Genomic DNA, 115,343 nt, shown 5'->3' with positions numbered 1-115,343 from the left:
ATATCTAATATCTCCTTACTGAAATGAGGATTGAGCTGAAAGAGAACAAAATTTTTTAGCTTTCTAGAGTGCTGGTACATTAGTCACACATTGGGCTAAAAAACTCGGTAACTTTATCGTTGAACTCACGAAAACTCAGTCTGTCTAGCAAATAGAAACTAAGTTTTTAAAATTACTATACCAGTGCTCTAGAAAAAAGTTACCTAACATTAATCATTTTATTAGTGATCTTAATCACTGCTTTGAGTTACTGACTTCTGCAATTGTCGTTTTTTGATGAGATTAATTTATATTTCGTCATGAAAAATTTAATAGTATTATTTCTGTTAAAGAGCTGATGGTTTGTAAATAACATCAGCTTCCATATCTCTAACTTATATGCACTATGTCTGAGTTAAATAATTATCAATCTGAAGGTCAAGTTTTTGAGCGTGATTGGTCTGCGTACTATAATGCTGTTGTGGGTCGTCCGCCACGAGACACTTTACTTAAAGCTTTAGGGTATTTTGACATAGAAAGTCTCAACCGAAACGAGACTTCTGTCCTATACTCACGGTTTGCGGTTGATTTAGGCTGCGGGGAAGGGCGAGATACAGTAGAACTCTTACGTCGGGGTTGGCGAGTTTTAGCTATGGATGGTGAAGCTGAAGCAATAGCACGTTTATTAGAACGCCCAGATATTAATCGCCAACTTTTGGAAACTCGGGTCGTTGCTTTTCAAGATGTCATGCTACCAGAATCAGTCGATTTAGTAAACGCCAGCTTTTCACTACCATTTTGTTCACCGGAATCTTTCCCTAGTTTATGGGAAAAGATAATTTCATCATTGCGTTCTGGTGGTCGTTTTTGTAGACAATTGTTTGGTAACCATGATTCTTGGGCTATTTATGCTTCCATGAATCACCATACACGTCAACAAGTAGAAATGTTGCTGCAACCTTTTGAAATAGAAATCTTACAGGAAGAAGATCATCCTGGGAAAACACCTATAGGAGAGGAGAAACATTGGCATATTTTTCATATTGTTGCGCGGAAAAAGTAAGTACTGTCTATCCATTCATGACTAGATAGACACTACCTACCATACCTTACTATTGCTTAACGTCCTGAACCAGAAGTTCCTGGGCTTGGAGTGCTTGTACCATTCGTGTCTGTGCTAGAAGTTCCTGTACCTGTCACCATGTTCTGTACCATTTGTAGGTGATCGGCGACAATTGGAGCAATTTTACTTGCAAATGCATTCAACTCTGAGTCTTGTCCTTGTGTGAGGTAATTTTGGTAATCAGCCAGAGTTTTGGTATGAGCTTGAAGCTGCCCTTCCATATATGCTTGGTCAAACATTTTACCATTTAACTTGGTCAGTTTTGTCAATAAAGCTTTGTTTTCCGGACCAATGTCTTTTGGTAGTGTAAAACTCTTTTTCTTAGCTATCTGCTTGAGTTGTTGACTTGAATCTGTATGTTCTTTAATCATACGCTGTGCATAGTTTTTCACCTCTTGATTTTGAGACCGCTTGAGTGCTAACTGACTTGTCTGGATCTCTGTTTGGTCACTTTGCGCCGCTTTAGTCATAAATTCTTTATCTAAAGCAGTAAGCGAACGATTAGGAGTCGTAGTGCGAGGAGGAGACGTAGTACCACCAGAAGGACTTGTTGTCTCAGGCGTATTTTGGGAAAACAGAGACCGACTAGAACTGTTAGAGGAACTAGAGTTGATATTGGCTTGTACCATTGCTGGAAAAACGATGAAGGTACTTATACTAGCAACTCCTACAAAACTGCCAACAATTTTTTTCATTAATCGTTTGTGATTGTGCATGATATTTATGTGGATGATGTTTACTTAAGGCTTGTCTTGCTTCTGATGAAAAGGTAACTACTATGCTTGCTTGAAACTTCTACCTTAGGAGTATCGTCTCCTTCCATCTATGGAAGGACTTTATAAGTCTTACAAAGTGATTTCCTCAGTCAGCAGTTAATATTCCTATTCATTTATGTGGCTCACTATCTGGAATATTTTTGAAAAAAATTATCAATATTTTTTTAGAATTGACGAGTTAATCTATTCGCTGGTACTCTCTGTTTCCTACTAAAATCTACTAGCAGACTACAGGAAGAGAAGGTATTTCTTGTCTAGAAATTGCAAATGATTATCTAGTACTCACAAGATCATAACGCTAGAGCCTCTGTCGGGAAACCTTTCTCCAAAACTGGCACCCCAACTTAATATTTTGTTTATAAATAGCCTCTCATAGTCCCCGTTCTTAAGGATGGGGTCTTAATAGTCCCCGTCCTTAAGGATGGGGTCTTAATGATGGTTTAGAGAGTTGATTTTCTCGAATAATCGTATCATTGGATTCATTTTTTTTATTCTTTGCGTTTATGATAAGTCTAGTTGGAAATATAAACAAAGGAGTGTGAGGTATTGCTTTTTAGATAGCGGACATCATCTAGGTGCTATTGCTGCCTCAACTTATCTAAAAAATAGAGACTTACAATTAATTTTGAATTTGAGAAACTCGCTCTCAATGCTGATTTAAGCTTTGAGAATCAAGAGTTTTCAAAAACAACTAGAGTATCCGCAATTTGACTTAGACCAGGGAAGATTTTACCAAAGTGTTTGGAACACATATTCAATCAGGCGTTTCCGGAAAAAGTTCATTTATGTAGAAGATTTCTGGAAGATCATCTTACAGAAAGCAGAAAAACCAAAACAAACTAAAAATGTTGAAGAGATATTAGTTGATTTGGTTTTTCATCAATGAGAAGTAAGATTGCCTGGTTATTATCAAGCAAAATATCTGTTTCAAGCAAGTCATTTAAGTGACAAGCTGAGTGATACAAAATCCGCATCTGCATTTATAATTCCTCTGTCTTCTGGCACAGGTACAGCAATATAGGACTTGTTTGCCGTAATTAAGACCCCGTCCTTAAGAACGGGGACTAATAAACTATAGAAAAAGGGGATTTATAAACTGAATTTGGGAGCATCTCAATATGTTAAAGAAGACGAGTCGTGGGTGCATCTTGCTCTGAAATTTTAATGAATGAAGACCCCGTCTTTAAGGACGGGGACTAATAAAATGAGTTAGAAACCCGCACAAAAAAATACCATAAGTTAAACATTTAGGATGCTCTTCTGGATTTAGTATAACTTGTGTATACATCAAGCTATTGTCAAAGATAGCGCTGTCACTTTATTTTTATTTCCAACGACAACAACTGTCAAACAAGCTACAAAACAACGAATTGTTAGTTTGTTGAGACAAAGAGTGTATCTATTCAAAAACTATTCGGATACTCCGCTTAGTGGTATTGGTGCTTTCTATGATAACGAAACTCAGGAATTTTTAAAAACGAAAGAAAGACTGACTTTCTGTAATGGTAATTGAAAAATAGTGAGAACAATTGAGAGACAAGGAGATGAAAAGGAAGCATTTTTTTCACGAAGAAGATTCACACCCTGTTCAACTGACATCGGCAGATATTATCCTGCGGCAGCAACTAGAGTATTCTATCAGCAGATACTTTTATGAAGGGTGCGATCGCAACCTCCAAGATTTATTATCTAATTGTCGATGGTATGTAACGACTCACCTGAGTACTTTGACTTTGGTGATTGAATGTCCAGATCAAGTCACGAACTGGCGTGTGTTACAGAACCTTGTCAGGATGGCTAGATTGCTATGCCAAATTGTCAGCAATGCAAAAATTCGCGTCTGTCCTCCCAAAAGTCAAGGAATGCCTTTTGAAATGAGAGTAGATGAGTTATCAGTTTACCAAGATTTGGCTTAACTCAGATTTTGCACCTGAGTGAAAAACCGGGTTTCTTGAGAATATCTGTTCATAGAACCTTTAATTTCTGGTTTAGAAACCCGCTTTTTTGAATCGTGTTGAGAAGAGTGCAAAATATCACTTAAGCTGACTAAGACAAATTCATCGGTAAGCGCACCTGAAATCTGGTATCTCCTGGCTGTGACAACACCCGAATATCACCTTGATGCTGTTCTACAACAATGCGGTAGACAATGTGCAAACCTAACCCAGTCCCCTTACCAACTCCTTTGGTTGTAAAAAATGGCTCAAAAATATGAGACCGAAGTTCTGGGGGAATACCAGGACCATTGTCAGCAATCTCCACGAGCAAAAAGTCACTTTCGCAACTCGTGCGAATCCAGATTTGACCATTTTGTTCATGAATAGCATCAATGGCATTATCAATTAAATTCGTCCAGACTTGATTGAGTTCTCTACCGTAAGCACTAATCAGCGGTACTTCACAGTCATACTCCCGCGTGACTAGCACATGACTATGCTTTAGCTTGTGACTCAAAATTGTGAGAGTACTTTCTATACCTTCATGGATATCTATTTCCTGTAGAGGTGCGCGATCCATGTAGGAGTAATCTTTGACGGCATCAACTAAGGTAGAGATTCGGATTGTACAATGGTCAAGTTCATCTAACAAACCCCATTCTTGTAATGTTGTCTCTGTCCAAGTCAGGACATTACCCAGTAATAATTCACCGACATTTTTCTTAACATTCTCTAGCCAATCGATATCGAGTCCTGCTGTAACGAGTGTGGGAGCAAGTTTCCAGCTATTGGCAACATTGTGTGCTTCTAGCCATTGGATCATCTCATCTTCGCGATCGCTTTGCATGATTGGATCGAGTTTAGCTGCTGTTTTTGCATGGGCGATCGCATCTTGCTGCAATTTAGCAACAAATGCTTTTTGGTCGCAAGTCATTTGTTTTTGATTCAGTTTTACAGTCAGAGGCTGTAACACTTGCCTAGTTTGCCGTAATTGTCCCACAGCCCTACGACAAGCTGAAGCAGGGTTATTCAACTCGTGTGCTAATCCTGCTGCTAAAGTGCCTAACGCGACAAGTTTTTCTCTGTGCTGTGATATCGTCTGCACAGCTTGCAACCGTTCTGCCATTGTGCGCAGAATCTCAGTCATGACGCAAGTACAGCTTGAAAGCATTTCCCAAAATACCTGATTTGGCAATTCTAAAATATGGCAGTGAGTCACAGCACGACCACTCGCCCAAAAATGTGTCTCACCCATTAAAACAGGCAATTCACCAAACAGTGTTTTTGGTTCATACATTGCTAACAAAACTTCTTGATTACCCACTTTCTGTGTAATCCGTACTTGACCTTCTAGCAGTATAAAAACATGGTCAGCAGGGTCACCTTCACGGCGATGAATTTCTCCAGGTTCTCGCCAAACTTCTACACTTTGTTTAAGTAGCCATTGCAACCGTTCATTTGGTAGTTTCGAGAAGAGGGGAACTTGGCGTAATGTTTCTATATCAAGCATGATACACCTTAACTTTATAGGTTTTTGATTAGGTAGATAAAAAAGTCTTTTAAATTTGCTTGTTAAGTCACTAACTTCTAATGAATAAATTTTGTTATCTCAGAAATTTTTCCAATGAACGAATCAGGTTTTAGCTGGAAAAATAAACTAGTAAACTGACGAATATTTTATTTCTGCTTTGCTTCTAGTTTAAATAACTCCAGTTCGGCACTATAGTATTTGTGAGTGCGACCCATTGGTATCATGCCAAGCCGTTGAGTTACCCGAATTGAATCGTGATTTTCAGGCTTCACCACCGCATAGATAACTGGTAATTTAAGAATATTAAATCCATATTCAATAGCACCTCGTCCAGCTTCTGTCGCATAACCTTTGCCCCAAGCTGCTTTTTTTAAGTGCCAACCTACTTCATAATCCTGAGTAGGTTTGCCCTCATTATCAGGCAGTTGTTTTAACAGGATAGTTCCGACAATTTCTCCGATTTGTTTTTCAAAAATTGCCCATATACCAGTACCATTATTGAGTTGGGCATAGCGTTCAATCACTCGTTGCAAACTTGCTCGTTGAGTCTGTTCACTCTCCTCCACCTTGCCACCAATAAAGCGTACCACTTCTGGATTGTTATAAATTTCAAAGGCTTGTGCAACATCAGCTTCAGGTTTCCACTGACGGATTATTAGGCGCTGTGTTTGGAAAATCTCAGTCATAGCTTGCAGTTAGTTCTGGTAAAAATTCTACTAAAAATTCTACTCAGAAGCTTTTTCATATGAATGATTCACATCTTGAATAAGCAAACGCACTCGAAAGCGCGTATCACCAGGCTGAGATTCAAAGCTGTTTGGTCTCCTGCTGACCACCCATCAAGTAATGTTATGTTGATAATTGGCATACGTACCGCCTCGACGAAACTGCTTTGCGTCTAATTTAAATAACTCCAGTTCAGCACTATAGTATTTGTCAGTACGACCAATTGGTACCATACCAAGCTTTTGAGTCACCCGAATGGAAGCATGATTATCAGGCGTCGCCACCGCATAAATAACTGGTAATTTGAGAATCTTGAATCCATACTCAATAACACCTCGTCCAACTTCTGTTGCATAACCCTTACCCCAAGCCGCTTTTTTTAAGTGCCAACCTACTGCATAATCTTGGGTTACTTTATCCTCATTGTCAGGTAGTTGTTGCACTAGGACAGATCCTATAATTTCTCTGGTTTGCTTTTCAACAATTGCCCATATACCAGTGCCATTATTAAGTCGGGCATCATTCTCAACCAATCGTTGCAGTTTGATCTGCACGTCTTCCACACTCTGCTGTTGGTTGCAACTGAGAAACCGCACTACCTCAGAATCACCATAGATTTCAAAGGCTTGTGCAGCATCAGCTTCAGGTATCCACTGACGGATAATCAGGCGTTGTGTTTGGAAAATCTCAGTCATATCTTGCAGTTAATTCTGGTAAAAATTCTACTAAAAATTCTACTCAGAAGCCTTTTGACATGAATGATTCACATCTTGAATAGGCAAACGCACTCGAAAGCGGGTATTACCAGGCTGAGATTCAAAGTGGATGTCACCATGATGTTTATTCACAACAATGCGATAGGCAATTTCTAAACCTAAGCCAGTGCCTTTTCCTACTCCTTTCGTCGTAAAAAATGGTTCAAAAATCCTGGACTGAATTGCTGGTGGAATACCTACTCCTGTATCAATAATTTCGACAACCATACAGTTATTATCTCTATAAGTACGAATAGTCAAATCACCTTTCCCTTTCATGGCATCTATGGCATTATCAATTAAATTTGTCCACACTTGGTTTAGTTCACTCGCATAAGCACAAATTTTTGGTAGAGTGCGATCATACTCTCGGTTAACAATAATTCCCTTTTTAAGACGATGATTGAGGATAAGTAAAGTATTTTCAATTCCCTCATGGATATCTATTTCCTGTAGAGGGGCTTGATCCATATATGAATAACCTTTAATTGCTTTTACCAACTCAGAAATGCGGGTGGTACTTTGTTCAATTTCATGAATCAATCCAAAAGATGAAAGTGTGGCGTCAAGCCATTTGAGGACATGTTCCAGACAGTCAATAGGGATATTATCAGCAACAGTATCCAGCTTTTCGGTATATAGCCCAGCGGTCACTAAAGTGGGGGCAAGTTTCCAACTATTACTAATATCATGGTCTTCCAACCATTCTGTCACTTCGTCTTCTTTATCGCTACAGGTGAGAGGGTCAAGTTTAGGAGAATGGGTAGCGTGTTCTGTTGCTTGATGTTGAATATCAGTAATGAATTTTAGTTGTTCTTTGGAAAGTAAATTGAGTTGTAAAGCCAGAGTTTGTAAGTTTTGAAAATTTCCACGCAATTGACTAGCTGCCCGTTGCGCCGCCGCCCCCGGATTATTTAATTCATGTGCTAAACCTGCTGACATTTTACCCAACGCTGCCATTTTTTCTTGCTGTCGTAGCTGCACTTCCACATCTTTAGTTCGTCCAGCCATAGCAGTGAGAATTAGATCAGCAATCGGCGAACATTCAATAAGGATATGTCTAAATGTTTCAACGTCTATTTGTAAAACGCGACTGGGTGCGATCGCATGGGCATTAGCAATAGCGCCTGAACCTGTCAGCATTGAAAGTTCGCCCATGAAATCACCATGACGATGAATCGTCAGCACTTTTTTTTCAACACCAACTTGCTTAGTAATTTCAATTTCGCCTTCTAACACTACAAAAAAGTGATAGTTTGAGTCACCTTCGCTAAACAGCACATCACCCACATTCAGTTGTATTTCAGTACCAAACTGCTTCATCTCCTCCAAAGCATCATCTGGCAATTTAGGAAACAGCGTCATTTGATTTGGATCGTGCAGCATGGCAACTCCTTATATTATGAAATATATTATGAAATAATTGCTATCTACCACAGCCGTTCAATTGGATAAGCATCAAAGACTGAATCAGCACTCAAAATAGGTATTTGTTCAACAATAGACTGTGCAATGAAAAGTCGGTCAAATGGATCTCGATGATACAAAGTTAGAGTTGCAATAACAGAAAGATGGTTGAGATTGATGTTTAGCAAATCGATACTATTAAGACTAAGTTGCTGTTCTACAAATTCCTGAAATGGCACCCCAAAACTCAGTTTACCTGTGTTTTGTTTAATTGCTATTTCCCAAACACTGACTATACTGAGTAGTTTTTCGTTATTTTCATCCTCAATTAGCCCTTGTACTACAGTACTAAGCCGAGGGCTGTCGATGACGAACCAAATAAAGGTATGAGTGTCCAGCAGTAACCTCATTACATATAGTCCGTGAAGTACTCCATCTAGCTTCGCTGAAGATGGGGCTTCCCAAATTCAACTAGTACAAGGACGGTCTTATTCGTCTTCGGAGTTTCCCGTCTCAACCGCCGATGCCTCCTCAAACACACCAGATACCTCTGTCGGGAGACCCTCCTGCAGTACTGGGTCCTGTGTTTGATTTGGTCTTACTCCGCGTCCACAGGCAGACACCCGCCTCCCGCAGGTGTATAACTTTACGTACATTCCTGTATGGCTTATGTTTTACCGCAGGGCGTAACCTTACGAACCAGTGACCGGAATTTTTCCCCTTTTCTCACGCTAGTTACCGTGGTAAGCGTCAAACCGCTACTGTGACCTTTGTTTGCAGCCGTGTGGGTGGGTCAGCAACCACTATAATGGTAGCATATAGATATCGTATTTGCTACCATGACCCAGATTAGTTTGCGCCTATCACAACGAGAAAAAGAGCATTTGCAAAAATATTGTGAGTTGACTCAAAGGAATCAAACCGAAGTGCTGCGAGAATTCGTTCGTAGATTGTCAATCAAGGGGGCATTGAACCCCCTTGATTGACCGCGCAACCTCGCCCACCGCACAGGCGGATGGGGAATGACGCCGAATTCGTTAAAGTCTTCTAAAGGTTCGTCAAAATCATCTGAGATTGTGATTAACCCTTTAGCACTCCCTGCTTTCGCAGGGCGACGTTTTTTGACTGGCGATACAGGAGTTAATTTGACAACAGGTTGATTATCTTTTGTAATGACTACTTCTTCGCCATTCATAGCGGCTTCAATTAATTGAGACAAATTTTTTGATGCTTCAGCGAGAGATATTTCTTGCATGGCTATCACCTCTGGGTTCCTAATTCATGCTTACATCAAAAATTGGTTGTTTGATGCAAAAATCTTAGTTTAGTTTATCGAACTGGCAGATGAGTGAGTGAACTAGGAGACGACATACACTCATATCGATACTCATGGCTGACACATCCTTTAAAAAAGTCCGCGTTTTCTTTTGTGGACACATGCTTAAATCCAAGTGATTTAATGAGTTTAATGGATGCGACGTTACGAGTGTCTATCTCGGCTGCTACAATGTTGACTTGATAATCGTTGAAAACATGATTGAGCAGTCGTAAACATCCTTCCTTTGCATAACCTTGTTGCCAGAATGGTGGGAAAATCATGTAGGCGATCGCAGCTCTTTGGTTAGCATATACTGTTGCTTCCAATGTTCCAATATATGTTCCAGCGCGAAGACGAAAAGCCCAATTCAGCCATGCTTCTTGCCCGTCAGGAGAAAGCCTTGAAGATAGCGCACGATATCGAGTCTGCAAAACTTGCAATGATATGGGAGGCTCCTGTGGGATAAACTGATAAAGTCTTTCATCCTGCAATTGCCTATACATATGTATTGCATGAGATGCCATCAGTGGCTCAAGCAACAGCCGTGAAGTTTCAAGTGTTGTTTCTGGTGCAATCAATTTCATCATTGTACTGTTGTTCTGAGGCGTTAATGATAATTTTTTCGTCACTGATGACTGCCTCAATTAATTCTGGCAAATTTCTAGATGCCTCAACGAGAGTTATTTATTGCATGGCTGTCACCTCTTGGTTCCGAACTCAATGTTGATATCAATTCAGTTAACTGTTCACTGATAACTGTTCACTGATTCCTATCACAACACGTTGCTGAGATATCGATGAACAAACTGAACGCAGATTGAACCCTCACCAACGCCAGAAGCAACTCGCTTGACTGAACCATAACGCACGTCACCCACTGCAAAAACACCGGGAATATTCGTTTCTAGTAAAAAGGGATCGCGTTCTAGCGTCCATCCTTTGATGCGTTGCCCATCTTTTTGCAAATCTGGACCTGTTATGATATAGCCATGTTTATCTCGTTCAATGACACCATCTAGCCATTCTGTACGAGGAACTGCACCAATAAAAATAAACAGCGATTTTGCAGGAACAGTTTGTGTTTCACCTGTTAAAGAATTGTGAATAGTAATCGCTTCTAAACTTGTTTCTCCTTTTGCCTCTTTCACACTAGTGTGTGTCTTGACTGTAATATTTGGTATTTCTGCAATTTGGTCAATCAAATACTGGGACATACTTATGGTTAAGGAGTCACCACGTACTAACATCGTCACATGCTTGGCGTATTTGGAAAAGTACATCGCTGCTTGTCCAGCTGAGTTTGCACCACCGACAATGTAAACGTCTTCACCTTGACAACTCATCGCTTCAGCCTGTGCAGCACCATAATAAACCCCTGCACCAGTCAAACGATCAAGTCCAGGAACATCCAGCCGTCGCCATGATACACCCAGCGCTAACATCAGGGCATGGCAACTGATTTCGCTACCGTCTCCTAGTTGCACAAATCGATACTGGTCTTCTACGCGTATACCCTTAACCTCTTGCGGTGTGAGAATTTCGACACCAAAGCGTCTTGCTTGGGTTACAGCACGCCGTGCCAAATCGCCTCCACTCAAACCTGTAGGAAAGCCAAGGTAATTTTCAATACGCGAACTTGTTCCCGCTTGTCCACCTGGGGCTTCACGTTCAATCATCACCGTGCGTAGCCCTTCTGATGCACCATACACTGCAGCTGCTAAACCAGCAGGACCTCCACCAACGATAATCAAGTCATAAAATGGTTTTTCCGCTTGAGTTCGCAGCCCAATTTTCTCAGCTACTTGCAGGTTCGTTGGCTGCATGACATGGGAACCATCGCTAAACAGGACAAGAGGTAGGTGTAATTTATCACATTCAGCGTATTCTACTAGTTTTTGTGCTTCTTCTGATAATTCGATATCTAACCACTGGTAAGGCACTTGATTTCGCGCCAGGAAATCTTTAACTTGGTGAGAATGAGGTGACCAACGGTTACCAATGACACGAATCCCTTCAAAGGGTGGGTGGAAAGTTGCTTGCCAATCATCAAGTAAATCGTCTAGCACTGGATACAAGCGTTCTTCTGGTGGATCCCACGGCTTCATCAAATAGTAATCGATTTTTGTGTTGTTGATGGCACGAATGGCGGCATCAGTATCTGCGTAGGCGGTGAGTAAAGCACGTTTCGCATCCGGGAACATTGACATGGCTTGTTCCAAAAACTCCACACCAGACATATGTGGCATGCGTTGATCGACAAGGAACAACGACACAGGTTGATTGCGGAGTTTGAGTTGTTCTAAAGCTTCCAAGGCACTGGTACCTGAGTCGGCGCGGATAATTCGGAAGCGATCGCCATATTCTTGCCGCAGATCCCGCGCCACGGCTTGTAAAACTTCTGGATCATCGTCAACCGTTATGATGACAGGTTTAGCCATAGCGCTTAAGTAACCTCTCTTTTTTAATAGTTAGTTTTTTATATATCATCTAAAAACCTGCGGGAGTGCAGAAGCCCCGTAATTTTTGTTCGGGGATAAAACACGACACAATTAGCAGCTTACACAAGAAATTCGTATAAACCAATGAGAGTTCCATCTGGATCTCGAAGATAAGCTGTTTTAATTCCGTAGTAAGGATTATTCATAGGCGCTGCGGTAAAATGCACACCCTTGTGTCTGAGTCGCTGATATTCCTCCTCCAAATCATGCACAGTAAAAATTAATGCCACAGTATCTTGACATTCTGCATGAGCAGGCTTTTCAGCATTGTGAATCAATTGTGCCATTTCTTGCCGCTGCGATACGCTAAGTCTCATATCTCCGGCTTTGAACTCAGCATATCCCGCTTCTTCATCTTCTACAGCAACGTCAAATTCGATGACGTCTTTATAAAATGAAAAACAAGCCTTCCAATCTTTGACAAGCAGTCTTGTGTATGATTTACTAACTTTCATATTGACTTCAATTGCCTTGCTAGTCACTACAACAGCTGTTTATAGAAATCATCTAATCATGTATATCCTGCTTGGCGACCACCAAGACGTTGGTTTTTGGCTTCTGGGAGCTTGTTAACAGAGATAGTTGCATAAGGTCCAAGTTCCATACCAGCTATCATAAAACGGATGAAGTCTCCTAAACCTTCAATCATGCGGGCACTACGTAACGATCCACAGTTCACAGGAAAAAAACCTATTTCTTCAGCAAGAGTCATGACTGTTTCCTTAGCCTGTTGGTTGTTACCACAGATGAAACAAGAAACGTTATACTCTCGAATCACTTGAGGACTTAATTCAAAAACTTCTTGCGCCATTGTGTTAAATGCTTTAACCACGTGAGTATTTGGTACATCTGCTGCTAACTTCTCGGCTAGGGATTCACTGATTGGATCAAAAGCGAAACCTTCAGGAATTTCTTGGTTATTACAGTCAATTAAGACTTTACCAGATAAAACTTCAGTTGAAGACAACACAATAGATGGTAATTCACGAACTGAATAGAAGATGACATCGCCAAACGCAGCGGCTTCATCATTAGTTCCGCCTTGAGTTTTGTGACCAGAAAACTCTGCGACTGACTGAGCTTTTTCGGAGTTACGAGAACCAAAAAACACCTCGTGACCTTGTTCTGCCCATAAGATTCCTAAAGATCTTGCCATATTACCTGTGCCAATCGTACTTATTTTCATATTTGATAGTCTCCGAATCAAGGTTTTATAAACTTGGTTTTTTTTAAAGCTGAGTTTTTTGGAAATCAGAATTTCTCCACAGCAGGACGCAAATCAAGTTCTAAAGTCCATGCTGTTGCATCCTGTTGATAAAGTTGCCAATATGTTTGGGCGATCGCCTCAGGTGCAAGCAATGTATGTTCTTCAGTCTCCGGTACCATTGCTCGCACTCTTGGGGTATTAATCATACCATCAATGATGATATGAGCTACATGAATTCCTTGAGGACCAAACTCCCGTGCCAAAGACTGCGCCAGTGCTCGTAGTCCAAATTTGCCCACTGCTAATGCTGCAAATTTAGCTGAACCTCTCACAGCAGCTGTTGCTCCCGTTAACAAAATAGTACCGCGCCCTTGCTCAACCATTGCTGGAAGAACCTGCTGCACCGCCAGAAAAGCTCCAAAACAGTTTACTTTCCAACAAGACTCAAACTGCTCTGGTGTCAGTTCCAAAATACCAGCTCTGTGAAATGCTCCAGCATTGTAGACAAAAACTTCGGGTGCGCCTAGTTGCAAAGACACCTGCTTAAATGCGGCTTTTACTGATGCAGGCTCACTTCCATCAACAGTTACAGACAATGCCTTTCCACCAAACTGTTCAATTTCTGACTGAATTTGAGTCAGCTGCTGTGAACTTCTTGCCATTAATCCTACAGCAAAACCTTCTCGTGCAAACCGATGAGCAACTGCTGCTCCCAATCCTGCACCTACACCTAAAACCACTGCAACTTTTGGCTGACTCATCTTATTTCTTTTCCTTAGTCAGAAATAACTAAACATTTTAAAATCAACAAAGCGCTGATTGTATAGTTATTCTAGCCTTCTGCCTCCTATCTTCTTGGATGAGTTATATCAAATCCGGTAGCATCGAATACGGTTCAGTTAAGCATTTTTTTCTTCTCTCTGTGTCCTCTGTCTTGGAAAGCTCTGATCGGAGGAAACCTCCGCTCAGACTTTCCGCTGCGCCTGGAGCGGTTCTTTAAAAAAATTGACTTTGACAAAGAGTTTTAGCCCTAACTGAACCGTATTGGCCCATAGTAGTTAATTATGGGCAAGTTGGCGCAAATTATTCTGGCACTAAGTCTACCTCTCTACACGTGTGAAACCTCGAAAAACAATCCCTAACTTAACGGTATTGTCCTATGAGCTGGTTGATTGAACTGCCAGAAATGGGTAATCTGTATATCCTTTCTCACCAGCACCGTAAAATGTTTTGACATCTGGCTCATTCAAAGAGGCATTCAGTTCAAAGCGTTTTGGTAAGTCAGGATTGGCGAGAAACAACCTGCCAAAGGAAACCAAATCTGCATCACCATTCTTCAGTATGCTATCTCCTTTAGGATGGTCGTAGCCGCCATTGGTAATCAAAGTTCCTTTGTAAATTTTACGGTAGTATGGTGTGATTGGATGCATGACATCACGGGATGCCAAATCAACTTCATTCGGTTCCTGTAGATGTAGATATGCCAATCCAAAGCGATTGAGAGCATTTATTGCATAACCAAAAGTTTCTTGCGGATTCGAGTCGCCCATCCCGTAGAATGTATTGCTTGGGGAAAGTTTGATACCAACACGATTTGCACCCCAGACACTAGCAACTGCTTCCACGACTTCCAGCAGAAATCGTGCTCGATTTTCTATCGAACCACCATATTTGTCTGTGCGTTGGTTTGTCCAATCTTGCAAAAACTGGTCAATTAAGTAACCAAAAGCCCCATGTAATTCTACGCCATCAAATCCTACAGCATGAGCATTTTCTGCACCTTTGCGAAACTGCTCAACAATTTCAGGAATTTCATGCGTTTCTAAAGCGCGGGGAGTTTCCATTGCGACTTTCCCTATAGGAGTGTGCAGTTGCCCCGAAGCAGCAATTGCAGAAGGTGCAACGGGTAATTGTCCACCCAATAAAGAAGGATGAGAAACTCTTCCAGAGTGCCATAGTTGCAAGAAAATTTTTCCCCCTTTCTCATGTACGGCATCTGTCACTTGTCGCCATCCAGCCACTTGTTCGGTTGAGTATATACCCGGACAGTTAATGTAGCCTAGACTCAGGGGTGAAACCATTGTACATTCAGTAACAATTAGCCCTGCTGTTGCTCGTTGTGCGTAATAAGTCGCCATCAATGAGTTGGGGATGTTGTCAATCGCTCGCAAACGAGTCATTGGTGACATCACCATCCGGTTTGGTAAAGTGTAAGGACCAAGTTGAACGGGAGTGAAAAGATTGATATCGCAAGTCATAGAAATTATCTCCATTATTCTTGTTAGCCTAGGAACGTATAACTTAAGCCACTGCTTTGGCTGTTAACATATAGAAGCAGCAGCCCACAAGACGTCATTCCTTGGCTCAGCCAAGGAACGAGGAAAAGCAAAGACAACAAAGCCAATCAGTCACTGTTGGTGAGTGTAGACGACTTCGTAAAGATGAAACTCGTTCTCAGCTAGACCTTGCCAATACTCATTCAAGGGCTTATATTTTGGGTCTTTGAGTAGTTCTTCAAAATCTGCTAAACTGCGCCACTGTCCGTAGTTCACATTATGCACGCCATCAAGCGAACGGTGGAAATTAGCAGAAAGAAGTCCAGGATTTTGCAAACCGATTCCTACATATTCTCTTTCCAATTCCACCAAACGCATCTGATTTTCTGGCTTGACTCGGAATTGGGCGAGGTGAATTAAGCCACCTTCGGTAATTTTGAGTGTAGCGTCATCTGGTTTAGAAACAACCACCTCATAGACGTGTGACTCGTGGATTTGGAACTGGAAAAGTTTAGCTGCTTTGACTTGCGCTTCGGAATTGTTGATAAATGCTTTATAGTCTTCCAGCGTTTTCCACTGAGCATAATTCATCACCCGTATGCCATCAAGACTTTTGTGGAGGCTAGATGAAACAAAACCAGGCTGATACTTCACCGTTGTTTGAAGAAATTCGATAATAGTATCAATGAGTTCTTGCTGACGTTCCGGTTCTACGGCAAAGATAATGATCACCGTAATCACATCGTTGTTTTTGGCAATCGTGGGCATCGTGATATCTCCTGATATGTTGGTGAATGGCAATTATTTGGAATCACGGGAAATCGGAACCTGGAAGAATCGTACCTTGTGTTATGCATCACTGCTACTAGCCATTTTTCTAGGTAGGAGTCACTAAAGTTACTTAAAGAGGCTCAGCAGCTTGCATTGAAATTGCATCGTGAGTGTTAGCAATAAGGAATTTGATGATTGTGTTTTTTGACAAAAAGTCATGTGTGTGTATGTCTGTCAGTTCACCTCTTTAACTTCAGCAGGAACCTTTGCTGATTCTCGGACTTTTATTTCAGCAAGAGTCTTTGCTGGTGGAAACACAACCGACAATAAAGGCGGTGCTAAAAAGGTAGTCACAATCACCATGACAATAATGGCTGCATCTAAGGCGCTTGGAAGAATACCACTCGCTGAACCAATACCAGCAAACACAAGTCCCACTTCACCTCGTGGAATCATACCGACACCAATTGCTAGCTTATTCGTATCTGGTTGACCGAAGACTGCGAAGCCGCTGACGACTTTGCCCAAAATTGCCACTAAAATCAGAAAGCCTGCCATAATCAGCCCTTGGCGATTTTCTGGTACCATTGGGTTCAGTACACTAATATTAGTTTTGGCGCTGACAACAACAAAGAAAACAGGTACAAGAATGTCTGCAATCGGTATGATCTGATTTTTTAGATCTCGGCATTTTTGAGTTTCAGCTAATATTAAGCCTGCAGTAAAAGCTCCCAGAATAGCTTCTAATTTGATGACAGTCGCGATATATGCAAGAACAAAAGCAAAAATCAGGGCTGGAATCAAGATCTGACCACGAGTTTTGAGTTCACTCACAATTTTGACAAAGTAAGGATTGAACAAGCGACCTAGAAAAACTGCCCCTACGAAGAAAACTACTGCACTTACAATTAGATACAGCACATTGGTCAGTTCCACCTCTCCAGTCTTTGCCAAACTTGCAACGACTGCAAGGACGATAATACCTAAAATATCGTCTAGAACTGCTGCTCCAATAATAATCTGACCTTCTTTACTATTAAGATACTGTAGTTCTGCCAGCACTTTCGCTGTAATGCCGATGCTTGTTGCTGTCAAGGCTGCACCCGCGAAAATCGCAGGAACACTGGGCACATGGAACAGAAATATTAAGCCTAAAGTACCTGCAACAAAAGGTGTCACGACTCCCACCACTGCTACTATCGTCGCTTGTAAACCAACTTGCAGCAGTTCATGTAAATTGGATTCCAAACCAATTTCAAATAAGAGAATCACAACACCAATTTCTGCCAGAGTTGAGATGACTTCGCTGTCTATTTGAAAAATTGCTGTTGCACTGTCTACACTTAACCCAGTGGTCGCTTCTAAGAAATCCATGAGCAATGAATTGCTGATGTCACCACCACCTTCAGGAAATACTAGTAAATGAAAGGCAGAGACACCAACGACTAATCCACCCAGCAGCTGTCCTAGAACTGGAGGTAAATTGATGCGGACACAAATTTCTGCACCAATGGTACTGGCTAGGTAAATGACAACCAAACTGATCAGCACTCCTGACATGATCACAGGAGCATTTTCTGCTTCTGCTGTTGCAAGTAAGGGGATTGTTTCCCAGAAGTTGAAGGAAGTTATCCTGGTAAAAGTCTCTATTAATGTCATGTTCTATTTTTCTCTCATACTTGGAACAGACATATTGTGTGGTACAAGCATTGTTGCCTGGTTTCTGAATGATTGGCACACAATATTTCATGATTCATTGACACAAAAAAAGTAGGTGGGGTATGTTCCCACCTACTGCTGTCAATTTACCGATGAGTTTCAGTTGGAACTCTTCCATCCTCAACGGGCTGTAGCTGTGGAGACTTACGACGTCTTGTCAAGCGATCGCGAATCTTTCCAATCACAATATATAGAATTGGCACAATAAACAAGCTCAATAAAGTAGAGACAAGCGTTCCGCCAACAATCGCTGTACCAAGAGATCTTCTACTAGCCGCCCCAGCTCCTTCGGGAAATAACAATGGCCAAACACCTAAAATAAAAGCAAATGTTGTCATCAGAATTGGTCGCAAGCGTTGTTCAGATGCTTCTATCGCTGCTTTAGTAATCGAAAGCCCCTGATCACGTAGTTGGTTAGCAAACTCCACAATCAAAATTGCATTCTTACTTGCTAAACCAATCAGCATCACTAGACCGACTTGGCAGTATATATCATTGGATAAACCCCGCAGCAACTGTGCTGATAGCGCTCCCAAGATCGCTAAGGGGACTGACAACATAATAATCAAGGGGTCAATGTAATTCTCATACTGAGCAGCCAATACTAAGAACACGAAGACAAGTCCCAAAATAAAAATTAGAGGTGCTTGACCACCAGATTCTTGCTCTTCAACTGAGAGTCCTGACCATTCGTAACCATAACCTGATGGTAAGACCTCGTTGGCAACTTTCTCCATTGCTTGAATGGCTTGTCCTGAACTGTAACCTGGAGCTGCCGAACCATTGATTTCAATAGACCGGAACAAGTTATAATGGTTGATTGTTTGCGCCCCAGTCGTTGAGGTAATTTTCACCAAACTACTCAGGGGAATCATTTGATTGTTGGTTTGATTATTATTGTTGGTTTGATTGTTGGTTTGATTGTTAGTTTGATTATTGGCAGCAGAACGGACATACAAACGACTAATATCCTCAGGATTAGCGCGAAATTGAGAGTCTGCTTGGACATAAACTCGGTAAGTCCGCTGGAGGTAGTTAAAGTCGTTGACGTAGCGCGAACCTAAGTAACTCTGTAGAGTATTAAAGATATCGTCAATATTGACTTGCAGTGCCTTGGCTTTATTGCGGTCTACTTCAATCAACAGCTGCGGCGTATTTGCGGCAAAAGTACTGAATACAGGTTTTTTTAATTCTGGTGGTTGATTTGCACGCTGGAGTAACTGACCCATGACTTGTAGTAAAGCATTCAAGCCACCAGTACCCTTTCTATCTTGTAGCTGAAATTGGAAGCCGCCAAAACTGCCTAAACCCCTAATTGATGGGGGATTAACTGGCAAAATCCTCGCATCTGTAATTGCTGACAGCTTCATCTGCAATTTTGTGATGATTGCTTGTGCTGACTGATCTGGCTCATGACGCTCATCCCAAGGCTTGAGGGGACTGAAAATCACACCATTGTTAACAGTGCTACCACTAAAACCAAAGCCACCTATGGCGAAGGTACCCTGAACTTCAGGTAATTTGAGTATTTCTTCTTCTACCTGACGCATGACTTTGCTGGTGTAATTGAGCGAGACACCTTCTGGACCTTGGATAATAGTGATGAAATAGCCTTGGTCTTCTTCGGGGAGAAATGCATTTGGAACACTGATATAAAGCCAACCCGTCAGCCCTAGAGACAGAATAAACAGTAGAATGACAACTGTTTTGATGCGATTTAAAAAGAAAAGCGATCGCTCGTACTGTCTACGTATCCAATCAATAAAGTTATTAAACCTAGTAAACACCCAACCGAACACACCGCCTGGTTTTTGCCCACGACGTAGTAGTATGGCTGACAGCGCAGGAGTTAAAGTAATGGCAAGAAAGGTTGAAATTGCCATTGAGAAGGCAATTGTCAAGGCAAATTGCCGATAAATCTGTCCTGTAGAGCCTGGGAAGAAAGCAACGGGGACAAACACAGCCATCATCACCAAAGAAGTGGCAATTACTGCCCCGAAAAGTTCGTGCATTGCTGAAGAAGCAGCCTGACGCGGTGACATTTCTTCAGTTTCGATTAAGCGAGAAATGTCTTCGACGACAACAATTGCATCATCGACCACCAACCCAGTGGCTAAAGTTAGACCAAACAAGGTCAGCGTATTGATGGAAAACCCAAAAACTTTAATAAAGGCAAAAGTCCCGATTAATGTTAGAGGGATGACAACTACGGGAATCAGGGTAGTGCGCCAGTCCTGCAAAAAGATAAAAATGACCACAATAACGAGGACAAGCGACTCAAACAGCGTTTTTACCACTTCCGCAAGGGATTCTTCCACAAACAATGTAGTATCAAAAGCTACTTGATATTTCATTCCTGGTGGAAAATCTCGTGCGAGTTGCACCATTTCGGCTTTAACGGCCTTAGCAACGTCCAAAGCATTACTTCCTGGAATGGGGAATATCCCAATACCAACACCTTCCTTTCCTCTAAACCGTAAGAAAGTGTTATAGTTTTCTGCTCCCAGTTCCGCTCGACCCACATCTTTGAGCTTTATGAGATTGCCATTCCCATCTGTTTTCAGAACCATTTCGGCAAATTCAGATGGTTCCGTGAGTCTGCTGAGTGCTCTTAGGTCGATTTGATACGTTTGTTGCTCTGGAGCAGGCTGTTGACCAATTTGCCCAGCACCCACCTGTATGTTTTGTTCGTTGAGAGCATCAACGACATCCTGGGCGGTGAGATTGCGACTAGCAAGACGATTGGGATCAAGCCACAGACGCATGGCATAGCGGCGTTCACCAAAAATCCGTGCTTCACTCACACCGTTGATTCTTTGTAGAGCATCTACTAAGTAGAGGTCAGCATAGTTGCTTAAAAATACGTTGTCAAACTCGTTATTATCACTGTAAAGACCCATTGCTAACAGGATATCGTTACTTTGCTTACTCACAGTAACCCCAGTTCGTTGTACTGGTTCTGGTAACTGCGGTTCAGCTAGCGATACCCGGTTTTGCACATCAACTGCTGCAATATCTTTATTACGAGATGAATCAAATGTAACAGTGATTGTACTGGAACCAGTACTACTACTACTTGAGGTCATGTACTTCATGCCCTCAACCCCGTTAATTTCCCTTTCTAAAAGAGTCGTAACGGTATTTTCTACAACTTCAGAACTCGCACCGACGTAGTTTGCAGAAACGTTAATTTGAACTGGGCTGATTTCTGGATACTGCGCCGTGGGTAATGTAGGGATGCTAATCGCTCCTACAAGCAAAATGATAATGGCGCAGACACTGGTGAAGACAGGGCGCTTAATAAAGAAGTCAACGAACATAGAGTCATGGGGGAGTGAGGAATATTAAGCAGAGGAAGTGGATTGTCAACCCCTATTAGAGAGATTTTAAGCTCAAAACACTTTTGTCTCACTGTGTAAATGCGTGATTTTTGAATTTGAATGTATTCATGCGTTACCTTGTCTCTACGGCTGAGACTCGGGAATAATTGGAATGCCATCTCTTAGATTAAGTGTCCCTGAGACAATAATTTTGTCTCCAGGTTGTAATCCTTCAAGAACTTGATAGTTGTTACCTGTTATATTGCCTAGCTTCACGCGTTTTTGCCGAGCCACCCACTGGGGCGCTCCTTGTTGCTCTGTTTGAGATTTTTGTTGTTGTTGATTTCCTTGACTTTTTTCTCCAGATGGTGGTTTTGATGGTGCTTGTGCTGCTACAAATACAAAAGTTTCTCCCGCCACAGGAGTGACTGCTGTTGTTGGGATTAATACTCCTGGGCGCTGACTCCAGATCACTCTTGCGCGAACAAACTGATCCGCTCGCAGTTGATTTTTAGAGTTATCAAAGACCGATTTAACAAGTATAGATTGAGTGTTATTATTAGCATTAGGAGCTATAAAGGAAACTCGGCTAACACCTAGGACCTTACCTTGTGCATCCTTGATTTCCACTGGTGTTCCTTGACGCAGTTGAGAAGCTCGTTCAATTGGCACCGAAATATTTAATTCTAGAGGTTGGTTTTGAGTAATAGTCACCAATTGTGTAGATGTATTCACAAAATCACCGATTTTGATTGGTATGTTTCCAACTGTGCCACCAAAGGGAGCGGTAATTCTGTAGTACTGAAGTTGTACTTGTCGTTCTCTTATATTAGCTTGTGCTTGTTTTAAGGATTTTTCAGCTTGGTTAATGCTAGCTTGTTGTGCTTTAATCTGAGCTTCTGTTTCACGAACAGCAGCTTGTGATGTTGCCAGCCTGTTAGCATACTGATCTCTAGTCTGTCGAGATACTGCTCCTTGAGATGCAAGACTAGTATACCTTTCGTATTCCTGCTGGTTCAATTTCAAATCAGCGAGTCTAGACAACCGTTGAGCTTCCAGCGATCTGAGACTAGCGCGGACATTTTCCAGTTGTGACGCTGCAACTTCAGCCGCAGCGTTCACACTACTAACAGATGCTTGTTGCTCTCTTGCATCTACTTGGAGAATCGGAGTTCCTGCAGTGACTGTATCTCCGTATTTGACAAATATTTGAGCAACTTGACCTTGAACTCTCGGCTGAAGAGTCACTGAGCGTCGTGATTCTAAAGCTGCATTATACTCCTCACTATCCTCAATAGTACCAGTTTGTACTGTAGATACCTTGACTCTTGGTGCTGGCGGTTGAGCGTTAGCAGTCGCAGGTGCTTTGTTTTGAGGAGCCAGCCAACGCCAAAGTACAGATCCTGCACCTGCTAGTAGTACTAAAGCTAACAATAGCCAAAGCCACCTTCGCTGTCTGCGGGGTGGCTTTTTTGATTGGCTCTCTTGGCGACTGTCTTCAAGATGAGTTTGAGGCTCAGAAGATTTCATGACTTGCAGGGCAATAAAAAAGAAAGAAACTGGAACTGAATAAACATGGGAACTGTTGATAGAGAAATTGCTTACTTAGCATAAGTCTCTTACTTAAATTACTTAAGTATTCTACTCAAATATACTTCTTCCGTTAAATTGTCTAATCTATCTAAAGGAGAATGATACAAATAAGCTTACATGTAAATTTTTCATGTTGTCTTTTCAGTTCTTGCTAAAAATGTTCTAATCTTGCTATTTTTAAGAAACATAGGGTTAAATAACAAGTGCTAAGTACGCAGGACCACGAACTGTGAAGAGGTTCCTTTTGTTAGAAATGTACCACAGCACACTCTAAGGATAGCGAGTGTTCGTTGAACTACTGCGTTTTGAGTCACTCACTGTGTAAATCTTCCAAGCAGTTTCCTGACTTTCTCAGCAGTAATGGTGTAAGGTATTGTTGAGTGTCTGATTGCTTGATCTTTTATTTTCCACAAAACAGAACACTCAGTCAATAGTTTGATACCAGAAATCTTGCATTCTTCTCAACAAATATAGAGTCGGCAAAACCTACCAACGCATTCCTACCAACGCATTCAATACGGTTCATGATTTCGATGGACACTTTCTATCCTAGAAAAATAATGTTATTGATAATCATCCGAAAATGTGATATTTGTGAAAATTTATTTTTACTATAAAAGAGCTTTTCCTTGTATTATCTCCGGAATCTCTCCATGCTGAGCGAGGTAGCAAAAGTTCTCAAACCTCTTTTCAGGAATATCAAATCAATGTGGTGTAGCAATAAACAACAGATGTCTTTCAAAGAATGAAAATTAATGGCAATCACAGGAACTCCTACACCAGAACGTCAGACAACACAAGGATATCGTATTCCTGATTATTCAAAAAATAATTATAAAGAATTGAAGAATATCTTGGATGGATTTGGATATATAAACCCAGAAGATCCAACCAATGATGCTGATAAAATAGCTCTCATCAGTTTTCAAAAATATATGAAACTGACAGCAGATGGAGTATATGGTCCCAAAACACAAGAAAAACTAGCTGAAGCGATGAGAATTCTTCATGCAAATTTAAATAAAGTTATGAAGACAAACTTCTCATTCAATGAACCATTTTATGGACCGAAAACAACTGAGACTGTCAAGCAATTTCAGCACAAATATAATGTAGGTGCGCCAGCAGGAGAAGCTAATCTAGTCACTCGTCAAAGACTTGCTGAAGAAGCGAGTGAATAAGCTCTTATGTCAACAGTTACAGTGATTCATCAACTGATAACTGTTAACTACTATTCACAAAAATAGTATAAAACAATGCAACGTCAAAAAACACAATTCCAAGTCATAAGCTTATCTTTGTCTTTCTTTGCCGCTTCTGCTATCGGCTTGCTGATGAGCCACACTGGCGTACAAGCACAGCAGAAGCCAGTTCAAAAACCCACAATTGCTACAGTGAAAAGTCTGGTAAATGGTGACATTATGTGCTATGTCAATTTAGTAGATGATAAAGGTAAGCATTACAACAGTGTCGGTGCATCGTTTGAGATTTGTGCAAATGAAAAAAGCTTTTTAAACAAGAAAGTGAAGCTATCTTATAGCCGAGTTTCAGTGAATGATTGCCAAAGCGCTGAACCTTGCGGGAAATCTCGAATAGAAACTTTAATTACCAAGATGCAGGTGATTAGGTAAGAAAGTATTGAGAGCGATCTGCCGAAGCGCGTAGCGTGCGCTTTGCGCTTAGGCAGCAGCAAAGCGATCGCACCAACTCGCGTTTAGTGTCAAACGAAGTCAGCGTCTAAAGTTCATCATTTTTTTCAAGCTCAAAACAGCACTCCCCCAAAAAGTATACTCCTATCTGTTCACGACAATCTACCCTTCCCCCCTTTATTCAGGGTCTCAGCTAGCCCTAAACTGTAGGTGAGAGTTGAAAGGCAGTCAGGAGAAATCTTGTGAAAAGAGTTTTGGCAATAATTCTTGGAGGGGGTGCAGGTACCCGCCTTTATCCACTCACCAAGTTACGCGCTAAACCAGCCGTACCAGTGGCTGGAAAATATCGTTTAATCGATATTCCAGTCAGTAACTGTATAAACTCAGAAATTTTTAAAATCTATGTTCTGACTCAATTCAACTCAGCTTCGCTGAATCGCCATATTGCTCGTACTTATAGCTTCGCTGGCTTCACAGAGGGTTTTGTAGAAGTTCTAGCTGCACAGCAAACACCAGATAGCTTTAACTGGTTCCAAGGTACAGCGGATGCAGTCCGTAAGTACTTGTGGCTGCTAGATGAGTGGGATGTAGATGAATATCTTATCCTTTCTGGTGACCACTTGTATCGGATGGACTACCGTCAGTTCGTCTATCGTCACAGGGAAACTGGAGCTGATATTACTCTGTCAGTGCTACCCATTGATGAACGCCGTGCTTCTGACTTTGGCTTAGTGAAAATTGATGACTCCGGTAGGATAATCAATTTCAGCGAAAAACCCAAAGGTGATGCTTTAACCAAAATGCGCGTTGATACAACTGTACTGGGCTTAACTCCAGAACAAGCTCAAGAACAGCCATACATCGCTTCAATGGGGATTTATATCTTTAAAAAAGAAGTTTTGACTAAGCTGTTGAAAGAAGCTTCAGAACGGACAGATTTTGGAAAAGAAATTATTCCTGATGCTTCAAAAGATTACAACGTTCAAGCCTACTTATACGATGGATACTGGGAAGATATCGGAACAATCGAAGCTTTCTACCATGCAAATTTAGCACTGACTAAGCAACCTCAGCCACCTTTTAGCTTCTACGACGAACAAGCGCCAATTTATACTCGCGCTCGTTACTTACCTCCTAGTAAAATCTTAGATTCCCAAATCACGGAATCAATGATTGGAGAGGGTTGCATTCTCAAAAAATGTCGTATTGAACATTCGGTGTTGGGAGTGCGATCGCGCATTGAAGCTGGCTGTGTTATCCAAGATTCCTTAATCATGGGAGCAGATTTCTATCAACCGTTCGCTGAACGCCAGTCTGACTGCGAAACTAAGGGAATTCCTTTAGGTATTGGTGCTAACACCACAATTCGTCGTGCCATCATTGACAAAAATGCCCGCATAGGCTGTGATGTGCAAATTGTCAATAAAGATAATGTCCAAGAAGCTGAGCGCGAAAATCAAGGATTCCATATCAAAAGTGGTATCGTTGTCGTGCTCAAAAATGCCATTATTCCTGATGGAACAATTATTTAGTCATTAGTCGTTAGTCATTAGTTGTTAGGTAGTGATTAGTGGTTCGTAGAACCATCCTTCAGGTATGTCTACAACATGCCAGTTTGCACGGTTGGGGAAACTCCCAAGGACACACTGGCTCACCAACAACTAACTACTAACTAATGACAAAAGACAAAAGACAATCGACAAATGGCTCAGTTAATTTTGCTAATTGGTCTTCCTGGTAGTGGTAAGTCCACTTTGGCAAAGCAATTGCTAGCAGAATGCCCTTGGAGGCAATTGATTTCTACCGATGCCATCCGGGGGCAACTGTTTGGCAATCAAGCTCTTCAGGGACCTTGGCTACTCATTTGGCGGGAAATTCAGCGGCAGTTTCAGCAAACAGTCACTACAAATGGTACAGCAATCTACGATGCAACCAATGCCCAGCGACGTCAACGCCGTGAAATCATCGCTATAGCCCGTGAACTAGGTTTTACTCACATGACAGGAGTGTGGGTGAAAACCCCAGTATGGCTGTGTTTGGCACGCAACAAAAAACGGGAACGTAAAGTGCCAGAAGATGTTATCTTTCGTATGTATCGTCAACTTCGTGATGTCCCTCCAAGTCTAGAGGAAGGGTTTGATAATTTGATTTGCTATTCCCCGGAAGCTCAAGAGTACGGGAATCGCGCTCGTGTTTTGAGCAAGAACCGCACTTGAGTTTATTTAATTTTTGTTAATTTATGATCAGAGTATATGTGCCGGAATTATATCTGGAGCATTATGTTGAGTTTAATTTTAGATAAAAATTTAACAGGAATTTCTAGAGGAGGCTGGTAAATGGCTGCAACTGACTTCAAGGATTATTACGCAACTTTGGGCGTTAGTAAAACTGCCAGTCCAGAAGAAATCAAACAAGCCTTTCGCAAACTAGCGCGGAAATATCACCCCGACGTCAACCCAAACAATAAACAAGCTGAGGCACGCTTTAAAGAAGTCAACGAAGCATACGAAGTTTTGTCAGATGCAGACAAACGCAAAAAGTATGACCAATTTGGTCAATACTGGAAACAAGCGGCTGATGGCTTCCCATCTGGTGCTGGCGTTGATATGGGCGGTTTTGACTTCAGCCAGTATGGTAGCTTTGATGAATTTATTAACGAGTTATTAGGACGCTTTGCAACTAGCAGTCCACGCGGTGCGCGGCAAACCTACCGTACTTCTACAGCTGGTGGACCTGGTGGTTTTAGCGGCTTTAATGATTTTAATTTTCAAGATATGGGTACTGCTGGCGCTACCCAAGATAGCGAAGCTGCGATCGCCTTAACTTTTTCCGAAGCTTTTAATGGTGTGCAAAAACACTTAAATTTAGGCAACGAAGTCATTGATGTTCGCATACCCGCAGGTGCTAAACCCGGTAGCCGTCTGCGCGTACGCGGTAAAGGACCAGTCAGTCCTTTCACCCAACAACGTGGTGATTTGTACCTCAAAGTTGAACTTCAACCCCACACCTTGTTCCAGTTTGAGGGAGATAACTTGGTGTGCGAAATACCAATTACACCAGACGAAGCCGTTCTCGGGGCCTCAGTTGAGGTACCTACACCAGATGGTTTGGTTACAGTGAAGCTTCCTGCTGGAGTGCGTTCTGGTCAATCTCTACGCCTACGTGGCAAAGGCTGGCCTCAACCTCGCGGTGGACGTGGTGACCAGTTGGTCAAAGTCGCTATTGTTCCACCAAAAGATATCAGCCAGCAAGAACGGGAGTACTACGAAAAAATCAGCTCTATTCGTACTTCCAATCCCCGCGCACATTTGCAACATATTAAGCTGTGAATTACTTACACCGACCTGTACTCAGGCGGTGTAAGCGAATGGCGTTTCAATACTACCAGAACTTCCTTTAACCACTCTACTCACTAATTTTTTGCATCAAGCTTGCCGCAAGTGATGCGATCGCCTTCCAATCTTCTATATCTACAAACTCTTTGGGAAACAATTGACTACTTAAACCAACTGCAATGACGCCTGCTTGTAAAAATTCTTTGGCATTTTCTAAAGTCACACCTCCAGTCGGAATCAAAGGAATGTGACCCAAAGGTCCTTGCAAGCTTCTTATATAATTTACCCCTCCCACCGCTTCGACGGGAAACACCTTGACACAGCTTGCTCCACAAGACCAGGCAGTTACTATTTCTGTTGGGGAGAGCGCTCCTGGTATAATAGGTACACCTATATTGACTGCTGCTTGAATCATTACTGGATCAACGTGCGGAGTAAAGAGAAATTGTGCCCCCGCAGCAATCGCTTCCTGCATTTGTTGTAAATTGAGCAGCGTACCACTTCCAATCGTACAATTAGGCAACTCTACTCTTAGTTGTGTAATCAGTTCAGTTGCACCAGCACTATTCCAGGTAATTTCAATTAACTGTATTCCCCCAGATGCGACAGCCAAAGCCATCTGGCGCGTCAACGATATTTCTGAGGCGCGGACAACAGCAATGACTTTATGTTGTTTCAACTGTGATAACCAAGCTTGACCAGACATTTTATCAGGTTTTATATTTTATCTTAGTAGTTTTCATTCAATTAGATTGTTACTCTCTACCTTTTGAATATCTAGAATTATGTCTGAATGATTAGGACATTACTTGTGTATCTTACCACAGACAGACTCAGTTTTTAGAATAACGAGTCACGTTCAGATTATCTGCCTATCTTTAGAGATAAATATTTAAGCATTTCTAATTTCAAAAATCATCTACTCATTAAGGAGTCATTACTAATGACCGATGAATCATTACAAAAATTAAGTCGTCAGCGAGATGAAAAAAAATCCAATTTTTTTTTTAATTGAAAAAGCATAGACATTCTTATTAAAGCAGGAAAAACATTATGCCTCTCTACAAACTTGCAGATTTTGATCCAAATTACCCTGATACTTTTGGTGGCGAAGACATCATAGGTTTGGACTTGTATACAGAAGGTGGAGTAAAAGTTGGCTCAGTTATCAATGTGCTAGTTGATGCAGATGGTCGTTTTCGATATTTAGTGATAGATACTCAGTACAATTCTTCAGAAAAAAGAATATTGCTACCAATTGGTCTTTCCCGGACTGATTATAATCAGAAGCGCGTTTATGTCGATGGGCTTAGCAAAGAGCAAGTACAAAGTTTGCCTGTGTATAAAGACGACATAACCGTTGATTACGATTATGAAGAGCAGGTACGTAAAGCTTATCGTCCAATATCTAATAATGATGTAGCTTACAATCGCGATACCTACAATTACCAACAGGATGCATCCCTGTACAACTTGAATGAGCAGAACCATCAAACATTCAAACTATACGAAGAACGGCTCATTGCAAATAAAAACCGTATCAAAACAGGAGAAGTCGCAGTTGGTAAGCACATTGAAATAGAAACAGCAAGTGTTTCAGTACCAATTGAAAGAGAGCGAGTTGTCATTGAGCGAGTCAGTCCTACAGATGCAGGGACAGCAGTAAATCCCGGTGAACTTCAATTTCAAGAAGGGGAAGTAGCACGCATAGAAATCTATGAGGAAACACCTGAGATTCATAAAGAAGCGTTTGTACGTGAAGAAGTCCGCGTCAGAAAAGTGGTTGATAGAGAGACAGTCGAAGCACAAGAAACAATTCGTCGCGAAGAGTTAGATATTGACACTCATGGAGATTTGCCCAAAATTCAAAATGATGTCATTCCAAATGAGCGTGTTTAAATTACTTTTCAAAAAAATTTGTTTAAGAGAGCCTCAATAGAAAATTGTACAGGCAAAAGGATAAAGATTCATCTTTTGCCTGTTTTTTTTACACAAAATATTTTAGCGATACCCTTAGCCTGTGGAACCCGTCCACCGGACTGGCTCACCGTAAAACGTCTACAGTATGACAAAATTACACTTCTGAATGCGGATTACTATCACTTTAAGTCATATTTATTTCAGAATTGATTTGATCATAATCTTTGTGAGTTTATTAAGTTATGTAAACAATATTGGCTAGTTTTTGATGAAATTCATGACATTTTTAATTGTCAATTCAATCGCTTATTCGATTTAGAAAATTCGGTAATGTATTGGTTGGCAATTCATCGAGAAACAGTTTCGCTTCAAGAACTTCGAGATGACATTTTCTTACCGCAAGAAAAACAAAAGTTACTACATGTGCTTAGATCTTTGGATAGGAGATATCTAATTGACAAGGCTATCCTGCGGGAAGAGCTTCGCTTTAAGCCTACGCTGATTGAAAAAAGTTTAAGAAACTTCACATTGTCGCCTGTAGTCATGGAGTACGTAACTGAACGTTTCATTGAACAAGTTTGCGATGAAATCGTCTCAGAAGAGATGACCTTGCTTATGAGTCATGCCTTGATCAAAACCCAAATCAAAGACTCTGTTAGAGAAAGTCAATATCGCGCAGTTTTGATTTCCATTGCAAAGCTTGTGCTCAGCCTGGGTAAAAGCTATAGAGATATTGAATGTTAACTAAATGTAATTATTTTTAAAATTCGAGAAAAACTTAACAGAGCACCAGGTTATGTCTTTGAAAATCTCATTAACTTATCTGTTTAACTTAATATTAATTTAAGTGACTATAATTATTCTTCAGTTCATGGTCTGCCAAAATAAGTTACAGGGGATAAATCAATTGAGAGCGAGTCCAGCTCATGCGGTAAAAACTGGCAAAGTCTATTCTTGCTCAAGTTTGAAATATCAACAAGCTGAGAATGAACAGAGGCTATCACTTTAAGTTCAGTAACAACGTCACTGTTTCATACCCTCAAGTTATCACTTTTTCTGCTATCGTCTATTTTATTAAGGGCAAGAGAAAGTGATAGGTTGGGGAATAAAGTCGTTAAGAGTTCTGCCATTTTATCCAAACGACAACTGTTTTTGTATTGAACTGATTGCATTAGAGGTTGGCAACAGAAATACTCCCTATGGCAAAAATTGTCTCTATTCACTCGTATCGAGGTGGCACTGGCAAGTCAAACTCAACAGCTAATATTGCCACAGCCATTGCCCGCAAAGGCAATCGTGTTGGCATTGTTGACACAGATCTTCCATCACCAGGCATTCACATCCTATTCGGCTGGGATGAAAAACGGATGAAACTTACCCTGAATGAGTTCCTGTGGGGTCGCTGTGCAATCACCGATGCTGCCTATGATGTTACATCTGTACTTAAAAATCAAGCAAATAGCCGTAGTAGTATCTATTTGGTTCCTTCAAGTGTTAAATTGAACGATATTTCCCGCATATTACGCGAGCGTTTCGACGTTGAACTGCTGCTCAAGGGCTTTAAAGACTTAATCAAAAATCTCAAACTCGACTATTTGTTTATCGACACCCATCCCGGCCTCAACCAAGAAACCCTAATATCGCTAACAACTTCTGATATCGTCTTGTTAGTACTTCGACCCGACCAACAAGATTTTCAGGGTACTGCTGTAACTGTAGATGTAGCACGTAAACTGCGAGTGCCCAAGTTGTTACTAATGGTTAATAAAGCGCTAAAAGAGTACGACTTCGAGGATTTGCAAAAAAAAGTGGAACACATTTATCAAACCCCAGTTGTTGGTATCATTCCTGAGTCTGAAGATCTGCTTAGGTTTGCTAGTAACGGCATTTTTTGCCTCAACTACCCTAACCATCCTATAAGTCAGACTTTAGAGAAAGTAGCCAAAAAAATCATGGCTTAAGAGAACTATAGTTCTGATTTACTATCTTTGGTGTTGTCACTCAAGCAAAATAAAAATAGAAAGATTCCTCACTCGCGATTATGAACAATAATTTTTAGCTTGCTCACGTTTGGATAATTACAAAATAGCAACTTTACTTTAAAAATCTAAGCATATGACAGAGGTTCTGCTCCAACAGTTGAGTAATACTGATATTAACTGGATGATAGCCAATGGTCGTCAACAACAAGTTGCCCCAGGAACCATATTAATTCAGCAGCAGAGCAATCTTGACTATTTATATATAGTTCTTGAAGGCACTTTAAGTGCTAGTATCAGAAGAAATCAAGATAGTGCTTTAGCAAGCATTTTTGCCACTCTTGAGGATAATGAAGACTTAGAGCAGGAAATTACTCGCTTTGACCGTGGCGAGGTCCTAGGTGAAATATCCTTTTTGAATTTTAGTCCCTCAGCAACTACAGTAAAAGCGGAAGAAAATTCAGTTGTTCTGGCTTTACCCAGCCAGAAACTGTTAACGATACTCCACCAAGACGTGGGATTTGCTAACCGGTTTTACCGTGCGATCGCAATTTTGCTTCTAGACCGTTTTGAACGTCTAGTCAAAAAGTTTACACATCGCCAAAATATAAAAATTCCCCCACTGCAAGACGTTCCCCTGTTGTTTGGTGAACTCAGCGATAGCGATGTTGACTGGTTGATAGAACACAGTCACGTTGAAATGATTGCCCCAGGCGGTGTGCTAATCCAAGCGGGTAGACCATTGGAATGCATCTACGTGTTATTACGAGGAAAAATCTCTGTATTTGCAAACGAAGATACAGATAATCGTCTGGCTCGTGTTTTTACAATTTTGGAAGATTACGAGCAAGGCGACTCTTCACCCGCAACCGAGATAGCCTCCTCATTAAGTGGTGAAATTATTGGCGAAACGGCTCTGATTGATGCCCGCTTACCTACCTATACCTTCAAAGCTGCAGAAGATTCTCAAGTGTTGGCGATTAAAAAGCAACAACTAATGATCAAACTCCAGCAAAACCCAGGTATGGGCGCTCGTTTCTACCGAGTCATAGCTATGCTGCTTTCAGCTAGACTTCAAGGGCTAATCAGCCGCCTTGGATACGGCAGAAGTTCCTATCGAGTTGGGCAGAGGCTATCCGAAAATTTTGAATACGAAGATGAAATTGATTTAAATGTGATGGACAACATTTTTCTAGGCGGTGCCAGATTTGACTGGATGCTCAAACGCTTGAAAGTTCTGTCTTAAGGAATTTAAAATTTAAAATTCAAAAAACTTTTTGATACAAAACTATATGCAGACTAAAGAAAACAAACTTTTTCGTCAAGAAGCTTTAGAACGCTTATCTTCGCCAGAACGACTAGACCAGATGATGCAGGTGGTTAACCGTAGAGCCTGGTTACCCCTGACTACAATTGGCTCTTTAGTCGTTGTTGCTGTTATTTGGAGTGTATTCGGACGGATTCCGCTGACTGTGAATGGTCAGGGGGTACTGATCCGACCCCGCAATGTGGTACCATTTCAAGTTGCCAGCGAAGGTCAAATCATAACACTCAATCTCAAGTCTGGGAATACAATAAAAACGGGAGAAGTTCTCGGTACAATCGACCAACCCCAACTCAGGCAGCAACTGCAGCAAGAGAGGTCAAAGTTAACTCAACTGTTGGCTCAGAATAAAGAAACCGATGATTTGCAAAAGCAGGGGATTGAACTCAAACGGCAGAACTTAGAGAAGCAGAGAGCAGTTCTTGTAGAAAATCTACGTAGTTTCCAAGCATTCGGACCAATCTTGCTTGAAAAAAGCCTTCAGTCTCTGGCGCAACGGCGTGAAAGCACCAAGCAAAGTCTAGAGCGAGCCAGTGCCCTAATCCCAGCGCTTAAAAAACGGCTGGAGATTCGAGCTGGCCTGAGACAGCAGGGAGCTATTAACGAAGATACGCTATTGCAAGTCCAACAAGAATATACGGACAGTCTCACGAAAGTGTCAGACCTGCAAGCACAACTGAGAGAACTCGATAGCCAAGAATCCCAAGCACAAGCTGAGTATATCAAAAATCTTAACTCTATTAAAGACATTAGTACTCAAATTCAAAATCTTGATGTGCAAGCAGCCCAGCTGACTCAACAAGACCGAGAGCAATCGCTCAACAAAAATAATCAAGTTCAAGAAACTAAGCGTCGGATTGCCCAACTGGAGTTGGAACTAGCTAGTAAAAGCAAAATTATCAGTCAATACAATGGTCGTGTGCTAGAAGTTGCGATCGCTCCAGGTCAAACGGTTGCTGCTGGTACCCGCCTTGCCTCGATTGAAACCGAAGACCCCAAGGCTGAACTCGTAAGCGTCATTTACTTTGCTGATAAAGACGGTAAGCAAATCAAGCCCGGAATGCCCGTACAAGTCACCCCTAGTATGGTCAAGCGTGAACGCTTCGGCGGCATTGTTGGCAAGGTAACGCACGTTTCACCCTTCCCAGTAACGAACCAAGATATTTCAGCAATTATCGGTAACGAAAACCTTGCTAATAACATCGCGCAAACTTTGTCAACTAGCGGTGGGGCTCCAATGCAAATCTTTGCCCAGATGGAACAAGACCCGAAAACTATCAGTGGCTATAAATGGTCTTCCTCTAAAGGACCTGCACTAAAAGTTTCGTCTGGGACTACGGCGCAAGTCAGGGTGCAAATCGGGCAACAAGCACCTATTTCCTACGTGATTCCAATTTTCAGAACTTTGACTGGTGTTTACTAAAAAGCTGCCAGTCAAGAGTGCAAAACTTTCAACAAACGACGACTGAACTATGGCTCTTGGCTTTATTAATCTCAAGTTTTTGCCGCAACGCCAACCAAGTCACGTCCGCACTCCCACACTTCTGCAAATGGAGGCGGTGGAATGTGGTGCTGCTGCTCTAGGAATTATTTTGGGCTACTACGGTCGCATCGTGCCCTTGCCCGAACTACGGCGCGAGTGTGGAGTCTCGCGGGATGGCAGTAAAGCCTCTAATGTACTCAAAGCAGCTAGATTTTATGGCTTGGAGGCAAAAGGGTTCAAAAAACCGCTAGAAGCTCTCAAAGACTTTCGCCCCCCGTACATTGTCTTTTGGAACTTCAATCACTTTTTAGTCGTAGAGGGGTTTTCTAAAAACCGCGTTTACCTCAACGATCCAGCTACAGGTCGCAGGTCAGTTTCTTTGGAGGAGTTCGACCAAGCCTACACTGGAGTAGTCTTGTTCATGGAACGTGGACCAGAGTTTAAGAGGGGAGGTAAAAAAAAGAGCATTGTCTCGGCTTTAAGCTCTCGTCTACAAAGTTCGCGTGGAGCAATTATATTTTGTTTGATTGCAGGGTTATTACTTACAATACCGCGTTTAAGTATACCAGCTTTTACTCAAGTCTTTGTAGATGAAATTCTAGTTGAAAACCGTCAAGACTGGCTGCGACCTTTGCTAATAGGAATGCTGTTTGCGGCAGTAAGTCAAGGAATTCTCGCTCGGATGCGGCTTTTGTACCTGCGCAGGCTGATGGTCAAATTGTCGGTTTCAATGTCAGGACAGTTTCTCTGGCATACTCTACGCTTACCGATTGGTTTTTATGCCCAGCGTTTTACGGGTGAAATTAGCAGTCGCAATGAACTCAATGACAAAGTTGCAGATGTGCTATCAGGGCAACTTGCGACTACGGTGATCGATACGCTGATGATTGTCTTTTACGCTGCGATTATGATTTTGTATGACTGGATATTGACCAGCGTAGCTATTCTCTTTGCAGCATTCAACTTTTTTGCTCTGCAATCTTTATCGCGCAGTCGTGTTGATGCCAACATGAAAGTTGCTCAGGAAAACGGTAAGGTTGCTGGTGTTGCGATCGGCGGCATTCAATCAATGGAAACAGTTAAAGCCAGCGGCTTAGAGTTTGACTTATTTTCTAAGTTCGCTGGATATTATGCCAAAATGCTCAACGCCCAGCAAGAATTGGCACTTCCAAGCCAAGTTTTGTCCACATTACCCACGTTTTTAACGGCTTTGGCGACAACTTCTATCTTAGTTGTTGGTGGCTTCAGGGTCATGAACGGCAGTCTAAGTATTGGGATGCTAGTTGCCTACCAGACTCTTACGAGCGAATTCCTCAAGCCAGTGAACAATCTCGTCAATTTCGGCAGTACAATGCAAGAGCTAGAGGCGGATTTAAACCGACTCGATGACGTTCTGCAAAACCCGATTGATTCCGAAGCTGACGGAGGCACTCGTGTAGAGACGTTTCATGGAACGTCTCTACATGCAATCAGGGAAGACTCATTTCAGCTTGTGGGCTACATTGAGTTGCGTAACATCAGCTTTGGCTATAGCCGTTTGGAACCCCCCCTGATTGAAAACTTGAATGTGACTTTGAAACCTGGGCAACGGGTAGCATTTGTTGGTGGTAGTGGTTCTGGAAAGTCCACAGTTGCCAAGCTTGTAACAGGTCTTTACTCGCCTTGGGCAGGCGAAATTCTGTTTGATGGTATTCCCCGAAGTCAGATTCCACGCTCGGTTTTAGCTAATTCACTAGCTATGGTTGAACAGGATATATTTCTTTTTGCTGGGACAGTGCGCGAAAATCTGACGCTTTGGGATTCAACTGTCCCAGAAGAAGATTTGGTGCAAGCATGTAAAGACGCAGTCATTCACGATCTGATCTTGAATATGCCTGGAGGATATGATGCCCAGGTTTTGGAAGGGGGCACGAATATGAGTGGAGGACAACGCCAGCGTTTAGAAATTGCCCGTGCTTTAATTAGGAATCCCGCAGTGTTGGTGTTAGATGAAGCAACTAGTGCGCTTGATGCTGAAACAGAATTGATTATTGATCGGAACCTGCGACGGCGCGGTTGTTCTTGTATTGTGGTCGCTCACCGACTGAGTACAATTCGCGATTGCGATGAAATTATTGTCCTAGAGCGAGGCAAAGTGGTACAAAGAGGTACCCATGAGCAGTTACGCCATCTCGGAGGAACATATGCCCGTTTGACAAGTAGTGAAGAGGGTTAGGAAGCAAGGTTATGCTGGATCTGAATATTGAATCGAAACTACGTTGTATTAAGGGTAATGAACCTCTGCTGTTGAATGACCCAGACATGGTTTGGGTGGTTCATTCTGGCACACTCGCACTATTTGCTACGTCTGTTGAGGATGGCGAACCAAAAGGCAATCGTCACTATCTTTTCAGTGTCAGCCCTGGTGAGGCTTTGTTCGGTACAGCACTGTTTGAGCAATGGGGTATTCTAGCGGTGGCGATTGAAGAAACAGAACTGTCGCCAGTGGCGATCGCCGCCCTAGCCGCTGGTATTGCTGAGAATGATGAGTGTGCGATCGCTCTTTTAGAAGGCTGGAGCAAACACTTGGGCGATTTCATTCGTAGGAATCCGCTCTTAACTCCTGTGGATTTGGAACAGACAGGTTCGTCGCGCTACTTATCTTTACAAAAGGGACACACGCTGACGTGCTCTACAAATCAAGTACTTTGGGTACAACTGGGTGAAGGCTATGCCCGGTGGATGGGAATTGAGGATCTGAAGCTAGAGATCACTTCGCCTAAGTTTCCTCTAGCCGCTGGGATGTGGGTCGAGGCGGAAGACTTGGTTGAGGTGCATGTTGTCCCAACTACAGAGTTGGAAAACTTTGAGCAGATTCCAACGAGTCTAGCTTGTTTACACGAGTATTTCTTACACTACTTAAATGTATTAGTTGTCAAGAGGAAAGCCCACGATTTTCGCCTTTTTCAGGAACGCGAAGAACTCAACCGTCAGGTGACTCAGACGGCGTTAGGGGAATTAACCACGGTGTTGCACCCCCAAGAAACCGCGTTTTTTCAGGAAGGAACACCACTGCTGATTGCTGCTGGGGCTGTAGGTCGCGCTTTGGGGATAACGATTAACCCTCCCGCCCAATCAGAAGACCTCAGTCGGGTTAGCGATCCATTGGATGCGATCGCGCGGGCGTCTCGATTTCGTACTCGTCGTGTTCTACTAGTAGGAGATTGGTGGCGAGAGGAACATGGTCCTTTATTGGCATATACCAACTCAGACAAAAGCCCAGTCGCATTGTTACCACAAAAGGGCGATCGCTATGTCTTGTTTGACCCTAGTTCGCGCACTCGGACATTAGTAAATCGGGCAGTAGCACAGACACTCTGGCTAGAAGCCCAAATGTTCTATCGACCGTTGCCACTTCACCTGCGTAACTCCCTAGCACTGTTTGAGTTTGGCACGAGGGGCAATAGAAAAGAGCTTGTGGGTGTGGTTTTGCTGGGGATATTGGGAACATTACTGGGGATGGTTACACCCCAGGCAACAGCAATGTTGGTAAATGATGCAATTCCTGACAGCAATCGCGTCCAGTTGTTGCAAATTGGGCTAGCGCTGTTTGCCGCCGCGATCGGACAAGCCGCGTTTCAAATGGCTCAAGGAATTCTGACGCTACGGGTTGAAAACTCTGCTGATGCTGCCCTACAGCCAGCAATTTGGGACCGATTACTGACTCTTAAACCTGCATTTTTTCGCAGCTACTCGTCTGGTGACTTGCTAACTCGCCTGTTAGCAGTTAGCCAAATTCGCGCCAAGCTCAGTGGTGCTACGCAACGCACTCTCTTAAGTGCGGTGTTTTCCTTGTTGAACTTGGCACTAATGTTTGTTTACAGCGTACAACTGGCTTTAGTAGGATTTGGTATAACCTTGATAGCTGTGATTGTTACAGTAATATCTAGCATACTATTGGTAGGCAAAAACCGAAAGCAAGAAGCTGCAGATGGTGAAATTAACGGGCTAACCGTAGAACTCATCAACGGGGTATCAAAACTGCGGGTAGCAGCTGCAGAAGGGCGGGCATTCGCAGCTTGGGCGAAAAAATACAGCCAGCGAACCAAACTGAAGGCAGGTATCAAACGGATAGATGATAGTGTTTCCGTTTTTAACGAGGCGCTGCCTTTGATCAGTTCCATACTGCTATATTGGTTTGCGATTCTGTTTATTCAGATGGCTCAGGCTAAAGGCGGCATTGGGCTGAATATGGGTACGTTTTTGGCTTTTAATTCAGCGTTTGGAACTTTTATTAGTGGTGTCACTGACTTGAGCAATACCCTGACTGATGTTTTGGGAATTGTACCGTTGTGGGAGCGGGCAAAGCCGATTGCTACCGGAATGCCAGAAACTGACCCGAGTAGCGCTGATCCAGGTCGCTTGACAGGTAGAATTGTCTTAGACCACATCACCTTCCGCTATCGTGAGGATGGACCATTAATCCTTGATGATGTGACCATTTATGCAGATCCAGGAGAATTTGTCGCAATAGTAGGTCCCAGTGGCAGTGGAAAATCAACAGTATTCCGGTTGTTATTAGGATTTGAGACGCCCCTAAGCGGTACTGTTTATTACGATGGACAAGACTTAGCTGGGTTGGATGTCCAAGCTGTACGACGGCAGTTAGGAGTAGTGCTGCAAAATGGTCGAATTAACTCCGGCTCAATGTTTGACAACCTCACCTGCGGGGCGTTGGTGACAATGGATGAAGCTTGGGAGGCAGCACGGATGTCAGGTTTCGCCGCTGATATCGAGCAAATGCCGATGGGAATGCACACTGTGATTAGTGAGGGCGGTACGAATCTTTCCGGAGGACAAAGGCAGCGACTATTAATTGCTCGTTCCATCTTGTTAAAGCCAAAAATTATTCTGATGGATGAGGCAACGAGTGCTCTCGATAACCGCACTCAAGCAATTGTTACCGAGAGTCTAGACAAGTTAAATGCTACCCGGATAGTCATTGCCCACCGCCTTAGTACCATTCGCAATGCTGACAGGATCTATGTTGTTGAAGCAGGTCGCTTGGTGGAGGTAGGTTCTTATGCGGAATTGGTTAAACAAGGAGGGTTATTTGCTCGCCTTGTAGCACGACAAATAGATTGACCGAATAATTCCGAATTCCAAATTCGGAATTAACCATCAATAACCCTTATTCATTCCTGAGTATATCGGGTAACCACAACAAGATTAGTATTAGCAAGCAGACTATAACTAAGCCAACGCTAAATTGTATAGAGTCATTCATATTATTTGCTTTTGATGATGATAGTAATTGATAGTTTAAATTTAAGATTATATTCTTATTTAGTCAAGGAATAGAACCCCGAATTTTTAAAGAAGTCGGGGTTCTAGAATGATCTTCAATTAAGTTGAATTGCTCCAGTCCTTTCTAAAATCATATCAACCAAAAGCAAGAATGTTATTTGGATTAAATCCGCGTTTTGGTATCCTCATACCCTTTCACTTTAAGGTTAGAACATTGTGAGCAAGCAGAGGGAGTAGGGGGCGCTTGGGTCCCCTCTGGAGTTGGGCGCTGTAGGGGGAATTAATGGTATCAGGATTTTCGTGAAATGGTATCAGTCGCTTTCCACAATCATCTATAGGAGACGGGAGAAAGTTCATCTCTAGGGTTTTATGGCTAAAATAAAACCATTTTGATTTGTCTTACAAAATATCATGTTTCTTGGTGCGAAATGTGAGTTTATAACTAGCGGCACTATAGACTAGCAACAAATGAAAGATGCACATTTTTCTTCATTTTCTGAAAGTCTTGCTATATAAGCTTTATAAAATGTCCATATTAATATGCAACTAACTTGTTCTGAGTTGAATCTCTTGATAATAATTCAGCACTCAGGAGCGTTATTCCTGAATTATTATATCTCTTTATATGGTAAAAGAAAGAAAACTAAAAAATTGAGATCATCTAATTTATATGAGTCAAATACTGAAAAAATATGAGTTTTCCTGAGGATGAAAATTAGAGTATTAGCAATAAAATAAAATAGTTTATACCATCAAGGTTCGGCAATTTTGAACAAAAACACATAATACAAACTTTGATTAGTGTTTACAGTCCAAGAATCATTGCCATACCTCTAGTAGTTTAAATCTCAGGAGACAGTATCATGCCAGAAAATAAAACTCGTCAAGAATTTGAAGCCGATCTAGTTGCTAAAGCCTGGAAAGATGATGCATTTAAACAAGAACTGCTAAGTAATCCTAAGGCTATCATTGCTAAAGAATCCGGAGTTCAAGTTCCAGACAACATTGAAGTGAGGGTACTTGAGGAAAACCCCAACATTCTATATCTCGTGCTTCCAGTCAAGCCTGCTGATCTCGAAGGTGAGGGAGAACTTTCTGAGGAAGCTCTAGAGGCTGTTGCTGGTGGTAGCGGCGGTTTTCTTGTATATAGCGGCAAATCTGGCAAAGGTAGATATGTAGCTGGCGGTTGCTAGTTTGCAGAAATTTCCTGTTAGTTAAAAACTAGCAATTAATGAGTTAGGAGTCAGGAGTAACCCTCACTCCTAACTGCTCACCTAGAGTCATTAGAATTTCCTTATATTAAGGAACAGCCGCATGTTTGAAAAAATTAATGATAAAGAACTTACAAGTCAGAGTCAGCTCAAGCGTTTTTCTGAAAAATGGAATGCAGATCCAGATTTTAAAAAGCAAGTATCTAAAGATCCTGCTCAAGCAGTTTGTCGCTATAACCTAAAGATAAATTCTGAAGAAATTAGACGGCTATTGAATGAATATGCTAGCCAAAACGGAGAACAAGACTCTATTTCTCCAATAGGAACACTTGAGCAAATATTCTCTGAAGAAAGCGACAAAGATATTTCCCTTGCTGCTTTGCCCAAAGATTTCAGGTTTAAAGCTTGGCGAGAGCGACAAATTGCTCGAAATGAAAGTTTGTACAAAAAATGCTATCAAGATCAAATAATACATGCTCCTTTTGCTGTTGAACTTAGCAAAGGGTGTTCGGTTGGCTGCTGGTTCTGCGGTGTATCAGCACCACGTTTGTCGGATCTGTTCCTTTACACCCCAGAAAATGCTAAGTTATGGCTTGAAGTCTTGGAATTACTCAAAGAAATCCTTGGTTCGTCTGCTGGTGCAGGTTTTTGTTACTGGGCAACAGATCCTTTAGACAACCCAGACTATGAAAAATTCTGTAGCGATTTTCATGAAATTTTGGGCAGGTTTCCTCAAACAACAACTGCTCTGGCTTTGAAAAATCCAGAGCGCACGCGATCGCTATTGAAACTCTCTAGAGAAAAAGGACGCTATCTTGATCGTTTCTCTGTCATTTCCTTAAAAATCTTAAACCAAATTCATGAAGAATTTACTGCTGAGGAGCTAGCCTTTGTGATCTTAGCTCTGCAAAATCCCGAATCTGAGCAGATAATTAAAGCCAACACCGGAAGGTTGCGGGAGCGGAATCAGAAACAGATCCAGAAAAAAGCAGAATTGAGTGAAAAATTATCTCAGGAAGAGGATTCATCTAATCCAGGAACTATCGCCTGTGTAACAGGTTTTCTGTTTAACATGGTTGATCGGACTGTTAAACTCATTAGTCCTTGCCGAGCTAATGATCGTTGGCCACTAGGTTACATCATATTCGATCAAGGAACTTTTGCTGACATTCATGATTTAAGAGCTACTCTCGAAAGAATGCTCAATGAGCATATGTCGCCGACTGTTAGATCTAACGATCTCATCCGGTTCCGTAGTGATTTGCAATACGAGAAACTCGCAGACGGTTTTCAGCTTTCAACAAGAATTATAACTCGCAAGTTTCGGCATCAAAATTACCTCAGGGAACTAGGAGAAGCAATCAGACAAGGTGATAAAACATCTGCTGAAATTGTCGGATTGTTCAATTTATTCGGAGTGCCCTCTGAAAAAACATTCCAGGCTCTTAATCTGTTGCTGGCGAGCGGCTGTTTAGACGAAGAACCCACACAAAAAACTCTAGCCTACGCTCGGTAAACAATCAGCTTTCATTAGATTGATTGCGTTTACACTCTTGCATCTAACAGTACCCTTTCTAGCCCACAAAAATGCAAGTTTCGAGAAATGACTTGGTGAAAATTGTTGAGCGTGCCAGCACGATGGCTGAACGCCTAAGCCCTGAGTTTCTACTCAAGGAAACTCAAGACTGCGACAGCTTGAGCAATACCAAACTGGAAAAATGGTGTAAAACTGTTGCGCAAGGAAAGCAAGAGTTGTTTGAGAAACGCTTGGCTATGTATGGCATGAATTTGAGTACGGTACGCCCTGTACTAGGTTCTGTAAGCCTAGCCAATCCCGATATTCTCCCTACCTGGGTAGACACCTTAGAAAAAGCCCTCAAAGCAACAACTTTAATTGCTCAACAAAGTGAAATAAACAACAAAAAACCTCAGCATCACATTCCCTTTGAAGAGGTTTTTTTGGGTTTTATTGAAGTAGCTAGGGAAAAATTAATCGCCCAAACAGGTTCTAGCTATAAACTGCTTTCAGAAGAATCCCATAAAAGTTTAGAACATAGTCTTTTACAGCAATTGTCTAGTGTTTATATACAAGCTCTAAACTGGGAATTTTCGATTTTTCGCTCTTTTCACAACACCCCATTCCTTCACATCAGTCAACAATCTTCGGATTATAGTACAGAACAATACCAGAAGTTTGTTCATGGTATGATGACAGAAAAGTTGCTGTCATTCTTTCAGGAATACAGCGTGTTAGCCAGAATGATGGCAACCCTTGCTGATTTCTGGGTGGATGCTACTTTTGAATTTATCCAAAGATTAGCGTCGGACTGGTCTAAAATTGAATCAATTTTTCAGGCAGAATTGAAGCAAGTTGTCAGAGTTAAGCCCGCTCTTTCTGATTCTCACAACCAAGGACGAACGGCGATCGCCTTAACCTTTGACTCTGGATTAAAATTAATTTACAAACCCAAAGACTTAGGTATAGAAGAGGCATATTTTCAGTTTCTTTCTTGGTTAAATCAGCACTCTGGTTTGTTACCGTTTAAGCTGCTCAAAGTCATTAATCGTTCTACCTACGGCTGGGTTGAGTGTGTAGATCATTTACCGTGTTCTGACAAAGAGGAGCTAGAGCGATATTACCAACGGGCAGGAATGCTACTGTGCTTAGTTTATAGCTTGCAGGGAACAGACTGCACTGATGATAATCTGATTGCTTGTGGAGAATATCCAGTGCTAGTGGATATGGAAACATTAATATATCCCCAAGTTCAGTTGAGTGAAGAGCAAGCAGATGGTACAGAAGCTCATTTCTTAGGAGGAAGAATTTCCAACTCAGTGCTAGATACTGGTTTCTTGCCACAATGGCAATTCGGTCCCGATGGCACTTACTATGATGTTAGTGCGTTAGGGCAGCTCAGTAAGCAACAAGAATCAGTACCAGCTAATGTCCCTTATTTGGATGGTATTTATATCTCGTCCAAAGATTATGTAGAGGAAATTGTCGATGGGTTTCGGCAAATGTATCAATTCCTCATCGAAGAAAGAAAAGCTATCCTTGCCCCAGATAGTCCGTTGAAATCCCTTGCTCATCAAAACATACGTTTTATATTTCGTAACACTATAGTTTACAGTCTGATTTTAGAAAAAACCCTCAATCCCAAATTTCTACGAGATGGTGTAGACCGAAGTATTCAGCTTGATTTTTTGAGTCGAGTGTTACTTTCATACAACTCAAAACCTGATTTTTGGCTACTGGTGTTGGCAGAACTGCAGGCTTTAGAGCAACTCGATATCCCCCATTTTACAACTCGTGCTGATAGCGATACTTTGACTATTTACCCCGGTCAAACCTTGGAGAAGTTTTTTCGCCAATCGGGCTATCAACGTGTTATTTCCCGTCTTTCCCAGTTTTGTCAAGAAGATTTGGCACAACAAATAGGTTTTATTCGTTCTGCGCTGGGTTCGTTTCAGTTTGGGGAACACAGTTACTCACCATCCCAAAAAGTCCAGTTTAATCCTAATGAAGTGGTATGCTTGACATCAGCACAAATGGTGCAGCAGGCAATGGCGATCGCCACTAAGTTGCAAAAATGGGCTATTCGCAACAGCGACGGTAGCGCCAGTTGGATTACTTTAGGATATAGCGCCCAAACCCAACAATGCCAGTTTCAACCGATGGGGTATGACTTGTATAACGGTTGTACTGGCGTGGCACTGTTTTTGGCAGCACTGGAAAAAGTCGTCGGTGCAGGATTTCGTGACTTAAGCTTAGCGGCTTTACTACCCTTACGTAAGCTTTTGCACGATTCTCAATCTAATCAAGAACTAGCAAAGAAAATAGGCATTGGTGGCGCTACAGGCTTGGGTTCTATCATCTATGCATTGGTGCGGATTAGTCAATTTTTGCATGAGCCAAATCTGTTGCAAGATGCGAAACAAGCTGCTTCTTTGCTCACACCTGAAGTGATTTCACTAGACAAAGATCTGGATGTGATGGCGGGAAGTGCAGGTGCGATTTTGGGACTATTAGCTTTAGTAGAAACAACAAAAGTAGATGCATTCTTGGAGTTGGCAATCGCTTTTGGCGATCATTTATTGAATAATCGAGTCAAGAGTGAGACGGGCTATCAAACTTGGCAAACCCTAGATGGAAAACTACTGACTGGCTTTTCTCATGGTGCTGCTGGTATTGCTTACGCTTTACTGCGGGTTTATCAAACCACTGATGAAGTGAAGTTTAAAGAAGCTGCAAGTGATGCGATCGCCTATGAGAGCAGTGTTTTTTCCACAGCAACCGGAAACTGGCCAGACTTGAGACCATCAGAACCTTCCTTCATGACTAACTGGTGTCATGGTGCAACTGGAATTGGTTTAGCTCGGCTAGGAAGTCTAGCTATTCTTGATACCAGTGAAATCCGCCAGGACATTGAAACTGCTTTGACGACAACTCAACATTTCGGCATATCAGGAGTAGATCACCTCTGCTGTGGAAACTTTGGCAGAATTGAGTTTTTGCTTCAAGCAGCCTGCCAACTGTCGCGCCCAAGATTACTGGATGAAGCTCAAAAGAAAGCCTCTTTGCTTGTCAGCCGATTTGAAAAAACAGATTCTTTTGCTGATGTTTACGACCCTAGTTTTTTCCGAGGAATAGCTGGAATCGGCTACGAATTGTTGAGATTGGCTGAGCCTAAGTTACTTCCTTCCGTGCTGCTGTGGAAATAAAAATCCAGTCTCTAATTAATTTCATCATGCTTTAGGTAGATTTTTATGAAAAAATTTGATGTAGCTATTATTGGTACTGGTCCTGGCGGTGGTATGGCTGCTTGTCGTTTGGCAAAAACTGGTCTAAAAGTACTGGTTTTGGAAAAAAGCAAGTTACCACGGCATAAAGCTTGCGGTGGTGCTTTATCTGTTGGTGTGAAAGAAATTATAGACTGGGATTTTAGCTCCCAAATTGAAGTGGAAGCCGTTGCTGGAAAGTATTTTTACAACTATACTCTGTCCAAAGAAATATCTTCAGATACTCAAAAAAACTCACAAGATAAAGTTTCTCCTGCCCTAATGGTAAACCGAAGACGTTTTGATTACCATTTCATCGAGCGGGCAGTGTCCTTGGGGAAAGGAAATGTAACTTTGTGGGATGGATTTCGCGTTGCGAATGTCGAAGAAAATGACAACGGTGTTTTTATTCAAGGTGGCAACCAGGAAATTATCCAAGCAGATTTTTTGATTGCTGCCGATGGTGCTACCAGTGTAACTGCAAAGTGTCTTGGCTTAAACCAAAAAGCAGGTCTTGGGTTGGCAGTAGATGCTGAGGTAGAGGTTACATCAGCTGTGTACGAATCTGAAAAGAAATATGCTACTTTTAATATAAATTTTCCTTCAAATGGTTACAGTTGGATTTTTCCCAAAGCCGATTATTTAAGTTGTGGTGTTATGTCTTGGACAGGGCAAAAGGGATTGTCCAAAGCAATGAATGAGTTTTTGGCAAAAAGCTTTTCCCCAGGAAGCATCAAATCGGTGAAAACATTAAGCCATCCTATTCCTCTATATAATGGTCATCGTCAAATTGCTAGCCGCCGTGTTTGCCTGGTGGGTGATGCGGCAAATCTAGTCGATCCATTTTTGGGGGAAGGAATTCAATATGCTTTGACTAGCGGTGCATTAGCTGCTGATATCATTAATGGCATAATGCATAAAGATTTAGAACAAAATACTGAAGACTGTCGCAAGTATCAAAAATTAATTCATCAAGGTATCGGTAAACATTTGCATTTTATACGCCGTTCTACCTTGATTCCATTTTTGTTTGTACCCGAATTAGCTTATCGCAGCTTCATCCTTCATGAAAGTAACGATGAATTATATCGACGACTTTCTTTTTTAGAAGCATTTGGTCTGCTCTCGGCTTAAGCTTTAAAAATCAAAAGACTTCCCGTAGACTTTTATGAATTGTTCCCTAGAGGATTATCTTCTCTTTGTTGCACCTTACATCTCTCATCAACTAGTTACTCCCGAAGCTTTTTCCCAAATCCAGACAGTAGCAAGAATGCTCCCACCATTATCAGAAACTTTATTGGAGTGTCGTTTGGGAGCTCATTCCTCTACTGTAGACTTTTCAGTTCTCGTTACGCCATGTGATGGCAGTCGTGAGATTTTAGCAGGATTAAATCCCGCCATCATGCCTGATATCATTCTCACGAATCCTGTATGGAGACGTATACGGGATTTTTGCATTCATTGGTATGAGCCAAACTCCTTATTATCTGAAAATGTAGATAGTGCTTGGCTAGAGTTTGATGTTGATGCTCAAGTACCAAAAGTGCCAATACCTAGCTTTTTTTTCTGTTTTAAAAATTTACAAGAAGAAATTTCAAGTACTAAAACTCAAAGACAAACGGTAGAAACTGCTTTAAGTTTCTTAAATGGAACTGAGCTTTCACCTCAAATTAAACAAAATTTAGCTATTTGTTCAGATTCTTTGCCAGTCGGCTCTCAAATTCTTTACATTGGCGCTATGCTTTCTCGAAAATTGGAGGCTGTGAGAGTTAATGTTACGGGAATTCCTGAAGAGGAACTATTAGCTTACCTTACCAAAATTGGCTGGAAATATTCAGTTAGTGAACTCAAAGAAATTATCCATATTCTATCTGATTTCTCGGATGTAATAATTCTAAACTTTGATGTAGGAAATGTCATTTTTCCCAAGATTGGAATAGAATGCGAATTAATCAAAAAAGACCCTCGTATTGAACCTCGATGGCAATTATTTTTAGATTATTTGGTAGAAAAGGGTTTATGTACACCTGAAAAACGAGATGCTTTTCTCAGTTGGTCTGGATACTCCCACAAAAAATCTCATCCAGAGTTATGGCCAACTCACCTAAGTAAACTTTCTAGTTTCCTTGGTGCTAGAGGGTCAAGTGTATTTTTCCGAAGGTTGAACCATATAAAAATTGTTTATCAACCAAATACTTCTCTGGAGGCAAAAGGATATCTATCATTCAGTCATGCTTGGATTAATGCGCGCCAAAACAAAGACTATTCCACTGCACCTAAACCCTTGAGAGTGATCAACTGAGCTTGAGTTAACCCTTGAGCTTTGGTAAGGCGCATACCTTCATAAGGTCTTTTACTTCTCAAAGTTCCTAGACACTCACCACGATTGACATCCCAAAGTTTAATCGTTTCATCTTGACCCCCACTAGCCAACGCTTTGCCGTCCGGACTAAAAGCTACTGACCAGATCCAACTTGCGTGCGCTGATAAAGTTTGCCAGCATTTACCAGTACTGACATCCCACAGCTTCACAGTCTGGTCACAACTACCACTAGCCAAAGCCTTGCCATCTGGACTAAAAGCCACAGACTGCACCCAACTGGCGTGTCCCCAAAAAGTGTTTAAGCATTCGCCAGTGCTAACATCCCAGCAGCGTACAGTTTGGTCGCAACTACCACTAGCCAAAATCTGCCCATCCGGACTAAAAGCCACTGACTGCACCCAACTGGTATGTCCCTCAAACGTTTTTAGGCATTCCCCTGTGCGGACATCCCACAACTTCACTGTTTTGTCTTCACTGGCGCTGGCTAAAGTGTAACCATCCGGACTAAAAGCTACCGACCACAGCCAACCACTGTGCCCCCGCCAAGTTTTCAGGCACTGACCTTCACGCACATCCCATAACTTCAAGGTATTGTCACCACCGCAACTGGCTAAGATTGTTCCATCTGGACTGAAGGCGACTGAGCGAACCCAACGGGTATGTCCTAGCAAAGTTTTTAGGCATCTACCGTTAGATATATCCCACAGCTTCAAAGTGCGATCGCTACTTCCACTAGCTAAAGTTTTGCCATCTGGACTAAAAGCAACTGAGCAAACCCAACCAGTATGTCCCTGCAAGATGACAGCGGTTTTTTCCGCTAGTGGGGAGGTTTTGAGTTCTTGATGAGTGCCGACATCCCACAGCCTAACTGTCCAATCTTCATTCCCACTAGCAAGAATTGTCCCATTTGGGCTAAAAGCGACCGATTGTACCCAACTGGCGTATCCCTGCCAAGTTTTTAGGCATTTACCATCACTAACATCCCAACAGCGTACTGCCTGATCTTCACCACCACTAGCAAGAATTGTCCCATCTGGACTGAAAGCGATCGCTGTTAAGCGACTGCTATGTCCGTGGAGAGTTTTCAGGCATCGACCCGTGCTAACATCCCATAATTTTACCGTATGGTCGCCACTGCCACTTGCCAGGATACTTCCATCTGGACTAAATGCTACTGCTCGTATGCGTTGGTTGTGTCCCGACAGAATTTTCATCTCTATACCGTTGCGGATATCCCAGAGTTTAACAGTCCAGTCACTACCGCCTGTAGCTAGGGTTTTCCCATCGGGACTGAAAGCAATGCTGCGAACCCAATAAGTATGTCCCAACAAAGTTTTGAAACATTCACCTGTCCTGACATCCCACAGCTTTACCATTCGGTCATCGCTACCACTTGCTAGCATCATCCCGTCTGGACTAAAAGCAACAGACCAAATGTAACTGGTGTGTCCCGACAAAATTTTCAGACATTCACCGCTGTTTACGTCCCAAAACCTTACCGTACAGTCACTACTACCACTGCCAAGCATACGACCATCTGGGCTGAAAGCCACGGAACGAACTCGCTGATTATGTCCTGTCAAAGTTTTTAAACACCTACCATCTTTTGCATCCCATAACTTCAGAGTCTGGTCGCTACTACCGCTTGCTAGCATACGACCATCTGGGCTGAAAGCAACGGAGTGTACCCAACCAGTGTGTCCCTTACAAATTAGAAGTAGTTTGCTATCCGCCACTTGCCACAACCGAAGCTCACCATTAGAATCTCCAGTTGCCAGCATTCGACCATCTGGACTAAATGCGATCGACAAAATCTGCGTTAGCTGTTGAGCAAAAACTGACTTAGCTAAATCAGCACCAGTAAAGTTTACATTGTGTAAGTTCACATCCTGTAGATAAGCTTGCCAAACCTTTAAATCAGAAAAATCATAACCACTTAAATTGGTTTGAAGTTGACAAAGGAGATTCAGGATATTTCCAGCAGCATATCCTGATTCTTGGGGAGAATATATTTGTAGTTTTGATATAATTTCCCTCAGTCTAATTTCCAAGTTGGTTTGATTTTTTAAAACTGCCAGTAGCCTTTCTATAATTGGTTGGACAATGAAACTCATTTGAGCTTTTCTAATATAATCTTTAGCATCAGCTTTGAGCAAAGCATGGCTTTTCAGTAAAACCAGGTCTCCTGTCTCAATTTCTTTACAAACCTGCTCAATCAAAAGGCTACTGGCATATTCCATTAGCACTGGCTGCAAAGAAAAATGATTTGCCTTGTTTTCGATCAATGAGCGCTGGACTAAAGATTTAAGAGTTTTTATTAATGTATTTTGAGAAACACAGGGATAAATATCTGATTGCAATTCATCAATAGAGACTGGTTCCCGATTAATTGCCAACCAGTACAAAATGGTGTTTCCTAACTCTGATAATCGATTCAGGTGCTGCTGTAGGAGAGCGCAAATTTCATCAATAACTAAGGTATTATATTTAATAAATTCCGCTACGTTTCCCTCAAATAATTCTTGAATCGCCGCTGCCACCATCTTTAATGCCAGTGGATTGCCAGAATATTGTTCAACTAGGACTGTGCATTCAGCCTCTCTTTTCCAGCAGCAGCCTTTGAGTTGAAGTATGTGTAGTCCGGCTGGTACACTTAAACCGCGTAAGTTGAGGCAGCGAACTGGTAGGGTTTCCCCTTGCATGACAGAAATTTCTTTGGGTTTTTCCCGACTTATAACTACCAAGCAGCTGTTGTGGCGGCATTCTCCCAAACGTTTGAAGAAGTTGCCATAATCTTCATAACCTTGTTTGTAGAAGCCTGTACAGTCCCCACCGCACAAAATCGTCTCAACATCATCCAGTACTAATAAACATCGATGCTTTCGTAAATAATCAATCAGGAGTGATATTTTTTCATCTACGGTTGCTGGTAAATCCGTTTGTTGATTGTTGGCGATGAATTGGAGCAAATATTCCAGAATCTGTTGTAGGGATGGGGCATTACGTAGCGATCGCCAAATGACATAATCAAACTGCTGTTGAATTTGTTCGGCTAACTTCACAGACAGATGGGTTTTGCCAATTCCCCCCATGCCCACAAGCCCAACTATGCGGCAGCGCTCAGTCACAATCCATTGTTTTAGCTCAGTCAGTTCGTCGTTACGACCATAGAAAATCGAAACATCAGGTGCTTCGCCCCAATCTTGGCATCGCTCAGTCACACAGATTTGGTCTTGATCAATGACTCCACCTTCATGGGACACTAGACCCGCTTGTCGCTCTACTGTGGCGCGAAAATTACTTTTTTTAATCTTTTCCCCAAAGACATCTGAAAGTAGTTGCCATAACTTGGGGCCTGCATCTTGCTTGAGGTAATTAGGGGAATAGCCATTTGCTTGTGCTATCTGGTCATAACCCTGACGTGTCCCAGACCAAGCTGCTTGAATTATTAGCCGTTGAACGTCACTTAGATGTTTGCCCTTCTTTACGAAGATTAAGGCGTCAGTAAAGTTGAGAACTTCTTCAACATTCATAGATTTTCCTATTATCGGAATTTGCTATTTGGTTGATTAGATTTCAGCTAGTTAGCTAGAGTATTTCTGTTTAAAATTGTGTATTATTAAGTACATCAAAACAAAACACTTTATTTTGTAAAACATTTATTAAGTCGGTCGGCGATGGCTAAGGAATAAATTTCTTGGCTCATAGCTTCAGTCGGTTTTGACCAAGTTAATTTATGAATTTGAGCGTTTTAACGGACTTATGCTACGAAACCGAAAATTTATTTACGTGAGTGGGTTGTACAGAGAATGAAATAGCTCTGTTTCAATATTGGGTAATGTAAAATTGGCTAATGTAAATTAAATCTGTAACAGCGTCATTGTATAATATATAAGCAGTTTTGATTAGACAGTGACAGAAAAAGTAATAACTTTAGGGCATAAAAAAGTGATAGCTTGTTAAGAATTCAAGGTGCATGATCCAGAACTAAGTGTATTGGCACTCTCCAGAACTTTGCCTTCATAGTCGCACGTAGTACTCTCTCATAGCACCTAACTAAAAAATTTGAAACAGGAATGTAACCAAATTTCGCCTACCCAGACTTATGCAATCACCAGATCTGAGGCGATATCTGTCCCCTGGCAATAGCCGCAAATTGTTAATGTAAGTGCCATTGGAACTTCCTACATCTTCAATATAGAAACCGTTTCCCTCAACGCGAATATGGGCATGAATCCGTGAGACAACTTGCGAATTGGGAAATTTTGAAAGGTCCACATCTGGGGATATGCTCTTATTTGGTTTGCCGATGCGGATCACAGAGAGATTTCGCGGCAATTCAATCTGTTTGTCTGTTTGGATATGGATTAGGCGTGCCGTTACTTGTTGGACTAGAGTGCTGTCACTTGTGGCTGGTGGTGTTGAATTTCCTTGCTGTGTGACGGGTTGAACGACAATAGTTGGTGGTAGGGGGCTACTGTGAGCGGAAGCTACCTCTGAGTCGTGGGTCACTGAGGAGTTAGAATGAGACTTGCTGTGGATTTTGATGCGGTTTCTAAACTCTTGAGCGCTTTGAGGATTAGAAATTTCCGCTGCCAGTTTTTCAATGAGTTGCTCAGAAGTGATTTGTGGGAATTTGGTGAATATCTCCTCAAGAATAACGCTAGCTAACGATCCTATAGAACGGTTCAGTTCTTGCCGACAATGTTCTACAAAGTGTGGATTAACAGGAGCAGGTATTTTTGCTTCCGACGCAGGTTCTGGCGCAGGTTCAGGAGCAACTACTACCTCAGCTGGCTGAGCGATCATCATCTGTGATGAGGGAGTTGAGTGTTCTGGTGTCTGCGCTTCAAACTGAAGTTCGCTGTTGTCTTCAGTTGTTTGTCTGAGCCTTAGTGCCTGTTGTTCCAACAGTTTAAATTCTTCTGACTCTATAATCTCTGCTACTTGTTGCTCCTTCTTAGCTTGGTCAATGTTAATTTGCAGTTTTTTGAGTGGCTCGCTCACTTTTGTTTCGTTCGGTAAACTTAGTGGCTGGAGCGCATCGAGAATTTCTTTTGCTGACTGGTAGCGCTGTGTAGGTTTCTCTGCCAGCATTTTGTCCAGTATGCTCGCAAAAGATTCACTGATATTGACATAGGAGCGCCATTGCCACTCTAGGGACTCATCCATCAACAAATCTGGCATTTTCCCAGTCAAAAGGACAATAGCACAAACACCTAGTGCATACAAATCGCTGGAGGGGTAGGACTTTCCTACACGGAGTTGCTCAGGTGGGGCGTAGCCAATTTTTCCCAAAACCGTACCTACCGACCAAATCTGAGATACTTTCTCCTTCACCAACCCAAAGTCGATCAGCACAGGTTTGGATTGGTCGTTAGGAAGCATGACATTTTCTAGAGAAATATCTCGATGAATGACTTTTAGTTCATGCAGATAGTCCAACACTGGTAACAGATCCATTACCAATTGGATAACTTCAGCTTCGGAAAATGCCTGATTTTGCTGAGAAAGGCGCTCCTGGAACACTTGAGAGTAAGTTTGACCATAAATATATTCCTGCACTATGAAAAGTCGCTCTTGCTCGGTAAACCAAGCCAGAAATTTAGGAATCTGAGGATGATTAAGATAATGTAATACTTTGGCTTCTCGCTCGAATAGCTCGCGGGATTTTTGAGCTATATCTTCTGCTGTCCCGGAAACTACAAACTCTTTAAGAACACAAGAGTCACCGAATCGCTGAGTGTCAAATGCTAAGTAAGTTCGCCCGAAGCCTCCTTGTCCAAGAACCTTCTGAATTTGATAGCGACTGTTAATTAAATTTCCAGAGTCAATCTGTGCTGGCATTGCGACGTTGCTCATTGGTAACAACTAGGATACAAAAAGAATTTTGTCCGAATGCATCTGACACGGGCAAGAATAGATAAAACTACAACCTCCATTCCCTACATTCCGCATTCTCAGGGATCACATATCCAAATTCATTAGACCGAAAAGTTTTTTAGAGGGCTTGCCAGCCGTTTATTTGAACTAGACAACAGCGATCTGCTAGAACTCTCCTATAATCAGTTTTTTGAGCAATAGGGTTGTAAATGGCGATCGTACGATCACAAGCGCTCGGCACTCACGAGTCCCAAAAACATCGGCCCAAACCCTCGTTGTCGCGTTTGCGCTCCAAAAGTTTTCGGTCTACTGAAATTGTAGAAAATTAGTGATGAACTTATCACTTTATTTGGAAGCTTGAGCTGAAGTCACAATTTCAAAAGCACTGATTGCGCAAACAAATTTTCCACAGCGATCGCAAAAGGAGTACCATCTAACCAAAGGTGTGCCTAATGAGACAACAAGTCGAAGCTCTCAAATTTCACATCAAAAACCAGCTTTTCAGCCTTAACAGCAACCGTATTGGTTTATAATTCTATTATGATAGCAGTTACCACCCTATGGTTGCTCAAGAATCATTTCGCGCTGATGTCCTTGCCAGTTTCAAAGCCAGCGCAAACGAGGTAGAAGAACTACTAGCCTACAATCAAAACGTTTTTGATTGCAACACGTTCACTCATACCGTCAAATTTCCACTTGCACCCGAAGCTCATGTGGTAGCCTGGGAAGAATACGCTGTTGCAGCAACTGACGGAGCATTTGAAACACTAAAGCAACGGCTGGTACAGTTTCGGTTTCCTATACTTGAGGGTATTAGCCAAACTGACGCATATCGCGCTGCTACTCGTAAGGGTGTTCCAGTAGACGGGATGCCAGAGGCAACTGGTTTGATTTTGAAGCAACCTGAGAAACTCCAGTTAATCATACATCAAAGTTTAGCTGGAGCCATCCCAGTTTTGCTTGCTCCAAATCGAAAGGACTTTATTTCTCTGGTACAGGCGCTGACAATGCGGAATGAACCAAGTGCAGTTCCTGCTTCTATGGGAGCGTGCATAGTCAGCGGGTACAACAACTGGGATAGGATTCGCTCTTATCGGCAACAATGGGAAGCTCAAAATCCTGGCAATTGCTCCGAAAGTAGTTGGGCAGCAGAGTTTAGGCGGATTATACCGCAAAAAGAGCTATATCAGGATCGGTTCATTATTTTGAGTGACGGTCCCTATAGTAACGTTTCGGCCAAGGACGTGGGATTAGAGGAACCCGAATGGCGACGCTTATCTCTAATCATTCGGCTGGAACATGAATGTACCCACTACTTCACACGTCGCTTGTTTAACTCAATGCGAAACAACATGCTCGACGAACTTATTGCCGACTACAGGGGTATTGTAGCGGCTGCAGGACAATATCGAGCTGATTGGTTCTTGCGCTTTGTAGGGTTAGAGTCATTTCCAAATTACCGAAAAGGAGGTAGGTTGGAAAACTACAGGGGTCAGCCCCCACTTTCTGATGCAGCTTTTAAGATTCTACAGGCGTTAGTCAAAGCTGCTGCAGAAAATTTGCAGCGTTTTGATGCTGAGCATGCAGAGGAATTAAGAACCATTAATGGTCAAACTTCTATGTTAATGGCACTGATTTATTTGACATTGGAAGAATTGGCTTCAGATGAGGCGAACTTACGTATCACAAAACTTCGACAAATATATAATCAAACTTAGTCAGATTTAGACGTTTATTGTGCAGTACGAAAAGTCTTTACTCTGGCAAAAATATCCATAATGCTAGATGAACGTTGGTAGTAATTCTTTCATGCTGACCTCGCGGGAGTGTGGAAACCTTGTACCGCGATAGTCAAGGAGGAAACACGACGCGGTTGATTTATCAACCGTCAAACATTACCGCCTTGGAGTTGCGTAAATTCGGTGTACTTTTGTGAGCCAGCACGGCGCAGGAGGGGAGCCACTGCTGCTGCAGGGTTTCCCACCGGGCTGCATGTGGCGTCCGCGCTGCCTCACCCCCGCAAGTGGTTCACCGTTTCAAATTTCACAACTCTGTCGGGGGTCTAACACGTAAAAAATTTAGCCAGCACGCCAGGTGCTGGCTAAATTTTTAGGGGACAATGCGTCGTACGCATAACGATTTGCACAGGATGTGTCTTCCCTTGCGGGAGTAAAGTTAGCTTTGACAATGTTCAGAATCGGCACATCCATTCATACACTGGGGTAAACTAAATCTACGTAAAGCTATGCATTAAGTAGAAGTGTCTCAAATTACTGTTTTCATCCCATCTGGTAAAACGAGCGCTTGAACTCTCCCAAAAGGCGCTTAAACAAAGCTACTACCCCGGTAGCGTCAAATCCACGAACTACAAGCTTCATGGATTCATAAGGCAAGAGTAACAATTGAATTGGTGTCCCCAGATTTCTGGTAAAGCAATTTAGATCCGTCCCAATTTCGGGTGCCCACCTAACCTACTTGCAACACCTAGCAATTCAATTTTTTAGGCGTGGCTGATTGATTGCTACAAAACTCTAATTCCCTAGGAACTAGCATAACATCGTTGCGCAAAAAACCTCTTATAGATTAAGGCTGAACGATTCAACTGCAAGAGTATCAGCGTATGGAGCGAAAAGTGGGCGCTGATTCCGCGATATGCACGAATAAATAGATTTACCGAGATTTCATGGGTTCTGTTGAACCGCTTAACCCATACACCTGTTTAATATGATTGGTTCTAGAGCTACAAACTAGCTACGCATTTGTAGGTAGGAACTTTAACACTTGTTCTGAACGTAGTACAAGGGAGTACTTAGTCTGGTAAGCTAGGGCTTCAACATTTGCTGAAGCCCCCAGATTCAATCCGGGGGTTGCTTACCTTCTGCCTTAAGAGGTAGTTATTCTAGTGGCAAGTATCCGTTCATTATAGCGTGCGCCAAGCGCGGACACGTAGACGCGTTCAAAGTAGCGTGTCTAAGTTTAAATACTTTCCTAATTTTTTTATGGTGTATGCTTCTTTAACCCAGCATTTTTTCGTCATTTTCCATGCCATGTCTAAAGTCCAGTATAGAGTATTAATCATATTAACTAAGTCAGTCGCTAGGGAGAGGAAGCATATTAGCTAATTTCTTAATCTAGTTAATAAGAGATGATAAGAGGTTGAGAGGAAATTAGTATGGCTCTATATAAAATAGCGGATTTTGATCCAGATTACAAAGATACTTTTCAAGGTGATGACATCAAAGGAATGGGCGTTTACGCAGAAGGAACCGATGAAAAAGTCGGTACAGTCAGTGATGTTTTAGTGGATGAAGAAGGTCATTTCCGGTATTTGGTTGTTGACTTAGGTTTCTGGATTTTTGGTAAGAAAGTCTTGTTACCAGTTGGTCGTTCTCGCATTGACTATAACGTTGATCGCGTTTATGCAATTGGCATGACTAGAGAACAAGCAGAAAATTTACCTGAGTACGACGAGCGTCAAACTCTGGATTACGACTATGAAGAGCGCGTACGCGGTACATACCGCACTCCTGGAAGTTACACCCCCGCTGTAGACGCATCTACTCCCCTAGACACAGCGACTCCTGTGGGAGGAGCAATTCCTTTGACGGATCCAACATATCCAGCCACAACAGGGTATCAGCAACCATCTACTGGCATTAATCCAGTTTACGACCGTAATACCTACAACTACAACCAAGAGCCTTCGTTGTTCAATTTGAACGACCAGGATCATCAAACCTTGAGACTTTATGAAGAACGACTCATTGCTAATAAGAGTCGTCGAAAAGCAGGAGAAGTAGCGGTTGGTAAACGCATTGAAACTGAAACTGCACGAGTTGCTGTTCCAGTAGAAAAAGAGCGAGTTGTTGTTGAGCGAGTCACTCCAGCAGATGCTGGTAGACCTGTTGCTCCTGGCGAAGCTAACTTCCGTGAAGGAGAAGTTGCTCGCATAGAAATCTACGAAGAAACACCTGACGTTCGCAAAGAAGCTTTTGTACGTGAAGAAGTCAGAGTGAAGAAAGTAGTAGACCAAGACACCGTTGAGACTAAAGACACAGTTCGCCGTGAAGAATTGGATATAAATGCTCCTGGTCTTCCCATTGATGAACGTTAAATCAACAAATTAGTACCATCTGTACAGTTATCAAATGATTGTTCACTTATAACTAACAACTGATAACTGTTTTAAAGCTTTTACCTATGTCATAGAAGTAGAGATATGGAATTCCATGTCTCTACTTACCATCAGTAAAATATGATTTTTTTTAACAATGAGTTACCGAACAATTGATATAAATAATGAAGAACCAAGTAAACTTGCAAGAATGACTGACTTGTTGAAAAGTCTGAAAACTAAAGTCAAAAATTATATTGCTGTTGATAAGCAAGGTCAGCTAGTAGGTAAAGTTAAAGATTTAATCATAGATATCAATCGTCAGCTAAATTTTGTTATATCTCAGTTGGATAATCAAGAAAATGTTCGACTATTTTTATTAAGTAGTAAGCTAGTTGAAAAAATTAACTCACAAAATAAACAAATTTTTCTAAATCTCAAGAAATCACAAGTAGAATACTTACCTGAATATATACAAGAAACCCAAATGAGTGAAATAGAAAATAATTTCAACGTTCAGGAAGAAAATACACAAAATTCAGACCTGAGAGGAGCAGTAGTAGATGCGAAAAATAGTCAGGTAGATTCAGTAGAAGAAATTATTCGTTTGCTGGGAGAACGATTAATTATTGATCGCAGCAAACGCAAAGTTGGTGAGGTGGTTGTCCGTAAAGAAATTGAAACTCAAATAGTACAGGTACCAATCAGGCGCGAGAAACTGATAGTAGAACAAGTTAGCCCAGAACACAAACAGCTTGCAACAATAGATTTAGGACAAGAAGCAATTTCTGGTGTTGATTTGATTGAAGGGGAAACATCTGCATTGACCACCAATTTTGATGGTGGTTTAAGTGTGAGTGGTGAATTTAGTTCTCCTAAAATAGCGAGTTTACTTTTAAATGCGATCGCCTTAGAAAAAAATCATGGATGTAAAGCAGTGCGAGTGACAATCCTTGTGGAAGACGAAGAATATCAAAAAAGATATCAGGAGTGGTTTGCTCGCACGTCAAAACAGTAAAAATTTAATGCTCAGTTAACAGTTATCAGTTACCAGTTACCAGTTATCACTGTGTACTGTGTACTGATTTAATGTTATTCAGCCAGGATTAAGCTAAATTGATTTTTAATCGTTTTAAGCTCATCCTATCAAAAAATATTTTTTGGTAGGGTGAGCTTCATTCTAAGAAACAACACGCTATTTTTTTGCCCTAACCAACAAACCATGCTTGGGTGCAAATATCATAGCCGTGACAAACAGCAAGGTTTGCAATACGACAATGCAACCCCCAGTCGCACCATCAATGTGATAGCTTATGTACGTCCCCATGACACTCGAAAACACTCCGGTAGCCATAGCAATGAGCATCATGTGGTTGAAGTTATCTGTTAATAAGTAAGCTGTTGCTCCGGGTGTCACCAGCATCGCAACAACGAGAATAATCCCCACAGTCTGTAGTCCAGCAACTGCAGTTAACGAGAGTAATGATAGCAAAATATAGTAGAGCACTCCTGTATTTAAGCCAATAGAACGCGCATGAGTGGGATCAAAACAAAATAATAGTAGGTCTTTGCGTAAGACGGCGATCGCCACTAAGGTCACAACGCTAATAATTACTGTCTGGATAATGTCTGCTTGAGAAATACCAAGAACATTGCCAAACAGGATGTGTGTTAAGTCTACACTGCTTGGTGTTTTAGAAACAAGCACCAACCCTAAAGCAAAGAATCCTGTAAACACCAGTCCAATAACTGTGTCTTCCTTAATTCTTGTCTTCGCCTTGATAAAACCAATCGCAATCACTGAACCCACGCCAAACACAAACGCACCAAGGGCAAAAGGTAACTTCAGGACATAAGCAATAACCACCCCAGGCATAACTGCGTGGGAAACAGCATCCCCCATTAATGCCCAACCTTTGAGAGTCATATAGCAAGATAGCACTGAACAGACTACCCCAACTAACGCACTTACAAGAATTGCCTTGATCATGAATTCATGTTGCAAAGGCATTGTAAACCACTCTAGCAATTGCATTAAATGCTCTCCTGATTTTCACAAGTTATCCGGCTTTTGCTAAACGGCAAATCACTCAGAGAACCACCAAACGTGCGAGAAAGATTTTCTTCTGTGAAGACTTCACAAGTATTGCCATAGGCTAATATGGTGCGGTTAATGAGAACAACTTGGTCACAAAAAGTCGTAATTGATGCCAAGTCATGAGTAGAAATCAAAATTGTGTGACCCATATCTCGTAATTCTAGCAATAGGTCAATCATGGTTTTTTCGGTTTTGATATCCACGCCTGTGAATGGTTCATCTAACAGTAAGACTGTTCCCTGTTGTGCTAAAGCACGGGCAAAAAAGGCACGTTTCTTTTGTCCACCAGAGAGTTCTCCAATTTGGCGATCGCGCATTTCCCACATCTGCACTCTCTCCAAACTCTCCCGAACGACCTTTTTATCTGTTGTTGAAGGAATTCTAAGTATATTCATATACCCGTAGCGCCCCATCATCACCACATCGTAGACACTGACTGGGAAATTCCAGTCTACTTCTTCCGACTGAGGCACATACGCTACCAGGTTATTTTTTTGTACCATCCTGATAGGCAAGCCATTAATCAACACCCTCCCTGTTGTCGGTTTCACGAATCCCATAATTGCTTTAAACAGGGTAGATTTTCCGCTACCATTCATCCCCACTAACCCATAAATGGAATTGGCTTTGAGTTGCAAAGAAGCACCATGTAAAGCTACTTTGCCGTGATAAGCAACTGTCATATTTTCAACATCAATACTGATTGAGTTCATGGTTCTTTGTCGGTAGTTCACCTGATATCTCCATCTTTTGATTAATATCAAATTCACTTAACTACTTAATCATTCAGATCTCTTTGCGTCCCCGCATCAGCCTTTAATGATAAATATTCAACAGGTTGTGATCTGACTACTTTCTCTGTAACCCCTTAATTAGCGTGGTCACATTATGTTCTAGTAACTTAAGATAAGTTGGTGCTGGACCATCTGGCTTAGAGAGGGAATCTACGTAGAATACCCCGCCAAACTTAGCACCCGTTTCCTTAGCAACTTGACGTTGTGCATCATCATTTACCGTACTTTCACAAAAAACAACAGGTATTTTATTTGCCTTAACGGTGTTGATCACTTTTTCCACTTGTTTTGGAGTGGCTTGTTGTTCCGAATTCACCGCCCACAGATAAACTTCTTTCAAACCATAATCGCGGCTAATATAGGAAAACGCCCCTTCACAACTGACTATGTAGCGTTTCTCTGGGGGAACGACTGACAGCTCTTTTCTCAGCTTTTGGTCAATCTCCTTAATCTTCTGACTGTATGCTTGAGCATTAGTCTTATAGGTATCTGCATTCACTGGATCTAAATCTACCAGTGCTTTACGAATATTTTCTACATAAGTTAAAGCATTTTGTGGCGACATCCACGCGTGAGGATTAGGTTTACCTTTGTAAGCATCCTCCGCAACTTCCACAGGCTGAACTCCTTGACTCAAGGTGATATGAGAAACCTTGGGGATATTGTTGTAAAATTTCTCCGCCCAGCGTTCTAAGTTTAAACCATTATCTAATATCAAATCTGCTTTTTGCGCTCTGACTAAATCGCTAGGAGTGGGTTCATAACCGTGAATTTCCGAACCCGGCTTGACAATTGATTCCACAATCGCCTTGTCTCCTGCGACATTTTGCCCCATATCTGCAATGACTGTGAAGGTTGTAAGAATGACCTTTTTGTCCTTTTTCGCCGGATTCACCGAATTCGTTGGGTTTGGTGTTGCATTTATTTGCGATCGCTCATCAGGAGGTGTGGGACTGCATCCACTCATCCAAAGCCCTAATACCAACCCAGAGGCGATCGCGATCGCCTTGAGTGAGTCTCTTTCTGGGAGCACTGCCAATAAAGGTACGTACTGCGTTAGTCGTGCTTTACATTTGTTGAAACTTAATTTCATTTATGCATTTTCATATTGTTCTCATTTTCCCAAAACTTTACCATAAGGTGGGTAAAAATGAAACGCAGATTTTTACACAAATTTAATCCGAGCTTCTGCAATATTGACTGCCTTGGTAGGAACGCTGATGTTACTCATTGATAAATGGCAGCGTCCCTGCCTTAAGTCAGCTTTGTAGATGGACTCTTAAAAACTAGAGTGACAGATATGCTCGCCGTAATTGCCAAGCCAGTTCTCGATTCACTTCACTCTCCACTCGGTTACCGCGCTCAAAGTGCTCTAAAGTAATATCGTCCACGTAAAACTTGACACTAAAGTTCTTACTCATTCCTTCCCGGACTTCACTTAACCATATTTTCGGTTCTTGCCACTGATTACGAGTGGTCTTAAAATTCTCTCGCATCCAACTTGATATCTGCATCACAGCATCATCTAAGCGAGTCTCATCACCAGAGGGGTTACTGAATTTGCGGAACAATTTGTTCACTTTGCGCTTGAGAAACTCAATTTTCTGCTCCCACTGCTTTGGTAAAATTTCATAATCCTCTGGTAACAAGTCTGGATCTTTCAACCAGAAGGAATACCATTGTCTGATTAGCCCAATGAGTTTTTCTTCACCAACTTTATCTTGAGCCTCCTCTAACAAAGCTCGCCGTCGTTTTGTCATCAGATTGGACATCGTATCCATGCCAATCATTTGGCAAATCTCTAAAAAGTCTCCCTGCATCCGTCTAATTTCGTTAGCATCTAAACCTCCCTTTTCCAGATAGCTAATTTTATTTGACAGCGAGTCGAATGCCTGTTCAATTTTCATTAACTGTGTGTTCAGCTTTTTCTCCGCTGACAATCGTTGATGTCCCGCTTGTCGCTTGTGTTCTACCCTGACTGGATCTCCAGACATGCCATATAACTGATCAAGAAACTCAAGCTTTTGATCAATCAAACCTAATGTGTCTGGATGTGCTAAAACCACAGCCTGCATCAATTGAATCACGCGAGCAGGGTCAGCATCGCTGGTTACAGGGACATTCAGAGTGTAATAGTAGTGGGAAGTGGGACGGCTTAAATTGAGAATCTGTTGCCTGTGCAATGCAGAATTAGGGACATACAATTCACAGTGCTGATTAAAGACGTACAAGTTGGTGACTCGCAATCCAACCTTTTTAATGACACTCTTAGTCCCATCAGCTAAAGTAATGACATCACCGAAGCGGAAAGGTGTATCAATCAACAGCACTAAGCCGCTGAAGAAGTCAGCTAATATATTCTGTAGGGCAAAGCCAAGAATAAAAGCAGCTCCACCAACTGCTACCCACAGTCCTGTTAGATCAATCTTAATCGCCTGCAAGCTTAATACACCCCCAATCACATAAATCACAATTGGGAGTGACGACTCCATAATCGGTATAATAACATCATCCCATTGTGCCTCACTCGTTTGGGCAAATTGCTTGAGAGCGTAGACCACCACTTCATTCAACAGTTGAGCGACCCAATAGGTAACCGTGATGACAATCACGGCTGTCAATCCTCGTTCTACCCATGTGATGATCGATGTTGACTTTAGTTGAGCAAGAGCAATTTTGAAAAAGCTTAAGATAGCAATAATTAAAATCGGTATCTGAGACACGGACAGAGCAACGCTGCCAATATCCATAGAAGCTCGACGAAACCAAAAGCGTAATCCGTAGAAGATAAAAATGTAGAGTGAGGCAAATACAGCCAGTGAAATAAAAATTGGCTCAGTAGCAATGCTGTTCATGAGTGATGAAGGAAACTGAATAAAAATATTTTGGAAACTTCCATAATCATACTGGATACTAGACTTTACACTAAAAAGCAATCGCAAAAAGTAAAGTAGCCAGTGATTTTTGTGTATAGAAATACATTCTGCGTTTTTGACTGTCACATTGCAAAATTACTGAAAATATGACTTAGTTAAAGTATCAATAATATTTTTTAAGTAATAATACAGTTTCTAATTGAGAATAGAAATTTTTTATGCTGTTTTTAGCCATCAAAAAAACAGTCAAAACCTCTAGCAGCTAGTTGAGGTGTATGAAGATGGGATAAAGCTAATACGGTTCGGATAAGCACCCCGACAGAAACCTGGTTTGGCAGAAGTTACCGAGTTTCTATGCACGCGAACTACCCTTAACCGAATCATATTGGAATAAAAGCGTTCTTATATTTCTTATATTGTGTCCGGTACTAATGACTTTCGTGAGTGTGATGATGTCCATAAGCACCAGTTTCTGGCTGAAATGCCACAGTTTCCTCTTTCACTTCTAGTCCCAGTTGTTCCAACATAATGCGTAAAACTGAATCAGGAGATAAGCGTAAATAAGTTGCTTTGATCTCCACTGGGACATGACGGTTTCCTAAATGGTATGCTGCCCGTAGTAAATCTATCGTTGTTTGGGCAGTGACAGTGAAAATAGGTTCTGGCTTAGCAGTAATTCTCACTCTTACATCACTTGTTTCATCTTGCAGAATATCCCCATCCTGTAATACCGTTCCTCGTGGTAAACGTAAAAAGACTGCTTCCCCATTTTCTGTCTCAAAACGATGACGGCTGCGGGTGCGTTCTTGAGCCGTCAACGCCAGAATCAAAGTCACTGCTGTTTCAGGGTTTGGTGGTTTACGTTGAGTAAAGGTCAACATCATCTTTTTAAGTTGGCTAAAACCTATATCGAAAATCCTACCCCTCTTCTCTGTGCTTCTGTGCAGTTTGTCTAAAAATTCTTGCAACCAAATAAACTAAGAAACCCGCTGCTATCCCTGGAAGCACTTCGGAAACAACAGAAGACAACTTGAAGACTAAACTCCAACTTATAGCTGCTACAATACCAACACTCATCATTAATATTGCCACAGATGCATTGACAGGAAATTTCCAGGTGCGTAACATCAACAATGGACCTAAACCTGAAGCCAAAGCTGACCAAGAAAATATGACTAAGAGAAAGACATTTTTATCGCCTGCTAGAGCAATATTTAAAACTATGATTGCTACAGTTAGCGTTCCTAATTTTACCAGTTTGTAAGAATTGGCAAAGTTAGGAAAAATGTCTTGGGTCAGTGCTGCAGAACAACAGAGTATTTGAGAATCTGCAGTAGATAAGATAGCAGCAAATACTCCTGCTAGCATGAGTCCAACAAAAATTGAAGGCAATAATTTTTCTGCTAAATAAAGCAAAGCTAGCTCTGGATCTCCCCCAGTCATCAATTCTGGTAAGAGTACTCGCGCTGCCAAACCTATGGCCAGCGCCGAAAAAGAATTCACCAGACCACAGATGGTTTTAATATTGAGAGCTCGATTTATACTGTTAGGCGAGTCAATCGCCATCGCCCGTGTTAATATATGAGGCTGACCCACTACACCAAACCCAGCAACTATCCAACCAACAAAAAAGGGCACAAAACCCAGAGGGAGATTTGTAGGACTAAAACTAACCAGTTGTGGGTCAATAGCTGCTAGTTTTGTCCAAAGTTCTCCTAAGCCACCACAGTTAATAACTGCAACAATTAACAGCAACAGCAATGAACCAATCATAATGATTCCTTGTGCTGCATCTGTCCATATTTCGGCGCGGACACCTCCAGAAAAACAGTAAATCACAACGATGATCGCGCCAAGCACACTTCCTAGATAGTAATCCCAACCAAATACCACATTAAGTGTTTTGCTCCCAGCGACAAGCTGTGATGCAGCATAAGAACCAAGAAAAGCAATGATTATGACACCTGAGACAATAGAAATCCATCGTCTACCAGAGGTATTATAAGCAAGCAAGGCAGAGACTGTATCAGAAGAAGTTTCCTCAGAAACTTCTCGCAAACGCTTGAAAAAGAACCACCAAGCAAGGTAATCTCCTATCGCCCAGCCAATCACCAACCAAATAGAAGAAATTCCTATTTTATAGGAAAAACCAACCTGACCGAGAAACAACAAGCCACTTTGACCCGTTGACATCGCTGACAGTGCTGTCAGCCAAGGATTTACCCCTCGACTGGCTAGCAAGTAATCAGCAGTTGTGTTTTGCTTGCGGCTTGCAGAGTAGATTCCAACAAAGGTAATTAAGGCAAGAAAGCCGATAAAAGTCACTGCAATAAACAGTTGATTAGCCATAAAGAATAAGGGAAGTCTTGTCAGAGAATTTGGAGTGTTAGCACTGCACCGAATAATCCCTCAATGCTACCAACTCAAGAATATTAACATTTATGGTACGTAGTGCCAGTTGCGTAAGTCCTGTGCATGTAACAGTACCGAATAAAGGCAGTAGATGAAATTAGTAGAAGCGCTAGAGGTACGGTTCGTCATTTTGGTAAAACGATCATCTGGTTTTTCATCGTATGATGTTTCTTCTTGCCCTTCGGGTTCGCAGTTGCTGTAGCCTGTGGAACCCGTCCACCGCACTGCTCACCAGAGTAATACTTTTTCTTGAAGCTCGCCGGGGGAAGCTTCCCCCGGCAGACTTCGCTCTTCATACTCTCCAGGTCTCTCTCTGGGCTGCTCACAACTATCTACTATTAGTTCAAAATCTGTTAAAATTTCTTTAACAATCTCGTAGTCACTAGCGTTTTTTTTACCGCATTGTCCCCTAAAAATTGGGCAGGCTATGGCGTTGGGTCACGCTACGCTATCAAAGCTTCTCGATTTATCGTGGAGTCAAGACGGGATATCGTAATAAGCCTGCCCAATTTTTTCGTGTTAGACCCCGTACCTGTTCAAGCAAACTCGATGGTAACAGTTCTCGAATGAGTGGGAACCAGTAGTTAAATGTGTCGTTTGCGGTTGTTTCACTCACTCCAAATTGAATGCCTAGCAATTGAAATGTTGTGAATTGTCGCAGATGTATCAAAGTTAAGAGAATTTGCTCTTCTATGGATAGCTTTACCTTACGCCCACCTCCTTTGTTTATAAGAATGCCCGTTGAAAACCCTGTTCTTTAGGACAGGGATGAAAACGGTTTAAGGCGTTTACGCCTCAGTCACGGGGTCTTACACGTAAAAAATTTAGCACGAGCGCATTACGATATGCGTCTTGTCCACGCACTTTGTCCCCTAGAAATTGAGCCAGCCCTAATACAACGAGTACCCGACTTGGAAGACAGATCCACAAAAAGAGGGCTGGCTCAATTTCTTCGTGTTAGACCTCGACCCCACGATTAATCGAAGGGCTTGAGGGCGTAGCGGGGTTCCTCCTTGTGAAAAAGAGCCAGCCTTATAACTACGAGTACTCGTTTTGGAACACAGATCAACAAACAAAGGAAGCTCCCAAGGGGAGCCGCTGCGCTAAGGCTCTTTTTCTTTGCCCAAATGCGACGCTAAATTTTTAGGGGACAATGCGTCATTAAAAATTTGGTGAATCATCAACGTGGATAATGAGGCTAGTGGTACATTAAAAGAGTCAGACAAGACATAAAAACCTACTTCCGGGCTGGAAGAAAGTTACGGCTGAAATAACCACACAGGAGATGAGCCAGTGCCTTGCCAAGAGTTGTCTGAGCGGAGGTTTCCTCCGATCAGAACTTGGAGGGTTCCCAAGCCACTGCGTTGGGCGGGTTTCCCGACAGTCCCGCATGTGGCGTCCCGTTGTGGCACCTGGCGTATCAATACGCCCTAAGAGGCAAACGTGTTGAGCCTAGCAACCTGAGCAATCAGGATATTAAGACCCAAAGCTCTTAAGAATCTCTGCGGCTAAAGCCGCAGAGAGTGTCAAAATTCTAATCTTTCGTGCTTCGACTTCTGCCTGCTTTTGGTTATGTAATGCGATTGCCGCAGGCGCAGCTAGCTTAACGCTTGCTTTCTTAGTTGCTCTAGCTGCTCGTACTTCAGACCAACCAATCGCTGTGTTTCTTGGGGATTTTGTTCGATGTACTCTGATACAGAACTCATGTTCTTATTTTCGTAAAAGTTTGTTGAGTCTTATTTTACCGCAGCCATGCTTATATTTCGGAGATGTCTAATACTTTGCGTAAATTTATGCTTGAGAACTTTAACACGATTTGGCACATTATAAGTAGACATTTTTAACAGCCTCGCTGTCTTCCAATCTAGTTTGCCTGGACACAGGAGGCTTTTTCTACGTGGATAGAATTGTTAAGTTTTTTACTAACTCCTCGGAAAGCGATCGCTTATCGAGCGTGCCATTCGTTCCTTAACCACCTTATTGCCTCACTTGTTGTCTGCTCACTTGCAATTAGGAGACATTGCCGTACAATTTCTGAAACGTTAGGAAAGTAACTGCTTTCTGCAAGTGCGTAACTTTCACCCTGCAATCTGTAAACTAATAGCTGCTTATTCTTCAGCAGCCAGACTTCTGGCACTTTATAAGGGAGATAGTCATTAATATCGGTATAACTAGTAACATCTACCTCAATCACTAAATCTGGTGAAGGGTCATTCTGCCAGTCGATACGGTTCTTGCCTACTACGGATCTCCAATTTTCAATATAAAAGCAATAGTCAGGCTCAATGCCGCTAACAAGAGGCAAGCTCATGGTGATAGGCGTAAATGAGTCGTATCTTTGCTCTAAACTATCCAGCAAAACCTTAGCAATATCTGCCAGCAAGCTCGCATCTCTTCCATGCTCTGGTAGCGGTGCCATCAGCCAAATCTCTCCCAGTCGATATTTGATACGAGGTATAGTGCGATCGCCTAACTGTGTTTGCAGCTTTTGATAGTCTTGCCAGTTTCCCAAGAGTTTCAAGATAGCACCAGGAGGCAATTCGATTCTTTCTGGTGTAATTACGGTATTCATAGCTGCTGCGTTGGTCATTTGTCCTCCTTTCCTTCCATCCACTTCAAAGCCAACATACGCAAGACATGAGCCATGTTGCTGCCAGCATCGTTGCAAATCGCTTTGAACTGCTGACGTTCCTCCTCAGTAAAGAATGCTTGCACTGTTACAGCACCTGTTGTACGGCGCGTCAGTTCCGATTGGGTCTGAATCATATACTCAACACTGTCAGGACAAAAATGAGATTCATTATAGCTGTTTTTGTCATGACAAGCGAAAATGAAGTTTTGCGAGCGCTCAACTTCATTTAAGAGTGACCACTCCCATTCACCTGCTTTTTTCGACTAACCGCCTCCAATACAATCCCCTCCAGCAGATTGGCAACGCTTCTGCGTTCCTGCCTTGCCCACTCTTCTATAAAATCTTTGCTCTCCTCATCCAACGTGAAATTCAATCGAGGTTTATTTGTCTTAGCCATTTATGTGTAATTTGTTTGTTCTTCTATAGCTTACGGTATTGTACCGAAACAATGCCAAGGGTTTCGTTGAATGCACCACGAAGAATAGTAATAATCTTCGGCATTTATCTTGATAATCTTCGGCACTCTTCGTTATATTCAATTTGTGAGCCAAGAACGGCAGCAACAACCAAAAGCGCCACCAGATAACAGTCCCCGCAAAGCGGTAAAAACAGGAACTGATAAAACGCCAAAGGTAGACACCGTAAAGCTTATAATAATTCATCAGAACCTTGAAAACCCAAAGTCTTTAAAAGAGCTTGCCACCCTTGATTGCTGAGACTATGGCACTCGTCAATAATGAACACTTTGTATCGACTTTCTACTGGGGCAAATTGACAGCGCTCTATGATTTCTCTTATGTTTTCAACACCAGAGTTGCTAGCGGCATCTAATTCGACTACGTCCAAGGATGACCCGTTGGCGATCGCCTGACAAGAGTTACACTTACCACACGGTTGAGTGGTAGGACTTTCTACCTCCAAGCAATTGAGAGATTTGGCGAGGATGCGAGCGCTGGAGGTTTTGCCAGTACCACGAGAACCTGTGAACAGCTATGCTGGGGTAATCCTTCCAGAACTGATAGCATTGCTCAATGTGGTGGCAATAGCTTGTTGACCGACTAGTAAATCCTAATCGTCGATCACCGGATATAGGCGTTTGAGCTTTAACAGGACTTACGCAACTGGCACTGCCAGTTGCGTAAGTCCTGAATATCTAGGTCTGCTTGTTTGCGATCAGCCGGAGACTTGACGCTAGCCCCGATAGGCAACAGCCGTGCCGCAGGCATAGGGGGCGCGCTCGTCGCAAAGCGTCCCGCCCTCGGGATACGCAAACGCGTATCGCGTACTACTGGATCTTGTTTTCCTTTGTGACTCTTCCTTCCCCGTTTCCAAATGACCACGCCAGTTGCTTCAAGTCGGCATCCCCGCCGAACGCACTGGCTCCCCTTTTTTTGAGCACCCGTCTTAATCTGTCGGGACTCATTTTAACGGAGCGTTCACCGTTTCACCAAACCCGGAAAAACTGCGGTGCCTCATTACAAGTAACGGGTTTTAAGCCCGTGTTGAAGCGGAAAAAAGGTATACCTAGAAATAGGTCGTTTCTTCCCCTCCTCTCATTTGTGTAATGTTACGCTGCTACCGCTCGAAAAGATGGATCTCTCGGTTCGCTCATTTTCTTGTCCACACTGCAATACGCACCATGACAGAGACATAAATGCAGCGATTAATATCAGAAATGAAGGTTTGCGGATATTGGTGAGCCAGTGCGGTCTTGGGGAGCCAGTGCGTTGCCAAGAGCAGCGCCTTGCCAAGAGTTGTTTGATCGGAGGAAACCTCCGATCAAAGCTATGCCCTCCCTTGCCCGCTGCGCTATCGGAGGGTTCCCCCCGTTGTGGCGACTGCGGGAGGTTCCCTCCGTTGTAGCACAAGCGCGTGTTTCCCCAAGTGGAGCAACTGGCGAACTCGTAAGAGCGTTGGGAACCAGCGCTACTGCCCTTGGAGGGGGTGTAAGACCAAAGCGGTTTGGACGAAAGTCTACGACCGGGGCGGCAACTCCTGATGAATTGGGAAGCCTACATCGTACCGCAAGGTCGGTGTAGGTAGTTCAGCTACCGATAGTCGTGCGATTAATCAAAGGATCAGCGCTACCTTGTGCTTGTTTGTTTAAAGGCGTCCCGTGCAGTCTTGGATCGCTTTGAGGAGGTAATGGTTCTGGTCCTAGCGGTTTAGGATTTTCTACATACTGGAATTCACCTTTACCGTCTGGAGAAGGACCTTTTGCCCAGCGACCTTCAGAACTTTCTGTACCTTCAGAATGATTCCAGAACTGATAAGCAAACTCGCGCTTCTCCAAGTCTAATGGGAAAGAACTGGGAACAGGGGTTGTTTCTAGTCCGGATTGTTCTAAATCCTGAACAGCAGCTAGCCATTGGTTTTGATGCATGGTGTCACGGGCTATCATGAAACTCAGGGTATCTTTAACTCCTGGGTCGTTGCTCATTTCATACATTCGCACTGCTTGTAAGCGTCCTTGAGATTCGGCATGCAGATTTGACCGAAAATCTGCCAAGAGGTTACCACTTGCAACGATAAAGCGACCGTTCCAGGGGAAACCGACGCTGTCGGATGGCATAGCACCCAAACCAGAGACAATCGCGTGTTGGGGATTCATAGCTGCCCCCATGATATCTGTAATGACATCTTGTGGATTGGTACCACCCATAACCGCACCCACTACTGGGTCTTTTGCACCATCTTCTTGCAATTTGATGGGTGCTTTATCTAGAAGGTGAGCAATCATCGTAGCAAGCATCTCAACGTGACCGATTTCTTCGGTACCAATATCTAAAAGCATATCGCGGTATTTAGCAGGCCCGCGACAATTCCAACCCTGGAACAGGTACTGCATCATCACGGTCATTTCACCAAAAGTACCGCCGATGAGTTCTTGAATTTTCTTCGCGTAAATAGGGTCTGGTTTTTCTGGTGCTTTGAAATACTGTAGCTTCTTGGTGTGGTAGAACATTATTATTACCTAATTAGTTAGACATAGGTCTGGCACAAAATCAGACTAATCTGATTCTTGTGCTACCTATGATTTCTAGGAAACTCATTTAAGACTTGCTGTACATCACTCTATGGTTCAATAAAAACTACAAAAAAAATAGTTAGAAAATAAGTAAATTGATTGAGGGCATCTCGTTTCTTGATAAGTCAAAGAATGCACCTTCAGAGGCTCTAACTATTAGAAAATCAAGAAAAAACCAAAAGCTTAGCTTTTGGTTTAATATGAGTAAGAGCGAATTTCGTCAAAAGTTAATAGGTATAAATTAATTCTCGTCTCGACCATGAACTTGGGCAGGTGGATGAGTTGCCTCAACAGCGGTCAATGGTTCTAGAATTTTATAAGTGTGGGATGCTCCTTTTGGCACGACCCAGGAACTTCCTGGCTCTAGTAAAACAACTTGACCTTCAATGTGCAATTCGGCACGACCAGTGATGACATAACCTACAGTTTCATATTCGCGTGTTGCTAGTTCTTTGGGTTCACCAGGTTGTTCATTTTCCCAAAGACGCATTGAAACAGATGTGCCAGATGCAAGATACTTTTGACCCTGTTCACCTTTGGGAGAATAGGCGGAGTCTACTTTTTTAACGCTTGTGTCAGCCATATTTGTTTCCTCAGTTAGGTTTATGGAAAACGAACCGCGAAGGACGCGAAGGACGCAAAGAAAGAAAAGGAAGAGGAGAGTTGGAGAGTGCTAAACTTTGATGGTTTTGCCTGTGCGGGCGGCTTCGTAAATGAGCTGCATAAGTTTAACGTCTTGCAAGCCTTCTTCGCCGGGGGTTTTGGGTTGTTTGTTCTGTATGATGGACTCGGATAGGTGATCCATTTCTAGGGCGAACTGGTTCTTTTCTTCAATTTTTTGCTCTTGGTTACCGTTTTTGTCCTTAATTGTTAGGCGATGTTTGTAGTAGTCGGTTGCTGGGTCTAATTCTAAGACAGCGTCAGATCCGAAAACTTGTATGCGTTTGGTATTTGAGTAGCCGTAGCTGGAGGTGCAGTTGGCAAGGACGCCGCTAGGGAAACGCAGCACGAAGTTGACATTTTCCTCGACTTCTCGAAAGCGGGGATCGTCAGGAGTGCTGTACGTCATGGCACTAATTGCTACGGGTTCCTCACGAGTGATGTACCGTGCTGCTTGTAAGCTGTAGACACCGATGTCGTAGAGGGAACCGCCGCCAGCAAGTTTTTTTTGCATCCGCCAAACGTCGGCGGGATCTTTGGGGTTGAGATTTCGTCCGTGATCTGAGGTGATTAACTTGAGTTTACCAAGTTTGCCACTTTGAGCAAGTTGAATGGTGGCGAGGTTGTATGGTTCGTATTGGGCGCGGTAAGCAATCATTAACTTGCGGTTTGCTTTTTTTGCCGCATCAATCATTGCTTGGCATTCTTCTACCGTGTTCGCCATCGGCTTTTCACACATGATGTGTTTGCCTGCTTGCGCTCCACGAATACTATATTCTGCATGCATGCCGTTGGGCAAGATGATATAGATAATATCTACTTCAGGGTTGTTGCGGATAGAGTCATAGTTCTGGTATTTATAAATATTTTTGGGATTGACGCCGTATTGCTTTGCATACTTTTCGGCTTTCGCGCTATCGCCACTCACTAAAGCCACTAATTTTGAACTCTTGCACTCTGCAAACGAGGGCATTATCTGCTGGGTAGCAAACTTACCCAAACCAACAACTGCCCATCCTAGCTTTTTGTTGGGAGGCACAGAAGATGGTTCGTTAGATGGTGCTGCTTCTGATTGGGCTAAGGTACGAGCCGGTTTGATAATATGTCCAAGTGTCCCAGCAACACTGAGTCCCATGAACCCAAAGCCTACTTTATGTAAAAGAGAACGGCGGGATAGTTCTTTTTTTAGAGATTCAAACATAGTTTGGTTATTAGTCATTAGTTATTGGTCATTTGCAGCAAAGGACAAATGACCAATACTGTTAAGGTTTGAGAACAACTTTGATACAGTTGTTTTTCTTGTGCTTAAAAATTTCGTAGCCGTAGGGCGCTTGTTCTAGGGGAAAACGATGAGTGATGACAAATGATGGGTCGATTTTGCCATTTTGTATGTGCTCAAGTAAAGGACGTAAGTACTTGTGAACGTGGGTTTGTCCTGTCTTGATGGTCAAAGCTTTGTTCATCGCAGCACCCATCGGCACTTTGTCTAAAAAGCCTCCGTAAACACCCGGTATTGATACGTGACCGCCTTTACTACAAGAAAGAAGGACTTCACGCAAGGCTGTAGGTCTATCTGTTTCTAAACGTACTGCTTGTTTTGCTTTGTCGTATAATGCCATAAAGTCTGTGCCGTGCGCTTCCATCCCGACTGCATCAATCACAGCATCAGGACCACGACCACCAGTCATTTCTTTGAGAGCCTCCCCAACATTCACTTGTTCATAGTTGAGGACTTCTGCCTTGCCTTGTTCTTTAGCCATTTGCAGACGTTCGGGGATACGGTCAATGGCGATCACACGTTCTGCACCCAGCAAATAAGCACTCTTGATTGCAAATTGCCCAACTGGTCCACAACCCCAGATGGCAATAACATCACCAGGTTTAATGTTGCAATTTTCCGCTGCCATATAACCGGTTGGGAAAATATCTGTTAAAAACAATACTTGGTCATCCGTTAAATTATCAGGAATTTTGAATAAGCCTACATCGGCAAAGGGTACTCTGGCGTATTCTGCTTGACCTCCAGCGTAACCACCTAACATATGAGAGTAACCAAATAGACCAGATGGTGAATAACCCATCAATGTTTCTGCCATCCAACCGTTGGGGTTAGAATTGTCACACAATGACCAATAATCTCGTTTGCAAAAATAGCAGTTACCACAGGCTATTGTGAAGGGAACAACAACGCGATCGCCTACTTTAATTTTCTTAACTGCACTACCAATTTCAACGACTTCCCCCATAAACTCATGACCAAGGATATCACCCTTTTCCATTGTGGGGATGAAGCCGTCGTAAAGATGCAAATCAGAACCGCAAATTGCTGTTGAGGTAATTTTGACAATGGCATCACGCGGGTTAATAATTTTTGGATCTGGCACTGTTTCGACTCGCACATCATTAGCACCATTCCAACAAACTGCTTTCATAAGTCTTTAATCCTTAGTCATTGCTCATTTGTTATCAAGGTGTAGGGACTTAGCGCACCCTACACCATGAACTTTACTTGTCGAACTTTACTTATCTAACTCTGGGAGGTTCTTGATAGTATCCTTCTGATTTTCCAGTTACAGGCTCAACTGTCTTTTCAACTCTTTTTTCTGTTGATTTCAAAAATTCTTTTGTGCTGCGAGGAACTTCTTCATCAAGATTGAGTTTTTCACGAACATTATCAGCAACTTTTTTGAGAGGGTTTTCGTTATTTTGAGATAGCTTATGGCTGTTGCTGAAATTGTCTTCATTAGGTGTTGCTTTGTAATAAATACCTTCTGGAGTTTTTACAGCGTCACCCACGTTGCGAGAAACTGATTCAGTAACGTTGTTAACTTTTTCGCGTAAATTTTCAGCAGTTTCTTTTAGGTTGTTTCTGGATTGCTCAAACTGCTTGTTGTCGTTGCTGACGTTATCATTATTATCGATATTGCCACTACTGCCTGTAGGTGTTCCTTTGTAATAAATACCTTCTGGGCTTGTGACGGTGCTGTTAGCTTGAGCTTGTAATCCGTTATAGCCAAAAGCTTGCATGACAAAAAATGTTAAACCAACCAGAAAAACTGTCAGAATTTGACGTAAACGATTCATAATAATCCTCCATTGTACTTTACTTGACTTCTGGTCATTAGCTTGTCTGAATTATTTAAGCTATGACTACAAACTAAAGACCAAAGCTTTAACTGTTAACAGAACTTGAAAAGCTCAAAGTCCTGCCTTATTTCTTTTGACTTTATTGCTTACCTGTTGGTTGTCCCTCAGTGGTAGCAATTTCGCCTGCTTCCATCAACATCTTGAAACGGCGTAAATCATCTCCTATTTGTTGTTCTGGCTCTTCACCAAAAAGTTTGGCGAAAATAGATGCTAAAGCACCACCAGGCGGGTTATATTCAACAACAACTTTGACCTCAGTTCCACGGTCACCAGGAGCTTTTTTGAAGCGGACAAAACCAGAGTTGTCAATGTCTGCACTTTCCACAGAAGCCCAAGAAATCAATTCATTTTCCCGGTCTTCAATAATATTTGCATCCCACTCTACACTTGTACCTAAAGGCGCACTCGCAATCCAGTGAGAACGCTTATTGTCGTGTACCTTTACAGACTTGAGATGCTTCATAAAATGAGGCAGATTTTCAAAGTTATGCCAAAAGCGGTAAAGCTCATCTGCCCCTTTATCAATTGTTACTGTCTTTTCCACTTTGATAGCTTGACTCATACCGCCGCTGATTGCTTGCTGTGCTTGCTTAATCGTGCTTTGTTTAGTTGCACCTTGATAAATTAATCCGCCTCCTGCCAAAGCCATCAATACTCCCCTAAGAGAGCGTTGACTTAACCCAAGCAAAACCATTGCGCTACCGCCAATTAATGTCGCCCAACGCTCTGTTTCACTGGCTTGTGTCTGACCCTGACCCTGCTGATTTTCCCATGTTGATGCCACGTTCTTCCCTCCCTCGACTCTTGAAAACGAACCATTAAACCAAGGCTAGTAAGCGCTGGGGGCTAGTTTCCTGATTTGACACGACTACCCGTCATAATGTCAGATCCTGATATTTTTTTTCTTTCTACTTTGTGCCTATATGGTTCGTTCCACAAAGACTTTACATCGTGACAGCAGCTCCTGTTGTCGGTTTAGCAGACTTCAGTTGTGCGCCTACCCGCGTCCGATACAAATCTACAAGTCGCTGTTCGTACGTCAACAGATCTTTGTGGATTTGTGTGAAAATGGCAGTTGAAACTGGATCAGTTGTGGCTGCTATCAAATTGCCAATATCACCGATACCTGTTTGTACGTCACCCAAAGCAGAACGCAACTGATAAATATCGTCGCTTCCTGTCAGAGCTGTTTTTACCTTCGCGTACTGGTTAGCGATATTTGCTGCTAAAGAAGGCTTTTCACCCAGTTCATTCAAACGCGTTTCTAAAAATTCGATGTGGCGCTGTTTATTACCAATCATCTCCTGAAACAGAGATTTTATTTGTGCATCCGATTCTTTCTCGCTATATTTCTCCAGCGCTTCTTGGGAATAACGCTCACCAGAAAGAACTGTATTTAAAGCTTTGACAATCTCACCCTTGGTGGAACCACCCCAAGCATCAGCTAATTTCCACCATTCAGCTCTTGTGTCTGTTTCATCTGGCAAAGCTGCATCTTTACCACCATAACCTAGACGACTTAGTAGAGCTGTGGAGAAAATTGACAAATCTCCCGGATGACGTGATGTAATTAAATTTCCATCAATGACTAAAGGTTCATCTATATAATCAGCACCCGCATTAATCATATCTTTGCGAATTGCCAAGAAACCAGTGGCTTTTTTGCCCTTGAGTAAGTCGCCTTCAATTAAAACTTGTGGTCCGTGACAAACTGCAGCTACTAATTTTCCTTGCTGCATCGCTTCTTGCACAAACCTGACTGTATTGGGGTTACGCCGCATTTTGTCAGGAGCCATTCCACCGGGAATTACCACAGCATCAAAATCAGAAGCCATTGCTTCAGTTGTGGTACCGTCGGCTTGCTTAGAAAGTTTTCCTTGTTTCCCTTTATAAGTTTCGTTGACGCGGGAACCGAGGACAACGACTTCTATTCCTGCTTGCTTGAATGCATTGTAAGGAACTTGAAATTCCGAATCTTCCACATCATTTTCAATGAGAATAGCAACTTTTTTCTTACTAATATGATTGTTGAGCATTGATGATTCTCCTTAATTTCTCTTCATGACCTAGAGTATTCAGTTTTACAAAAGCAGTTCTTGATGACACTAAAATGTAATATAAACAAAACACCCAGTCATTTTATGCTGTGACTTCACTCGTTGGTGATATTGGAAAAAGTTCTGCATAATCCTCTGAAAAATTTGCCTGAAAATCTTTAAATTCACCAGGTGTTACTGCATTTCTCAACACTATGAATATAGACCGTACATGAATTGCTGTTGCGATTGGATCTACTCTCTGTTTTTCACTCACACGAGTAATAAACTCTTGCATAGAGAAGTGTTGCCCATTTTCACCTTCTCGCCCATACAAATATTTACCCAATTCATTTGGTAACTGTGCTGCTAAATCTTTTGCTTCATCGCCAACAATACGCTCTTTGATAGTTAAGAGCGTTGCATAAGTTGCACACTCCGCTTCTTCACGAGAATTCAACTGAGCTACACTTTGGACGTGCTTAATAAACTCGTCGTATTTCACTACTATATGCCTCCACTAATCTCAACTAAATACTTGAGTGAAGTCAACTGTTAGTCTTGATTATCTATAGTAAGTTTAAAAATCAATATTTTTTTCCTTCGACTGACTGATTTTTTAATCATGCATACATAATATCTTTTTAAGAAAAGAGTCAGAATTTATGATGTTGGATATCTATATCAGATAATCAAGAGATAGATATCCATGTCATAAATCCCAACTTTTTATCACTCGACCATGAATTCATTTACTCTTGTAATTATTGATCTTAATGACTAATTTTTAGTCGTTCTTTTGGAAGATTTTTTTAGATCTTCAGTAAGAATTTTCTTTTCTTTTATATAAAAATATATAAAAAATCATAAAAAGAAGGTAGTTATGAGTAATTCTATGAAAGTTATCAGCCAAATACTTTAATAACCTCCACTTCCTTAAACTCATAACCCTCCATGAAGTGGCTAGAACGTGAATTGATACATACAAGACTATGTATCAATGAGTCGCTTCTCTTCATTCTTAAGGAAGAGATTGTTTTATCTCGGAAGTCATACTTCTTTCGGAAGACCACCGTCTGAAGAGAAAGCGCTATCGTGAGGATGCAGCAAGGACTTAGGATTATGGCAGAAAAAAAAGATTTCACACAGCAAAATAGTGATAACGAACATGAAACGGATGATTTACCGCAAGAAATTACTGAATCTTACGGAACTGGTGTTCACACAGAACCAGGGTACAACATTGGCGATCATAAACTGCAAACCGAGATCAAAAGAAATACTGACGCCAATCCAGAATTAACAGCACTAGATGTGGATGCGGCTTGGGAAAGAGCAGCAGATGTAGGTGATGAAGCTGTTGGTGGTACTGTTCCTACTCCCGATCAAGATATTGTTGATGAACTTGGTGCTGCTGTTGGGATGGAAATGGACGACAAAGCGTTTTTACGAACAACAGACATTTTTGAGCAACGTGACGATAACCGCTGGGAATTAGACCCAAAGTCTTCACAAGATTATGAAGAGAGATAGAGAGATGGGGAGATGGGGAGAAATTCAAAATTCAAAGTTCTTTTTTTTGAATTTTGAATGAGCGAATTTTGAATTTTGAATTGTTTAGTCCCCTTGTCTAGATTAGAGTCTTTGTTTCTTTGTTCTCCAATCCTTCACGGGAGTGATCGAGGCGTAATTCGCCCTTGGGTTCTAAGCGTAACCAGAATGGTGTATCTGCCCCTGCTGCTCCTTTTGCAGTAGTTACACCACCATCAGCCAGCCACAATGCACCTGTGACATAACTTGCTTCATCGGAAGCTATGAAAGCATAAACATTTGCGATTTCCTCTGGTGTACCGCGTCTTGCCATCGGTGTGGCGTCAATGAGAGTTTTTTCCATCTTGGCGTTCATCGGTCCGTCTTCTTTATGTGTCCAAGCAGTATCAATAGCACCCGGACAGATGCAGTTAGCACGGACTCCATGTTTTGCTTGTTCAACAGCAACGCCAAGCATGAAAGAATGCATCCAGCCTTTGGTTCCACCGTAGGGCGTATTGTATGCCAAACCGTTATAACCTGCTTCAGAACCAGCAGACACGATATTACCCCGCGTTTTTTGTAAATGCGGTAGTGCGTATTTTGTCATCAAAAACGCAGAACGGATGTTCATGCGGATAGTTTCATCAAAGATATCAATGGGATAGTCTTGAGTTTCGCCTGTAGCAAGAAAAACTCCAGCGTTGTTGACCAGGATATCTAATTTGCCATAGGCATTAATAGCTGTTTGTACGCAATTTTGAGCGTGGAATTCTTGTGAAACATCTCCTGAATAGGGTATTGCTTTACCGCTGTAATGTCTAATTGAATTGACGACATCCTCAATTGGATCATCGGCTAATCCATTAACAACAACTGATGCTCCTTCTTTGGCAAATTTGTGGGCGATCGCCTCTCCAATACCGGTACCCGCTCCTGTAATGATGGCTACTTTTCCTTGTAAACGTCTTTCCATGTTTCAACCTCCTGAAAATTCATTCAAAAACTCGTTTTTCTGAATAAACAAGCCTTTTGATGGATGTTTTTTGTTTTGGATTTGGAGTGTTTTGCAATCACTTAACAACAAAAATGTAGAACTATTGTGAGGAGCATCTTCAGCTTTGTTCCTCATTTTTAAGTCCTTCGCTTTCTTATTGTTCTTCTCTTTGATTTAGATACATCTGTCTTCAGTGGGGTTAAACACCAAATGTACGTTTGATAGCTTTGCTAGTGTTGGTGATTAATTGCAATCGGAGTTTTTTATGACATTTACTCAAACTAGCGATCCAAATATCCGCGAATGTGTGACAGCGTTTCAAGGTTTGAACGTGGACGAACAGCTAGCTTTGTTTTGGTTCATTTACAAAGAAATGGGTAGTTCTATTACACCTGCTGCGCCTGCAGCTAGTACTGTTTCTCCAGATGTTGCTGAAGGTTTGTTTAATCAAATTAAGGAATTATCCCACGAACAACAGTTGCAATTTCAGCGTGACTTGATTAACAAAGCAGATAATCAATATTCTCGGATGTACGGCTCAATGAGTGATACAACCAAACTACTTTTTTGGTATCGCTTAGCTCAAGGCATGGAAAACACCACTATCATTCCTATGCCTTCAGACTATCAGCTTTCTTCTCAAGCTCAACAACTACTCAACAAAATTAAGCTCATAGATTTTGAGCAGCAAATTAATCTTTTCCGTGATTACGTCTCACCTATGGGTGCTGAACCAAAAGCAGGTGCCGAAGTGTAGAAGTTCCTATTTTTCAAGCAGCATAATCTTTGGCAACTAGCCAATAAAAAACATAGATAAGCACAGATATCAATAGCATGTTAACTCTGTGCTTATCTATGTTGTTTCTCACTCAAAAATATTTGCACCCTATAATAGCCGTCACGCCTATGACTTAGCATTTTATAAATGCTCTATTTTTTTGCATGGATTTTCATCTCTCCTTAGACAGGTATCATACTTCCTTCCCGCCAGAAGAATACCTCTTTTTTAACTGCAACCAGGTACAGAGAACACAAATAGAGGAATAACTTACTACAGGTCATCTTATTAGACCGGGAAGGAAGTAGGGTGTTATCCATTTAAATTGCACATTAACTATTAATACCTTAATACCAACCACATTCTGACGTAGTGTATGGCTTATATTCGTTAGGAACAACTTGTTTTTGACCAGCAAATTCTCTTCCAGAATAACCGTCATTAAAACCACGGCTAAATTCCCCACCAGCAGTACGGGGCTTGTACTTGTTTCCTCTTCTTGCACTCTCTTGTCCTTGACGATAGCCATCAGCATAAGCTTGAGGATGATACGCAGGGTCTTCGTCTATAAGCCAGTGAGTCACAGGATAGCAGTAACTGATTGGACTTCTATAGAATGGATAGTATCCATGTGGAAGATAGTGATTGTAACGTCGAGAGTGAGCTTGAATTGGCTGATTGTCAAGCAAAAATCCACTAATAGTTGCTATGGCTAGCAGACTAGCCGTAACAATCTTTTTCATAGGTCTAGTCTTAAATGTTAATTAAATTATTATCTTTTTAAGATATCGCTCACAATCTTGAGATAACATCACCTGATAGGATGACCCTTGTTACACTCAAATTTGCTTGTCACCGTTCCTTACGCTTACATTACGAACATAGATTTGAGCGGTGGTTTCCAGTGCTCAAACCTCTCTCAAAATTAAAAATTAAAAATTAATTGTGATTTTTGAATGAAAAATTTATTAATTCTGTTATTTTCTGTTATTTTTGGATTCAATTCGCAAATCGCAAATGGATAAAGTTGAGCGAATGAGTGGAATATGAATTTTGAATTATCCAAAGAGGTAACACTGTGAGTCGTTTAGATAAAAAAAGATTAGAAGCTATTTTGGCAGTTGCTACCTACGCTGTTGGTAGTGGTAGCGCCACGGTTGCGCCAACTCCGGGCGTAGAAATTCCGAAACAGTTTATATTAACTGCATCTGATGTTTTGATGTACACCAGTATCTGGAGAATTTATTTTGAAGAAGATTTATCCAGTAAGGGACTGTCAGAAATGTTGATGGAATTGGGTTTTGTAACAGTAGCAGCAACGGGGACAGCCTATATTGTTGGCAAAGCAAGTACGGCAATACTGAAGGAAATTACTAATTGGACTGGACCACTTGGATGGGGTCTTTTGGCAGCAATCTCAGGTTCTATAACTGGTTTATTTGGAGCTGCATGGGCATTATATTGCGACCATCTTTACTCACAAAAAGAGTCTCGAACGGCTTAAGATAAGAACTTACTTTGTAAAACTTCAGATCTATACTTGCCGAAGCAAAGACATAGCGTTACAGCACCACGAATGAAAATCTTTATTTTCGGAGTAGAGTAAGGCAGGCGATCGCCTCACAAGGATTTTTCCTACTTTTTGTAAAATATTTGAAAATTTACAAAAATTGTGGTATTAGTTGAAATGAAAAGTAAGCACGACTTTTTGTGAGGGTGTCTAACTCATGATAGATGAACTCCTAAAAAAGAAATGGATAGCTTTCTTCCAAGCCGTAGATGCCGATAAAAACGGATTCATAGAGCGAGAAGACTATGAGAAAATTACTGCTCGATTTGCGGCGATACGTGACTGGAAACCCGGTTCACCCGAGTATGAAAACTTGCATAATAAGCTTATCTTTTTGTGGGAAAAATACTGGGTTTGCGCCGATCTTAATCAAGACAATAAAATCTCTTTAGATGAATTCCTTGAAACTTGCAGAAGGCAATTCGCTGTAGATTATGCTTCTGAAGAAGCAGCTTGGGAACAGTCGATGCCGGCTTTGTTTGACGTCATAGACATTGATGGTGATGAGAAAATTGATTTAGAAGAATACAAGCAGTTTCTCACGGCATATGGTTTTAATGTGAGTGGGTACGAAGAAATTTTTCAACGACTCGATGCGAACGGTGACGGTTATATTTCCAAAGAAGAGTATTTGCAGCTGATAAAGGAGTACTGTGGGGTGGATCCAGAAGCTGCTGGAAACTGGTTTTTTGGTTATTACTGATATCGATGGGAGTTTTTTTAGAACTTTACCCTTAACACCAGGCAGTATCAATTATCCATTTTTTCAAGTTTCCGGCGATTAGCGATCGCCTTTTTTTTCCTTTTTTACGCTACTCTATCTTTTGTCTGTCTTGTTAATGCGTAAGTTTTAAAAACTTTTTCTGATGAACCGTCGTCATTTTCTTTTAAATTTAGTCGCTACTTCTTCATTTTTTGCCTCTCCATTTCAGTTAGCAAAAGCAGCACGTAAACCACTATTGAAACCCAAACGTTTGCAATCAGGGTCTATTGTGGGTATTGTCAGTCCTGCTGGTGCGACATTTGTCCGCGAAGAACTTAATATCGTCATAGATGCAGTTAAGGGATTAGGACTTGTTCCCCGACTCGCACCTCATGTACTTGAACGGTATGGTTATTTAGGAGGTAAAGATAAAGACCGCGCTGCTGATATTAATCAGTTTTTTAGTGATTCATCTGTCGCCGCTATTTTACCAATTCGCGGTGGATGGGGATGTAGCCGGATGTTGCCTTATCTTGATTATCAGCGCATCCGTAAAAATCCGAAAATTTTGGTTGGTTTCAGTGACATCACTGCTTTAATTCTCGGTTTGAATGCTCAGACAAACCTGGTAACATTTCATGGTCCGAATGGATTGACTTCTTGGAGAAAAACTCAAACAGATTATTTTCGCCGTATTTTATTTACCGGTGAAGCTGTAACTTTTCAAAATCAGAAAGATGGCGACGATTCTGATCGTCTTGTGCAGGTTAAGTATCGCACACAAACCATCACTTCTGGTAAAGCAAAAGGGCGGCTGATTGGTGGAAATCTTTCTGTTTTATCAGCTATTGTAGGTTCTCCTTACTTACCCAATTTCAGCGGTGCGATTTTATTTTTGGAAGATACTGGCGAAAATATTTACCGCATTGACCGCATGATGACTCACTTGAAAATTGCAGGTTTATTTGACAAACTCGCAGGTTTTGTTTTTGGACAATGTTCTAATTGTTCACCAGATGCTGACTACGGTTCTCTCACTTTAGAAGAAGTTGTCTGGGATCATATTCAACCACTCGGCATTCCTGCTTGGTATGGTGCGATGATTGGTCATGTTGAAAATGTGCTGACATTGCCTATTGGTTTAGAGGTCGAAATCGATGCTGATGCTGGGACGATTCGGATGTTAGAATCTGCAGTCGAATGATAAGTCACCCCCTTCGGGGGAATTCAAAATTCAAAATCACCGATAGCGCAGCGTGCCCGGAGGGCATAGATTGGATCGGAGGAAACCTCCGCTCCAACTTCTCTCAAAATTCAAAATGAAATACCCCACGCAAGTTGCGGAGGGTACGCTGCGCGTTAGCCCTCTGGGCGTGCGCTTTGCGCATACGCTGAATTCGCTCATTAGAAATTCAAAATTGTTTTTTCATTTTTGAATTTTACATTTTCGTAGAGTGCAAGGACGCAGCGGAGCCGGAGCCGCTCCGCCTCCGGTCCATTTTGAATTCAAAAAAGTCAAGGTTGAGGTCTCAAAAGGTGAGCATTGTGCCCACCTTTGTGTTTATCTTTCTACTTGTGCGACTTCCTTAGGCACACCAGCAGTCAACACTTCATGACCTGTTGTTGTTACCAAAACATCATCCTCAATACGAATACCGATACCAACCCAACGTGAATCTGTCTCTGGTTGGTCTTCTGCTAGCTTGGTATCTGGGACAATATAAAGTCCTGGTTCTACAGTTAGTACTTGACCTGGTTGTAAAATCTGTGGTTTCTCATCACCATGCTGATAAACACCCACATCATGAACATCTAAACCAAGCCAATGACCAGTACGATGCATATAGTATGGCTTGTATTTTTCTTCTTCTATGAGCTTGTCGATTTCACCCTTGAGGATACCAAGTTCGACTAGGCCTTCTGTCAAGACGCGCACGGCAGTATCATGAATTTGTTTGTAGGGGTTACCTGGTTGCACTTGGGCGATCGCCTGCTTTTGTGCTTCTAAAACTATCTCATACACTGTCTTTTGTTCTGGCGTAAATTTACCACCTACTGGAAATGTACGCGTGATATCAGAGTTGTAATAACCATAAGCACAACCAGCATCAATCAACAGCAACTCTTTGTCCTGCATTTGTCGATCATTTTCAATGTAGTGCAGGATGCACGAATTGACTCCGGAAGCAACTATTGAGGGATAAGCTGGTCCAAGCGCACCTCGCAGACGAAAAATATATTCTATTTCTGCTTGAACTTCGTACTCATAGCGCCCTGGTTGTGTAAATTTCATCGCGTGATTGTGTGCTTCAACTGCAATCTCAGCAGCTTTCCGCATCAACTCCAATTCTGCTTGACTTTTCATTAATCTCATGCTGTGCAGAATTGGACCAGTATCTTCAATGGCGATTGGTCCTGTTCCCCGCTTGGGATAAGTCCGCATCAAATGCTGCCAATGATTCAGGATTGTATCGTTGAAAGTGCGATCGCGTCCTAGGTGGTAGTAAATGCGATCAGCTTTTTCCAAATACTGCGACAACTTTTCATCAAGTTCAGTAATCGGATATGCTTCATCTGCACCGTACATCTGTTTTGCCGCTTCTACCCCACAACGATAACCACTCCAGACTTCTTGCTCCCTATCTTTCGGTTGTACGAACAACACAAATCGATGTTCTGAGTGTGATGGTGCTAATACTGCTACTGCTTGCGGTTCGTTAAACCCAGTCAGATAATAAAAATCGCTGTCTTGACGAAAAGCGTATTCAACATCGTTGTGCATCACGGCTGTTGGCGCGCTGCGAAAGATTGCAGTACCATTCCCAATTTTTGACATCAACTGCTCACGGCGCTGCCGATATTCTGCTTGCATAATTCTGAATGTCTGAATGTATTTTTTGATGACCTATTTTTTTTCAATAGTATAAATTTTTCAGTAAGATTCAGTACTGACCAAAATTTCAATCAACTATACATTATACTTTTTGATAGATTATTTATCGTAATTATACAAAGACTATGGTATTGTATATTAAGTTGGTTATGAAAAGTAGATTCATATATACTATCTACTGACCAGGTGCTCGCCACAGTACTACTTTGTTAGAATAAAGACATAGATTGTATGAAGTAGTACAAAGTTATTTGAGTAAAAAATCTCAAACGATGTTTGGAAAGTCAAAAATGTCATGGTGAGTAAATCGTAGCGAAACGTAATCTCCTGCACAAGCGTGAGTCACTTTGAAGCACGTGCAACGTATTTGTAAACGTGAAATGTGTCATTAACTATAAGGACAGCGTACCTGAAGGGTTTAAAACTATAAGAATCTTGAGCTTTGGCTTTAAATAAAGATGCTCAGTACCAAAGGTACGCACACTGGCGTTTACGACACTTTTTTCGTGCAGCATGACAAAAGCGATACTTTTTAAACATTTTTTCTAAAGATGTTCCCTAAGCATACAAACAAGAATGGCTAAATTTCCGATCATCGAATACGAGCAGCTCAGTGATTCCAAGGTCAAAGCGATTTATGAAGAAATCATGGTTGAACTTGGATTTGGTATTGTACCAAATTTATTTAAATCAATGGCAATCAATCCTGAAGTGTTGGAAGGTAACTGGAAGAAATTTCGCAGCACTGTCTTGAAAGGAGATATTCCACGCACACTCAAGGAAATGCTGGGAATTGCTGTTTCTCAAGCAAATAGTAGTCCTTATGCATTGAATGTCCATTTGCACGGATTATCATCATTAGGGATGAGTGAGGAAGTTTTAACAACCCTGGTTTCAGATTTTGCAGCTTGTCCGCTTCCTGAACGTGACAAAGCAGTGATTAACTTTGGCTTAAAAGCTGCGATGGAACCTCATGCACTCACGAGTAAAGATTACCAATATCTTCAGAACTTAGGTTTAGACGATTCTGAAATATTTGAAATTATTGCGACAGCAGACTTGTTTACGAGTATAAATAGATATACTGATTCAATTTCACTCGAAATTGATACATTATGACTTCTATCCCCGCCTCTATTGCTAGTAGGCTGGAACAACAGGATTATCAACAACTGTTGCTTCTTTCCCGTCGCCTGCTTGCTGAAGCGCAAGCGCTTTCGTGTAGGATCGCAGCTGTCAATGAAATTGCGATCGCAATTAATCGTTCGCTAAAACTAGATGAGATTTTGCGGGTTGTTGCGAAACAAGCAAAATGGTTATTAGACTTCGAGCATTGTAGTGTTTGCCTGCACAACCGTAAAGGCTCTTGGCGTATTGTGACATTGTTTGGTTCTACTGTCGAAATAAACTTTTCTGAGATGACAGACATGGGTGTCGTTGGTACTAGTCTGAGAACAGGGCAAGCCCGACTCATTCATCACAATTCTACAAGCGGTTTTCTGAGTCAGTACAGTTCGCAGATCATCATTCCTTTGGAATCGGAGAATCGGGTGCTTGGTACGATTAACTTTGCCACTTCAGCACCAAAAACCTATACTCAAGAAGATTTACGCATTGGCTATTTACTAGCCGTGCAATTATCAGCAGCCATCCGTAATGCTGAACGCTTTGAAGAGTTAAATCGGCTGTATCTTCAACTAGAAGAAGAAAAACACAAAACAGACAAACTGCTTTTGAATATACTACCCATAGATATTGCTTCTGAACTCAAGCAAACTGGTGCAGTTAAGCCGGTTCATTATGAATCTGCCTCTGTTCTGTTTACAGACTTTAAGAATTTTACGGAGTTATCAGAACAGCTGACTCCACAAGAATTGGTTGATGAACTTGATTACTGTTTTTCTTGTTTTGACCAGTTTATTGAAGCACATAATTTGGAAAAATTGAAAACGATTGGTGACAGTTATATGTGTGTTGGGGGAATTCCAACTTCTAACAAAACCCATGCCATTGATGCTGTGTTAGCTGCTATCAACATTCGTACGTTTATGGAATGGCGTAAAAAAGAGAAGGCACTTTTGAATCAACCATATTGGGATATTCGTATTGGAATTCACTCAGGACCATTATTAGCAGGTGTGATTGGACATAAGAAGTTTGCTTACGATGTCTGGGGCGACACTGTTAACACTGCTTCTAGGATGGAATCATCTGGTATTCCTGGAGGCATTAATATTTCTCAAGCAACTTTTGAGTTAATTAAAGATTTTTTTTCAATTGAATCTCGAGGGAAAATTAGTGCTAAAAATAAGGGTGCAATTGATATGTATCTTGTTAAAGGTATTAAAGATAATCTTGCTTTAGACCCGATAGGTTTATTACCAAATCAAGAATTCAATAAATTATATTTTGCTATTCAATCAGATAAAAATTCTTGAAGAAGCCAGAGGGCAGAAGGAATACTTCGGCCCTTGGATTCAAACCCTCAACAATGCCAAACGCCCCCGTTGACAGCGGGGTTTTAAACCCAATTGGGCAAGAAAAAAGGCATATTTTGAAATTTTTTCCTTACTTGTTTTTCTTACTTAGGGTCAAACCTAGAGTTTATTGACAATAAAGCTAACTGATGTGTTGAATGAAATCATTAAAATTGATTCACGAGTATCAAACACTCATCTGCTTAACAGAAGAACGAAGGTGTCAGTCGCCAGAATTCAGAATGAATTCTGTGCGACTGGCGGATGAGTATGGGGTCGCGCATCCCCACCGTCTATACGGGAGCCAGTGCCGTGGGCGGGTTTCCCGACTTGAGGCATCTGGCGTTGTCTACAATCGGTTGGGGTCGCGCATCCCCAACAGAAGTGATTCTGACTCCTGAATCAGGACTTGCTGAATTCTTTGTTTAATTGCCATTTTGCAATAATTTGGTAGTAGCATTAACAACAACCTGCGCTGCTCCGGCAAAAAACTCGCGATCAATTGTTGCTGGAACATCGCTCGGCTGATGATAATGAGGAGTCCGTAGATTTGCGGTATCAGTAACTAAGACAGCTCCAACTCCTTGATACCAAAATGGAGCGTGATCGCTACGTAAAGTATCAGGTGTCAGCAAGCCTTTGAGAGGTATTGGTAGCGTGAGTACAGATGGTAGAGTTAATCTCCTTTTACTTGCCTTATTTAGAGAGAGTGCTGAGAGTTTCTGTGAATTTTGAAAAGCATGAAGCAGCGGTAAATGTTCTGTATCGCCTATCACCGCCAAAAAATCACCCTTATCACTAGGTGGAGTCACAGGTAAACTCGTTGGGTATTTTTGACATCCAGGAGTGTGACAAGCATAACCCACCATATCGAGAACAATAACGCCTTGCAAATTTTCCAGATGTTTCTTGTCTGTCACAAAAGCTTTACTTCCTAAAAGTCCTGCTTCTTCTTTATCGAAAAAGGCAAGTTGTAACGTTCTGGAGGTGGAACGCGAACCAAAAATTCGTGCAATTTCTAAAATCACAGCAACACCACTAGCGTTGTCATCTGCACCAGGAGAGATATAAACAGTGTCATAGTGAGCACCTACCAAAATCGCTCCTGCATCTTTATCAGTTCCTGGTTTTTCTGCGAAGATGTTAACGCCGTCTTGAAATTTCTCTAGCTTGGGTTTCCAGCCGATTTTTTTGAGTTCAGTTGTGATGTAAGCGCGAGTACGCGATCGCTCGACTGGTGTATGTCGTGTAAAATTTAGCCTTTGAACGTGGGCGAACAGCTGATCAGCAGAAACTTGTAAGGAAGCAGGAATAGGGGGGTGCAAAGACGCGGAAGAATTTTGTGTCTGTGTATCTTTCTGTGTTGGTGTCTTTGTATCTTTATTTGCAGTGAGATTTTTTTCAACTCTAATATTGTAAATCACTGACTCCCTGTGCTGCTTAATAAACGTGTTGGTAACTACTATGACAACTACTATCATTGGTAGCACAAGCAACAACCAAAACCGTTTTTTCATATATCTCATCAATCAAAAAGGTTAGGGGGAGAGTAGTTACCTGACATAGGATAGCGCAAACACTAAGTTTGACGCTGTGTCTTTTGACAAAAGAACTTACTTCATTTAAAGTGCCTCATGAAACTTTCCTATTTCCAAGAATGTTTAAATCTAAAAAATTTAGATAAATAATTTAGATTGCCTCGTTCCCAGTCTCTGGCTGGGAATGCCCATTGAGAGGCTCAACTTCCCTTACAGAGCGGTGAAAGCGCTCTGTTGACATTTCTAGCTTCTACCTGCAAACGAGATTATGAGCATTACTGAATTCTGACTTCTCCTTCAAACTGTCATATTTCCAGAAATGTGTAAATTTAAGAATTTATATTTTTCATTGTTAATTTTTTCATTTTTTCATTTTTAATAACAGATGGTAAATTTATTACTTCTCATGGCTCTAGGATTCCTAGGAAGTTTTGGACATTGTGTTGGGATGTGTGGTCCCTTAGCAGTTGCGTTTTCTCTGTCTCATAAGCAGGAAACTTCCCATTGGCGACAACAATTGCAATTTCACACACTACTGAACTTAGGGCGGATGTTGAGCTATGTTCTCGTTGGTGCAGGAATTGGTGCTCTTGGTTCGGTATTACTTGCTAGTGGACAAATGGCAGGGATTGGTAGCGAATTACGCCAATGGATGGCGATTCTGACTGGCATTTTGCTGATTTGGTTTGGTATTAGACAAATAAAACCTGAGTTTCTACCTCAAATTCCATTGCTGCACCCTCTTATGCAAGGTCGTTTACACAACGATCTCAGTCAGGTGATGATGAAGCTTTCTCTACAAACCAAATGGTGGACACCAGCCCTTTTGGGTGTTACTTGGGGTTTAATGCCTTGTGGTTTCTTGTATGCTGCTCAAATTAAAGCTGCGGAAACTGGAAATTTGTGGATGGGCGCAGCAACAATGCTGGCGTTTGGTTTAGGAACTCTGCCTACAATGTTAGGTGTGGGTGTGTCTACATCGTTGGTCAGTAAAGACAGGCGTAGTCAATTGTTTCGCTTGGGTGGCTGGGTGACTCTCACGATTGGTGTGCTTACCCTGCTACGGACTGGCAACACAATGATAGATTACACCGGACATGCGGCGTTAGTTTGTTTGATTCTAGCGCTTGTTGCTCGTCCCATCAGTTACTTGTGGGCAGCACCTTTGCGTTACCGTCGTGCGTTAGGAGTCGGTGCTTTTGTGCTGTCTTTGGCTCACACCACCCATATGATGGAACATTCACTGCAATGGAATTTTGCAGCGTTGTTGTTCTTGCCACTAGAGTATCAGTTTGGCATGGCTTTAGGTGCTGTAGCACTGGTGCTAATGACTCCCGCAGCCCTAACCAGTTTTGACCGTCTACAGAAGTTTTTAGGCAAACGCTGGCGAGCTATTCATTTGTTCAGCGTGCCAGCTTTACTACTAAGCGTAATCCATGCTGTCATAATTGGCTCTCACTATCTAGGTTCTTTTCAATCTAGCTGGAGACATAAATTGGCAGCAGTGCTTCTGGGAATTGTCACACTGTTGGTCTTGCTGGTGCGTTGGCGCTTTTTCTGGTCAATGTTATCTTTACAGCAATTTTATGTTCCCCCAAAACAGTCGTAGTAAATTCATATGCCAAGGATTTAAAAAACCCTGGGCTTATAGCTTAAGTCTACTAAAGTGGACTGAATATGATTTTCGAGTCTTCTTTAAAAGAGTTTTGCTATTTGCTCAGAACTTAAGTTCTGGGCGGCTTAGCCTTGGTAAACAGCTTGGAATGAGGTTTGTTGACCGTATTTTTTATGTATTAATCTTTATTTCGTTAAGTATATATCTAACCATAGCTTACCCAGCTATTGCCCATAAGGTAACGACTTCAGCAGATGTTGGCGCGACTTTACACATTGAACCGAATGATAATCCCCGCGCTGGAGAATCAGCAAAAACCTGGTTTGCTCTGACTCGTAAAGGTGGAAAGATGATCCCCTTAGCAGAGTGTAATTGTAAATTAGTGGTTTACGCTGAACCCCACTCCCCTAAAGAACCACCACTCCTCGAACCGCCCTTACAGCCTGTTTCCGCTGAACGGTATCAAGGCGTACCTGGTACTGAAATAACTTTTCCCAGACCTGGAGCTTATCAGCTACAGCTGCGTGGTAAACCAAAAAATGGTGGACAGAGTTTTCAGCCATTTGAGTTAAAGTTTGCAGTTACGGTGGCAGCTGGTTCGGCAGTCACCAATAGTCCACAAAATGTGCAAAATGTCAATCAAAATATAACCGAAGAACAAACTCAGGGAATTCCATTGTGGGCGATCGCCGTCTCAGGTTTTTTAGCGGCGGGTGTTTTTTTTGGAGTCCTGCGAATGTTGAAGAGGAGATAAGGGAGTGGGGGACGCATGAATCCATAAAAAACGGAGTCAGCCTTATTAGAACGAGTACTCGTGGGTGCCGACAGTGAAACAGACCAAAGGCTGACTCCGTTTTTTACCGAATTTTTCCACGGGGAGTGTGGGAGTGTGGGAAAATATCTTTCCTTCCCTCCCTCTCTCCTTCCTAGTCTACTGATGACGAATCTGGTGCCACTGCCAAGCGTGAGTGATAATCTCCTCAAGAGAAGAGTATTGTGGATACCAGCCTAGGATTTTTCTGGCTTTGTCGCCACTACCAATGAGTGCTGGTGGATCGCCAGGACGGCGATCGCACTCTACAACTTTGATATCTCTTTGTGTGACGAGCTTTGCAGCTTCAATAACTTCTTTGACTGAGAAGCCATTGCCATTTCCTAAATTAAAAACTTCGCTGTCGCCACCTTTCAACAAATATTCCAATCCCAAAACGTGGGCGTCTGCTAAGTCGCTAACATGAATATAATCCCGAATGCACGTCCCATCTGGCGTGGGGTAATCAGTACCGAAAACCGAGATGGATTCGCGCTTACCTAAGGCTGTCTGCAACACAAGGGGAATCAAATGAGTTTCTGGGTTGTGGTCTTCTCCCAATAAGCCGTTAGGAGCAGCACCAGCAGCATTAAAATAACGAAAGCGCACTGATTTCAAATCATAAGCAACATGAAAATCTGAGAGAATCCGCTCTACCATGAGCTTGCTGGCACCATAAGGGTTAATCGGATTCTGGGGATGATCTTCAGGAATTGGCACAACTTCAGGCACCCCGTACGTTGCACAAGTAGAAGAAAATACAAATTTCTTAACAGATGCTGCGAGCATGGCTTCTAGCAGAATCAGAGTGCCGAGAACGTTGTTGTGGTAATACTTTGCCGGATCGGCAACAGATTCTCCTACATACGCATAAGCCGAAAAATGCATAACAGCGGCTATATCATGTGTTTTGAATAAATCATCCAACAGCGGGCGATCGCCAATGTCTCCCACTACAAGTTTTACTTGTAAAACTTTTTCAACCAAATCGCGGTGTCCGTAAACCAGATTATCCAGTATAATCACGTCAAAACCAGCCTGCTTGAGAGCAAGCACTGTATGGGAGCCGATGTATCCAGCGCCCCCTGTCACCAAAATAGTAGATTTTCCAGGCGACATAGTTTTTCCTTTTGCTTGATTTGACGACTACTAAAATTAATTTAATTTACAAAAGGCAGATTACTAATCTGGAAAATTACTGATAGTAGACGCAGTTGCAAAAAATTGCTCTAAAATCACTACGATGGTTATCGTGGTGTGAGGCTGTGAGGTATTTGAAGTCAGGTAACAGTACGATTACAATTTGACGGTACAATAACCCCACTGCCTAAAACCTCTAAGACCGACCGCAAAAGAAGATTTGAGAGTTCATCGATCTATGTTTGTACTGTTAAGTCGGGTGTTACTGTGGTTGCTTGTTGGCACTATCATATACTCCTTGTTCCAGAGATTTTATCCCTCAGGAACTTTCGTCGGGAGACTAATCCTGGTGATTATGTTGCTTGTGGTACTGCTGTCGTTCATTAACCCTAATGAACCAGCCGTCGCCTCATTGTGGAAGGTAGTGTCATTTCCGCTCAAACCTTTAGGAGCATCTATCTTGCTGATGATTTTTGCAGCACAGAGGATGAAAAGCGGAGGAACATTGGATAAACCAGGAGGATACTTAATCGGCTGGGCGCTGACAATTCTTTTGTTGTCAAGCACACCCGCTGTCGCTTACTTCCTGGTTCGCTCACCGATCGCAATGGTAGGCGAACCATACCTAGCCAATCAGGAAATTATCCAAAACGTGCGGCTAGCTTCGTCTACAATACCAACAACATCAACATCTGAGACACTTGTCGCCCTAGGACAAGATACTATCGTAGCCAGCGATAGTATCATCAATGCCTCAACAATGTCTGACATCAGAACAACACCATATTTGTTGCAAACTCCACAGGCTATTAGAACAAGGGGGTTAAGATTAGAAGATTTTGTACCGAATGCCGAGACACTCGAAGTCACAACGCGAGTTTGGGAAAGTTATCTTAACCAGATATACACCTTCCTACGTGGTCGTTAGGTACTTTTTAGAACAATGATACAACAGTAGGGTCACCACGTTACACAGTTGTGGCTGACCTTATTTTCTCTAGAATGGCAAAGTTTCCACAAGGCATACAAAAAAGGATTCCTTCTCGTAGTTCATAATAAGATTAATAAAGTTGCGTCATTGCTTAAATGGCAAACTCACGACGACTAAGAAAACTTCTTGCATACCTCCGCCCCTATTGGCGAGAAGCAACATTTGGCATTACCGCCTTGTTGATTGTGAATGCTTTGGGTGTATCAATTCCTCTGTTGATTCGCGCTTGCGTTGACCAACTCTCAGTTGAATTCAGCTTCAATCAAGTTAGACATCTTATTATACAAATTGTATTATTTAGCTCAGCTATGTGGCTTATCCGGATGGCCTCCCGGATTTGGCTATTTGGTGTGGGGCGTCAGGTGGAATTTGACCTGAAACAACAAATTTTTGAACACTTACTGAAACTGGAACCGTCCTATTTTGTGACGAATACCGCAGGGGATTTGATTAATCGAGCAACAAGCGATGTGGACAATATCCGGCGGTTATTGGGTTTTGCAGTCCTGAGTTTGGCAAATACTGTATTTGCTTACGTTCTCACATTACCGGTGATGCTAACACTGAGTGTGGATCTGACACTCGCCTCACTAGCAGTTTATCCTTTCATGTTTTTGTTGGTGCATCTGTTTAGTGAGCGCTTACGCACAGAACAGTTAGCTGTACAGGAAAGGCTGTCTGACATGAGCGAATTGATTCAAGAGGATGTTAGCGGTATTGCTTTAATCAAAATCTACTCTCAAGAAGAAAACGAGCGTCGAGCTTTTGCAAGTCAAAATCGACAACTGTTAGAGGCTAATTTGAAACTCGCAAAAAGTCGAAATACACTGTTTCCACTCATTGGTGGACTAGCTACGGTGAGTTCTTTTATCATTATCTGGCTAGGAGCCACGCGAATCACGAATGGAAGCCTTGCTGTTGGTGACTTTGTAGCACTACTTTTGTATGTAGAGCGTCTCGTTTTTCCTACAGCTCTATTAGGATTTACGATCACCGCTTACCAACGAGGTGAAGTGAGTGTTGATCGCATTGAAGCAATTTTAACTGTTACACCCAAGATCAAAGATGAACGAGATAGGATTCACTTACCATTAGAGCAAGTTAGAGGAGAACTGACAGCAAGAAATCTCAGTTACACTTACCCTGGGTCTATGACTCCAGCACTTGAGGATATAAGTTTTACCATAGCTCCTGGGGAGACTGTCGCAATTGTAGGCGCTATTGGTTCGGGGAAATCAACTTTGGCAAATGCTATCCCAAGATTGTTGGATATTGAGCCGGGACATTTGTTTTTGGATGGAGTAGACATTACTAAAATAGTCTTGGCTGATTTAAGGAGTGCGATCGCCTATGTTCCCCAAGACAGCTTTCTGTTCAGTACAACAATTAAGAATAACATCCGCTACGGCGATCCTGTGAGCGAACAACAAGAAGTAGAACATACTGCCAAAACAGCCCAAATTCATCAAGAAATAACTAATTTCCCCCAAAAATATGAAACTCTAGTTGGAGAACGCGGCATTACTCTTTCTGGTGGACAACGACAACGCACTGCTTTAGCTAGAGCAATGCTAGTCAATGCCCCAATGTTAATTTTGGATGATGCTCTTTCCAGTGTGGATAATCAAACAGCGACAGCCATCTTGAGAAATCTTTCTGGTGGTACGCAACGAAAAACGGTTATTTTCATTACTCATCAACTTTCTGCAGCGGCGACAGCTGACCGCATTTTCGTGATGGACAAGGGTAAAATTGTTCAGACAGGGACTCAGATAGAACTTTTGCAACAGCCTGGGCTGTACAGAACTTTATGGAGTCAGCATCAGATAGAGGAATTATTGCATTAGTTGTTAGGCTTCATAAATTGATTTCCTTTCATCAAAAATCCCCACCCTACCTGATATCTAAGGATGGGGAGTTTTATATGAATCATTCGTCAGAGTTTTCTCATGAATATAGCGATTCTCAGTCAAATCAAATGTCCACCCGATGTGTAAAAATCTTCCGCCGGAACATTTTTACTGTATTAGACACAATTGAAAACCGTTTTTAATAACGCGTGCGTAAGTCCTGACTTATGACTTTACACTTTATTTACAGTTTCTACTGTATTTCTTCACGGTTTCTACTGTACACTATTTTACTTAGATGATTCTTCACTCAATGCCATCAAGCGATCCAAAGTCTGTGTAAGTTGAGTGAGCTTTTGCAAAGAATCATCTTGAGTTTCAGCAAGAGTTTGTACGGCATCACACAGTGCCAGAATCTGATATCCTTGCTGTTGTAACTGTTTTCCTTGTTCTTGTATTTGAGCACTCAGAGTATCTACTCTGTCAGCAAGTCGTTCTATTGTTTCAGTGGTAGCAAGTACTGCTTCCCCAATTTGTTCAACAATTGATTCTAATCGACTCACTTTCGCTTCGACTCCTGCTACGACCATTTTTTACACCCCCATTTAAGATAATATGACAGCCAATTTGGTGTTGATTTTCGAGTGAGTGAATAATAAGTAGATCTAAACACCAACCGTCTTTTAAAGATTATGTGCGATTTTTATCAAGACACTGGTATGGACGCCTTGGTTCAGAACGTCTCAGTGGTATTGAAGGACACCTAAGAGAAGCTTAATGTCATAACAGAAAACCATTTCTTTCAAAAAATTCTTTCCTTCATATTTTTCCCTTTGACAAAGCGTTTACTCACAGATAAAGCTATTGTTCCCTTGAGGATGGTAACTCTCGACTTTTGTGACAACTTTCACTTCTGGGCATATCCTGCAAGACGAAGCATCCACTGACTTTTGAGTAAAATTAAGTCTTTAGGAGGATATACTTTGTCTGAGTTTTGCACATTTGAAATATGAGTTTAAGTTTTTAGCTAACGCACTTAGTTAGTAGGAGACGTTAGCACAATTACCTTTGACATTGATGTTTCTAACGATTTTCCATCTTGCATAAGAGATATTTATTTTGCTTTAACTGAAATTTATAAAAAATCATGATCCCAAGAATCTTGATGAAGATTGAGTAAATCTACGGTTAGACTCAGTTTCCTTGTGGTGAGCTAGGTCTATAGTCGAATTATCGTTACATAATCATATTCTCTCTATTAAATATAATTGGCTTAACAATGTATCAGATATCCTGCGCAACAATTGTTGAAGGTGTAACTGCTGATAATTGGGAATTCCAACTAACTCCTCACCCGTCAATAAATTCCAGGTTAAAACGATTTTTAGACATTGTGGGGAGCTTAGTAGGGTTACTTATTTTATCGATTGTATTTGTGCCAATCGCAATAGCAATTATAATCGACAGTCCAGGTCCAATTTTCTTCACACAAGAACGATACGGTTTATACGGGCGTTCTTTTTGTATCCGTAAGTTCCGCTCTATGGTTTCAGATGCGGAGAAGTTGAAGTCTTTGGTGGAGAATGAAGCTGATGGATTAATTTTTAAAAATAAAAACGATTTCCGAGTGACTAGGGTTGGTCGCTTCTTAAGAAGCACAAGTTTGGATGAACTCCCACAGTTTTGGAATGTTCTCGTAGGTGAAATGAGTTTAGTCGGGACACGTCCACCAACAAAGGATGAAGTGTGTCATTATAACCAACGTCACTGGCAACGCTTAAATGTTAAACCAGGTTTGACAGGCGAGTGGCAAATTAATGGTCGTTCTTACGTCAAAAATTTTGAGCAAGTTGTAGACTTAGATTTGCAATACCAGAAGAAATGGCATCCAATGTACGACCTGTTACTGATTGTGAAAACATTTTTCATCATTTTTGGTCGAGTTGGGGCTTTTTGAGGAAGTCATTAATAATTTGATGATTCAGTGATTATCCGACAAAATCCGCCTTGCTGATACTTCCTACTGGGTTATAGCTTCAATTCAAAATATGCCTGTAGGTAGATAACATTGTTTTGATTTCTTGCTTAAAAAGTGTGTTAAGTGTCAGAGATTTAGACTCTGACACCAAGTTTAGTCAGTTTGTACTGTTTTAAACCCTCAGTTTAGTGACAGCTATTTTCCCAGAAAAACAGATCTCAACATCACTGCCAGGAGTACGATCGCGCTTAGCATATTCACCCTCGTAATAAAAATCATTGCCCTCAATGCGGTAGTTGACGGGCAAAGGTTTAGTACAAGGCTGGCAAAACACAACTTCTGGATCTGGTTCTTCCGGAAGCAGATGAGGCAAATTTACGTTCCAAAAACTTCCCGGTTCGAGGGGACGATTCACTAAATCAGCTAAAACAGAACTCGTCCAGCGTGCTAGTACATCCCAATCTACATTCAGCTTCTTTTTACGATAGTGAGAAACTGCAATTCCAGGAATACCGTGCATTGCTGCTTCCCGCACGGCGGCGACAGTACCAGAAATGTAAGCATCCACTCCCATATTGCCCCCAGCATTAACCCCGGACAGCACAAATTGGATATTTCGGCAAATATGTGTTGAAGCAATTCTGACGCAATCGGCCGGAGTCCCTGCGATCGCATACTCGTTCTCAGAACGACGATGGACATGAATTGGTCGAGTTGTAGTGACTTGATGTCCACAACCAGACAAATGATCTTTGGGAGCAGCAATAATTATTTCTTTACCATTAACAGCTTTGCGGAGCGCTTGAAGACCAGGAGCGTCTATTCCATCATCATTTGTGAGAATCAAGGTCATAGATTGTGTTGTTATGGCTAAATACAGTTTAGGCTTTTAACGCTCAAAACTTCAAAGTACGTGGTTTCCCATCGTCTTGAAACTGCTGTTCGCCAACTCCCACAAGTTCAACAATCACTTTACGAGGTGATGGTGTCCATCCTCCGTCTCGCGCTCCAATTTCCACAATTGTTTCTTCTCCACTCACCGAGACACGATAATTTACACTTGCAAATGCACCCTTTTGGTACTCAAATGTACATCCATCGTCTTCGTAAAGTGTAAATTCACCAGTACCAGAGAAAACACGTAGGCTTAGCTGCTCAAGTGGATGTTCATCAACATATTGCATCACAGATTGCATGGGGATAATCGCGCCAGCACGTATATAAAGAGGCATTTTTTCTAATGGAGCATGGGCAAGGATATGAACTGGACCACAGTAAGATTCCCCAGTCCACCAGTCATACCAAGTACCTGCAGGTAAGTAAACAGCACGATACTCAATTCCTGGACGGTAAATTGGTGCAGCCATGAGGAAAGGACCAAGTAGCAATTGGTCGTAAAGCGTATATGTTTTAGGATCGTTAGGAAAATGGTAAAGTAATGGTCTTAAAATAGGCGCTCCTGTGGTTGCAGCTTCCCAGAAGAGGCTGTAAATGTATGGCAGTAACTGGTAACGTAGGTTGATGTATTCTCGACATATGTTCTCTGTACGCTCTCCAAAAGCCCAAGGTTCATGACGAGCTGTAGTCATTGCTGAGTGACCACGCATGAAGGGGTAGAGCATTCCAACCTGCATCCACCGAGCAAATAATTCAGCGGTGGCGTTACCAGCAAATCCGCCAATATCGCAGCCCACAAATGCCACACCAGAAAGTCCCATGTTGCATAGCATAGGCAAAGACATTTCTAGATGTTCCCACAATGACTGATTATCGCCCATCCACACCGACGACCAACGCTGCACTCCTGCAAAACCAGAACGTGTCAGCACAAAAGAACGCTGATTTGGGCGCAGTCGTTGTAAACCTTGTGCAGATGCTTTCACCATTGACAAACCATATAAATTATGCACTTCCGCATGAGTCGTTCTTTCTTCAGACGAAGAGGATGAGGGAGAGACTCCTAATTTTGAATTGTTTTCTCCCCCTCCTCCCTGCGGTGCATCTAAGGGAAACCAAATTTTATTGCCACCATCTCCAAAGGGGCGATCGTCTATAGCTGGCTCATTCATATCATTCCAAATTCCTGCAATGCCAATTTCTGTGAGGCTTTTTTGCAAGTCACCCCACCATTGACGCACATCAGAACGCAGAAAATCAGGAAAAACAGATTTTTCTGGCCATACATAGCCGTGAAATAATTGTCCATTGGCGTGACGTACGAAATAGTCGTTTTCTATGCCTTGATCAAAAACGTGATAGTCGGCTTCTGGATCGTACTTAACGCCTGAGTCAATCATTGTTACTGATTTAAAGCCGGCCTGTGCCAAATCAGTTATCAGTTTTGCAGGGTTTGGAAAACGCTTGTGATTCCAGGTAAATACGCGATAGCCCCGCATATAATCAATATCAAGGTGGATGACGTCACAAGGAATGCGGCGTTCTCGAAATTCCTGCGCCAGCTGTTGCACAACGATTTCTGAGTCATAACTCCAACGACATTGATGGTAGCCAAGCGCCCATTTTGGTGGTAATGACATTCTACCCGTAAGCTGAGTGTAGGTGTGGAGAATTTTTGCAGGTTCTGGACCATAAATAATGTAATAGTCCAACTCACCACCGCGAGTTTCCATTTTCCACAAACCTGGTTTTTCTGCGCCTATGTCAAACTGACTCCAGAAAGTTGTATTAAAGAAAATACCGTAAGCCAAATCAGGACGCAAGGCTATAAAAAATGGAATTGCTAGGTACATCTCATCAGTGAGTGAACCGTAATCTAAGGCATCAACCGTCCAATTTGTTTTGACTTCGCTGAGTTTGTCAAGAAAGCCTGTACGTTCCCCAAAGCCGTAGAAATGTTCTTCTGCTTCTATGCGTTTCCACGCAGAAACTGCACCCATACGATAACCCATACCAATGTCTGCATCTTGGGCAAAAGGACGACCAGTTTTGTCAAAGCAAGCCACATGGCAATTTTGCCGCTGAATACATACACGTATTTGCTCTGTTTCAATTTCTACTATTTCGTTGGTTTCATTCACCTTAAAGGGTATAACTGCCCATTCTGTATCATCCAATGTGACTGCCCAAGAACGACGAGGCATAAATTCGCCATGAGGTGACATCTTGACTCGGATTAAGTTTGGTGCTAGCACGCTGATGGCTAAGCGTGACTCACCACACTCAATTTGAATAGTGCGTTCATCCCAATGTACGGCTTGCACTTTATCAATGCTTGTCCAAGGTTGGGCAGTTGTAGGCAGTTTTCCAAAGTATTGCGGCATGCATTCTCCAACATAGACGGTGTTTCTGGATACAACAGAAACTTTAAAACAGTTAGCAAATGCATATAAACCTACTGTTGGATGAATTTTAAAGATGAAAGTTGTGATTCACAATTTCAAATACTCATTAATTCAAATACTCATTGGATTTACGCACTGTACAAATTCTTTATTATATGCACTAACGAAAATCAGTCATTTCAGGCTTTTGGTAATTATCCTTTGATGAGTTGCAATCGCCTAAAAATTATCGAAAAATCAAGCCTAAAAGCATAAAATTCATTATTCATATTTTGTGTTTTCTGTCAATGCGTCAATTCTAACTCATTAGACAAAACTATTTAAAATGCCTATGAGACAAAAGTTTTTGTTTTCAACGCATAAAAGTTTAATAGATGCTTGTAAGTTTATGAAACCTTTACTGGGAAAGTAATTCAAAATTTAGATACAGTTGCCATAGAAAATCACTTAGTCGCTTGACCGTTGCGTCAGTCCTGATATAATGTACGAAGAAAAAAAATTCATCCCAACTTTAAGGCTGCTTAGACCAAGTCTCTTAACAAATTTAAGAACGATGGCTAAGCCCAAAATGAGCGAAGCATTTACCTAACTCGTGCCGGATAATTATCTTACCCTATAAACTTTCAATGACAGTGAAAAAGTTTCTGTTGTTGAAGGTTGAGATTTAATGTGCGTTGCTTCAGTAAAGCGCGAAATCTCTACAATCTTTTAGGGCTTAATTCAATTGCTTTGATATTCAGGGTCCTTCCTTTCTTCGGGTCATCTGCAGTTACGACGTTAACGAAGAACTTGACGGAGGCAAAATCATGAACTTTACAGACTGTCAATCTCAGCCGCTTCAAAGCAATACTTCAATTCAACCAATTTCTGATGTCATCACTAATAACAGCAACTCTCAAAATTCCACTCTTAATGTGAATGGAGATAGTGGTGGGACTTCCAAAGGTATACAAGACACCATCGATTCTTGGACCAACAAGAACTTTAGTGGGCAAAACAGCCAGATAGATGGTAGCAGCGGAAGCAGTACTGTACTTGGTATCTCTAATGATGATCAAAGTCTGGTTAACAATGGTAACAATAATCTCAGTAGTAGCAATGGAGACTCTCTGACCGGAGGACAGGATACCCTAGTTGGTGACTCTAATGGAAACACTGAAGACCTGACCAATTCTGGTGCTACATCTTCATCACCTAGTTCTTCATTGACACCCACATCCGTTTCTTCTTCAACACCATCAGCCAATAACTCTGGTACTGTGTACTATGTTTCACAAGATGGTAGTGATGACAATCCAGGTACAATTGATAAACCTTGGAAAAGCATTAACTACGCAGTTGGAGAAAATTCTGTTATCAAAGCAGGTGACACTGTTTTGGTTCAACCAGGTACTTACAGCGAGCTAGTGACTCTTGGTAAATCTGGTAACAGCGAATCAGGTGATATCATACTCAAAGCCAATGGTGATGTTACATTGCGTGACCCTGACCCTATCAATGGAGGTTTCCGAGAAGGAGTTATTCAGTCTGTAGGTAAAAGCAATTGGGTTATTGATGGTTTCCGCATTGAAGACACATCTTGGGCTGGAATCTCTATGCGTGATGCCAGCGATATAACAATTCAAAACAATTACACCTACAACACTGGTTCCTCAGGTATCATTGCTATGCCTGATACTTACTTCGGAGGTGGAGAAGAGCAAGTTACCAGTAAGAATATTAAGGTGCTCAACAACACTATTGAAAATGCCAATGCAAGATGGCAAGGTGGTAGAGGCGATGATCCACTGAAAACGCAAGAATCCCTAAGCATTTGGGGTGTTGATGGTTTTGAGGTAGCTAATAACACTCTTAAAGGGGGTACACGCGAAGGTATCGACATTAAAACTGGTTCCCGAAATGGCTCTGTTCATGGCAACTATGTAACTGGTCAAGCCACGATTTCCGGTACAAATCAGGGCTATGAAGGTGGTCCTGCTATTTATGTAGATGGTTTCAGTTCTAACACGTTTAATGTTGACGTCTACAACAATGTGGTCACCGACAACTTTGGTGATGGAATTGTGGTTGCAGATGAAGTGCCTAATCAAGGGGATGTCTCTGATATCCGAGTTTACAACAACGTTGTTTATGGCAATGGACTACAAGGAGTGAATTCTGGTCGAGGAATTGGCGTTATGAGTAATGTTCGTGACGTGGAGATTTTCAACAATACCGTTGTTAATAATGTCGAAGCCATTGAAGTCGATGGTTCGAGTTATGTGGCTGGTGGTTATAAACCTACTGACATTGCGATTCGCAACAATATCTTTACTGATAGTACCTACCGGAATGGCTTGATTGAAGATACGGGCAATCTGACTTTGGAAAATAACTTGTTCTCGAACAAGTATGAGAACCTGTATGAAGGTGGAACTGGAATTGATAACCTGAGCGCTAACAATAACACCAAGGTCGAGTCAGCTGGATTTGTCAGCTTCAGTGGCTATGAAACCCTCTATGGACGTGAAATTGGAAGTAATAACCAGAACCCAAACAATAACACCAATGCCAATGATTTCCATCTTACATCTGCATCGCCAGCAATTGATGCTGGTTCCTCTGCAATCGGTCAATATGCACAGGCCGATAAGGATGGTGTACAACGACCTCAAGGCGCTGGTATTGATATAGGTGCCTATGAATATTCAAGTGCTAGTTGAGAAGACTGTTGTCTCAATCGTTTGAGCAATGTTTAAGGATGAGGTAAATTTTGTGTTGAGTCAAACTAGATGCCAATCAATATAGTGTTTCTCATGCACAAATGTATTTACACTCATCCTTAACAGGTTCGTCGTAAGTCCCCCGCTATAACGGTACTCCGTTTAGCGGCGGGATATAAGACGGGCAACGACAATTGAGCAATAGGGATCCCCAACGTGGCATCGACGAATGAAACTGGAAGCCCCCACCATAAACGGTACTCCGTTTTGGTGGCGGGTACTTCACAATATTGTTCATAGGGATACCCAAAAAATAAAATATCCAGCTGTATTCGTTATCGAGTGTGCAACACGCTGTTTTAGGCGCTTGCAACGGCTGGATATTTTATGTGCCATAGGAGTCCTGGATTATGCAAAGCTGATTCACCTTTAGTAGAATCGCCCTTCTCAAACAGCTGATGTGTCGTCACGTCTGTGCCAGTAATCTCGTTGTTTTTGAAACGGCATAATCAAAATATGCTGTAGCTGGTTGTCGTCAAAAGACGAGTAGGCTGGTACACCAATGTCAATCTCGGACTGGAAAAAGTTAAAATGCAGTGTTTGATGTAGTCTGTCCCACCAAGAAAAAACAACAGAAAAGTTGGAGTTGGTTTCTTGTTGTACCTGCGAATGATGAATACTATGCATACGCGGCGTCACCAATATCATGTTTAGCAGGCGTTCCACTCCAAGTGGAAGACGGACGTTACTATGGTGAAAAAGCGTGTTGATCTGAAAAACTAACTCGTAAATGATGTAAGTTTCTACTGATACGCCAATCAAAGCAACCTGAAGAACACGAAATCCTGCTGATAGAACAATCTCGACAAAGTGAAAGCGAAATCCTGTAGAAACATCTAAATCTGGGTCGATGTGATGGACATTGTGGAAGCGCCATAATAATGGAAATCTATGGTTAGCCCGATGCCAATAGTAAAATGTGAGATCCATCAACAAAAAGGCAATCACCCCTTGGGCGACTCTGTTTGGGAACATCGCACTTTCAATCACTGCGGGTAGTACTACGATGTGAATCAATCCCAAGGACTGCTGCTGAGTCCACTGCATTACAATTTGGGCAGCAGGTTGTACAATTGCCGCATTTGCAACAAAAGCAAGAGCAGTAACGCAAAAGTTGATAAATAGGCGTTTGAAGAGTGAATGTTTCACAGAACGTAAGGGAACGATTCTCTCCAAAAGAAGGAGAAAAATGAAGACTCCGGTAACAACGATAAAAACGAATAACATTGCTATCAACTCATCGACTGAGCATTTTGTACCAGATTAGGTGTGCTTCAGTAAGCTACACGTCACCTCACATCGTGGTTATGCTCATTGTTTTAAGATTTTAAAAAACAGAGCTTACCCACTTGCTGTAAAACTTTATGATTCTAGAACTTGCAATCCTCAATGTTCGCAAAGGGATGGAAAGCGAATTTGAAATCACTTTCGCCAGAGCATCTGCTATCATTGCTTCAATCGGAGGATACATATCTCATGAACTCCAACGCTGTATTGAAGTCCCAAACCAGTATTTGCTTCTTGTCCGATGGCAAACCTTAGAAGACCATACTACCGGGTTTCGTAACTCACCTAAATATGAGCAATGGAAGCGCTTACTTCACCATTTCTACGAACCATTTCCCAAGGTTGAGCATTTTGAAAAGGTATTCGCAGTATCACTGCAGTTAACAGTTGCTCATTCTTCAAGCTCAAATTCGTCTTTTCCTGCCCCACACACAGGACATACCCAGTCCTCTGGTATATCTTCAAACGCTGTCCCCGGTGCTATGTCATTCTCCGGATCGCCTACCTCAGGATCGTATTCGTAGCCACAGACGCCACATACATACTTTTCCATTCTTCTCCTCCGTTGATAGAGTATCTGCCTTGCATTGATCTTACCCGTATATGGCTTTATCTGTGTAACTCGTAATTCGTAATTCGTGATTTTGGTAAATACGAATTACGAATTATCAAATACAAATGACTAGCGTAGGGTTGTCAAAGGCACACCTAACCATCCAGCAAAATTTTCTTTCTGTGTAGGAGAAGGATTTTCTACTGGTCTTATATGATACTTTTTGACACGAGGAGATGCCAGGGTGACAGGTAGAGTATGAAGTTCATCTTGATGGAAAATAGTGACTTGAATGATATCTTTCGGTTGGTAATCTTTCAGGCGATCGCTCAACCCATTCGCTGTGACACGCAAACCATCAATAGCCACTAACTCATCTGCTGAGTCAATTCCTGCTAATTGTGCAGGTGAACTTGCTTCAACAAACTTAATCACTTCTCGTCCATGTTCACTGCTGACTTTTACACCTAGGTAAGGTTCTTCATCCTTTTCTTCTACCAGTTCCAAGCCAAATGGTTCCAAGTATTCATTGAAAGGCAAATCTTCTGTTTGATCAATGTAGCTGTTGAAGAAATCGGTCAAATCCATACCAGCAATGAACTCAATAACTTCTTGCAATTCTTCTGGGGTGTAACCAATTTCATCTGTTCCAAACTGATGCCACATTTGCAGCATGACATCATCAAGTGATTTCTGATTTCTATGTCGTGAACGAATCAGCAAATCTAGCAACAACGACACCATTTCACCTTTTAAATAGTAAGAAATTTGGCTATTACCGCTGTTGGCATCTTGACGATAAAGTTTAATCCATGAATCAAAACTTGACTCTGCAAGCGATTGTACCTTGCGTCCTGGAGTCGTTTCATGCCGAGAAATTTCCTTACTCAAATTATTCAAGAATGACTTCGCATCATAAATTCCTGCGCGAAAGGGAATAAGCAAATCGTAGTAACTTGTCGTCCCTTCACAAAACCACAGTGATGATGTATAGTTTTCTTGGTCGTAATCAAAGACCTCTAGCGCTTTGGGGCGAATACGCTTAACATTCCACAAGTGAAAGAACTCGTGTGCAACCAATTGGATGAAGCGTTCGTATTTGTCGCGATCGCGAAAGCCAAAGCGCTGATAAATCAGCGAACAGCAGTCTTTATGCTCCAAACCACCATAAGCTTGAGCGAGTAAATGCAGAATAAATACGTATCGTTGATATGGTAACCCACCAAACATTCGTGCTTCTACTTCGATAATTTTTCCAATGTCAGCAATCATCTGCTGCAACTGGAAATTCCCTTTACCCCAAATTGCCAGTTCATGGGGTTTTCCCAAAACTTCAAAGTGATGTAACTGGTGGGTACCAATTTCAAAGGGGCTGTCTACAAGCGTATCAAAATCTAAAGCACAAAAAATATTGACTTTTTGTCTGACTGGTGGTAACGATGTAGTGGTCTTCCACTCTGGGTGTGGCGGTATAATACTGACCTGTATTGGTTCTCTTTCCCAACCTAGTATTCTAAAAAACAGTGCTGCACCATTGAAATAGCCATGACTAGAGTCCAAGTGATTTGTTCGCACTGATAATTCATTAGCAAATATACGGTAATGTATAATTACTTCTGATATGTAACTTGTTTCAACTTGCCAGTGATTTTTACTGATTTTTTGCCAGGACAAAGGCTTATCATTGCTAAAAGCAGCAAAATCTTGTAAGTTTTTGGCATATTCTCGCACTAAGTAGGACCCAGGGGTCCACACTGGCAGTTTCAAGTCTAAAATCGGCGATGAGTAGTCTACCAGACGCAAAGTCACTTCAAACAGGTGCGTTTCTGGTTTGGGCATTGCCACCTGGTAGTAAATTGTCGGTGCAGTTTGCTGGGTGTAAGTGTTAGTGCGAGGTGCTGTTGCTTCAGTCATCTTTGTTTGTGAGTAAGAATTCTGAGTTATGAATTATTAGTTCATAGTTCATAGTTAATGGTCAATAGTCAAGAGTTGCAAGTCAAAAAATTTGCTGACTGCTCTTACCTCAGCACTTAATACTTGTTTACACTAAACCCGTTCAATTAAGCAGTTGTCTAAAGTGAATGAGATATCCTACTTAATTAGTATTGTCTATTTTTATTCAATTGTCTATCACCACTTGGAAAACATTGTCGTTCCATCTTTTTTGCATTCGAGCATTTTCTAAGGTTTTGATTCCATCACTTCTTTCCTTGTTAGTGTTTTCCGTATACTCTACTTAATATATATTATACTTCGTTAACGTTAGATCAAAAGTGTTAGTGATGCATACTAAAGACTCAGCGCTGTTACGTACGACTTTTGTGTGTTTCGCAAATTTTTGTTATTATTTACATCATTTAAGAGTTCATCAATGATTCTTTTAGAAAAGACAATTGTAAAAAACATGACAAATCATCTGAAAATTGTTTAGAAATTGGAAACAGGTAATTGTTACTCAATAGTTGGCAGTCTCTAGTTTAGCAGTTGAAGTCTACTAAACTACAGGGTTTCAAATCTGGAGCAATTACCAATTTCCTTTTCCGGACGCTTCACTCTTGACTCCTCAAAGTCTGGGCTAACAGATAAACTTTAGTCCATTCACCGACTGCTTGATGAGTTTTAAGTTTTAACACAGACGCGATGTTTTCTATGGAATCACCTGCTCTACGCAATTCTAGGACTTGGCGCTGCATGGGGGTCAATTGTTCGTACAATTTTTGCCACTGCTTTGGTGTCAGCCCCAAATTATGCTCTTTCAAGGAAATTGACAGCCAGCTATCTACCAGTTCTGGTTTCCCTTTGAGGGCAAACACACGTACAGCGTGGTAGCTTACTTTTTCTCTGAGTCGGTACACTTCTTTGATTGGCTTGTTGAGCTTTTTGGCAATTTCATCTTGAGGCTTGCCTTGTAGATAAAGTCGCAGCCACTCTACAGCTTCTTGCCCAAGATTTTCTTGTAAATAATCCTCAAATTCTTGCTTGACTGTTTGACGCAGTGCTTGTTGTTCTTCTTGCTGAATAGCTTCTTGATATTCAGCTATTGCCTGAGTATCAACTAAGTTGACTCGATTATCACTGTCATCAGTAAGAATTTCTTCAGAGACAAGCCTAACTAAGTCCTGACTTGGCACTTGAGTTAAACCACCACGTTGAGTCCTCCGTAGGTAATTTACAAAACGATATACCAAAAGTGGTTGATTGCGGACTGGTCGCAAGCAATACTCTTCTACACTGGCAAACAGTAGGGCATTTTTTAGTCTGCCATCAGTTGTAAATTCACCAATGTAAATCATTTGTTGTTGTATGTAATTATCACTTTGCAGTAGTTCTTGGATAACTTCTTGCAGTACGTCTAACACTGTCCGTTGGCGATCGCGACTCAAGGCAATCCAAGTCTGAACTTTATTACGTAATGTTACCAAACTTCCCAATCGAGTGATTAAGTTGCGGTAAGCACGTTCCCTGGCAATTCCTAAGTAACGTTGACGCAAAATTTTGTAGCGGTACTCCATGGCTTGTTTGGCGATATCCAATTCTTTTGAGCTAAGTAGCTCAAATCGATGTAAGTCACTTCCCAAAAGCCATTTCACTATACTTTCCCTATTGGGAACACTCTGTTCTGGACATTCTATATCCAAGCGTTTTCGCCAATCTTGCGCCAGTTTGTCCGCCTCCGAAGCCATGGTGAGATTGCGCTCCTCAATACCCTGTTTTAAAGTTTGCATCAATCACAACCCCCTTTTATCCCTCTTTACCTTTACACTGGCAGCTGCACCTGATTTGATGATGTCCATCATGACATCCAATGTCTTTCCTCTTTTATTACGTTTTGACTCACTAAAGTTATGCAGGTATTTTTCAATTTCGATGCATCTTCGCAATCTTGAATAACCAAAAATCAATACTTGTGAGCTTTTCTCGCTACTTGACCTAAAGTTTAACTTTTGTAAACCTAGGATACGTTATGTTGACTCAGAAAAACGAGCGAGTCAAAGTGTATGACCTTGCAAGATGTTTTGATGAGGGATCTGGAAAAACTAACATTTTGCACTTGATAATGCTGGCGAATTTCATCAACCTTTCTAGACGCTGTTTTACCAATCTATGTTTCACCGTTACTGAGCTTTCTATTGGTAGTATACATTATTGCTACTTTTTATACTATTTTTTTAGCAGTACTGTATATGCATGATCACTCAAGACAGGGATCCATTTTGTATTTGCCAATTATAGATAGACGCAAGCACTCTTAGCGTGTATCCATTTTTAAAACATTTGGATTATCTAAGAATGACTAGTCGTTATATTATGCAAAAAAAGACCGGTAAAAATTTTTCGTCAAAAAGAGCTTGGTCAACTACTTGTTGTCATTTTACAAATCCATCATCATGTAGGAAATATAAGACAAAATACTATTAGTAATAAATAAGAAAAAGTCAGAAAAAGCAAGAGATTTGATGATTGATTTTGAGAATTTATCTGATTGTTAAAAGAAATTGTTTTCTTTCAGATTAGAGTATATAGTATAGTATATAATATTCTCAATTTTTTATAAAAAATTTTGAGGTACCCTTGTGGGTACCTTAATCAGCCCGATTTTCAGCGAACATCCTCATAAAACTGCTTGAGGTATTGTGGCGAGACGCCTAAACCCCAAAGAAAGCCGATAGAAAGATATATAGCTGTCGCTTTGAGGAAACCCCAGTGTGCCACACGGCGATCGCTGCTTTGGACAATGCGGTTTACCAGGCGGATTTTCCCCTGTTGCACAAGCTTCAAACATAAGTCAGCCTCTTCCATGATTGGAAGATTGCTGTCAAAACCTCCACATTCCCAAAAATGAGCACGACGTGCAAACATTACTTGGTCACCAAACAACAAGCGCAGTCCTTGAAAAAACAGGTGTGGACGAAAAAGCAATGGTGCGTAATAACTTTTCACAAAATTGTGTAGTGATACTCCCCATCGAGTAGTTTGATCACCTGTCATCAAAGAAATAAAACCTCCAGCAGCAACAGTTTCGTCCACTAGTGTCTCGTTAATGACTGTCACAAGATCGTCTGGAACCAACGTGTCTGCATGTAAAAAGCAAAGGATTTCTCCTGTTGCGATCTCTGCACCTTGATTCATTTGTGCAGCACGTCCGCGTTTTTTGGCAGCAATCACGGAAACTCCAGCTTTTTGAGCTATGGTGACAGTTTCGTCAGAACTGCCACCATCAATCACTAGCACTTCCCGAACTGGAGGTACTACTATAGTGAGATGACGTAGAGTGCGTTCTAGACAGCTCGCCTCATTTAAGGTAGGGATAATAATCGAGATATTAGACATGAATTAGTCATGAATCATTAGTCATCGGTCATTAGTCAAATTTTTCTGAATGACCGACTATAAACTAACCAGCAATTACCTGCGTACAATTGGATTTTCCACTGCTTGTCGGTATTGCTCAACTTGTTCTGTGTAACCGATAGGCAGGACAGCTTCAACGTTTTCATGAGGACGAGGAATAATGACCCAGGATTCAAGGGTACCACCATGAACCTGTTCTACAGCCTCAATACCAGCTTGCATAGCAGTTTTGACCTCAGATACATCTCCACGAATATTAACTGTAAAGCGAGCACTACCCACCCTTATATATCCTACGAGGGTGACTCGACCTGCTTTCACCATTGCATCTGCTGCTGCTAGCACAGCAGGAAAACCCTTTGTTTCAATTGATCCAACTGCCTGTAGTGGCATTGGTTATCTCCTATATCAGTAAACGTATGTGGCGCTACTGAATTATTGTACGAATCTTCCTGTAGATTTTGATAGATATAATCCATTATCTTTACTTTCAACAAATCACGAAGCTTAGCTGCATGAAGTCAAAGGTTGAAAACTATAACTTCATTCCTCGTTCCAAGGAGAATAAATTTACGGGATTGACAAAATACAAAATCTATGAATGCCAAATTCATCGCTTAAAAACATCTGGAAAATAGGAGACTTTTATCAACCATACCTAACCTAAAGCAGATTCAAAGTGTTTCCATACCAGCTTAAGCTTTAAAGTTGTTTTCTTGTGGCTGATTACCAATATTGCGGTAATTTCCCATATGGCAACAAAAGTGACAGTGCCAAAGCTTACGTTTTTAACAAGAGAAAAGTCATGAAATTACAAGCAATATTAAAGGTTTTGTTGGTAATAGTCAGTGTCGGTAGCCTGACGTTGGTTGGTTGCACTCAGCAACAGCAAGTCAGTTCCCAGGGAGAGGTTGAAGCATCTCCTTCTACCATAGAAGTTCAGCAAAAGTCTACACCCACAACTCAACCGACAGAACGGACACCAGATGTTGTATATGTACCAACACCTCCGGAAGTCGTAGACAGAATGTTAAAAGTTGCGAAGGTTAGCAAAAATGATATTCTGTACGACCTTGGCAGTGGAGACGGACGAATTCCCATTACTGCAGTACAAAAGTATGGCGTCAAGAAGGCTGTGGGTATAGATATTGACTCACAACGCATCAAAGAGGCTAACGAAAATGCTAAAAAAGCAAAAGTCACTGACAAAGTGAAGTTTCTCCAGCAAGATTTATTTAAGAGTGACTTTAGCGAAGCAACAGTGGTGACTCTCTACTTGCTGCCAGAACTCAATGTGAAGTTGCGTTCGCAGCTATTTCAGCAACTCAAACCTGGTACCCGTATTGTGTCGCACGCTTTTGACATGGGAGAGTGGAAACCTGAAAAGGTTGAGCAAGTCGATGGAAGAACGATTTATTTCTGGACTATCCCAAAACAAATTCCGGCGAATTTACAACAATCAACTTCCAGCAGTTAATCTGCTAGACAAATTTAGCGTCGAGGTGATATCATGTAATATCTAAATATCCTAGGGGTGACTAGCTCAACGGTAGAGCAGTGGACTCTTAATCCATTGGTTGCGGGTTCAAATCCCTCGTCACCCATTTTTTGAACAAAAAATGTTGAGCACCGTCCCTACCTAAAAATACTTGAAAACCCAAGTTGCGAGCTGTTTGACTTAACTCACATCTTGCACCTGGAAATTTGGATGTTAATTCCTTGACTAAGTGCCAGTTCTCTCAGGGATTCAATGTCTTGTAGAATAAGGTACACCACCAAATGAGGAAATATAGTTTGGAATGCAATTTTTGCAGCTTCTCCCCAATTAGGTAGATATAAAGATGCGTTAAGCGTAGCTCTGCCGTAGGCAATCGCCGTCGATAAATAAGCCCAGTGCGCCAAAACATAAGAAATAAGGGACAGTACCAACCAACGATAAACCCCTAAAAGTGTCCCCTGTCCAAAACGGTGCAAGCCCTATCGCATCTTCCACAAACTTGCTCTCAGTAAGCTCTAGCGCTTCACACCACTGCTGTACTTTTGGTTTTTGACTCTTGAAAGTCTTCGACACGTGTCGGACAACGTAAACCGAGCGCCAGATACTGTCGGAAAAAGTCCGAGTCTTTAATTCTCAATAATGATAATCATGGGAGCAGGGGGAGAGGATGCCTACGGCATCCTCTCGCTTTTTCTTTTTTATAACAGAGGGTTGAGCGTCGCTCAACCCTCTCTCCACCCCCTACACGATGATCATTTTTATTTAAAAACTCATTATTCAATTTATGAAGCATATCTTGTCCTAAGTGATTTTGAAGCTAGTCGTGTCCGTTTGATTAAAGTCAACGACTCCCTCACCAGAGCCGTTGCTCTCCAAAACGGAACGTGATACTTTCGCATCATTCCGCTCCTCAATGAAATGGTGCTTGTCATACATAGATCACAACCAGCATATCGTCAACCCATCTATAGTCCTCCGGGATGACTGGCGGCTTAGGCTTGACACTATTACAGTCAGATTGATTGCCAAGACTACCATCATTGGCAGTCTTATTATCATGACAATGCCGATGAAGAAGTTGGAGGTTTTTGTATTCATCTGAACCGGATTTTGATTTCGGTATGATGTGGTCTACTGACTGTCTAATTATTTAATTGAGCAATTAAAACGTCCAGACGTTCATATGTGTTTGCATATGTGTTTGGTCTAATGAAATTGCCGCATGGCGATCGCCTGTCTGTCTTCCAAAAATATGATGTCGTCCTCTTTCAACTTTGGTTTAACCCCTCGACCTGACAATTCCCAAAGCCCCTCCAGGCCTAATCTCTGCCATTTATGCAAAACGTCTCTCACTGTTTGATCCGTCCAATTAAAGTGAGCCGCGATTTTTTCTACATACCAACCATGTGCATTTAATCTGATGACCTCTGCTCGCTCTTTGACATGAATGTGGCACATCTGCAGTTCTAATGTTTAATAGAGTGCGATCTTGCTCACGACTGAGGAATACCCTTAAACGAGCGCCCATATACTAGTTACCCAATATAGATGTATTCTCCGTATTTACTTATCTTCACATAGTTTGGTTTTTTTATGCCGACTTACTTACCCCCGCGCTTGTCATGTTCAGATGTGTTTGCCCTGTCTGCCCACTCGTGCTTTATGCCAGTTGCGTAAGTCCTGAGTATTTTGATTTTTCTCATGCAAACTTTTTCATGCAAATTTTTTCAACCCAGTACCGTGGATAAACACAGCATCAAAAACAAAAGCCACCTCAACCAAAGGAAGAGGAGGCTTTTGTGTCAAAAAAAGT

The 115,343-nt window shown here is 41.8% G+C and carries 93 protein-coding genes, 1 tRNA gene and 3 pseudogenes; 41 read left to right on the top strand and 56 right to left on the bottom strand.

The annotated features are described in order from the left end of the window. Positions 1–385: 385 nt before the first annotated feature. Complete coding sequence (locus DP117_RS01240; protein ID WP_169216517.1) at positions 386–1,042, top strand: class I SAM-dependent methyltransferase; 657 nt, start codon at positions 386–388, stop codon at positions 1,040–1,042. A gap of 56 nt (positions 1,043–1,098) precedes the next feature. On the opposite strand, the gene DP117_RS01235 is transcribed toward DP117_RS01240, so the two are convergent. Next, positions 1,099–1,797, bottom strand: coding sequence for a DUF4142 domain-containing protein (locus DP117_RS01235; RefSeq protein WP_169216516.1), 699 nt, complete (start codon positions 1,795–1,797; stop codon positions 1,099–1,101). A 1,625-nt stretch (positions 1,798–3,422) separates the two neighbouring features. Between DP117_RS01235 and DP117_RS01230 the strand changes: the two genes are divergently transcribed. Further along, positions 3,423–3,794, top strand: a complete 372-nt coding sequence (locus tag DP117_RS01230) for a hypothetical protein (protein WP_169216515.1) — start codon at positions 3,423–3,425, stop codon at positions 3,792–3,794. A 130-nt stretch (positions 3,795–3,924) separates the two neighbouring features. Here DP117_RS01230 and DP117_RS01225 read toward each other — a convergent pair whose 3' ends face one another. The 16 genes and pseudogenes from DP117_RS01225 to DP117_RS01150 form a co-directional block, all read right to left on the bottom strand. Then, entirely contained in the window at positions 3,925–5,325 is a 1,401-nt protein-coding gene (locus DP117_RS01225) for an ATP-binding protein (RefSeq protein WP_169216514.1), read from the bottom strand. A 167-nt stretch (positions 5,326–5,492) separates the two neighbouring features. Next, positions 5,493–6,032 carry a GNAT family N-acetyltransferase gene (locus DP117_RS01220; protein ID WP_169216513.1) on the bottom strand — a complete coding sequence of 180 codons (540 nt, stop codon included), beginning with the start codon at positions 6,030–6,032 and terminating at the stop codon, positions 5,493–5,495. Between the two features lie 153 nt (positions 6,033–6,185). Further along, positions 6,186–6,767 (bottom strand): GNAT family N-acetyltransferase, encoded by a 582-nt coding sequence (locus tag DP117_RS01215; RefSeq protein ID WP_169216512.1) that lies wholly within the window; start codon positions 6,765–6,767, stop codon positions 6,186–6,188. A gap of 39 nt (positions 6,768–6,806) precedes the next feature. After that, entirely contained in the window at positions 6,807–8,213 is a 1,407-nt protein-coding gene (locus tag DP117_RS01210) for an ATP-binding protein (RefSeq protein WP_169216511.1), read from the bottom strand. 44 nt (positions 8,214–8,257) lie between these two features. Then, positions 8,258–8,644, bottom strand: coding sequence for a type II toxin-antitoxin system VapC family toxin (locus DP117_RS01205; RefSeq protein WP_169216510.1), 387 nt, complete (start codon positions 8,642–8,644; stop codon positions 8,258–8,260). 620 nt (positions 8,645–9,264) lie between these two features. Beyond that, a pseudogene (locus tag DP117_RS01200) lies at positions 9,265–9,489 on the bottom strand (type II toxin-antitoxin system prevent-host-death family antitoxin); the annotation flags it as partial. Between the two features lie 74 nt (positions 9,490–9,563). Further along, positions 9,564–10,139: a GNAT family N-acetyltransferase gene (locus DP117_RS01195; RefSeq protein ID WP_169216508.1), complete on the bottom strand. Its 576-nt coding sequence runs from the start codon at positions 10,137–10,139 to the stop codon at positions 9,564–9,566. A 186-nt stretch (positions 10,140–10,325) separates the two neighbouring features. Next, positions 10,326–11,990: a response regulator gene (locus DP117_RS01190; protein ID WP_169216507.1), complete on the bottom strand. Its 1,665-nt coding sequence runs from the start codon at positions 11,988–11,990 to the stop codon at positions 10,326–10,328. A gap of 119 nt (positions 11,991–12,109) precedes the next feature. Continuing rightward, on the bottom strand, positions 12,110–12,505 hold the full coding sequence (locus DP117_RS01185) for a VOC family protein (protein ID WP_169216506.1): 396 nt from the start codon (positions 12,503–12,505) through the stop codon (positions 12,110–12,112). Between the two features lie 56 nt (positions 12,506–12,561). After that, positions 12,562–13,236 carry an NAD(P)-binding domain-containing protein gene (locus tag DP117_RS01180; RefSeq protein ID WP_169216505.1) on the bottom strand — a complete coding sequence of 225 codons (675 nt, stop codon included), beginning with the start codon at positions 13,234–13,236 and terminating at the stop codon, positions 12,562–12,564. 65 nt (positions 13,237–13,301) lie between these two features. Further along, a complete protein-coding gene (locus DP117_RS01175) occupies positions 13,302–14,018 on the bottom strand; it encodes an SDR family NAD(P)-dependent oxidoreductase (protein ID WP_169216504.1) in 717 nt (238 codons plus the stop codon). A 396-nt stretch (positions 14,019–14,414) separates the two neighbouring features. After that, complete coding sequence (locus tag DP117_RS01170) at positions 14,415–15,515, bottom strand: alkene reductase (protein WP_169216503.1); 1,101 nt, start codon at positions 15,513–15,515, stop codon at positions 14,415–14,417. Between the two features lie 150 nt (positions 15,516–15,665). Next, complete coding sequence (locus tag DP117_RS01165; protein ID WP_169216502.1) at positions 15,666–16,301, bottom strand: antibiotic biosynthesis monooxygenase; 636 nt, start codon at positions 16,299–16,301, stop codon at positions 15,666–15,668. Positions 16,302–16,538: 237 nt separating this feature from the next. Next, positions 16,539–17,963, bottom strand: a complete 1,425-nt coding sequence (locus tag DP117_RS01160; protein WP_169216501.1) for a cation:proton antiporter — start codon at positions 17,961–17,963, stop codon at positions 16,539–16,541. Between the two features lie 146 nt (positions 17,964–18,109). After that, positions 18,110–21,343 (bottom strand): efflux RND transporter permease subunit, encoded by a 3,234-nt coding sequence (locus tag DP117_RS01155; protein WP_169216500.1) that lies wholly within the window; start codon positions 21,341–21,343, stop codon positions 18,110–18,112. A 144-nt stretch (positions 21,344–21,487) separates the two neighbouring features. Then, the gene (locus DP117_RS01150; RefSeq protein WP_169216499.1) at positions 21,488–22,873 is read right to left on the bottom strand and encodes an efflux RND transporter periplasmic adaptor subunit; all 1,386 of its coding nucleotides are present in this window, start codon (positions 22,871–22,873) and stop codon (positions 21,488–21,490) included. A gap of 818 nt (positions 22,874–23,691) precedes the next feature. On the opposite strand from DP117_RS01150, the gene DP117_RS01145 reads away from it, so the two are divergent. The 5 genes from DP117_RS01145 to DP117_RS01125 all read left to right on the top strand — a co-directional run bounded on the left by DP117_RS01145 (position 23,692) and on the right by DP117_RS01125 (position 27,914). After that, positions 23,692–24,117 (top strand): peptidoglycan-binding protein, encoded by a 426-nt coding sequence (locus DP117_RS01145; RefSeq protein ID WP_169216498.1) that lies wholly within the window; start codon positions 23,692–23,694, stop codon positions 24,115–24,117. A 75-nt stretch (positions 24,118–24,192) separates the two neighbouring features. Continuing rightward, positions 24,193–24,567: a hypothetical protein gene (locus DP117_RS01140; RefSeq protein ID WP_169216497.1), complete on the top strand. Its 375-nt coding sequence runs from the start codon at positions 24,193–24,195 to the stop codon at positions 24,565–24,567. Between the two features lie 260 nt (positions 24,568–24,827). Then, a complete protein-coding gene (locus DP117_RS01135) occupies positions 24,828–26,117 on the top strand; it encodes a glucose-1-phosphate adenylyltransferase (protein ID WP_169216496.1) in 1,290 nt (429 codons plus the stop codon). A gap of 171 nt (positions 26,118–26,288) precedes the next feature. Continuing rightward, positions 26,289–26,801, top strand: coding sequence for an AAA family ATPase (locus DP117_RS01130; protein WP_169216495.1), 513 nt, complete (start codon positions 26,289–26,291; stop codon positions 26,799–26,801). A gap of 120 nt (positions 26,802–26,921) precedes the next feature. Continuing rightward, positions 26,922–27,914, top strand: coding sequence for a DnaJ C-terminal domain-containing protein (locus tag DP117_RS01125; protein ID WP_169216494.1), 993 nt, complete (start codon positions 26,922–26,924; stop codon positions 27,912–27,914). Positions 27,915–27,990: 76 nt separating this feature from the next. On the opposite strand, the gene DP117_RS01120 is transcribed toward DP117_RS01125, so the two are convergent. Further along, entirely contained in the window at positions 27,991–28,626 is a 636-nt protein-coding gene (locus tag DP117_RS01120; RefSeq protein ID WP_169216493.1) for a bifunctional 4-hydroxy-2-oxoglutarate aldolase/2-dehydro-3-deoxy-phosphogluconate aldolase, read from the bottom strand. A 347-nt stretch (positions 28,627–28,973) separates the two neighbouring features. Here DP117_RS01120 and DP117_RS01115 point away from each other — a divergent pair, with 347 nt between their 5' ends. The 12 genes from DP117_RS01115 (at position 28,974) to DP117_RS01060 (ending at position 48,204) form a co-directional block, all read left to right on the top strand. After that, positions 28,974–29,819 carry a DUF2382 domain-containing protein gene (locus DP117_RS01115; protein WP_169216492.1) on the top strand — a complete coding sequence of 282 codons (846 nt, stop codon included), beginning with the start codon at positions 28,974–28,976 and terminating at the stop codon, positions 29,817–29,819. A gap of 351 nt (positions 29,820–30,170) precedes the next feature. Continuing rightward, on the top strand, positions 30,171–30,584 hold the full coding sequence (locus DP117_RS01110) for a hypothetical protein (protein WP_169216491.1): 414 nt from the start codon (positions 30,171–30,173) through the stop codon (positions 30,582–30,584). Positions 30,585–31,039: 455 nt separating this feature from the next. Beyond that, complete coding sequence (locus DP117_RS01105) at positions 31,040–31,801, top strand: MinD/ParA family protein (RefSeq protein WP_169216490.1); 762 nt, start codon at positions 31,040–31,042, stop codon at positions 31,799–31,801. Between the two features lie 154 nt (positions 31,802–31,955). Next, positions 31,956–33,065 carry a cyclic nucleotide-binding domain-containing protein gene (locus DP117_RS01100; protein ID WP_169216489.1) on the top strand — a complete coding sequence of 370 codons (1,110 nt, stop codon included), beginning with the start codon at positions 31,956–31,958 and terminating at the stop codon, positions 33,063–33,065. A 46-nt stretch (positions 33,066–33,111) separates the two neighbouring features. Continuing rightward, entirely contained in the window at positions 33,112–34,566 is a 1,455-nt protein-coding gene (locus DP117_RS01095) for an NHLP bacteriocin system secretion protein (protein WP_169216488.1), read from the top strand. Positions 34,567–34,615: 49 nt separating this feature from the next. Next, positions 34,616–36,841, top strand: coding sequence for an NHLP family bacteriocin export ABC transporter peptidase/permease/ATPase subunit (locus tag DP117_RS01090; RefSeq protein ID WP_169216487.1), 2,226 nt, complete (start codon positions 34,616–34,618; stop codon positions 36,839–36,841). 11 nt (positions 36,842–36,852) lie between these two features. Beyond that, positions 36,853–39,750, top strand: coding sequence for an NHLP bacteriocin export ABC transporter permease/ATPase subunit (locus DP117_RS01085; protein ID WP_211175849.1), 2,898 nt, complete (start codon positions 36,853–36,855; stop codon positions 39,748–39,750). A 1,025-nt stretch (positions 39,751–40,775) separates the two neighbouring features. Continuing rightward, complete coding sequence (locus DP117_RS01080) at positions 40,776–41,105, top strand: NHLP leader peptide family RiPP precursor (RefSeq protein ID WP_169216486.1); 330 nt, start codon at positions 40,776–40,778, stop codon at positions 41,103–41,105. Positions 41,106–41,226: 121 nt separating this feature from the next. Next, complete coding sequence (locus DP117_RS01075; RefSeq protein ID WP_169216485.1) at positions 41,227–42,639, top strand: radical SAM family RiPP maturation amino acid epimerase; 1,413 nt, start codon at positions 41,227–41,229, stop codon at positions 42,637–42,639. A gap of 71 nt (positions 42,640–42,710) precedes the next feature. Beyond that, complete coding sequence (locus tag DP117_RS01070; protein WP_169216484.1) at positions 42,711–45,845, top strand: type 2 lanthipeptide synthetase LanM family protein; 3,135 nt, start codon at positions 42,711–42,713, stop codon at positions 45,843–45,845. 45 nt (positions 45,846–45,890) lie between these two features. Then, positions 45,891–47,036 (top strand): geranylgeranyl reductase family protein, encoded by a 1,146-nt coding sequence (locus DP117_RS01065; protein ID WP_169216483.1) that lies wholly within the window; start codon positions 45,891–45,893, stop codon positions 47,034–47,036. A 34-nt stretch (positions 47,037–47,070) separates the two neighbouring features. Then, a complete protein-coding gene (locus DP117_RS01060; protein ID WP_169216482.1) occupies positions 47,071–48,204 on the top strand; it encodes a hypothetical protein in 1,134 nt (377 codons plus the stop codon). Here DP117_RS01060 and DP117_RS01055 read toward each other — a convergent pair. Continuing rightward, on the bottom strand, positions 48,165–51,758 hold the full coding sequence (locus DP117_RS01055; RefSeq protein WP_169216481.1) for an NB-ARC domain-containing protein: 3,594 nt from the start codon (positions 51,756–51,758) through the stop codon (positions 48,165–48,167). The two genes, DP117_RS01060 and DP117_RS01055, sit on opposite strands and share 40 nt — an antisense overlap. Positions 51,759–52,281: 523 nt before the next feature. Beyond that, positions 52,282–54,072 (bottom strand): protein kinase, encoded by a 1,791-nt coding sequence (locus DP117_RS01050; RefSeq protein WP_211175848.1) that lies wholly within the window; start codon positions 54,070–54,072, stop codon positions 52,282–52,284. Positions 54,073–54,668: 596 nt separating this feature from the next. On the opposite strand from DP117_RS01050, the gene DP117_RS01045 reads away from it, so the two are divergent. The 3 genes from DP117_RS01045 (at position 54,669) to DP117_RS01035 (ending at position 59,240) form a co-directional block, all read left to right on the top strand. Next, positions 54,669–55,826, top strand: coding sequence for a hypothetical protein (locus DP117_RS01045; protein WP_169216480.1), 1,158 nt, complete (start codon positions 54,669–54,671; stop codon positions 55,824–55,826). 1,454 nt (positions 55,827–57,280) lie between these two features. Further along, positions 57,281–58,222 carry a DUF2382 domain-containing protein gene (locus tag DP117_RS01040; protein ID WP_169216479.1) on the top strand — a complete coding sequence of 314 codons (942 nt, stop codon included), beginning with the start codon at positions 57,281–57,283 and terminating at the stop codon, positions 58,220–58,222. A 157-nt stretch (positions 58,223–58,379) separates the two neighbouring features. Then, on the top strand, positions 58,380–59,240 hold the full coding sequence (locus DP117_RS01035) for a DUF2382 domain-containing protein (protein WP_169216478.1): 861 nt from the start codon (positions 58,380–58,382) through the stop codon (positions 59,238–59,240). 177 nt (positions 59,241–59,417) lie between these two features. Here DP117_RS01035 and DP117_RS01030 read toward each other — a convergent pair whose 3' ends face one another. The 11 genes and pseudogenes from DP117_RS01030 to DP117_RS00980 all read right to left on the bottom strand — a co-directional run. Then, positions 59,418–60,257, bottom strand: a complete 840-nt coding sequence (locus DP117_RS01030; RefSeq protein WP_169216477.1) for a metal ABC transporter permease — start codon at positions 60,255–60,257, stop codon at positions 59,418–59,420. Next, positions 60,257–61,033: a metal ABC transporter ATP-binding protein gene (locus DP117_RS01025; protein ID WP_169216476.1), complete on the bottom strand. Its 777-nt coding sequence runs from the start codon at positions 61,031–61,033 to the stop codon at positions 60,257–60,259. The genes DP117_RS01030 and DP117_RS01025 overlap by 1 nt, the downstream gene beginning before the upstream one ends. A gap of 136 nt (positions 61,034–61,169) precedes the next feature. Next, the gene (locus DP117_RS01020) at positions 61,170–62,207 is read right to left on the bottom strand and encodes a metal ABC transporter substrate-binding protein (protein WP_248277477.1); all 1,038 of its coding nucleotides are present in this window, start codon (positions 62,205–62,207) and stop codon (positions 61,170–61,172) included. A 193-nt stretch (positions 62,208–62,400) separates the two neighbouring features. Next, complete coding sequence (locus DP117_RS01015) at positions 62,401–63,969, bottom strand: mechanosensitive ion channel family protein (RefSeq protein WP_169216475.1); 1,569 nt, start codon at positions 63,967–63,969, stop codon at positions 62,401–62,403. A 449-nt stretch (positions 63,970–64,418) separates the two neighbouring features. Further along, entirely contained in the window at positions 64,419–64,871 is a 453-nt protein-coding gene (gene ureE / locus DP117_RS01010) for an urease accessory protein UreE (protein WP_169216573.1), read from the bottom strand. A gap of 37 nt (positions 64,872–64,908) precedes the next feature. Beyond that, entirely contained in the window at positions 64,909–66,339 is a 1,431-nt protein-coding gene (locus tag DP117_RS01005) for a sodium/proline symporter (RefSeq protein WP_169216474.1), read from the bottom strand. A gap of 529 nt (positions 66,340–66,868) precedes the next feature. Beyond that, complete coding sequence (locus DP117_RS01000) at positions 66,869–67,096, bottom strand: transposase family protein (RefSeq protein ID WP_339381188.1); 228 nt, start codon at positions 67,094–67,096, stop codon at positions 66,869–66,871. 1,251 nt (positions 67,097–68,347) lie between these two features. Beyond that, the gene (locus DP117_RS00995; protein WP_169216572.1) at positions 68,348–68,974 is read right to left on the bottom strand and encodes a Uma2 family endonuclease; all 627 of its coding nucleotides are present in this window, start codon (positions 68,972–68,974) and stop codon (positions 68,348–68,350) included. A gap of 14 nt (positions 68,975–68,988) precedes the next feature. Beyond that, a complete protein-coding gene (locus DP117_RS00990) occupies positions 68,989–69,168 on the bottom strand; it encodes a hypothetical protein (protein ID WP_169216473.1) in 180 nt (59 codons plus the stop codon). A 92-nt stretch (positions 69,169–69,260) separates the two neighbouring features. Further along, entirely contained in the window at positions 69,261–69,431 is a 171-nt protein-coding gene (locus DP117_RS00985; protein ID WP_169216472.1) for a hypothetical protein, read from the bottom strand. Positions 69,432–69,712: 281 nt separating this feature from the next. After that, positions 69,713–70,096 (bottom strand): annotated as a pseudogene (locus tag DP117_RS00980) (hypothetical protein); the annotation flags it as partial. Positions 70,097–70,564: 468 nt separating this feature from the next. On the opposite strand from DP117_RS00980, the gene DP117_RS35860 reads away from it, so the two are divergent. Continuing rightward, entirely contained in the window at positions 70,565–70,897 is a 333-nt protein-coding gene (locus DP117_RS35860; protein ID WP_339381187.1) for a zinc ribbon domain-containing protein, read from the top strand. Continuing rightward, the gene (locus DP117_RS00970) at positions 70,822–71,073 is read left to right on the top strand and encodes a hypothetical protein (protein WP_169216436.1); all 252 of its coding nucleotides are present in this window, start codon (positions 70,822–70,824) and stop codon (positions 71,071–71,073) included. Before DP117_RS35860 ends, DP117_RS00970 begins: the two co-directional genes overlap by 76 nt. Before the next feature lie 5 nt (positions 71,074–71,078). Here DP117_RS00970 and DP117_RS00965 read toward each other — a convergent pair whose 3' ends face one another. The 8 genes from DP117_RS00965 to DP117_RS00930 form a co-directional block, all read right to left on the bottom strand. Then, the gene (locus DP117_RS00965; protein WP_169216471.1) at positions 71,079–71,999 is read right to left on the bottom strand and encodes a manganese catalase family protein; all 921 of its coding nucleotides are present in this window, start codon (positions 71,997–71,999) and stop codon (positions 71,079–71,081) included. Between the two features lie 304 nt (positions 72,000–72,303). Then, positions 72,304–72,645: a cupin domain-containing protein gene (locus tag DP117_RS00960; RefSeq protein ID WP_169216470.1), complete on the bottom strand. Its 342-nt coding sequence runs from the start codon at positions 72,643–72,645 to the stop codon at positions 72,304–72,306. Positions 72,646–72,735: 90 nt separating this feature from the next. Beyond that, the gene (locus DP117_RS00955) at positions 72,736–73,941 is read right to left on the bottom strand and encodes a Gfo/Idh/MocA family oxidoreductase (RefSeq protein WP_248277475.1); all 1,206 of its coding nucleotides are present in this window, start codon (positions 73,939–73,941) and stop codon (positions 72,736–72,738) included. Positions 73,942–73,984: 43 nt separating this feature from the next. Then, positions 73,985–75,154 (bottom strand): zinc-dependent alcohol dehydrogenase, encoded by a 1,170-nt coding sequence (locus DP117_RS00950; RefSeq protein ID WP_169216469.1) that lies wholly within the window; start codon positions 75,152–75,154, stop codon positions 73,985–73,987. A gap of 91 nt (positions 75,155–75,245) precedes the next feature. Then, positions 75,246–75,806: a hypothetical protein gene (locus DP117_RS00945; protein WP_169216468.1), complete on the bottom strand. Its 561-nt coding sequence runs from the start codon at positions 75,804–75,806 to the stop codon at positions 75,246–75,248. Between the two features lie 142 nt (positions 75,807–75,948). Continuing rightward, on the bottom strand, positions 75,949–76,653 hold the full coding sequence (locus DP117_RS00940; RefSeq protein WP_339381179.1) for an SRPBCC family protein: 705 nt from the start codon (positions 76,651–76,653) through the stop codon (positions 75,949–75,951). 160 nt (positions 76,654–76,813) lie between these two features. After that, entirely contained in the window at positions 76,814–77,905 is a 1,092-nt protein-coding gene (locus DP117_RS00935) for a DJ-1/PfpI/YhbO family deglycase/protease (RefSeq protein ID WP_169216467.1), read from the bottom strand. Positions 77,906–78,008: 103 nt separating this feature from the next. After that, a complete protein-coding gene (locus DP117_RS00930) occupies positions 78,009–78,410 on the bottom strand; it encodes a DUF2267 domain-containing protein (protein ID WP_169216466.1) in 402 nt (133 codons plus the stop codon). Positions 78,411–79,027: 617 nt separating this feature from the next. On the opposite strand from DP117_RS00930, the gene DP117_RS00925 reads away from it, so the two are divergent. Then, positions 79,028–79,438 (top strand): DUF6335 family protein, encoded by a 411-nt coding sequence (locus DP117_RS00925; protein WP_169216465.1) that lies wholly within the window; start codon positions 79,028–79,030, stop codon positions 79,436–79,438. Between the two features lie 97 nt (positions 79,439–79,535). Here the strand turns inward: DP117_RS00925 and DP117_RS00920 are convergent, their stop codons facing one another. Next, positions 79,536–80,411, bottom strand: coding sequence for an SDR family oxidoreductase (locus DP117_RS00920; RefSeq protein WP_169216464.1), 876 nt, complete (start codon positions 80,409–80,411; stop codon positions 79,536–79,538). 286 nt (positions 80,412–80,697) lie between these two features. Between DP117_RS00920 and DP117_RS00915 the strand changes: the two genes are divergently transcribed. Beyond that, positions 80,698–81,189: an orange carotenoid protein N-terminal domain-containing protein gene (locus tag DP117_RS00915; protein ID WP_169216463.1), complete on the top strand. Its 492-nt coding sequence runs from the start codon at positions 80,698–80,700 to the stop codon at positions 81,187–81,189. A gap of 368 nt (positions 81,190–81,557) precedes the next feature. Here DP117_RS00915 and DP117_RS00910 read toward each other — a convergent pair whose 3' ends face one another. Next, positions 81,558–81,953, bottom strand: coding sequence for a hypothetical protein (locus DP117_RS00910; protein WP_169216462.1), 396 nt, complete (start codon positions 81,951–81,953; stop codon positions 81,558–81,560). A 335-nt stretch (positions 81,954–82,288) separates the two neighbouring features. Between DP117_RS00910 and DP117_RS00905 the strand changes: the two genes are divergently transcribed. The 3 genes from DP117_RS00905 to DP117_RS00895 all read left to right on the top strand — a co-directional run bounded on the left by DP117_RS00905 (position 82,289) and on the right by DP117_RS00895 (position 84,687). Next, positions 82,289–82,714: a hypothetical protein gene (locus DP117_RS00905; protein WP_169216461.1), complete on the top strand. Its 426-nt coding sequence runs from the start codon at positions 82,289–82,291 to the stop codon at positions 82,712–82,714. A 223-nt stretch (positions 82,715–82,937) separates the two neighbouring features. Then, positions 82,938–83,483: an EF-hand domain-containing protein gene (locus tag DP117_RS00900; RefSeq protein WP_169216460.1), complete on the top strand. Its 546-nt coding sequence runs from the start codon at positions 82,938–82,940 to the stop codon at positions 83,481–83,483. Between the two features lie 163 nt (positions 83,484–83,646). Next, on the top strand, positions 83,647–84,687 hold the full coding sequence (locus tag DP117_RS00895) for an LD-carboxypeptidase (RefSeq protein WP_169216459.1): 1,041 nt from the start codon (positions 83,647–83,649) through the stop codon (positions 84,685–84,687). Positions 84,688–85,044: 357 nt separating this feature from the next. Here DP117_RS00895 and pepP read toward each other — a convergent pair whose 3' ends face one another. After that, positions 85,045–86,355: a Xaa-Pro aminopeptidase gene (gene pepP / locus DP117_RS00890; protein ID WP_169216458.1), complete on the bottom strand. Its 1,311-nt coding sequence runs from the start codon at positions 86,353–86,355 to the stop codon at positions 85,045–85,047. A gap of 597 nt (positions 86,356–86,952) precedes the next feature. Here pepP and DP117_RS00885 point away from each other — a divergent pair. From DP117_RS00885 to DP117_RS00875, 3 genes are all read left to right on the top strand, one after another. Further along, a complete protein-coding gene (locus DP117_RS00885) occupies positions 86,953–87,495 on the top strand; it encodes a peroxidase-related enzyme (RefSeq protein ID WP_169216457.1) in 543 nt (180 codons plus the stop codon). Beyond that, positions 87,492–88,814 carry an adenylate/guanylate cyclase domain-containing protein gene (locus DP117_RS00880; RefSeq protein WP_211175847.1) on the top strand — a complete coding sequence of 441 codons (1,323 nt, stop codon included), beginning with the start codon at positions 87,492–87,494 and terminating at the stop codon, positions 88,812–88,814. The genes DP117_RS00885 and DP117_RS00880 overlap by 4 nt, the downstream gene beginning before the upstream one ends. A 309-nt stretch (positions 88,815–89,123) precedes the next feature. Next, positions 89,124–89,282: a hypothetical protein gene (locus DP117_RS00875; RefSeq protein ID WP_169216456.1), complete on the top strand. Its 159-nt coding sequence runs from the start codon at positions 89,124–89,126 to the stop codon at positions 89,280–89,282. Here the strand turns inward: DP117_RS00875 and DP117_RS00870 are convergent. Then, positions 89,279–90,370, bottom strand: a complete 1,092-nt coding sequence (locus DP117_RS00870; RefSeq protein ID WP_169216455.1) for a M28 family peptidase — start codon at positions 90,368–90,370, stop codon at positions 89,279–89,281. The genes DP117_RS00875 and DP117_RS00870 overlap by 4 nt on opposite strands. 406 nt (positions 90,371–90,776) lie before the next feature. Between DP117_RS00870 and DP117_RS00865 the strand changes: the two genes are divergently transcribed. Further along, complete coding sequence (locus DP117_RS00865; protein WP_169216454.1) at positions 90,777–92,000, top strand: sulfite exporter TauE/SafE family protein; 1,224 nt, start codon at positions 90,777–90,779, stop codon at positions 91,998–92,000. A gap of 154 nt (positions 92,001–92,154) precedes the next feature. Then, on the top strand, positions 92,155–92,760 hold the full coding sequence (locus DP117_RS00860) for a hypothetical protein (RefSeq protein WP_169216568.1): 606 nt from the start codon (positions 92,155–92,157) through the stop codon (positions 92,758–92,760). A gap of 177 nt (positions 92,761–92,937) precedes the next feature. Here the strand turns inward: DP117_RS00860 and galE are convergent, their stop codons facing one another. After that, positions 92,938–93,936: a UDP-glucose 4-epimerase GalE gene (gene galE, locus DP117_RS00855; RefSeq protein WP_169216453.1), complete on the bottom strand. Its 999-nt coding sequence runs from the start codon at positions 93,934–93,936 to the stop codon at positions 92,938–92,940. Between the two features lie 259 nt (positions 93,937–94,195). On the opposite strand from galE, the gene DP117_RS00850 reads away from it, so the two are divergent. Together DP117_RS00850 and DP117_RS00845 are read left to right on the top strand one after the other, a co-directional pair. Then, on the top strand, positions 94,196–94,885 hold the full coding sequence (locus tag DP117_RS00850; protein ID WP_169216452.1) for a hypothetical protein: 690 nt from the start codon (positions 94,196–94,198) through the stop codon (positions 94,883–94,885). Positions 94,886–95,043: 158 nt separating this feature from the next. Next, positions 95,044–96,795, top strand: a complete 1,752-nt coding sequence (locus DP117_RS00845; protein WP_169216451.1) for an ABC transporter ATP-binding protein — start codon at positions 95,044–95,046, stop codon at positions 96,793–96,795. A 293-nt stretch (positions 96,796–97,088) separates the two neighbouring features. Here DP117_RS00845 and DP117_RS00840 read toward each other — a convergent pair whose 3' ends face one another. Next, positions 97,089–97,388: a hypothetical protein gene (locus DP117_RS00840; protein WP_169216450.1), complete on the bottom strand. Its 300-nt coding sequence runs from the start codon at positions 97,386–97,388 to the stop codon at positions 97,089–97,091. 689 nt (positions 97,389–98,077) lie between these two features. On the opposite strand from DP117_RS00840, the gene DP117_RS00835 reads away from it, so the two are divergent. Then, complete coding sequence (locus DP117_RS00835; RefSeq protein ID WP_169216449.1) at positions 98,078–98,755, top strand: sugar transferase; 678 nt, start codon at positions 98,078–98,080, stop codon at positions 98,753–98,755. 193 nt (positions 98,756–98,948) lie between these two features. Here DP117_RS00835 and surE read toward each other — a convergent pair whose 3' ends face one another. Both surE and DP117_RS00825 read right to left on the bottom strand, forming a co-directional pair. Next, a complete protein-coding gene (gene surE, locus DP117_RS00830) occupies positions 98,949–99,629 on the bottom strand; it encodes a 5'/3'-nucleotidase SurE (RefSeq protein WP_169216448.1) in 681 nt (226 codons plus the stop codon). A gap of 43 nt (positions 99,630–99,672) precedes the next feature. Further along, positions 99,673–102,057 carry a glycoside hydrolase family 31 protein gene (locus DP117_RS00825; protein ID WP_169216447.1) on the bottom strand — a complete coding sequence of 795 codons (2,385 nt, stop codon included), beginning with the start codon at positions 102,055–102,057 and terminating at the stop codon, positions 99,673–99,675. Between the two features lie 827 nt (positions 102,058–102,884). Here DP117_RS00825 and DP117_RS00820 point away from each other — a divergent pair. After that, entirely contained in the window at positions 102,885–104,780 is a 1,896-nt protein-coding gene (locus DP117_RS00820) for a choice-of-anchor Q domain-containing protein (protein ID WP_169216446.1), read from the top strand. A gap of 447 nt (positions 104,781–105,227) precedes the next feature. Here the strand turns inward: DP117_RS00820 and DP117_RS00815 are convergent, their stop codons facing one another. Next, positions 105,228–106,067, bottom strand: coding sequence for a sterol desaturase family protein (locus DP117_RS00815; protein WP_169216445.1), 840 nt, complete (start codon positions 106,065–106,067; stop codon positions 105,228–105,230). Positions 106,068–106,204: 137 nt separating this feature from the next. Between DP117_RS00815 and DP117_RS00810 the strand changes: the two are divergent. Then, positions 106,205–106,489, top strand: a pseudogene (locus tag DP117_RS00810) (antibiotic biosynthesis monooxygenase); the annotation flags it as partial. Positions 106,490–106,518: 29 nt separating this feature from the next. Here DP117_RS00810 and rd read toward each other — a convergent pair. The 5 genes from rd to DP117_RS00785 form a co-directional block, all read right to left on the bottom strand. Further along, the gene (gene rd / locus DP117_RS00805; protein ID WP_169216444.1) at positions 106,519–106,680 is read right to left on the bottom strand and encodes a rubredoxin; all 162 of its coding nucleotides are present in this window, start codon (positions 106,678–106,680) and stop codon (positions 106,519–106,521) included. Between the two features lie 129 nt (positions 106,681–106,809). Then, positions 106,810–108,594, bottom strand: coding sequence for a M61 family metallopeptidase (locus tag DP117_RS00800; RefSeq protein ID WP_169216443.1), 1,785 nt, complete (start codon positions 108,592–108,594; stop codon positions 106,810–106,812). A gap of 635 nt (positions 108,595–109,229) precedes the next feature. Then, positions 109,230–110,405, bottom strand: a complete 1,176-nt coding sequence (locus tag DP117_RS00795) for a HetZ-related protein 2 (protein ID WP_169216442.1) — start codon at positions 110,403–110,405, stop codon at positions 109,230–109,232. 874 nt (positions 110,406–111,279) lie between these two features. After that, positions 111,280–112,011, bottom strand: coding sequence for a TIGR04283 family arsenosugar biosynthesis glycosyltransferase (locus tag DP117_RS00790; protein WP_169216441.1), 732 nt, complete (start codon positions 112,009–112,011; stop codon positions 111,280–111,282). 75 nt (positions 112,012–112,086) lie between these two features. Then, positions 112,087–112,425, bottom strand: a complete 339-nt coding sequence (locus DP117_RS00785) for a carbon dioxide-concentrating mechanism protein CcmK (RefSeq protein ID WP_169216440.1) — start codon at positions 112,423–112,425, stop codon at positions 112,087–112,089. A gap of 412 nt (positions 112,426–112,837) precedes the next feature. On the opposite strand from DP117_RS00785, the gene DP117_RS00780 reads away from it, so the two are divergent. Together DP117_RS00780 and DP117_RS00775 are read left to right on the top strand one after the other, a co-directional pair. Next, positions 112,838–113,509, top strand: coding sequence for a class I SAM-dependent methyltransferase (locus DP117_RS00780; RefSeq protein ID WP_169216439.1), 672 nt, complete (start codon positions 112,838–112,840; stop codon positions 113,507–113,509). A gap of 55 nt (positions 113,510–113,564) precedes the next feature. Beyond that, positions 113,565–113,636: transfer RNA gene (locus tag DP117_RS00775), tRNA-Lys, on the top strand. Positions 113,637–113,715: 79 nt separating this feature from the next. Here the strand turns inward: DP117_RS00775 and DP117_RS00770 are convergent. The 3 genes from DP117_RS00770 to DP117_RS00760 form a co-directional block, all read right to left on the bottom strand. Further along, on the bottom strand, positions 113,716–113,961 hold the full coding sequence (locus DP117_RS00770) for a hypothetical protein (protein WP_169216435.1): 246 nt from the start codon (positions 113,959–113,961) through the stop codon (positions 113,716–113,718). Between the two features lie 497 nt (positions 113,962–114,458). Then, entirely contained in the window at positions 114,459–114,656 is a 198-nt protein-coding gene (locus tag DP117_RS00765) for an HNH endonuclease (protein ID WP_339381186.1), read from the bottom strand. A gap of 80 nt (positions 114,657–114,736) precedes the next feature. Then, positions 114,737–114,988, bottom strand: a complete 252-nt coding sequence (locus DP117_RS00760) for a helix-turn-helix domain-containing protein (protein ID WP_169216438.1) — start codon at positions 114,986–114,988, stop codon at positions 114,737–114,739. Positions 114,989–115,343: the final 355 nt, after the last annotated feature.

This window comes from Brasilonema sp. UFV-L1 (assembly GCF_012912105.1).
GTDB lineage: Bacteria > Cyanobacteriota > Cyanobacteriia > Cyanobacteriales > Nostocaceae > Brasilonema.
Note: the sequence above shows the minus strand (reverse complement) of the source record. Positions and strands in the feature narration are given on the sequence as shown.

Bases quoted from the DNA above. Each gene is read 5' to 3' on its own strand.
- DP117_RS01240 (WP_169216517.1), top strand. From the start codon at position 386: ATGTCTGAGTTAAATAATTATCAATCTGAAGGTCAAGTTTTTGAGCGT.
- DP117_RS01235 (WP_169216516.1), bottom strand. From the start codon at position 1,797: ATGAAAAAAATTGTTGGCAGTTTTGTAGGAGTTGCTAGTATAAGTACC.
- DP117_RS01230 (WP_169216515.1), top strand. From the start codon at position 3,423: ATGAAAAGGAAGCATTTTTTTCACGAAGAAGATTCACACCCTGTTCAA.
- DP117_RS01225 (WP_169216514.1), bottom strand. From the start codon at position 5,325: ATGCTTGATATAGAAACATTACGCCAAGTTCCCCTCTTCTCGAAACTA.
- DP117_RS01220 (WP_169216513.1), bottom strand. From the start codon at position 6,032: ATGACTGAGATTTTCCAAACACAGCGCCTAATAATCCGTCAGTGGAAA.
- DP117_RS01215 (WP_169216512.1), bottom strand. From the start codon at position 6,767: ATGACTGAGATTTTCCAAACACAACGCCTGATTATCCGTCAGTGGATA.
- DP117_RS01210 (WP_169216511.1), bottom strand. From the start codon at position 8,213: ATGCTGCACGATCCAAATCAAATGACGCTGTTTCCTAAATTGCCAGAT.
- DP117_RS01205 (WP_169216510.1), bottom strand. From the start codon at position 8,644: ATGAGGTTACTGCTGGACACTCATACCTTTATTTGGTTCGTCATCGAC.
- DP117_RS01195 (WP_169216508.1), bottom strand. From the start codon at position 10,139: ATGATGAAATTGATTGCACCAGAAACAACACTTGAAACTTCACGGCTG.
- DP117_RS01190 (WP_169216507.1), bottom strand. From the start codon at position 11,990: ATGGCTAAACCTGTCATCATAACGGTTGACGATGATCCAGAAGTTTTA.
- DP117_RS01185 (WP_169216506.1), bottom strand. From the start codon at position 12,505: ATGAAAGTTAGTAAATCATACACAAGACTGCTTGTCAAAGATTGGAAG.
- DP117_RS01180 (WP_169216505.1), bottom strand. From the start codon at position 13,236: ATGAAAATAAGTACGATTGGCACAGGTAATATGGCAAGATCTTTAGGA.
- DP117_RS01175 (WP_169216504.1), bottom strand. From the start codon at position 14,018: ATGAGTCAGCCAAAAGTTGCAGTGGTTTTAGGTGTAGGTGCAGGATTG.
- DP117_RS01170 (WP_169216503.1), bottom strand. From the start codon at position 15,515: ATGACTTGCGATATCAATCTTTTCACTCCCGTTCAACTTGGTCCTTAC.
- DP117_RS01165 (WP_169216502.1), bottom strand. From the start codon at position 16,301: ATGCCCACGATTGCCAAAAACAACGATGTGATTACGGTGATCATTATC.
- DP117_RS01160 (WP_169216501.1), bottom strand. From the start codon at position 17,963: ATGACATTAATAGAGACTTTTACCAGGATAACTTCCTTCAACTTCTGG.
- DP117_RS01155 (WP_169216500.1), bottom strand. From the start codon at position 21,343: ATGTTCGTTGACTTCTTTATTAAGCGCCCTGTCTTCACCAGTGTCTGC.
- DP117_RS01150 (WP_169216499.1), bottom strand. From the start codon at position 22,873: ATGAAATCTTCTGAGCCTCAAACTCATCTTGAAGACAGTCGCCAAGAG.
- DP117_RS01145 (WP_169216498.1), top strand. From the start codon at position 23,692: ATGGCAATCACAGGAACTCCTACACCAGAACGTCAGACAACACAAGGA.
- DP117_RS01140 (WP_169216497.1), top strand. From the start codon at position 24,193: ATGCAACGTCAAAAAACACAATTCCAAGTCATAAGCTTATCTTTGTCT.
- DP117_RS01130 (WP_169216495.1), top strand. From the start codon at position 26,289: ATGGCTCAGTTAATTTTGCTAATTGGTCTTCCTGGTAGTGGTAAGTCC.
- DP117_RS01125 (WP_169216494.1), top strand. From the start codon at position 26,922: ATGGCTGCAACTGACTTCAAGGATTATTACGCAACTTTGGGCGTTAGT.
- DP117_RS01120 (WP_169216493.1), bottom strand. From the start codon at position 28,626: ATGTCTGGTCAAGCTTGGTTATCACAGTTGAAACAACATAAAGTCATT.
- DP117_RS01115 (WP_169216492.1), top strand. From the start codon at position 28,974: ATGCCTCTCTACAAACTTGCAGATTTTGATCCAAATTACCCTGATACT.
- DP117_RS01110 (WP_169216491.1), top strand. From the start codon at position 30,171: ATGTATTGGTTGGCAATTCATCGAGAAACAGTTTCGCTTCAAGAACTT.
- DP117_RS01105 (WP_169216490.1), top strand. From the start codon at position 31,040: ATGGCAAAAATTGTCTCTATTCACTCGTATCGAGGTGGCACTGGCAAG.
- DP117_RS01100 (WP_169216489.1), top strand. From the start codon at position 31,956: ATGACAGAGGTTCTGCTCCAACAGTTGAGTAATACTGATATTAACTGG.
- DP117_RS01095 (WP_169216488.1), top strand. From the start codon at position 33,112: ATGCAGACTAAAGAAAACAAACTTTTTCGTCAAGAAGCTTTAGAACGC.
- DP117_RS01090 (WP_169216487.1), top strand. From the start codon at position 34,616: ATGGCTCTTGGCTTTATTAATCTCAAGTTTTTGCCGCAACGCCAACCA.
- DP117_RS01085 (WP_211175849.1), top strand. From the start codon at position 36,853: ATGCTGGATCTGAATATTGAATCGAAACTACGTTGTATTAAGGGTAAT.
- DP117_RS01080 (WP_169216486.1), top strand. From the start codon at position 40,776: ATGCCAGAAAATAAAACTCGTCAAGAATTTGAAGCCGATCTAGTTGCT.
- DP117_RS01075 (WP_169216485.1), top strand. From the start codon at position 41,227: ATGTTTGAAAAAATTAATGATAAAGAACTTACAAGTCAGAGTCAGCTC.
- DP117_RS01070 (WP_169216484.1), top strand. From the start codon at position 42,711: ATGCAAGTTTCGAGAAATGACTTGGTGAAAATTGTTGAGCGTGCCAGC.
- DP117_RS01065 (WP_169216483.1), top strand. From the start codon at position 45,891: ATGAAAAAATTTGATGTAGCTATTATTGGTACTGGTCCTGGCGGTGGT.
- DP117_RS01060 (WP_169216482.1), top strand. From the start codon at position 47,071: ATGAATTGTTCCCTAGAGGATTATCTTCTCTTTGTTGCACCTTACATC.
- DP117_RS01055 (WP_169216481.1), bottom strand. From the start codon at position 51,758: ATGAATGTTGAAGAAGTTCTCAACTTTACTGACGCCTTAATCTTCGTA.
- DP117_RS01050 (WP_211175848.1), bottom strand. From the start codon at position 54,072: ATGCCAGCACAGATTGACTCTGGAAATTTAATTAACAGTCGCTATCAA.
- DP117_RS01045 (WP_169216480.1), top strand. From the start codon at position 54,669: ATGGTTGCTCAAGAATCATTTCGCGCTGATGTCCTTGCCAGTTTCAAA.
- DP117_RS01040 (WP_169216479.1), top strand. From the start codon at position 57,281: ATGGCTCTATATAAAATAGCGGATTTTGATCCAGATTACAAAGATACT.
- DP117_RS01035 (WP_169216478.1), top strand. From the start codon at position 58,380: ATGAGTTACCGAACAATTGATATAAATAATGAAGAACCAAGTAAACTT.
- DP117_RS01030 (WP_169216477.1), bottom strand. From the start codon at position 60,257: ATGCAATTGCTAGAGTGGTTTACAATGCCTTTGCAACATGAATTCATG.
- DP117_RS01025 (WP_169216476.1), bottom strand. From the start codon at position 61,033: ATGAACTCAATCAGTATTGATGTTGAAAATATGACAGTTGCTTATCAC.
- DP117_RS01020 (WP_248277477.1), bottom strand. From the start codon at position 62,207: ATGAAATTAAGTTTCAACAAATGTAAAGCACGACTAACGCAGTACGTA.
- DP117_RS01015 (WP_169216475.1), bottom strand. From the start codon at position 63,969: ATGAACAGCATTGCTACTGAGCCAATTTTTATTTCACTGGCTGTATTT.
- ureE (WP_169216573.1), bottom strand. From the start codon at position 64,871: ATGTTGACCTTTACTCAACGTAAACCACCAAACCCTGAAACAGCAGTG.
- DP117_RS01005 (WP_169216474.1), bottom strand. From the start codon at position 66,339: ATGGCTAATCAACTGTTTATTGCAGTGACTTTTATCGGCTTTCTTGCC.
- DP117_RS00995 (WP_169216572.1), bottom strand. From the start codon at position 68,974: ATGAATACCGTAATTACACCAGAAAGAATCGAATTGCCTCCTGGTGCT.
- DP117_RS00990 (WP_169216473.1), bottom strand. From the start codon at position 69,168: ATGATTCAGACCCAATCGGAACTGACGCGCCGTACAACAGGTGCTGTA.
- DP117_RS00985 (WP_169216472.1), bottom strand. From the start codon at position 69,431: ATGGCTAAGACAAATAAACCTCGATTGAATTTCACGTTGGATGAGGAG.
- DP117_RS00970 (WP_169216436.1), top strand. From the start codon at position 70,822: ATGCCCTCCCTTGCCCGCTGCGCTATCGGAGGGTTCCCCCCGTTGTGG.
- DP117_RS00965 (WP_169216471.1), bottom strand. From the start codon at position 71,999: ATGTTCTACCACACCAAGAAGCTACAGTATTTCAAAGCACCAGAAAAA.
- DP117_RS00960 (WP_169216470.1), bottom strand. From the start codon at position 72,645: ATGGCTGACACAAGCGTTAAAAAAGTAGACTCCGCCTATTCTCCCAAA.
- DP117_RS00955 (WP_248277475.1), bottom strand. From the start codon at position 73,941: ATGACTAATAACCAAACTATGTTTGAATCTCTAAAAAAAGAACTATCC.
- DP117_RS00950 (WP_169216469.1), bottom strand. From the start codon at position 75,154: ATGAAAGCAGTTTGTTGGAATGGTGCTAATGATGTGCGAGTCGAAACA.
- DP117_RS00945 (WP_169216468.1), bottom strand. From the start codon at position 75,806: ATGAATCGTTTACGTCAAATTCTGACAGTTTTTCTGGTTGGTTTAACA.
- DP117_RS00935 (WP_169216467.1), bottom strand. From the start codon at position 77,905: ATGCTCAACAATCATATTAGTAAGAAAAAAGTTGCTATTCTCATTGAA.
- DP117_RS00925 (WP_169216465.1), top strand. From the start codon at position 79,028: ATGGCAGAAAAAAAAGATTTCACACAGCAAAATAGTGATAACGAACAT.
- DP117_RS00920 (WP_169216464.1), bottom strand. From the start codon at position 80,411: ATGGAAAGACGTTTACAAGGAAAAGTAGCCATCATTACAGGAGCGGGT.
- DP117_RS00915 (WP_169216463.1), top strand. From the start codon at position 80,698: ATGACATTTACTCAAACTAGCGATCCAAATATCCGCGAATGTGTGACA.
- DP117_RS00910 (WP_169216462.1), bottom strand. From the start codon at position 81,953: ATGAAAAAGATTGTTACGGCTAGTCTGCTAGCCATAGCAACTATTAGT.
- DP117_RS00900 (WP_169216460.1), top strand. From the start codon at position 82,938: ATGATAGATGAACTCCTAAAAAAGAAATGGATAGCTTTCTTCCAAGCC.
- DP117_RS00895 (WP_169216459.1), top strand. From the start codon at position 83,647: ATGAACCGTCGTCATTTTCTTTTAAATTTAGTCGCTACTTCTTCATTT.
- pepP (WP_169216458.1), bottom strand. From the start codon at position 86,355: ATGCAAGCAGAATATCGGCAGCGCCGTGAGCAGTTGATGTCAAAAATT.
- DP117_RS00885 (WP_169216457.1), top strand. From the start codon at position 86,953: ATGGCTAAATTTCCGATCATCGAATACGAGCAGCTCAGTGATTCCAAG.
- DP117_RS00880 (WP_211175847.1), top strand. From the start codon at position 87,492: ATGACTTCTATCCCCGCCTCTATTGCTAGTAGGCTGGAACAACAGGAT.
- DP117_RS00875 (WP_169216456.1), top strand. From the start codon at position 89,124: ATGGGGTCGCGCATCCCCACCGTCTATACGGGAGCCAGTGCCGTGGGC.
- DP117_RS00870 (WP_169216455.1), bottom strand. From the start codon at position 90,370: ATGAAAAAACGGTTTTGGTTGTTGCTTGTGCTACCAATGATAGTAGTT.
- DP117_RS00865 (WP_169216454.1), top strand. From the start codon at position 90,777: ATGGTAAATTTATTACTTCTCATGGCTCTAGGATTCCTAGGAAGTTTT.
- DP117_RS00860 (WP_169216568.1), top strand. From the start codon at position 92,155: ATGAGGTTTGTTGACCGTATTTTTTATGTATTAATCTTTATTTCGTTA.
- galE (WP_169216453.1), bottom strand. From the start codon at position 93,936: ATGTCGCCTGGAAAATCTACTATTTTGGTGACAGGGGGCGCTGGATAC.
- DP117_RS00850 (WP_169216452.1), top strand. From the start codon at position 94,196: ATGTTTGTACTGTTAAGTCGGGTGTTACTGTGGTTGCTTGTTGGCACT.
- DP117_RS00845 (WP_169216451.1), top strand. From the start codon at position 95,044: ATGGCAAACTCACGACGACTAAGAAAACTTCTTGCATACCTCCGCCCC.
- DP117_RS00840 (WP_169216450.1), bottom strand. From the start codon at position 97,388: ATGGTCGTAGCAGGAGTCGAAGCGAAAGTGAGTCGATTAGAATCAATT.
- DP117_RS00835 (WP_169216449.1), top strand. From the start codon at position 98,078: ATGTATCAGATATCCTGCGCAACAATTGTTGAAGGTGTAACTGCTGAT.
- surE (WP_169216448.1), bottom strand. From the start codon at position 99,629: ATGACCTTGATTCTCACAAATGATGATGGAATAGACGCTCCTGGTCTT.
- DP117_RS00825 (WP_169216447.1), bottom strand. From the start codon at position 102,057: ATGCCGCAATACTTTGGAAAACTGCCTACAACTGCCCAACCTTGGACA.
- DP117_RS00820 (WP_169216446.1), top strand. From the start codon at position 102,885: ATGAACTTTACAGACTGTCAATCTCAGCCGCTTCAAAGCAATACTTCA.
- DP117_RS00815 (WP_169216445.1), bottom strand. From the start codon at position 106,067: ATGTTATTCGTTTTTATCGTTGTTACCGGAGTCTTCATTTTTCTCCTT.
- rd (WP_169216444.1), bottom strand. From the start codon at position 106,680: ATGGAAAAGTATGTATGTGGCGTCTGTGGCTACGAATACGATCCTGAG.
- DP117_RS00800 (WP_169216443.1), bottom strand. From the start codon at position 108,594: ATGACTGAAGCAACAGCACCTCGCACTAACACTTACACCCAGCAAACT.
- DP117_RS00795 (WP_169216442.1), bottom strand. From the start codon at position 110,405: ATGCAAACTTTAAAACAGGGTATTGAGGAGCGCAATCTCACCATGGCT.
- DP117_RS00790 (WP_169216441.1), bottom strand. From the start codon at position 112,011: ATGTCTAATATCTCGATTATTATCCCTACCTTAAATGAGGCGAGCTGT.
- DP117_RS00785 (WP_169216440.1), bottom strand. From the start codon at position 112,425: ATGCCACTACAGGCAGTTGGATCAATTGAAACAAAGGGTTTTCCTGCT.
- DP117_RS00780 (WP_169216439.1), top strand. From the start codon at position 112,838: ATGAAATTACAAGCAATATTAAAGGTTTTGTTGGTAATAGTCAGTGTC.
- DP117_RS00760 (WP_169216438.1), bottom strand. From the start codon at position 114,988: ATGTGCCACATTCATGTCAAAGAGCGAGCAGAGGTCATCAGATTAAAT.